A 115,343-nucleotide genomic window follows, 5' to 3' on the forward strand; every position below is an offset into this window, starting at 1 on the left:
GTGAAGAGCTCCATCACCTCGCGCGCAAAATTCTCGTTCGGCTTGCCCTTCTTCGAAGTCTGGGTGTCGAGGTAGAGCATCATCGCCGGGTCCGTCGCGATCGCATGGGTCAGCGCCCGGAAGTCGCCGAAGGCATGTTCGCGGAACAGCTGGTTCTGCTGCAGCATCAGCACCGGCTGCCGGACCTTCTGCGCCGAAGTGGCGAAATGGTCGTGAAGGAAGATGACCATCTTCTCCCGCAGCGGCGCGCGCGACCGCATCATCCTCTCGAACCACCAGCCACCGGCGCTCACCAGGTTCTGCTGCTGCTCGCGGCGGATCTCCCGCTGCATCTTCTGCCGCGCTTCCAGGCGCTCCTCGGGCGTCATGTCGCGCTGCTCCAGGCGGGACTCCCGCATTTTGGCGGCGATCTCGCGGCGCTCCTCGGCGACCCGCTCCGGCTCCGCCCACTCGGGCAGCTCGACGTCGGCGAGGGACTCGTCGGGCTCCAGGAGGCTGTCCACCGCCGCCTCCCGGCCCAACTCGTGGATTTCCCGGATTTCGGACGGGGAGGCCCCGAATCCCGCCCGCCTCACCAGGTGGGCGGCTTCCTCAAGGGTCCAGTCGTTCTTGGCACGTGGGAGCATGATTTCTCGGGAGACTACGAGGAGGAGGAACCCAGGGTCACCGGGAAAGTTGCGCAAGGCCGGAAGCTTCGCGTCGATTTCTTCCGTGATTTCCCCGGCGCGCGTGGTTTCCTCCCCCAGCCGATGACACCCGAACTCCTCAGCCCCGCCGGAAACTGGGACTGCGCCCGCGCCGCGGTCGCTGCCGGGGCGGATGCCATCTACTTCGGGCTTCCGGCCTTCAACGCCCGCCTGCGGGCCGACAATTTCACCAACGAGGATCTTCCGGAGCTGATGGCCTTCCTCCACCGCCACGGCGTGAAGGGCTTCGTGACGATGAACACCCTCATCTTCACCGGCGAACTCGAGGCCGCCGAAGCCCAGCTCCGCCGCGTCGCCGAGACAGGCGTCGACGCCCTGATCATCCAGGATATCGGTCTCGCCAGGATGGCCCGCGAAATCGCTCCCGGGGTCGAAGTCCACGCCTCGACCCAGATGACCATCACCTCGCCCGAGGGCCTGCGTTTCGTCGAGTCCCTCTTCCCCATGGAGCGCGCCGTTCTCGCCCGCGAACTCTCGGTGAAGGAGATCGAGCGCTTCGGGAAAAACGAACACACCCCGCTGGAAGTCTTCGTCCATGGCGCCCTCTGCGTCGCCTACTCCGGACAGTGCCTGACCAGCGAGTCGCTCGGGCAGCGCTCGGCCAACCGCGGCGAGTGCGCCCAAGCCTGCCGCATGCCCTACGAGTTGGTCGTCGATGGCGAAACCCAACCGATGGACGAGGTCCGCTACCTGCTCAGCCCCCAGGACCTTGCCGCCGCCGACCTCATCCCCGACCTCGTTCGCGCCGGGGTCAAATCCTTCAAGATCGAAGGCCGCCTCAAGTCCCCCGAATACGTCGCCGCCGTCACCCGCGTCTACCGCAAGGCCCTCGACGCCTGCATGGAGAGAGCGGGTTTGAAACCCGCTTCAACCACCCTGCGCGAAGCGCACCAATCTTGCACTTCTCACTTCTCACTCGGCACCCGGCACTCCGGCGAAGCCGGCTCCCCCATCACCGACGCCGATCGCTACGCGCTCGAGATGACCTTTTCCCGCGGTCTCTCCTCCGGCTGGCTGGCGGGAACGAATCATCCCTACCTGACCCACGGGCGCTTCGGCAAAAAGCGTGGACCTTTCCTCGGCACCATCACCGAGGCGCAGAACGGCTGGATCCGCCTCGACACCCCGCCCTCCGGCCAGAGCCCGCCCTTGAAGCCGGGCGACGGCGTGGTGTTCGACGCCGGCGAGAACCGCGACCTCGAGCAGGGCGCGCGCATCTGGAAGATCGAGAACGACCGCATCATCTTCCACCGCACCTACAGCGGCATCAACTTCGACCGCATCCGCCCCGGCGTCACCCTCTACAAGACCTCCGACCCCGCCCTCGAGTCCGAGATCCGCAAGTTCTGGCAGAACGCCAAACTCCCCGAGAAGAAGACGCCCCTCCATCTCACCGTCGAGGGCTCCCCCGGCGAGCCCCTCACGCTCACCTGCCTGTGGCATGACCGTCCCGGTCATGAACCCACCACCGTCGCGAGTCCCACACCACTCCAAGCAGCCCAGAAACACTCCCTCACCACCGAAGTTCTCCAAAAACAGCTCGGACGCCTCGGCGACACCCCCTACGACCTCGCCTCCCTCGACAACCAACTCGACGGAGACTGCCACCTGCCCTTGTCCGACCTCAACCGCCTCCGCCGCGCCCTCGTTGCCCAACTCAACGAACCCTCCCCGGACGGACCGCGAGCTTCAGCTCGCTCTTCAATCACCCACCACAACCTCCTCCCCTCTCCCACTCCGCCCTCCACGCTCCCCGCTCCGCGCTTGTCCGTCCTCTGCCGCACCCTCCCCCAGGTCGAGGCCGCCCTCGAAGCCGCTGTCCCCACCATTTACTGCGACTTCGAGGATCCGCGCCGCTACAAGCAGGCCGTTGGCCTGAAGTTCCAAGTTCCAAGTCCCAAGTCCCAAATCCATTTGGCGACCCCGAGGATCCTGAAACCCGGCGAGACCGGCTACCTCAAGCTTATCGAAAAGGCCGGTCCCGACGGCCTCCTGCTCCGCAACCTCGCCGCCCTCGACTACTACAAAGACCGTAGCGACCTGGTCAAGACCGCCGACTTCTCGCTCAACGTCGCCAATCCGATCACCGCGAAGCTGCTCAAGGAATCCGCCCGACTCGACCGCCTGACCATTTCCTACGACCTCAACATCGGCCAGGTGCTCGACTTGCTGGCCCAGGCCCCGCCCGACTGGTTCGAGCTGACCCTGCACCAGCACATGCCGATGTTTCACATGGAGCACTGCGTCTTCTGCACCTTCATGAGCGAGGGCACGACCTACAAGGACTGCGGGCGCCCGTGCGAGAAACATGTCGTCCACCTCCGCGACCGGGTCGGCCAGCTCCACCGCCTCCAGGCCGACGTCGGCTGCCGCAACACTCTTTTCAACGGCCGCGCCCAGACCGGGGCCCGCTTCTTCGAGGCCCTCCGGCGGACCGGCCTCGGCCACTACCGGATCGAGCTGCTCGACGAGGACCGCGAAGCCGCCACCCACACGATCGAGGCTTACCAGGCGATGCTCGACGGCCGCCTCGCCCCAGCCGACCTCCTCGACCGCGTCACGGCCCTGGAGAAGCTCGGGGTCACCGAGGGGACGCTGAAGCAAACAGGCGAACCGCTGCCGCAGCCCGGAGTTTGATTCCGGTCCGTGGCTACCGCTGCCGGACCGGTGCTCCCGGCAGGCAATCGACTTCGGACCACCCTCCATTCTCCGCGATCGACCTGGGGAGGATTCGCCGTCAGCCTGTCGACATGAAATCCGAGAAGCTTGGTCCGGACCGTCTCACCGCCTCGAGTGCCGTCGGCAGCGTCTGGTGGTACTTTCTCATCCGCGGGCTCCTCATCCTCGGAGCCGGAATCTTCGTCCTGCTCAATCCGGGACAGACCGCCGTGTTCTTCGCCCAGCTTGTCGGGCTCTTGATTCTCATCGACGGGGGCCTCGCCATCGTCGCCGCGGTCATGGGGCGTGCCGAGTCACGGCTGTGGTCCCTCACGCGGGGTGCGATCATGGTTTCACTCGGTCTCTTCTTCGTCCTGAAGCCCGACCTCGTCGCCTCGCTGGCCATGAAGACGGTCTTCTTCGTCGTCGGACCCATTGTCATCCTGAGCGGGATCTTCGAGATCGTCCGCAATGTCCGGGCTCGACGCGAATCCCGCGAAGGCACCGGCAGCCTGCTCACCGGCATCCTGGCCGTGGTCTTCGGCATACTCCTGATCGTGGCCCCGATCTTCTACGGTCTGTTTGTCATTCGTCTGCTTGCCATCGGGGCGATTCTCTTCTCGCTGATTCTGCTTTTTCTCTCCCTCAGATTCAGAAAACTGAGCAAGAAGCTCAAGGAGCCGTCCGGGGTGATCGACGTCTGACAATCGGGCTTGTTGAAGATCCGTTGCCCGGCACCGGCGACGGCACCCGCCTCACGCCAGATCCGGCACCGGCTCGCCAAGGAGAAACTCCAGCACCTCGCGCGCCGTGTAGCTTGTCCGCCCGGGAGCAAGAATCCGGCGCACTCCCGACAGATCCTTGCCGCAGGTCAGGAGCGGCGGCTCGACCTTGCCCTCCCGCCACTGTCCGAGCCCGAGGTTGGCCATCAGGCTGTTGCACAGGCACTTGCGGCCCTCGGTTTGCTCAAGCGTGCCTCCGGCCTCGACGAATGTCGCCGGATCCTCCGCCGGACAGCGCCAGCCGACCGTGCCGTCCTCACGCTCGTAGGCTTCACGCAGGTAACCCAGGTCACATTGACGTTCCCGGCACTGATAAACCTCCTCCTTCGACAGCGTCTCCGGCAGCGCCAGCACCTGGAAGGGAAAGCCGGTCGGCGAGGCCACCGGATCGCGGAACACCGTCACGTCTCCCGAAATCACGGCTTGGATCGCAGCCTGTTTGAGGTCCTCACGAAGTCCCGACTCCTCACAGAAGGCAAACACGGTGCCGACCTGGACGCCCGCCGCCCCGACGCCGGGAGCCTCGCGGAGTTTCTCCGGACTGCCGTTCGAACCCGCCAGCCAGAAGGGCAGCCCAAGAGCAGCGATGGCGGCCGGGTCGACCGCGTCGCGGGTCCCGTAAACCGGCTCGCCGTGGTCATCGAGTTTCAGCGCGCCGCGTGGCGGGGCGTTGTGACCACCGGCCGTGGGATCCTCGATCACCAGCCCGTCGACTCCTCCCCCGGCTTTCCGGACCAGTACCGTGGCCAGCGCGACCGACGACACGATCGGAAAGAATGCCGGCCGCTTGAGTTCCGGTGCCCCGTCCGGAAACATCCGCGCCGGATCGAAGCGCAGCTTGTGTTCCCGGGTGGCCCCCGTGACCTGGAGCGCCATCTCCACCGGCTCACCCGCCGCAAGTCCATCGAGAATCGATGGGATTTCCAAAGGGATGCCCGCACCGACCAGCACCACATTGACGCCCGCGAGCATCGCTCCGAAAAGCGACGGCAAGGTCGGCGTCTGGATCTTGTGCAGGTAGTTGATGCCGACCATCCCCGGATGTCCTTCCTTCGCCAGCCAGACCTCGACAAAGTTCGCCACCACCAGCAACTCCTCCAAACGGGCTCCGGGTGCCTCGCCGACCAACGGCTTGCCGGCATAGGGCACGGCCTCGTCCTTCCCGTCCTCGACAAACCACCGGTCGAGAATCCGGCCGACGATTCCCGGTTCGGGAAAGGCCGCCAGGGCACGGCGCACGTGACCCTGCGGATCACCTTCCTGCAACCGCCGCGTCAGGATCAGGTCCAGCGCGGTACCGGAGACCACCCCGAGTTGCCCGGCAGTCGCCACCGCTCTCGCCAACCTCCAGTCCGAAACGCCGGCACCCATGCCCCCCTGGATGATCTTGGGAAATTTCATGAACACTGGTTCGGAGTTCCTGCATCGGTGCTGTCTGCAGCACCCGCGCGGCCATTCCTTCAAGCCGACCCTTCCGCGGCCTTCCCGTCGGGGAAAGCACAAAACCTCCGGACAGCCTATGGCGCGTGATCTTCCACAGCCCATGCGGAGGGCAATCCGCCGGTAAGCACCGAAACGCAGCCTTTCAGCCGTCGTTCGAGGCCTTGCAGGATGCCATCCATTTCTCCAGCGCCGCCTTCATCCGGGCGAGATCCTCCGGGCGGTCCGCGGCGATGTCGGTCCCTTCACCCGGGTCCGCCTTCAGGTCGTGAAGTTCAAAACCCCTGCTGCCCTTGGCCCGCACAAGCTTCAGATCGCCCTCGATCCAAGCCAGCTGGTTCTGCGATTGAAAACCGATGGGCTCCCTGCGCTCCGTGAGCCCGCCCTCGAAGACCGGCAGCAGCGAGCGACCGTCCAGCAACTCCACCGTTTCGGCTCCCACCATTTCCGCGATGGTCGGCAGGTAGTCGCTGGTCACCACGGCGAAGTCGGTGCGCCCCGGTTTCACCCGCCCCGGCCACTCGACCACTCCGGGAACCCGGATGCCGCCCTCCCACAGGCTGACCTTGAAGCCCTTGAAGGGACCCGCCGAACCGACGTGCTCCTTGTCCCCCTGCCGTGCGGGACCGTTGTCCGAACAGAAGGCGAGCAGCGTGTTCTTTTCGACGCCGAGCTCGCGCAGCTTCGCCCGAAGCCGGCCGACTTGCTCGTCCATTTCGGTCACGCAGGCGTAGTAGTGCTGATGCGCCTCCGGGTGCTGCGCGTAGCGTTTGCGGTACTCCGGGCCACCCACCACCGGACTGTGCGGCGCATGGAACCAGATCGCGGCAAAGAAGGGTTTCTCCTCCCCGGCCGCCTTCTCGATGAAGGGAATGGCCCGGTCCATCACGATGCGTCCGCTTCCCCCTTCCAGAGGTCCGGTGACGTTCTCGCCGTTGTGCCAGAACAGCCGGCGCGGGTCGAACTTGCCACCGCCGTGCTGGTTCTTCGGGTCGTAGGGATCCCAGGTCGCCACCGAATACTCGGTCGAGAACCACTCGTCGAAGCCCGCCATCGCCGGAGTCATGTGGTTCTGCTCCGGCTTGCGGCCCTTGCCCTTGCCCGACCAGTCGGGCAGCAGCGTCCCGAGGTGCCATTTCCCGAAATGACCGGTGGCATAGCCCAGCTCGCCCAGCATCTCCGGCAAGGTGCGCTCGCTTGCCTTCAGGTGTCCGGTGTTGGCGAAGAACACGCCGTAGCGGAACGGGTGCCGTCCCGTCAGGCACGAACCCCGGGTCGGCGAACACACCGGTGCCGCCGAGTAGAAACGATCGAAGACGAGTCCGTTCTCCGCCATCCGGTCCAGTTCGGGTGTCTCGATGATCTTGCCTCCATTGAACCCGACATCTCCCCAACCGAGGTCATCGGCCATCATCAGGATGATGTTCGGGCGCGGAGCGGCGAAGGACTGGCCGATCAGAAAAGCCGCAAGCAGGGCGGAACGCATGGACTTGGATACGCGGGCAGGAGTGGCTCCTTGCAGGAGCCATGCCGGGGCCGGGCGGCTTTCCAGCCGCGGATGGGCGATCCGCCTGCCTGTGACCATGCTTGCCACACTCGATGGCTCTTCGGGTGGCCGCCGGGAGTGTTTGCCTCAGCCCCATGGCGAGTCATCCCCAACAACGCGGCTGGAAAGCCGCCACGCCCCGTCATGGCGCTCGAAGAGCGCCACTCCCCCCGGCCCCATCGGAACTTCCCCGAAATTGCCGTGCCTCTTCACCGCGCCTTCATCATGCCTTGACGAAGGACCGGGAAGCTCGGGTCGATGAAACGATACCTTCTCCTGATCATGCTCATCTCGGCAGGCGCCTTCGCTGCCGAGCCAGCCGACCTCGACCATGCCGAAGTCCGGCTGCCCTACGCCGAGCTCCTCAGGTTGCTCACCGAAGCGCGAAGCGAGCCCGTGCCCGAAGCGGAGCCACCCATTCCCGCAGCACTCCTCTCGGCCCGTTACCGCATGAGCTTCGAGGACGGCATTCCCGCACTCACGGCCGACTTCCGGGCCGACCACCTCGACGGCGGCTGGCACCTGCTTCCCCTTCTGGGCGGCTCGGTTTCCCTCGAATCCGTTGAGCCCGAGAAGACCCGGGTCATCGCCCACGAGGGACAGTTGTGCCTCCTCCTGCGCGAACCGGGCTCTCAATCCCTCAGCGCTCGATTCCAACCGATCGAAGAAGATCCGCAAACCTACGGTTTCCAGACGCCTCCTTGTTCCGCGCCCGTTCTGGAGATTCCGGCTCTTCCCGTGGAGCGGGGGCTGCGCATCGAAATCAACGGGCAGTCACAAACGCTGGGCGGCCCTACCCGACTACCCCTTCCCGTTGCTGGAGCACGTGTCGTCGTCCGCCTGATCGACACCGCCGAAGCCGAGGCCGCGCTGCTCCCCCCGGAACCCTCCAACTGGTCGTGGCAGCACCAGGCCGTGGTCATGCGCCACGACGGCCAGCTTCACTACCGGATCTTCGCCCACGCCTCGGCAAGCGATGGCTCCGGCATCAAGGCCAGGCTGCGGCTTCCCGATGAAGCCCGGGAGATCCAAGTCGAAGGCGACGATCTGGTCGGGCACGGCCATCGCCGGCATGCCGACGGCAGCCGCTGGCTCGAGATCGAGTGGAAGGGCCGCGACATCCTCGACCGGGAGCTCGTCATCGACTACCGCATGCCTCTTCGCCCGCTCGACCCCGACTGGACCCTCGCCGCTCCGGCCGCACCCGACGCGGAAAAGACACGCACCCGCTTCCTCATCGCCGGCGTGGATCAACTCGCCTACACGGCGGAGACCCTCACCGGCCCCTTCGATCCGGCCACCCTGCCCGCTCGACTCGCCAAGGTGCTGGGCGGGCACCCCTGGTTCCTGATCGAGGGCCAGCACAGCAGCTCCATCCAGGTGAAGCCGCTCCCGGTCGCCGCGACCGCCGACGCCGTGATGGTCGCGACCGAGTGGATCCAACAGATGGAGCCCGACGGGGCGTCGCTGACGCGGGGATCGCTGAAAGTCGACCACCGCACCGCGATGCGCGTTCCCCTGCGTCTGCCGGAAGCGACCAAACTTCTCACCTGCACGGTTGCCAACCAGCCGGTCAGCCCCGTGCAGAGGGATGACGGCACTCTGGAAATCCCTTTGCCGCCGCCCGGCGTCGAATCCCCCACGCTCCTCGAAATTTCCTACACCAGCCGGGTCGGGGCCCTCGATCCGCTGGAGGGTGTCATCGCCGCCGAATTGCCGACCAGCCGGTTGTTCGTCCACGAACTCACCTGGACGCTCAAACTGCCGCCCGGCTATCGCGCCGAGGTCAGCGGCAACCTCACCCGACTGCCAACTCAAGACACATCCCGGCCGTCCGACATCCTGCTCGGCAAGAAGCTCCTGCGTGCCGAGACACCCGCCGCCCGCATCTTCTACACCCACAACAACATCCTCCATTGATCCATGAAACCGCTCCACCTCCTCACCACCGCCGCCATCCTCGCGGGCACCGCCCTCGCCTGGTTCATCCTCGGAGCCGCCATCGGAAAGCGAAACCACGACTTCGGTCGATCGACTACGGATGACGTCTCCCACGTCTGGGGGCCCTCGCTGGTCCAGCGGCATCCGTCCGCCTTCTTCCTGACCCCCAACGCCGTCGGCGGGCGGGCGGCCGTGCAACCCTCCGAAAGCAGTGTTCATGTCGATCTCGGCTTTGAACCCAAGAAGCGGGGCCTCCTCCAGCATCGGACCTATCAGGTTCGCTACGCCGCCGACTACGTCTTCACCAACCCAACGCGCATTCCCCAGACCCTGTATCTCAACTTTCCCCTGCCGGCTGCGGCGCAAGGACTCCACGAGTTCAGTCTCAGCGTCGATGGAGAAAGCGCCGATACGGTCTCGGGCATCAGCAGCGGCGTGATCACCCGCAGCGTCGAGGTGCCGGCGGGAGAAACCGTGCCACTGCATGTCTCGTATCTCACCCGGGGCACCGACGACTGGCGCTATGAATTTCCGGATGCCTCGAGGATCTCCGGATTCGACCTGACGATGTCCACCGACTTCAGCGAGATCGACTTTCCGGTCGGCACGGGTTCTCCGACCGACCGTCAGCAGACCCCGGACGGCTGGAGGCTCGACTGGAGCTATCCCGACGTGATCGGCGCGCACCACATCGGCATGTCGATGCCCAAGCTCCTCAACGCCGGCCCGGTGGCGGCACGGATCGCCTTCTTCGCGCCGGTATCGCTGCTGTTCTTTGTCACCGTCGTCCTGCTCATCGGAGGGCTGCGCGGGGTGCCGCTCCACCCCATGCACATGTTTTTCGTTTCGGCCGGCTTCTTCGCCTTCCACCTCCTCTTCGCCTATCTGGTCGACCTGCTTCCGGCAGCCGCGAGTTTCCTGATCGCCGCATTGGTGTCGGTGGCCCTCGTGAGCGGCTATCTCCGGGCCGTCGGAGGACGGAAACTGTTCCGCGTCGCCCTGCCCGCCCAAACCGCCTATATGGTGCTCTTCAGCGCGTCGTTCTTCTTCGACGGACTCACCGGGATCACCATCGCCATCGGAGCCGTGGTCACCCTGGGCATCCTCATGATTCTCACCGCCCGGGTCGACTGGAAAACCATCTTCGCCTCCAAGGCAGCACCACCTCCCGCCATTCCAAGCCGCACATGATGCAGGGGAGTGGCTCCTTGCAGGAGCCATGCCGGGGCGTGGCGGCTTCCAAGCCGCGTGCTGGTGATCCGCCTGCCTGTGACCATGCTCGCCACACTCGATTGCTCTTCGGGTGGCCGCAGGGGAGTGTTTGCCTCAGCCCCATGGGGAGTCATCCCCAACACCGCGGCTGGAAAGCCGCCACGCCCCGTCATGGCGCTCCAAGAGCGCCACTCCTACGGCGCGGCGATCTGCAGTCGGTAGAAGCCAGTGCCGGAGCCGATCGGGACATCGTCGAAGTTCACCGTGCCGGGACCACCGGCACCCTCGGTCGAGACCGGAGCACCGTAGTCGTCCCACGCGTTGAGATCGCTCGAGAACTCAAGCTGATAGACCCGGTCGGGCAGACTCGGGAAGCTGATGTCGAGACCACCACCGTCACGCGTCATGCCGAGGCGCGGGAACTGGTCGGCATCCTTGATCTGCGGGTTCAGGCCCACCAGCCACTCGTCGTAGTTCCTCACCCCGTCGCCATCCGGATCGCCGTCGGGACCGTTGTCTCCGGTGGCATCCCCGTCATCGAGGCCGTTCGCCTGCTCCCAGTCGTATGGCAGCCCGTCGAGGTCGCCGTCGAGCACTCCGACATCGAGCGCGAGCGAAACGGTGAAGCTCGTCGCCAGGCTCTCCACTTCGACCTGCTGGACCTGCGACTGGTTGCGCATGGCCACGGTGTCGAACGCATCGTCGTCATCGACCGCCGCCGACTGCCAGGCGACGTTGGAATCGAGTCCCACGGTCGACCGGCTCAGCAGGTCGGGCGTGGTGTTCGTCACCTCGACGCCACCTCCCGCGTTCCCGATCGAGAGCCCTTCCTGTCCACGGACGAGCAGGTCGTCGAGGTCGGGACTCAGGCCGAAGCGGACGAAGAGCTTGTCGACCGGGCCGGTGAGCGCGTAGTCGGCGACCAGGGCATCGGCTCCATTTGCCAGGGTGATCGTTTTTGAAATCGCCCCGTCGCCCGACGTGAAGGCCCAGCCATTGGTGGCCGCGACCGGCGTGTAGAGTTGGTTCACGTAGGCACTCGATCCGCCGCCGCTGCCATTGGCGAACCAGTCCTTGAAGGCCGAGGTGCGGCGGGCCAGCACCGTGCCGTCCGGATTGCGGTTGCCGGCACCTTCCTCCTCGGTCTCGAAGGACGGATGCGAAAGCGGGTTTCCGACCATCTGGACGATGTCGCCGTTCGCCGCCAGACGCCAGGCACCGACGCAGCGCCCGCCCATCGCCTCGAAGATCGCGAACACCCGGTCATTGCGCAGGATGTACTCAGGCTCACCATCGAGATCGACGTCCTCCGATGCCACCTCGGTGGTTGCCGGAGGTGCCGCCGCCCATGCCGCCACCGCCGCATAGCGCGCCGCCATCCGGGTCTGGGCCTGCGCCCGCTTCGAGAAGCCGGCGAGGAAATCGAAGGTGGTGTCCGGATAGATGAAGTCGCCGGTCGAATAGGTGCGAAGGTCGTTGTTATCCTCGTCGTGCCAGCCGGCGAGAAAGGTCGAGGCGTGATAGGTGCCGCGCGCCAATCGCCCGAGCCGGTTATCCGGAAGCCCGGAAACCGCATTCCACGAGGCATCGGCCAGACCGGATCCGCTGCCGCCAAAATCCTGAACCCCATAGAAGGCGTCACCGGGCGGATTCACGTTCACACCGGGACGGACCTCGAAGACCTTGTCGCGCAGGCTTTCCTCCTGGCCCGAGCCGAAATACCAGAAGTCGTAGTTCCCCTGCGTCGCATGATCGAGCCACAGCGGCCCCAATTTTCGTCCGAAGGTGGTGGTGCCCCGGTCGATCACCGCGAAATTGTCGCCACCACCGTCCGGCGGCAGCGAGAGATCCACCTGCCCGGAAGCCACCTGCTCGGGACCGACCAGCTCGACCCATGGCCGGCTGGCGAGCCAGGCGAGATTCCGGTCGTAGGCCGTCGCCTGCCCGGCGCTGCCGAAATCGGAGAGATCGCTGTAGAAGACGATGAGCTGGTGCTGCTCGCCGCTGCGTGCCTTGCGCGAAATCAACTGCCGCAGGTTGATGTCGAGGCCATTGTCGGTGTTGCGGAAACGGAAGGTCGAGGCCTGGTCGTTGATCACGATGGCGTCGACACCGTTGATCCGGTTGATCCGGTAGCCGTCGTCGAGCAATGCCGCCTGACGCCCGAAGCGATCGAGGATGTGACGGAACTGGTCGACGAACACGTGGGTGTAGCCCAGCGACGAAACCTTCGACAGCACATCCTCATCGATCACCCGCTCGGGGATCCAGAAGACCCGCGACGACGGCGCCACCCCGTAGATCGACTGGAGCGTGCGGTTCGAGAGCGCGACGTTGTCGACCAACCAACTGGAGTCGTAGTAGGAAAGTGGTGCGTCGGCAAAGGTCGAGGCGATCAGTTCGATCGTGCCGTCCGCCGCCATCGCCCCGATGCGCTGATTGAAGGCCGGCCCGTCGCGCCACGGCTTGTTGGCGGCCGGGTCCACACTGGCCCACTGCGCGGCGGCGGCGAGGGTCGGGGTCAGGTGCAGGCCGAGTTTCGCGCCGAAGGCGTCGTGGGCATCGAGCAGGCGCGACCACCCCCCTACCTCGCCGGATGCGATCTGGGCCGTATCGACGGCCGGATTGATCCGGTCCTGGATTTCCGATCCGGGACTGAGAGCCTGGTTGCCGTGGGCCAGCATGATGACCTTGGTCCGGCGGCCCTTGTCCGGCCCGTTGTAGCCGAACCAAGAGCGCAGCTCGCTGTTCTGGCCGATGAAGCCCTGGTCCCGCCAGTAGTCCTCGGCCAGATAGTCGTCGTAGATCGTGTCGCGGATGTCGGTGCGGCCACCGATGTCGCCGGCTCCCGTGCCGTCGTTCTGGGTGCCGTCGCGGGTCGTGAAGACCTGGAAATTGAGCGTCGAGGGGTCTTCCAGCCAACCGGCGTCCTTGAGCGCCTGACGGCTGATCGAAAACTCGACGGCATCGAGCCGGCTGTCGAAGTAGGCTTTGCCGAAGCCGTTGGCGGTATTCTGGTCACGCCGCTGGACGCCCTTGCCGGTCAGGTCCTCGTTGATGCTCGTCGTGTTGTCCGCCGGGTTGGTGTCGACGAGGACGGCCCCGGCATTCGACTGATAGACGGCCACGACCGCCTCCCAGCGCATCGTCGTGCCGGTGTCCACCTCGTCCGGCAGGGCATACTCGCCGACCGCCGGGTTGCCGGTGTCGATCACCACATACAGGTCGAGATTTCCCTCCTCGGCGAAGGGGCGCAGGTCGTGGAAGTCGACCCGGAAGTAAAACTCCCCGGTGCCACCCACCGAGGTTGCCCCTCCGTCGCGGGCATAGAAGGCGACGATGTCGCGCGAACTGTCGAAGCCATCGAAGCCGAGGTAGGTGTCGCCGCCCTGGTTGCCGGAACCGTCGCCCTCGAAGGTGTCCAGCACCACGAGGTCGTCGATCTTCCAGTCGGTGAACTCCTGCCGGTTGCTCACCGCGCCGCGGATGATCGCGTCGTCCTCGGAGACCGGCCCGATCACGACCGCCTCGCCGGGCTCCAGCACGATGCTGTTGTCCACCGTGGGATCCGTTCCGGCCGCCAACTCCTGCAGGTTGGTCAACCCGTCACCGTCCGGATCTCCACCGCCACCGTTGTCCGGATCCGGGGTGGTGCCGTCGAAGGCGTCGATGCCGTTGTCGAGGGGATTGAGTCCGAAGCGGCGCTCCCAGCCGTCCGGCAGGCCGTCGCCATCGGTGTCGCTGTTGAGCGGATCCGTTTCCGTCCAAACCTCGCCGGTCTCCCAGACCCGGTTGGCATTGGTGTCGCCGGTGATGCCGCCGTTGAAGTCGGTGTCCTCGCCGAAGCCATCCGAAAGCTCGTCGTCATCGGTGTCCGAATCGTTCGGCGAGGTCTCCAGCCAGGTCTCGCCGGCATCGATGCGGCCGTTCGGCCAGCTGCGGGCGAGCGTCGGCGACTCGGTCGTGCCAAGCGGGGCACCATCGCCATCGACCCAGCCGTTGGCGTTGGCATCCTCGATGCCGTCACGCAGCCCATCGCCGTCCGTATCCGGATTGCCGGGATTGGTCATCGAGCCGAAGAGCTGCCTCGCCCGGTCGCCGCCTTCACTGGCGCTGTTCACACCCGGCACGGATCCGAGGTTGTCGAGCGTGTTGTAGAAGGGCGGATCGAGGTCGCCGATGAAGTTCGGTCGTCCATCGCCATTGGTGTCGGACGCCGTGTTGGTGTCCGGGCCCGGCGTCCGCCAACCCACCTCGAGTCCGTCGGGCAGTCCGTCGCCATCCGTGTCGGGCATGAAGGGATTGGACTGGCCGGAGGCGAAGTGGATGTGCACATCGCCATTCACCCAATCCTCGGGATTCGGCTTGTAGCCATCTTCTCCCAAGGAAAAGCCATTCGGCAGCGGCAGCAGCGTGCCCTCGTCGAAGTCCGCAAGGCCATCGTCGTCGTCATCGAGATCCCCGTCGTCAGCCTCCACCAACTGCCGCCGGATCACCGTGGCATTCCGGATATCCTCCGCAGTGCCACCGGGCGAGGTCGCAACCGCCTGGAGGCGGTACTGACCGGGCTCGGTGATGGTCCAGATGAAGTCCCAGAAGGCGCTCGATCCCTGGATCACGGGATCGATCTCCGGCGTGTTCTCATCCGCGTCGACGGGCGTGAGCGTTCCGGATCCGAGCAGGAAACTGAGGTTGACCGAGGTCGTGTCGGCATCGGTATCGACCCGGACCGTGTAGTCGAGGGAATCCGCCCCGGGACCATCCGGCAGCACGATCTCCACGCGGCGACCATTGCTGTCGAACTCCTGCGGCTGGATGATGCTGACCCTCGGGGCGGTGCTTTCCGCCGCCTGCACGCGACGGGTTGCCACCAGGTCCGCCAGCGGATCCGGTCGATCATGGGTCACCTCGATGCGGTGCAGGAACTCGGGGATGCCGTTGTAGAGGTTCGGCAGGGAGAAGGCGAGGGCGTGGTAGTCGGAGGTCTCGTCGTAGATGATCGAGAGCCCCGCCGGGTCGAGCACCTGGGCCGACGCCGGCCACGACTCATTGCCGCCATAGCGAACCAGAAACCGGCCCTTCAAGTCCTGCTCGCTCAAGCCATCGGCGAGCGACTTCGAGAAGTAGGCCTTCACCACGTAGCTCTCGTCGATCACGGTCCCATCCGATGGCGGGAAGGCAACGAACATCCGGAGGTCGGGACCTGCCGTGTTCACCGTGCGGGTCAGGGTCGTGAAGTGGCCGTCGACATCCGAGAGCAGGTCGTCTTCGGACGAGCTCAGCTCGCGCAGCCGCACCTCGATGGTCGCGGTGCCGGTCGAGGGAATGTTGACGTAGTTGAAGCGGAACTCGCGCCGATAGGATGGATCGCTTGGCGTGATCGCGGGCGAGGGAGTGACCTCGGTCGCCTGGACCCAGGCCCCGTTGCCGTTGTCGGCCGTCGTGACCGAATCGTCGTTCGAGGCATCGCCGTCGGTGATCCGATACCAGACGCTGCTGGTCGAGGCGTCGGCCCGGACCACCACCCCGTATTCGCTGCCGCCCACCGTGTCCCCGTTGTTGGCGGGAAAGACGATCTCCCCGCCCGGCCGTTCGGCGTCGTAGTAGAAGGTCTGCTGGAAGGTGTGGTAGAGCGAGGCCTTGCCGTCGCGGCGGAGGAAGGCGCGGGCCCGCAGCATGTGAAAGCCCTCGTCGAGGCCGGTGGCGGTCGAGTTGTAGTCGTTGTGCGGCGAGTAGGTGATCGTGGAGGGATTGAAACCCTCGACCTTGAACTCGGTGAGCATCTGCTTCTTGCGGTCGACCGAGGCCTGGCTGGAAGGGTAGATGCTGCCGGCGTTCTCCTTGAAGATCCCGATCTTGTAACGCAGCTCTTCCCCGTTGGCGGGCTGCGGCAGCGTGGCGGTCATCCACCAATCGGCCCCCGACTCGTCGTGCGAGTAATTCATCTCCACCACCCCGGTGGAACCGGTGCCCCGACCCCCGGCACCCTCGGGGTTCGATCCGTCGGTGGTGTAGTAGCAGAACATCCGGAAGCCACCACCGACCGCATTCGGCTTGGCCCACAGCGAGATGGTCGAGCCATTCTCGACATACTGCAGCGGAGCCGACCCACCCGGCCAGCCGCCGCCCGGCGTGCCGCCGACCACTGCCGACGGATCGTGATAGAGAAACTGGGCGCGGTTTCCCCCGTCATCCGAGAAGTCGTTCGCACCGACCGGCCCGTTCACCACCGACACCGAGCCGGAGCCGATGGTCTTGATGTAGGTTTCCGCGCCGGGGGCCCCGAGCTGACAGCGTGTCGTGTCGACCGCCGCGAACTTCTCGACGTGCATGCGCCGGACGAAGGTCGGTTGCTCGTAGCCGAGGAAGACGTCGGTGCTGACCGCCGGAGGATTGTCGCGCAGGAAAGGATCGGCATTCCCCGGCGGCACGGTGCCGTTGAGGTCGATGCCGCCGTCGAGCTTGAAGAGGATGTTCTCCGCCGAGCCGTCGGTGCGGGCGACGAAATCCAGGTCGCTCGCGGAAGTCACCCGGGGCAACGAGATCGTGTAGCTGAAATCATCGGTGACCGGGTCCGGCAGGCCATAGGGGTTGAAGCCCGGATCACCGTCCGGTCCGTCGCGCCGCTCGACCTCCACGGTGCCCGCCGGCTCGCCGTTCTGATAGATTGTCAGCGGCGCACCACCGGCGTTCCTCCACAGGTCGGACTCCTCGGGCGTGCGGGGGGCGAAGATGAAATAGCTTCCCGGATCGACCACGACCGAGCCGAGGTTCGAGGCGTAGGTGTAGAACCCGGTCTGGCTGCCGTAGCCGCGGGCATACTGGTAAAGATACTCGTCGCCGGTGTTCGGGTCGTTGTCGCTGCCGGCCAGCGGGGTGGCGCGGAAGGAGGTCGACAGCGGCCGCGACTGACCGGCAGCGTAGTTGTCGTTGAGCATGATCAGCATCGTCACGCCGTCCGAGTCGTTCATGCCGCCGTTCTCGCGCTTGTCGATCCGCTCGTAGGCGACGAAGTCGCCATCGCTCCAGCGCCCCACCTGGTAGCCGCGGGCGAACTCCTGATGCAGGGTGGCGAGGTTCGGCAGGCGCGTGTCACCCCACTGGCCGAGAAACGAGGTGTTGGCGTGCCGGGGAAACGCCCCGCCGCTCTCGCCGAGTGTTTCGGCATGATAGTTTCCGTCGGTGTAGACGAGGCCGAGCCCCTCGCGCGTGAAGTAGAAGGCGTGCTGCAGTTCGCGCCGCGCCGCGAAGTCGTTGTCGTGGCTCTGGGCGTGCATCACCGCCACCGACACCGGAAAACCGCCGGAACCGGGTTGGTCGAAGCCATTGAGCCCGGCGGAAGGATTGCCGAGCAGGTTGTTGAAGTTCGAGCGCAGGTCGTTGTCGATCAGGCGCATGCCGGCATCAATGTAGGAGCCGTAGGCCGGCGGCTGGCCGAGGTGCTCGCCGAAGAGCATGGCGTCGTCCCGGCCCTGCTCGGTATTGAAGACCGAGTCGCGGTGGTTGTCCCAGTCGGAGAAGCCACGGGTCAGGTTGAACTGCGCCTGGATCTGGCCCATGTAGCCGTAGTTCGACGAATCCTTGTCCGCTCCGAAGGTGGCCCCGTAGAAATCCGCCGGCGTGTGCTTCACCGCGTCCAGGCGCAGACCGTCGGCCTTGGTCCGGTCCATCTTCCAGCGTGCCGAGCGATGGAGCATGTCCTCGACCAGCTCGGAGTAGAAGGAGGGGTTGTCGGCGATCGTCTGCACCGTGATGCCGTTGCCGGGACCGAAGCCGACGTAGTTGCCCTCGCCGTTCGAGTGCTTCTGCCCCGGGGCCGTCGGGATGTAGCAGTAGTACTCCGGGTTGTCGGGGTGACGCACGAAGGCGAACTTCGGAATCGTGTCCCCTTCGTAGGCCCCATGATTGTAGTTCAGGGTGCCCGGCTCGGTGGCGATGTCGATCAGGTCCGAAAGCCCGAGATTCTGGACCTGCCACGCATCGTTCCAGTCGCGGGTGTTGTCCCATTTCCGGTAGAACCCCTCCTCTGTCCGGCGCAGGTGGAAGTCCTCGGGCAGAAAGCCGGGGTAGATGTCGATCGGCGTGAAGGCATTGAAGCCGGGCACGTCGAAGGCGTTGTGGTTCATCACGTTGTCGAAATAGACGCGGATCCCGAAACGGTGGGCGACCCGGACGAGCTCCAGCAGTTCCGCCTCGGTCCCGTAGCGGGTGCGGATGCTTCCCCGCTGGTCCTTGGAGCCGAGATCGAAGCGGTCCCAGCAGTCGTAGCCGACCGACAGCCCGCCGGAAGCCTTCGTCGGCGGGGGCAGCCACAGCGATGAGTAGCCCGCCTCCGCGATCTCCGGCATCTTCGCCGCGACTTCGGCCCAGCTCGTGTTGAAATACTGGAGCATCGCCTCGCCATGCAGAGGGCCGACGAGAGAAAGGAGCCAAGCGGCAAGGAGAACGCAGCAGTTCCTGGAACGGGAAATCATGGGTTTGAAGGGTCCGCTCTGGGTTCGCGGGCCATCGGGTTGCGATGGGCACATGGCCCGGGCACCCCGCGGGTTTAGAAACAAAGCACACCCCCAAGCCCCTGCCAACCGGGGGAATCGACGAGTCCGGGTTCCCAGACCGCGCCTTCGGGACCTTTTCTTCTCCAGAAATCGGGCTAGACTGCCCGCCATGCCCGAGTCCGTCCCCGAAATCGGGCCGCTGATCACCGTCACGGTCGTGTCCGCGTGGATCATCGGCGGCGGGCTTTACTGGTGGCTCAAGCGGCGCGGGATGGCCCGCTTCGAGCGACTGGAGGAGGCGGATCCGAAGGACACCCTGCGCGAACTCAAGGACGAGTGGAAGCCACGGCCCGAGATCACCATCCGGACCCAGACCGAGTACCTGCCATTCCTCATCGAGGCGATTCGCGAAGTCGTCGATCAGGGCCTCGGCGACGACCAGGTCATCTGCCTGCAGGAACGCTTCGAGCACAGTCGCGCCCACGAGACCCGCCGGGCAACCTTCACGGTGGAAACCGGAGGCTGCACCGACACCCTTTCGCTTGAGTGGCACCGCGACGATTCCGACCGTATCGAACTCCGCGTGCGTGCCGCCCCCCGGATCATCGGTGCCCTCCGGAAGCACCGACGGAAGATCCCGGGCGCGCAGCCCTCGAAGGCGCGCGGATAAGACTGCCCCCGCAGGCTTGCCGGTCCGCGGGCACGGCCGCATGCTTCCCCCATGCCCGAGGAGACGGTCATCACCCCGACCGAAGAACTGGTCCGCGCCCTCGAGGCGGGAGACCAGAGCGCGATCCTTTCGGCCGCGACCGAGACCCACTACGCCGACCTCGCCGACCTCTATGAGGAGACCGACCAGGAAAAGCACGAGCTCTTCCTGCGATCGATCGGTCCCGAGCTGGCAGCCGACCTGATCGTCGAACTGCCCGAGCCGATGATCGAGGAGGCGCTCGACTACTTCAGCCCGTCGGAGCTCAAGATCCTCTTCCGCGAGCTGTCCGACGACGACCGGGTGGACATCCTCCAGTCCGTCGGCGACGAGGCCCGCCTCCGCTACCTCGGCCTGCTCGGTCCGGAGGACGAGGAGCTCACCCGCAGCCTGCTGCGCTACGAGCCCGAGACGGCCGGCGGACGCATGACCACCCGCTTCGGGCGGCTGTTCGCATCGATGACCGTCAAGCAGGCGCTCGACCAGCTCCGCCGCGACCAGGAGAACACCGAGACGCTTTCCCGCATCTTCGTCATCAACGCCAAGGGCCACCTGATCGGCCGGGTGCGGTTGCGTGACCTCGCCTTCAACACCTGGGACACCCCCATCCGCGACATCATGGCCGTGGTCGAGCCGGAGCAGCGCGTGCTCGCCACCGCCGACCAGGAGGAGGCCGCCAACACCCTGCTGCGCTACGACCTGATCGTCCTGCCCGTGGTGGACGAGTTCGACCACCTGCTGGGAATCATCACGCACGACGACGCGATGGAGATCCTCCAGGAGGAAAGCACCGAGGACATCGAGAAACAGGCCGGTATCGTCAGCGAGCAGAACGAGGAAACCTACCTGCAGAGCTCGGTGATGACCCACTTCAAGCGGCGCTTTGTCTGGCTTGTGGGACTGGCCTTTCTTGCGATCGCCTCGGGCTACGTGATGATGCGCTTCGAGGACACCCTCACCGGCGTCTTCCTGCTCTCGCTCTACCTGCCGATGGTCGTCGCCGCCGGCGGCAACACCGGCGGCCAGGCCTCGACCATGGTCATCCGCGCGATGTCGCTGGGGGAACTGGAGGCGGGCCAGGCCGGTCGCGTGCTGTGGAAGGAACTGCGCCTCGGCGCCCTGCTCGGGCTGCTGCTTGGCGCGACGATCGCCGCGGTCACCGTCCTCATCCTGCCCGCATTCCGGCCCGAGATTCCGGAAGGCATCAGCTTCACACGGTTCGGACTTGCCGTCGCCCTCGCACTCACCGCCCAGGTCATCACTTCCACCTGCATCGGCGCGGTGCTGCCGCTCGGGGCCCGCGCCATCAAGCTGGACCCCGCCGCCGTCGCCGCCCCCGCGATCACCACCCTGGTGGACGTCACCGGGATGGTCATTTACTTTACCATCGCCCAGGCCATGCTGGGCCTCTGAAATCGTCATGCGTGAACTCAAGGACGGCATCCGCGCGGAGGTCCGGCTCGACTGGATGGGGCGCGTGCACAAGCGCTTCCGCGGCACCGATGCGGACAAGCGCTACGCGACCGAGGTCGAGGTCCTGAAGGTCCTCGAACAACGGGGCTGCCCCTACGTCCCCCGCCTCCTTGAGGAACACCCGGAGGAGCTCTACTTCGTCAGCACCTCGTGCGGCGAGGTCGCCTCACAAATCAGCAAGGAACGCGCCACCGCTCTCTTCGACGACCTGGAAAACCACTACGGCGTCCGCCACCTCGACGCCGAGCGCCGCAACATCACCTACGACCGTCAGCGCGGACACTTCTGCATCATCGACTTCGAACTCGCGGAAATCCTCCCCGACCCCACGGGTGGCGATGGAGCGCCGGATTCATCCGGCCAGAGTCCGGACGCCTGAGTCAGCACACTCCCGCAAACTCCGCTAGCCTCGCCACCGATCCCGCCTAGGCTCCGCGCGTGGCCCGTAAGTCGTCGAAATCCACCGCCAAGGTTTCCAGCTCCCCCGTCATCGCGATTCGAGGCGCCCGGCAGCACAATCTCAAGAATCTCGATCTCGACATCCCGCTCGGGAAACTCTCGGTCGTCACCGGCCCGTCCGGCTCGGGGAAATCCTCGCTTGCCTTCCACACGCTCTACGCCGAGGGCCAGCGGCGCTACGTCGAGACCTTCTCGCCCTACGTGCGGCAGTTTTTCGACCGCATGGACAAGCCGGATGTCGACCGCATCGACGGCATCCCGCCCGCCATCGCCATCGAGCAAAAGAACAACATCCGCACCACCCGCTCGACGGTCGGCACCCTCACCGAGATCAACGACTACGTGAAGCTCCTTTTCGCCCGCGCCGCGACCGGTCACGACCCGCAAACCGGCGAGGAGATCCGCCCCGACTCCCCCGAGTCCGCCGCCGCCTGGGCCGTCGGGCATCTCGATGGTCAACAGATCCTTGTCACCTTTCCGGTCCCCATCCCCGAGGACACGAAAAGCGAGGAGCTGTTCCCCTTCCTCAACCAGCAGGGCTACCTCCGCATCCTCGCCCCGGACGGCTCCCTGCTGCGGACCGATGAACCTGCCAGTGGCATGACCGTCCCGTTCATGAAGGGCAAAGCCGGAAGCGGCTTCGCAGCCACCGTCCAAGTCATCCAGGACCGCATCAAGCTCGGCAAGTCCACCCGGACGCGCCTTCTAGAAGCCCTTGAAGCCGCCTTCACCCTCGGCAAGGGCACATCCACCGTCCACCACCTTCCATCCTCCACCTCCCGCTCGTTCACCAACGCGTGGACCAACCCCGCCACCGGCTTCACCCTCCGTCCGCCCACGCCGGCCCTCTTCTCCTTCAACAACCCCCTCGGGGCCTGCCCGAAATGCCGCGGCTTCGGACGCGTCATCGGCCTCGACCTCGAGAAGGCCGTCCCCGATCCCTCCCTCTCCATCGGCCGCGGCGCCATCAAGCCCTTCCAGGGCGAGCGCGGCGACGAATGCCAGCGCGACCTGATCCGCAACTGCCGCGAGCGGGGCATCGACACCCGCACGCGCTGGGAGGACCTCGACGAGGATGTTCGCGAGTGGATCTACTACGGCGACCGTCCCGACGCCGACATGGAGGAAATGGAGGACGTCTGGCGCGAGGGCGGCTGGTATGGCGTGAAGGGCTTCTTCGACTGGCTCGAGACCAAGGCCTACAAGATGCATGTCCGCGTGTTCCTCTCGCGCTACCGCTCCTACACCGCCTGCCCCAAGTGCCGCGGTCGCCGCCTCCAGCCCGAGGCCCTCTGCTTCAAGATCGCCGACCACACCCTCCCCGAACTCTGGCAACTCCCCATCAACCAGCTCCTCCCGCTCCTCCGCTCATTCATATCTGAGATATCGAATATGAGGCCGGTCGAACTGGTGCTGGGCGAAATCACCAGCCGACTGGGCTATCTCGAGCAGGTCGGGCTGGGCTATCTCACCCTCGACCGCCCCGCCCGCACCCTGTCCGGCGGCGAGATCGAACGCGTGAACCTTACCAGCTGCCTCGGCGCCTCCCTGTCGAACACGCTCTTCGTCCTCGACGAGCCGACGGTCGGGCTTCACGCCCGGGACATCCAGCGACTGGTCGGCGTCATGCACGAGCTCCGCGACAAGGGCAACACGCTGGTTGTCGTCGAGCACGAGGAAGCGGTGATGCGCGCCGCCGACCACCTCATCGACCTCGGCCCCGCCTCCGGCGAAAGCGGCGGCGAACTCATCTACAGTGGCTGCGCCGGCCCGGCGTCCCGCGGACGCGGGATGGAAGAGGCGGCCCGCCTCAAATCCTCCCCCGGCGACGCCGCTGACTCTCCCCTCGGCACCCTCCCCTGGCTCTCCGGCGAGAAAACCATCCCCCTGCCCAAACAACGCCGCACACCAGGTCCGGAGGGAATCGAGATCACGGGCGCCACCCGCCACAACCTTCACAAGCTCGACGCCACCATCCCGCTCGGCCTCTTCGTCTGCCTCACGGGCGTTTCCGGCTCCGGCAAGTCGACCTTCGCCCACGACATCCTCTACGCCAACCTGGCGCGGAAGCTGCGCCAGCCGCTCGGCGACGAGGAACCCGGCAGGATCAGGGAACTACGGGGCACCCAGTACCTCGACGAGGTCCGCCTCGTCGATCAGTCGCCGCTGGCCCGCACCCCGCGCTCGACGCCGGCCCTGCTGATCGGCGCCTTCGACGACATCCGCCAGCTCTTCTGCCGCACGCCCGACGCCAGCGCCCGCAGCCTCACCCCCGGCTTCTTCTCCTTCAACTCCGGCGACGGCCGCTGCGACCGCTGCTCGGGCGCCGGCTCGGAGAAGATCGAGATGCAGTTCCTCTCCGACCTCGAGGTCACCTGCCCCGACTGCTCCGGCCGGCGCTACAAGCCGTCCACGCTGGAGTTTCTCTACCGCGGAAAGTCGATTGCCGACGTCCTCGACCTCACCATCGACCAGGCGCTGGCGTTCTTCGCCGACGACCCCTCCTCCACTTCGGCCAACCGCAAGCGCCACAGCTCGATCCGCCGGGCCCTGCTGCCACTTTCCGAGGTCGGCCTCGGCTACATCCGGCTCGGCCAGCCCCTCAACACCCTCTCCGGCGGCGAAAGCCAGCGGCTCAAGCTGTGCCAGATCCTCGCCGACACCGTCGGCAGCCGCTCGAAGAAGAAGCGCAGGCACCTGCTGATCCTCGACGAGCCGACCACCGGACTCCACTTCGGCGACATCGAGCGTCTGCTCGGCGTCTTCCAGAAGCTCGTCGATCACGGCCACTCGCTGCTCGTCATCGAGCACAACCTCGACGTCATCAAGAGCGCCGACTGGATCCTCGAGCTCGGCCCGGGTGCGGGTGCCGACGGCGGCCAGCTCGTCGCACAGGGTCCGCCCGAAAAGATCGCCAGATCCAAATCCGAAACCGCCCCCTTCCTCAAGGCCGCCCTCCGTGGCTGCCCCGGCCCGGGGCAGGCCGTGGCAGCGGCGGCCCGCCGCGAATCCCCCACCCCCCGCGGCAAAGCCGCGCAAGGATCCACCATCTCCCTGCGCGGCGCCCGCGAACACAACCTCAAGAACATCGACATCGACATCCCGCGCGATGAGTTCGTCGTCGTCTCCGGCCTTTCCGGCTCGGGCAAGTCCACGCTCGCCTTCGACATCCTCTTCGCCGAAGGCCAGCGGCGTTTCCTCGACTCGATGTCCGCCTACGCCCGGCAGTTCGCCGAGCAACTCGAGAAGCCCGACCTCGATCTGCTGACCGGCCTTCCACCCACCGTCGCCATCGAGCAGCGCGTCTCGCAGGGTGGCATGAAGTCGACCGTCGCCACCGTCACCGAGCTATGGAACTTCATCCGCCTGCTCTACGCCAAGCTCGGCACCCGCTACTGCCCGGACTGCGAGGTGCCGGTCGAGTCCCAGTCGCTCGCCGCCATCGAAAAGACCATCCGTGGCCACCTGAAGAAAGGCTCCGTCACCCTGCTCGCGCCCGTCATCCGCGGCCGCAAGGGCTATCACACCGAGGTCGCCGAGTGGGCCCTCAAGCAGGGTTTCACGCGCCTGCTCGTCGACAGGCAGTTCAAGGAAGCGGAAGGCTTCGAACGGCTGACCCGCTACCAGGAGCACGACATCGACGTGGTCGTCTGGGATGAGTCTCACCAGACCAAGGATCTCCAGCCCGCGATCGAAAAGGCGCTTTCCATCGGCAAGGGCACCATCCGCCTGCTCACCGCCGGCAAGAAGCTCTTGCTGCTCTCCACCGAAGCCAGTTGCCCGTCGTGCAACCGGTCCTTCGACGAGCTCGATCCGCGACTGTTCTCCTTCAATTCACCCCACGGCTGGTGCGTCGAGTGCCGCGGCCACGGTCAGGTTCCGAAGCGCCGCCGGGCCTTCGATCCCTCGCGCCACGACTCCGTGCTCGCCGCCGAGCTCGACGCCGACCGCAAGCTCTCCCGCATGGAAGACGAGGAACTCGTCGAGTGCGGCTCCTGCCACGGCACCCGCCTCAATCCCGAGTCCCGCGCGGTGCGCTTTGGAGGCGGGCCGCCCTCGGCCCGCAACCAGCTCAGCATCGCCGAACTCTCCCGCTTCCCCATCACCGAAGCGGCCAGCTACTTCGCCAGAACCAAACTCAAGGAAAAGCGCGACCAGCTCATCGCCCGCGACATCCTTCCGGAAATCACCCAGCGGCTTTCCTTCCTCGAGCACGTCGGCCTCGGCTACCTGCAGCTCGACCGTTCCGCCAACACGCTGTCCGGCGGTGAAAGCCAACGCATCCGCCTCGCGGCGCAGCTCGGCTCCAACCTGCGCGGCGTCCTCTACGTCCTCGACGAGCCGACCATCGGCCTCCACCCACGCGACAACGCCCACCTCCTCGACACCCTCATCGGCCTCCGCGACCGCGGCAACTCGCTGATCGTCGTCGAGCACGACGAGGACACCATCGCCCGCGCCGACCACCTCATCGACCTCGGTCCGGCGGCGGGCCGGCTCGGCGGCGAGATCGTCTATCAGGGGGCTCCGCCCCGAGCGCCGGGTGATCAGTCATCAGTGATCAGTGGGAAGACCAAGAAGGCCACCTCCAAACCGAAAAGCACCGCGAAACGACCACTGATCACGGATCACCGATCACTGCTCACTTCCCCCACCTACCAAGCCCTTCTCCACCCCATCGTCCACCCCCTCCGTGGCGAACGTCGTCCGGTGCCGAAGGCCCACCCCCACCTCAAGCTCACCAACTGCGTTGCCAACAACCTCAAGGCCGTCGATGCCGCCATCCCGCTTGGCCGCCTCACCGTCCTCACCGGCATTTCCGGCTCCGGAAAATCGACACTGATGCACGAGTGCGTCGCCGTCGCGGCGCGCGTGGCCGTGGCTTCCAGCCGCGGCTCAAAAAATGGCAAACCCTACGGCCGCGCCACCGGCTTCCAGCGCCTCAAGTCGGTCTACGAAGTCGACCAGTCGCCCATCGGCAAGACCTCGCGCTCGTGCCCGGCGACCTACGTCAAGGTCTTCGACGACATCCGAAAACTCTTCGCCCAGTTGCCCGACTCCCGCATGCGTGGCTACGATGCCTCGCGCTTTTCCTTCAACACCGGCGACGGCCGCTGCCCGGTCTGCGAGGGCAATGGCCGGGTGAAGCTCGAAATGGACTTCCTACCCACCACCTGGGTCCCCTGCGAAGCCTGCGACGAGCAGCGCTACAACCCCGCCACCCTCGAGGTCCGCTTCCGTGGCAAGCACATCGGCGAGATCCTCCACATGACCATCGAGGAGGCCACCGGCTTCTTCGACTCCCAGCCGCGGATCGCCACGCCGCTCAAGCTGCTGGCCGATACCGGGCTCGGCTACCTCCAACTCGGCCAGCCCTCACCCACCCTTTCCGGCGGCGAGGCCCAGCGCATCAAGCTCGTCTCCCAGCTCATCCGCGGCCGCTCGACCAAGGCCCGCCTGCAGAACCTCAAGGCCGACAAGAAGAACCTCTACCTGATCGAGGAGCCCACGGTCGGCCTGCACCTTGAGGACGTGAAACGGCTCATCGACGTCCTGCACCGGCTTGTCGACGAGGGACACACGGTCGTCGTCATCGAGCACCACATGGCCGTCGCCGCCGAGGCCGACTGGATCCTCGACCTCGGCCCCGAGGGCGGCGACGGCGGCGGCAGGATCGTCATGCAGGGCCCGCCGGAAAAGATCGCCAAATCGAAACGCTCCCGCACCGCCCCCTTCCTCGCCGCCGAGCTCGCCCCCACGCGTTCGTAGTCCCCCCTTCAGGGGGTCCAGTGCACAACCCGGGCTCCGCAGCCCCCTAAAGGGGGAACTACGAACCCTGATCGTGTGTTCCAAAGCAACGTCCGGGGCTCCGCAGCCCCCTAAAGGGGGAACTACGAACCACACAGGCGACCCTCCCATCTTCTTCAGGAGAATCGACATTCCTGTCGATCAACCACCGTAGATAAGCCCCATGCGTCTCCCCAAATGGCTCTGGCGGATGATCCGCTCCAAGCGGGTTCATCGCTTCCTCGCGATCGCGCCCTTCGTGGCGGTGGTCGGGGTGGTGGTGTTCTACTGGGGCGTCAATCGCTGGGGGCAAGCCAAGATCGATGCGACGTGTGAGCGGTTGCAGAAATCCGGAATTCCTTTAGCTCTGAAGCAACCTACTGCCCAACCCACCATTTCCGACACAGCACTCCGCTTCTACAAAGATGCCCGTGCCACTGTCTTTCCAAGAACCGTCTTCGAGACCGGAGGACTAACGCACCCTACAGCTTGGAACGATTTCATCACAGGCACTTCGAGCCATCCCCCTGGCGACCTCCGAATCATGATCGCAAGCCCTGGCTACGATCAAACCGAGGAAATGCTCGCCGAGCAAATCCTCGACTCGCTCCGAACAACCCGGGAAGCAGCAGACTCCATCATCGAGGCGATCCGATTGCCGGAAGCAACCGTTGGCCGAGGAGTGCGGGAACAGCGCCTGGTTTTAGAGACAGCGCACTACACCGGATGGTTCTCTCTCATCCACAGCATCCTGCTCATGAAAGCAGGAGATCTCGATGGAGCAGTCCGTGACTTCCAGCTAACGATCCAGATTGGCCTCACCTGGCAGAGCCCCTATCTTCCCAATAGGTCGGTGGGTGAATGGCTCGTGCATGAGGCGAATCGAGTGACGCCGTTCCTCATCGAGGCGGCGCGCGAACGACCCAAGCACCTCCAGAAACTCGATCAATCACTTGCCTCAGTCGATTCGATCCTGCCCACGCTACGGGCGGAACAGATGAGACTACACCACCTCTGCAAAACCTGCTCGGAGCTCGATGGCATCACCAACGATACTTTGCGGTATTCCTTCGAAGACCTCCCTTGGGCTGGCAACAGCTCGGATTGGCGCCAGCTCGTTCGCGAGTATTGGTGGCAGACCCAACCCATCGGGTATCGGAAGGCCAATCTGGCCAAGGACATTGATTCCTTGATTCCCATCATCCAAGGACTGCCTGAGGTCGCGACGCCAAACACCACCACTTTCGCTGATTTGGATTCCTACGAGTTTCATTCAGACCCACGCACCAACTCCTTCGCTGCTTCGGCGGGCGCCTGGCAATGGATCCCGGACAGCGTCGGCCACAAAATGGTGACACTCCTCAACCTCCGCTTCCACCGCCTCTCCATCGCCGCCGAACTCCATCGCCACCGGACAGGTTCCTATCCTGAAACCATCCATCAACTCATGCCGAAGCCCTTGATCTCGCCTTTCGACGGCGAGCCGATCCGACTCGCCCCACTGCCGGATGGACGGCTTCGGTTCGAAGCGGCAGGTGCCACGCTTCTCCCGGATGGCACCCTCCATTTCGACCCAACGACCCCCATCACCTTCGACTACCCGCCCAAACCCTGAACGTGGCGCAAAGCTGTGCTTTGCGCCACCCTCAGCCGGCGCCTGAATCCCGTTGCCGGATCACGAAACGAGCGGCAGCCTTTCCCCATGAAAGTCGAAAAGGTGAAGTATGCCCTGTGGGCGGCCGACTGGCAGCGCTGCCTCAAGTTCTACCACGAGCTCTTCGGAGGTGAGGTCACGATGCAGTCCGAAGTCTGGAGCGAGATCGTCATCGAGAATGCCATCATCGGCATCCACGGCGGCGGCGAAGGCAAGCGCACCTGGACCGGCCTATCCTTCCAGCTCGACGACCTCCGCGAGGGCATCCGCCGCCTGAATGAATGCGGCGGCGAACTCACGCGCGAACCGACCGATACCGCCGAGGACCCCCTGCACCTCGCCATGTGCATCGACCCCGACGGCAACGAGTTCATGATGACCCAGAAGCGGGGCTGAGCTTCTCCCGGATGGCACCCTCCTTTTCGCCCCAACGACCCCTACACCTTCGATTACCCAGCCAAGACCTGACCGTGGCGCAAAGCTTGGCTTTGCGAGAGATCGGCAGGGCTCCTGTCGTGCCGGCGGGACGCCGACAGAGCCACTCGCAAAGCAGAGCCTTGCGCCACCCTCACCATTGACATGGTTCGTTTCTCACCGTAATGGTGAACCGTGAAATCGATCACCATCCACAAGCTCGACGATGCGACCGAGGAGCGGCTCGTCGCCCGCGCCCGGAGCGAGGGGGTGAGCTTGAACCAGTTGGTGAAGCGTCTGCTGCGCGAGTCTCTGGGCGTCCACAACGCCGCGCCGGACCACCGCCGGGATTTTGCCGCATTCTGTGGTCGCTGGTCGGAGCAGGAGGCCGAGGAATTCGACCGGGCCGTCGCTGGCTTCGATGAGATCGACGAGGAAGTATGGCGATGAACGAGACGGTCGTCCTCGACACCAATGCCTACTCGCACCTGTTCCGGGGCGACGAGGCGGTGCTGGATGTGATCTCCCGGGCGAAGCGCGTGCTTCTTCCGGTCACCGTGCTGGGCGAACTGTTCGCAGGATTCAGGATCGGCAACCGGGAAGGCAGGAATCGGCGGGATCTGGAGGACTTCCTGTCGCGGCCCTCGGTCCGCGTGCTGACCACCACCCCCGAGGTTGCCGACCTCTACGGAGTCATCGTCAGTGACCTGCGGGCAGCGGGCGACAAGATCCCCACCAACGACCTCTGGATCGCTGCCCACACTCTTTCCGTCGGAGGAGTGCTGGTGACCTACGACCGGCACTTCGAAAAGGTCCCCGGGCTGAGACGGTGGCCGGGGCCGGGGGATACATGATCCCAGATGGAGCGCGGACTTCAGTCCGCACCTGGTGACGCTCTCCCCCATCATGCGGACTGAAGTCCGCGCCACCCTCAGTCCCCTGACTTCAGCATCCCGCCCCGGCGGGACCCCGCGAACGCGGGGCCAGGTCTTGAAATCAGTCCCCTGATTTCAAGACCTTGATGAACGCCTCCTGCGGGATGCTGACCTTGCCGAACTGCTTCATCTTCTCCTTCCCCTTCTTCTGCTTCTCCAGCAGCTTGCGCTTTCGGGTGATGTCGCCACCGTAGCACTTGGCGGTGACGTTCTTGCGCATCGCCGAGATGCGCTCGGAGGCGATGATCTTGCCGCCGATGCAGGCCTGGATCGCCACCACGAAGAGCTGCTGCGGAATCACATCCTTGAGCCGCACCGCGAGCGACCGCCCGTAGCTCTCGGCCTTTTCGCGGTGGACGATGGTCGAAAACGCCTCCACCGGCTCGCCGGCGATGAGCATGTCCATCTTGACCATCTTCGCCGCGCGGTATCCGGCGTGCTCGTAGTCCATCGAGCCATAGCCGCGGGTCATCGACTTCAGGCGGTCGTTGAAATCGACCAGGATCTCGGAAAGCGGCAGCTCGCAGGTGAGCATGACCCGCGTCTCGTCCATCGTCTCGGTGTGGGTCAACTCGCCGCGCTTTTCCATCACCAGCGCCATCACGTCGCCGATGTAGTCGCCCGGGACCATGATGAAGACCCTCACCATCGGCTCGCGGATTTCCTCGATCTCCTGCTGCTCGGGAAGGAACGACGGGTTGTCGACGATCATCTCCTGGCCATCCGTCTTGGTCACCTTGTAGATCACCGACGGGTAGGTCGAGATCACGTCCATGTTGAACTCCCGCCGCAGGCGCTCCTGGATGATCTCCATGTGCAGCAGGCCGAGGAAGCCGCAGCGGAAGCCGAAGCCGAGGGCGGTCGAGCTTTCCTGCATGAAGGTGAAGGCCGCGTCGTTGATCTGCAGCTTGCCCATCGCCATCTTCAATCCTTCGTAGTCGGAGCTGTCGACCGGGTAGATGCCCGAAAAGACCATCGGCTGGATCTCCTTGTAGCCCGGCAGCGGCTTCGGCGCCGAGTGGGTGGCGTCGGTCACGGTGTCGCCGATCTTCGCCTCGTCGGCCGACTTCATGTTGGCGATGAGGTAGCCGACGTCGCCGGCGATCAGCTTGTCGCGCTGCTCCATCTTCGGGGTGAAGACGCCGCACTCCTTGACCTCGTAGGTCTTGCCGGCGGCGAAGAGCTTGATCTTCTGCCGCTTGTGGATCTCGCCGCTGAACACCCGGACGTACGAGATGACGCCGCGGAAGGCATCGTAGATCGAGTCGAAGACCGAGGCGCGCAGCAGTTCGTCCTCCATCTTCTTCGGCGGCGGCACGCGCTCGACCACCGCCTCGAGGATGTCCTCGATGCCGATGCCGTTCTTGGCCGAGGCCGGAATGGCATCCTCCGCCGGAATGGCGAGGATGTCCTCGAGCTGGTGCTTGCACTTGTCGATGTCCGCCGCCGGCAGGTCGATCTTGTTGAGCACCGGGATGATGACCAGGTTCTGGTCCATCGCGAGATGGAGATTGGCGAGCGTCTGCGCCTCGACGCCCTGCGCGGCGTCGATCATCAGGATCGCGCCCTCGCAGGCGGCGAGCGAGCGGGCGACCTCGTAGGAGAAGTCGACGTGTCCCGGGGTGTCGAGCAGGTTCAGGCTGTAGGTTTTCCCGTCCTTCGCCTTGTACTTCATCGCCACCGGATGGCTCTTGATGGTGATCCCTTTTTCGCGCTCGAGATCCATCGCATCGAGAAGCTGATCCTGCTTCTGGCGATCGGTGATCGTCTGCGTGAACTCGAGCAGGCGGTCCGACAGGGTCGTCTTGCCGTGGTCAATGTGCGCGATGATCGAAAAATTGCGTGTGAGCTCGGTGGCCATGGGTGGTCGGAGCGCCCCGGGAGGGCGCGGCGGATGAGAACCACGGAATACACCGAACGCACGGAAAAAGAAAGGGACTCGCGGATTCCGGGCGGGCGGACCTGCGGATACAAAACGACCGCCGGGCGCATCGCGCCGGCGGTCGTGGGGAACAAAGGTCGTGGAAATCAGTCGCGCAGCTCCTCATTGAGCTCCCTCGCCAATTCGGCGGCTTCCTCAAAGAGCTTCTCGCGCTCGCGGGTGCTGAGCCCGCCGGCCTTGGCCTTTTCCTCAAGCGCATTGAGCTTGGCCAGATCGCGCTTCAGTCGGCTGGCCTCGCCGGACGAGAGCCGACCGGAGCGCTCGCCGAATTCGATCTTCTCCTCGAACCGGTGCTGGGCGTGGTTGAGGATCGGCGTCCGCTGGCTGGCCTTCTCCGACTCTTCGAGAGCGGCATTGATCTCGTCGTTCAGATCGTCGAGAGCGCCACGCAGTTCGGCCCTTTCCTCTTCGGTGAGCTCGCCGTCGGCACGCATCTGCTTGCCGTTCTGGGTGATGGTGGTGTGCTTCACCTTGAAGATCTGTCCATTCTCCTCGGTGATCGAACCGTGGTGGAGAAGCCGGACGATGCGCTTGTAGGTGTGGTTGTGGTACTCGACGAGATTGGACGGGCGCTTGTCGGTCGCCTCGGGATCCTTCTTCCACTTGTGGGTGTCCAGATGGTCGAGGAGTTGTTCCTCCCTCATCGCACCCCTTTCGCCGGCATCGCGTTGATTCCAGGCAGCGCGGTGGTTGGGCTTGCGGCCTTTCCCGGGCTTCTGGGCAAAGGCAGGCGGGATCAGGAGGGCGGAGAGCAGTAGAATGGGAATGATCTTCATGGCAGATTGGAACAGGTTCAGGCAGGAGAACCCCGGCTCACGCGGAAGGTTGCGCATCACCCGAAGAATTTGATACCCGTTTGGGCCGTGAGCGACCGCTATGAGATCCTCGACATCCTGACTCAGGATGCGGACGGCGTCGCCTTTCACGCAGAAGACCGAGAAACCGGCACCGAGGTGGTGCTGCGCCGGTTCTTTCCATTCGGGGCCAATGGCGGTGGGCTCGTTGATGAAGAACGGTCCGCCTACGAGATCGCCGTGCGCCGCCTGATGGGGGTTTCGCACCCGGCACTGCGCAACGTGCTCGACGGCGGCACCGACCCGGTGGATGGCATGCCCTTTCTGGTAACCGAATGGCTCGGTGGCCGCCCGCTGGCCCACCGGCTGCAGGACAAACCCCTGAGCCCTCACTCGGCCAAGGCACTGATCGATCTCGCTCTGGAAACCTGCCAGGTCCTTTCCGAGGCATTCCAGGAAGAGTGCGTCTGGATCGAAACGGCGACCAGCTCCATCCTGCTGAACGGCAACGATGAGAACCGTCAGGTCACTTTCCGGATCTCACCACTGCGCTGGCTCGGTGAGGATGAATCGCGCAAGGGTCTGCGCTCGCTGCTCCGGCTTTGCGAAGAAGTGACCGGCTGGAGCCGCCGAATGCTCTCCGATGGCTCGGGTGATGGCCTCGGGGGCTGGATCCGGGCACTGCGAAAGGATCCTGACCAATGGAGTCTCGAGCAGGCACGCTATGCCCTTCATTATGGCCCTGCGGCCCTTGAAAACGCATCCAGTGGAGTCGTTCAGAATTCCTCCCCGATCTCGCCACCCGACGCCACCATCCCTGCCCAGGCATCGGCACCGGCGCTGCGGTCCACGAGTTCCACCAACTGGTGGCCTTGGATCATCGCCGCGTCGCTGACCGTTCTCGCGATTGGATTCATCTTCTGGCAGGCCTATCGTCACCGCGACCCGGCCGCGCCACCGATGGCGGCGGCCACCGAGGAGGCGCAGATGACCGATGTCGAACGCGCCTCGGCCCGGGTCGCCGAGCTGATGGCGGAGAGAGAAGCCGCCAACGCCGCCGCCAATCCGAATCCCGCGCCCGCCGTCGATCCAACGGAAGACAAGCGTCTTGTCGCCCGGGGGAAGGCACTCCACAACAAGCTCGGCGAAGTGGATCATGTCGAAGGTCAACTCCGGCAGGTCCGGGCCAGCAGGAGTGGCGACACGATCTACCTCGAGCTGGGATCCTTGAGAGGACCCAACGCCATCTGTGGTCGATACAAGACCAAGCTCAAAGTCTTCACCGAGAAAGAGCTGAGAGATCTTGTAGGCAAACGCCTGCGCCTGCGTGGAAAGGTTGTGAAGGATCCGGGCAACCGGATTGCGATCGACCTGACAGCGAAAGATACCATCGAGGTGATCGCAGACTGAAGGAGCGCGCGACGCTGTCGCGCATCGCCCAAGCTGAAGACTCAGCGTTCCCTTTCCCGATCCGCAAGATGTGACAATCGCTGATTGGCAAATGCAGACACGATGAACACACCATGCGCGACAGCGTCGCGCGCTCCTTCTCACCTCCGCACTTGGTCTTCGCCCGGATACCCTCTTCACTGCTCAAGTGATTCCGGCCGATTCGGACCTCGCCCGCGTCGACTTCCTTGCCCCCAAGGAAGTGCTCGCGCTGGCCTCGGCGGGACTCAGGACCGCGAGGCAGCTCCTCGACCACCTGCCGCGCCGCTACGAGGACCGGCGGCGGTTCGACTCCTTCCCCGCCGAAGCCGGCGGCGCGCCGGTCTGCATCCGCGGCACGGTCATCGACACCCGCAACCGCTTCGGCCCGCGGGTGCGTTTCTACGAGGCCGTCGTCGCCGACGCCTCCGGCTCGGGGGTCGGACCCGCCACCCTGACCTGCCGCTGGTTCAACATGCCCTTCCTTTCGAAGGTGCTCGCCGCCGGCCAGGAGATCATCCTCCACGGCAAGCCGAAGGAATTCCAGGGGCGCATCGTCATCGACCACCCCGATTTCGAGGTCATCAAGGACGATGCCGGCCCGTCCATCCACCTCGAGCGCATCGTGCCGGTCTACCGCAACGTCTCCGGCATCGCCCAGCGGAGACTACGGGAGATCCAGTACTCGACACTCGACGCCGTCGATCCCGCCACGCTGGCCACCGCCTTCGACGTCGATCCGACCTACCCGCGACATGAGGCCTGCCGCGAGGCCCACTTCCCCGAGGCCATGGAACAGGCCGAGGCGGCCCGCCGTCGCTTCGCCCTCGAGGAGTTCTTCGCCGTGCAACTCAACGTCGTCTGGCGGCGTCGCCGCATCCACGACTGCAGCGGGAGGGTGCTCGGGAGGAAGACCGAGTTGCTCACCGCATTTTATGAAAGCCTGCCCTTCGACCTGACCGGCGCCCAGAAGCGCTCGATCAAGGAGGTCGTCGCCGACATGCGCCAGCCGCGCCCGATGAACCGGCTGCTGCAGGGCGACGTCGGCTCGGGAAAAACCTTCGTCGCCATGGCATCCATGCTTCTGGCGGTGGACTCCGGAGCCCAGGCCGCGCTGATGGCGCCGACCCAGATCCTCGCCGAGCAGCACTTCCTCACCTTCCGCCAATGGCTGGAGCCGCTGGGGGTTCGCGTCGCCCTGCGCACCGCCGACCGGCAGGAGAGCACGCACGTCGAGCTCGAGGGCGACGCCCAGATCATCATCGGCACCCATGCGCTGCTCTATGATGAGGCGCTGTTCTCCGACCTCGGGCTGATCGTCATCGACGAGCAGCACAAGTTCGGCGTGATGCAGCGCGGTCGACTCATCGACCGGGGTACCCGCCCCGACGTGCTGGTCATGACCGCCACGCCGATCCCGCGGACGCTGACCATGACCATTTACGGCGACCTCGATGTCTCCATTCTCGATGAACGGCCCGCCGGCCGCGGAAAAATGGTCACCGCCCTGCGGGTGAAGCCGAGGCAGAGCGACCTCAACAAGTTCGTCAAAACCCAGCTCGAAGAAGGCCGCCAGGCCTACCTCGTCTATCCACTGGTCGAGGAAAGCACCAAGCTGAAGGCCGAGTCCGCCACCGCCGCCCATGAGAAGTGGCTCAAGCGCCTAACAAAATTCGAAGTCGGCCTGCTCCACGGCAAGATCGACGCCGAGGAGAAGGAAAGCGTGATGCGCCGCTTCCGCGACCATGAGATCGATGCGCTGGTGGCGACCACCGTGATCGAGGTCGGCGTCGACGTGCCGAATGCCAACCTCATGATCATCCACCACGCCGAGCGCTTCGGCCTCGCGCAGCTCCACCAACTCCGGGGCCGGATCGGACGAGGTGAGCACAAGAGCTACTGCATTCTCCTCACCGACGGCAAATCACCCGACGCCATGGAGAAGCTGCAGGTCATGGAAAAGACCTCCGACGGCTTCGTCATCGCCGAGGAGGACCTGCGGCTGCGCGGGCCCGGCGACGTGCTGGGCACCCTGCAGAGCGGCCTCGGCGACTTCCGCTTCCCGGATTTCCTCGCCGACACCGCCCTGCTCCGCGAAGCCCGCGCCCTCGCCGACCAGGTCATCGGGGAAGACCCGAAACTCGACGGCCCGCACTCGGCGCTGCGGAGTTGGATCTCGGACGAGGAAAAGCCCGCACCGACGTCATAGTTGTCTTCACCGGGTAGAACGGATTCCCGACCCTCCAAGTCGGTGCGCCCTGTACGGACCACAAGAACGCCCGCCTCCTCGCGGAAGCGGGCGTCGGGAAAAGCAGGGGAAATCCCCTATTCGCCGGCGAACTCCTTCTGCACCTTCGCCGGGCGCTTGAGGAGGTCGCGGATCTCCTTCGGGTTCATCTTGGAGACCTCCTCTTCGGAGACGCCGAGGGCGATGAGACGCCGCCGGTGCTCGAGTTGGCGGCGGCGCTTGGGACCCGGTGCCTTGGTCGGGCGGGTCATGTTGGTTTTGGAGTACTTGCGGTTTCTGGCCATGGCGTCTGGGGAGCGGGAGATAGGCGCTCCGCATCCCGGGGTCAAGTCGAGAAGAAACCCGGCATGGAACCCTGACCGCCGGGGCCGGATCAGAGCTTGTAGAACTCCTCCCAGCCTTTCCGCGGGGCGGGGTCGAGGAGAGCCTGGGCCGCGTCGTTGCCGACGATGGTGTTCGTCTTCGGGTCGAAGGTCAGCTCACCACCCAGTCGCTGGGCGATGATTCCGAGGTTGAAGACCTGGCACAGCTCGCCGGAGACCTTGAAGGGTGAGCGGGCCTCTTCCTCCCCTTTGCAGGCGAGGATGAAGTTGGCGTAGTGGCTCGAGGCCTTGGCGTTCACCTTGGGCAGTTCGCCGCGCATCTCCATGAACTTCTCGCGTGGCAGGATCTGCAGGGTCGAGGCGTGGCTGCCTCCCTGGAAGGTGAGGTCCTTGCCGTAGATGATCTTGCCGGGCGCGCCGAGCTTCACCTCGCCGAGTTCCTCGGGCACCGGCGGTTGGTTGCCCTTGCCGTCGAACCAGGTCACGTCGCAGGCCGGCATGTCGCCGCGCTCGGGGAACGCGAAGTTGATGGTCGAGGCCTGGGGGAAGACCAGGTCGTTCGGCCCCTCGCGCTTGACCGCCGTGATCGAGGTCGGCAGGCCGAGCTTCAGGAAACGGTGGGCGGTGTCGAGAATGTGCGGACCCCAGTCGCCAAAGGCGCCGGACCCGTAATCGAACCAGCTGCGCCACTCCTGCGGGTGCAGCCGCTTGCTGAAGGGATGCACCGGCGCCGGACCGCACCACACCGGCCAGTCCATGCCCTCGGGCATCGGATCCTCCGGATACTCGCTCACCGTCGCCCCCCAGCCGTGCCAACGGCGCGGCTTGTTCATGTAGGCATGGATCTTGGTGACGTCCTTGATGATCCCGGCCTTCGTCCACGCGTCGAACTGGAAATAGTTGGCGCCCGAGTGGCCCTGATTCCCCATCTGGGTCACCACGCCGCTCTTTTCCGCCATCGCGATCAGGCGGGCGCACTGGCCGAAGGTGTGGGCCAGGGGCTTCTCGACGAAGACGTGCTTGCCCAGCGACATCGCCAGCATCGCCATGCAGAAGTGGGCATGGTCCGGCGTGGCGATCATCACCGCGTCGATATCGTCGGCCATCTCGTCGAACATCTTGCGGAAGTCGGTGTACTTCTTCGCCTGCGGATGCGCCTTCTGGGAACCCTGGGTGTGCCCGCCCTTGAGGTCCACGTCGCACAGCGCGACCACCTCGCAGTGGCCGGAGGCGACCATGTTCTTGAGGTCGCCCCCACCTTGGTTGCCGATCCCGATCGCCGCGAGCCGGACCTTTTCATTGGGCGAAACCGTCGCCGCGCGCGAGCGGGTGCCCATGACCACGGAGGCCGGAACAATGGTGAACGCGCCGAAGGCGGCGGAACGCTTGAGGAAATCGCGGCGGGAGGCGGTGGTCGGTTGCTTCATGGTGAAATGCTAGGTTCGGCCGATTTCTACGACCAGCCCCGATTCGATCATTCATCGTCCCGGCGAAGCGGCCGGCGGCACCCCGTCCCCGACCGGTCCCGGAGGCTCCCGGTTCCTCACCCCAGCCACCGCCAGACGGCGGCGACCGCGGCACACAGGACCACCCCGATGACCAGCGGCATGAAGGCGGCAACCACCGTCCACTTCCATGACTTCGTCTCCCGGTAGATCGTGTAGAGCGTCGTCGAGCAGGGGTTGTGGCAGAGTGAAAAAAGCATCAGGCAGACCGCGGTCAGCAGGGTCCAGCCACCCGCTTCGAGGATGCCGCGGGTGGCGTTCTCCCCGGCCTCGAACATCACGCCCGATCCCTCGCCCAGGCCGTGCTGACCGGTGACCAGCACGGTGAGCATGAGCACCGTCGGGATCACGATCTCGTTGGCTGGAATCGCGACGATGTAGGCCAGCACAATGACGCCGGTGAGCCCCATCCACCAGGCCAGAGGGTCGAGCGCCCCGATGGCCCATTCGGCCAAGCTCGCATCCCCGGCGGGAATGTTCGACACCAGCCAAATCACGGCACCGGCGGGCAGGGCGAACACCACGGCCCGCCACAAGACGATCAGGGTGCGATCGATGAGCGAGGTGTAGAGGGTGCGGAGGAAGGCCGGCGGACGGTAGGGCGGCAACTCGAGGGAAAACGAGGTCGCCTCGCCGCGCAGCATCGTGCGCGCCAGCAGCCACGAGGTTGCGAAGGTGAAGCCGAAGCCAAGCAGCGCGACCAGCAGCACCGAGCCGGCGGCCACGGTGCCCGACCAGGCGGCCGGCACCGCCGCGCCAAGGAAGATGGTCGCGAGCAGGATCTGTGTCGGCCAGCGGCCGTTGCACAGCGAGAAGTTGTTGGTGAGAATCGCGATCAGGCGCTCGCGCGGCGAGTCGATGACCCGCGTGGCCACCACGCCGGCGGCATTGCAACCGAGACCCATCGCCATCGTCAGGGCCTGCTTGCCGTGGGCGCCGACCTTCTGGAACAGGCGATCGAGGTTGAAGGCGACCCGCGGCAGGAATCCGAAGTCCTCCAGCAGGGTGAAGAGCGGGAAGAAAATCGCCATCGGCGGCAGCATCACGCTGATCACCCAGGCCGTGGCCAGATACATGCCGTCGGCCAGCAGTCCGGTGAGCCACCACGGCGAGCCGATCGACTCGAGCAGCCCGCGCAGGGCCGGGTGACCCGCTTCGACCAACAGACCGGAAAGCAGCTTGGATGGGTAATTCGCGCCGGTGATGGTGATCCACAGCACCGCTCCCAGGACCAGCACCATCGTGAGGAAACCGAACACCGGATGGGTGAGCAGCTGATCCACCCGCTGCTGCCAGACCAGGCGCCGGGACTCGCCCTCACGCGTCACGCTGCGGCCCGAAATCCGCGCCGCCTCCGCATAGACCGACTCCGTCAGTTGGTCGTGCAGGTTCTGGGGAAGTTGCCAGCGGAGTTCCGCGGCCTTCGCCAGCACGGGCTCCAGCACCTCCCCGGGCGGGGCCGCCCCGGGGTCCACCGGGGCGAGTTCGGCCAACTCCCCGCTGCGGACAGCCTCGATGATCTGGCGATCGCCTTCGAGCAGCCGCAGCGCGACCCAGCCGGTCTGGGGCAGGGCCGGAAAGGCCCGCGCGAGACCCTCCTCCACCTGATCGATCGCGCCGCGCAGCCGGGGCAGGTCGAGCGGCAGCCGCCGCGGCGGTGGCTCGTCGGGCATGGCCGCGACGGTCGCAAGCTCCCGGATGAGTTCCGGGATTCCCTCGCCCGAGCGCGCCGCGCACGGCACCACCGGGACCCCCAGGTCACGGGCCAGCGTGCGCGCATCGATCTCGATCCCGTGGGCGCGCGCCTCGTCCATCAGGTTCAGGCAGACCACCGTGCGGCGGGTGATTTGCAGGATCTGGAGGGTCAGGTTGAGGTTGCGCTCGAGGCAGGTCGCATCGACCACCACCAGCGTCACATCCGGCCGGCCGAAGAGCAGAAAACCGCGGGCCACCTCCTCGTCCGGCGAGGCCGACATCAGCGAGTAGGTGCCGGGAAGGTCGACCAGCTTGTAGCGCTTCTCCTGGTAGGAAAACGCCCCCTCGGCGCGGGCAATCGTCTTGCCGGGCCAGTTGCCGGTGTGCATCCGCAGTCCGGTCAGGGCATTGAACACGGTCGTCTTGCCGGTGTTCGGATTGCCGGCCAGGGCGACCACGAAATCCGAGTCGCCGACCTTCAGCCCCAGCTTCTGCATCGTGCCGAATCGCGACGGACAGCGGACGCAGGCCTCGCCCGGCTCGTGCGAAGTCGGCGGGCCGCTCACGACCCGCCTCCTTTCCCCGGCAGGACCAGCACCCGCTCGGCCTGCTCGCGTCGCAGCCCGACCATGGAGCCGCGGATGAGGTAGGAACGCGGCGAGCCGAAGGGACTGGCAAACTCGCAGCGAATCCCCGTGCCCGGCACGATGCCGAGGTCGAGCAGCCGGCGCCGCTCCGCGCCGACACAGGCCGGCGAAAGCCCGACCACCCGGCACGCCGCACCGACCGGCAGGTCGCTCAAGCGACGGATCGCCGCATCGGCGCGCTGCTCGTCGGCAAGCTCCGCCAGATGGATCAGCCCGGTCCAGCTGCCCGGCACCTCGAGCTTCCGTCCTTCGCCCACCATCTCCATCGACCCATCCGGCCGCCGGGTGATCCCGCTGAGGACCATCCCGGGGTGCAGGCCGATTCGGACCATTTCCCGGTAGAGCGACTGGGGTTCGTCCTCAAGGTGCTCGATCACGGCCTCGCCGCCCTCGGCCCACTCGGCCAGGGAAACCCGCTGCGCCCCGGGCAGCTCGCCCTCACGGGTCGGGATCGGGTCGCCGTGGGGATCAAAGCGCGGATTGCCCAGGCGGTCGGCCAGCTCGTCGGTCTCGGCCGTCCCGAGCCGGTGCTCGGCGACGTGAGCAGCCCGGTGCCAGTCCTTGGCCGGCACGCCGGTTTCACGCGCCAGCCACGTCTCCATCAGGCGGTGGCGACGCACCACCTCCACGGCCGCCTTGCGGCCTTCCGCCGAAAGCGTCCAGCCGTCACCGCGCGGCCCGGCCAGCCCGCTCGCGGCAAGCGACGCGAGCGTCTTCGCCGCCCGTGGGCGACGCAGGTCGAGGGCGCCGGCGACGCTGTCGACGCTCGCCACCACCCCACCCTCTTCACAATCGAGGAGGTGCTTGAGCACATCCTCTTCACGCTTGTCGACGTGTTCCGGCAATCGATCGGAACTCACGGTGAAACCATGACTCCTCTTCGTCAGAATTCAAAGCACGGACCTTGGCCAAAGCCCGGACCTTGGCCAGAGAGACGCCGTACGAAAGCCCGATCGCCCCGGCCATGTTCTCCGCGCCAATAAGCCGATAAACGACGAAGCCGGAGTCGGCGTGACCGTCAGGGTGGCGATTGCGCCGATCGGATCGCTCCCTGATCCTGAGAGCCCGGTGACCCGACCGTTTCAACCTCCAGGCCAACACTCTCCCCGGCGCGTTGGGGCTCAAGGCGGATGAAGCCGCGGGGCCTGCCCAGCACCGGAATCCTTGCCTCCATCGTGTCGATCCCCTCCTCGGACGAAAGCACGCGCTGCTCAAGCCCTGGATGATCCCAATCGGACAGGTCCTCGCTGGCGCGACAGACCAAATCCATCCCTGACTCGGGCTGGGACAAACGGGTGTATCTGAAGAAAAAGTAGCCTCCTCCCATCCCGCTTCCCAAGACTCCGGTCGAGTCCGGATCGTGGGGATCCGATCCACGCAAATACTCTTCCCAGTTCCTCACCCCGTCACGGTCGGGATCCTCGTTGTCACCCGACACCGACAGGGGTTCCCCGGGGAAATGCTCGGCCCGCCAAGCTTCAAGCGGGAGCATGAAGGTCGCTGTCACGACCTTCGGGCCATCCATCAGGATGGTCGTGGCAGGGGTGGTTTCCGTCGAAGCGCCCGACCATCCGGCGAAGGTCCAGCCCGGAACCGCGGTTGCGGAGAGTGACGCGGTCTCGCCCAGAGGATAGCTGCCGGAATCCGGCACGCCGGACACCGACCCGGCACCGCGGACCAGCACCTGCAGGCCGGCACGAGCCTCGAAATGGGCCTCCACCGATTTGTTCGAATCCATCAGCACCGTGATCTGACTTTCCTGTCCGAGCGCATCGCCACCCCACCCGGCGAAAGTGGCACCCTTGCCCGAGTTGGCAGCGAGTGAGACGGTGGCTCCGGCCGGATAGACACGCTCGGCAAAGTCCCGGTCGACGGATCCTTCGCCGAAAACCTCCAATCGAAGCTCGAAGCCCGCGACCGAAACATCGGGAACCTCGCCGACCCAGATGTTGTTCGAGCGGGTGGTCTCGCGGAGGGCGCGGTCGGGATCCAGTTGCACGACCAAGCGGCTCTCTCCCACGGGTATTCGCCGCGGCAGGCGAAACGCCGTCGTGATCGTGGCCGAGCCGCCGGGGGGCAGCTCCGGCAGGACGACTCGGGACCTCCCCACCGCCCTGTCGTTGCCGTCACCGAAAAAGCGGTCGGTGCTCAACCATCCGGCGACCTCGGTCTCGACCGCGGACTGGGTGACATCCCCCCGGTTCGAAACGTGCAGGACGACCGGAACCACCGTGCCCACGATTGCCGGGATTCCACCCAGCGGATCCACCTCGAGGGCGAGATCCACCTCGGGCCATTCCCTGATCCAGTTCCTTCCGATGAGGAAGAGGCGTCCGCCGACCCGTTCCGCATTGATGAAGTCGGGCTGCAGCGGCTCGATCCTATACCATTCCAGCCCGTCATGCGGTAGGAACCATGTCCCGTCGTTCTGGTTGAACGAGGGGCTGCTCGCAAACGCCATGTAGCCGCCCGCCACTCCGACCACATCGTTGTAGCGATCACTTGAGGTCGAGCCGATCCACCCTTCACCCAGGGATTGCCATTGAAGCCCGTCGCTGGAGTAGAGCGGGGCCTCCCAGGAATCCGTGCCAATGATCAATCTCCCGTGCGCCACCCGGTAGTAGGGATCCCTGGGCAATGAGGAGCCGGGAATCGGGTTCAACTCGCCGCCAACGCCCGCGCTCAGCCAATTCTCCACGTCGGCGGAACTGAACACCGTCCCGAGCGTGGGATCCGCGGCTTGGCCGAAGACGATCCAACGGTCCGCGAAGCGCGTGATGCCCCTCCCGGCGACCAGCGGCGACCCCGGAACCAGCGCCCACTCCACTCCCCCATCGATCGATTGATGGAGCAGGCCGGTTTCGCCGACTGCCAGCCACGTCGTTCCATCGGTCGCCAGATCCACGATCGCCTCGTCTGCAAGAGCCGCAACCTCTTCCCATGAGCGGCCATCCGCACTGCGGAACACCGCGTAGGTATTCAGGTAACCCGACTGCACATAATTCACGGCCGCGAAGAGGGAGGTGCCATCCGACTCGAGACGGTGCACCCAATCATCCGCGTCGAGCCCGGCGATGCCGAAGTCCACCTGCGTCCAATCAGGAAGACCCTCGGCCTCGCCGATCAGGATGCCGCCACGGCCGGCAGCAAAAAAGTTTCCGTCGTGTTCAATCATCGCCATCACGACATCCACTTCCGGCGGGTCGCTCGGCGCCGGCCTCCAGAGCACTCCGTCGGTGGAAGTGAAGTGCTCGGCCGTGGTCGGACTGATGTATCGCAAGGGACCTCCTTCGCCGCCAATCACCGCTGGCTGCCACACGACACCGTCGAGACTGTAGACCAGGCCCACGGAAGAATTGCCGTGGGCAACGTAGCCGTCGCCCGCCCTTGCCACGTTGGCCGCAGGAGCATTCCCCGAGATTTCCTCCCACGAATCGGAATCGAGCGAGGTGAAAAGCCGCCAATCGACGGACAATCCATCGCGCCAGATCCAGTAGCGACCTGCTTCGTAATCCAGATAGAGCGGCTGGTTCTGAAGATACCATGGAATGGGCACGGTCGCCGCAAGGCTCCACGTCGGCTCAATCTCCGAGCGACGAAACAGCTTGCCGTTTCCAAAGCACGCAAGCAGTCCTCGATCGGTTGCCAGCACATCGAACGCCCTGTAATACTCCGTCTCGCTTCCAATCGCCTCGATCGCGCCCCACGCACCGTCCACACCACGAATCGAACACACGGGATGACTGGACCCTCCAGTGGTGTCCTGCCCACACACCACCGGCCGTCCTTCCCACCAAAGGGCTTTCGACCCCGCAGAAAGTCCCTCGACCGTGGCGGTCGACCAACTGACGCCACGATTGGGCGAGCTCCAGATCGTCCCATCGCCTGCCACCGCCACCGCCTCCCAGGCATCGCAGGCCACATCGGCGATGCCGGCCGTGTTCAACTCCGGAATGAGCTGCCAGTTGATCCCGTCAGTCGAACGCGAGACCTCACTGGGCGCTCCATACGCGGATGAGCGGGAAAGCATGATCACAAAGCCGTTGCCTTGGGAAATGGTGTGATTCTTCCGTGCGTCGAAGGCGCGTCCGGAGAGATTCGCCGCGTGCCACGTCACTCCACCGTCCCGGCTGAAGGTCGGCACGTTGCCCTCGGCTCCCGCAAGCAGCAGATTGCGAAACTCGATGACCGGCGCTCCCAAAGTGCGCTGGACCGGATCCACCACCAGCGGTGCCGCCTCGATCGCGGTCGTCCAGACGATTCCCCTGGATGAGCGCCAAATCCCGCCCTGGGGGTCGGCGGCCAGCACGATGCTCCCGATCGAGGTAAGCGTCTCGGGCATGACATACGAGGCCCCGATGCTCTTCCACCAACGGATCCCATCCCGGCTCCACAATGGTTCGGCGTAGCCTGCCGCGAGGAACTGCCCCGCAAACTGAATGATGCGGCCCACCAGCACCGGCTCTCCGGCCAAGGGCGTCCACGAAACGCCGTCTTCCGAAGTGTAGAGCCACTCGCCCCTCGCACCGAGGTAGAACCTTCCGGATTCGTGGCGGAGTGCGAGTGGCGTGTAGGCGTTGACCCACTCGTCCGGTATTGGAGGAATGCTCCCTGCCTCGCTCCACGTGAGCCCGCCGTCCAAGGAACTGAACACGCGCCCGTCCTTCAGGGCAGCCAGGCATCGCTCCGGGGAAGCCTCGATGGCGATCTCATGAGCGACTCCGGTCTCGATTCCGTCGCCGGGGAACCAGTTGTTCCCACCATCCACCGAGTACTCGACCGTGCGGCCGTTCCGGAGCCCGACCCAATGGCCCTCCGCCGTGACTACCATTGAGCTGAGGCTGGATTTGCCATTGGCAACACCCACCTGCCACACGGACCCGTCGGACGAAGCGAAGGCCTGCGCACGGGCACTGGAGTCGCCGCCTGAATTGGAACTGATCAACCATCCATTCGAATCGTGGATCGGGGTCGAAATGGTGCCGAACTGCCAGTTCTGGAACTGCGTCCAGCCGGCTCCATCGCGCGTGACCGCCAGCGCCCCCCCTTCAAACTGCACCACAAGCGCCCGGTCGTTGGCCGCCATGCCGTGAATCCCACGACCGGTCGATGGGATCTCGATCTCGGTCCAGGTCCTGCCATCGACCGACCGGGTCACTTGATTTTCCGTCGCCGCGTAGGCAACCCCACCGAACTCGGTGAGTGCAACCACTGGGGACGGAGTGCCGCCAGTCATCTGATTCGGCAACTCGGGCTCGGTAGCGCTCACCGAAATCTCGTCCGAACCCCACAGCCCATGCTCATCCACGGCCCGCACCACCACGACATGGCCTTCGCTCAGGTGGACCGGGAACTTGAAAAGATAATCCCCTTCCGAAGCACTCCCGATGGAAACCCCGTCCACCAGACACTCCACCTGCAGGGCCGAGCCCTCCGGATCGACCGCCCGACCACTCACCTTCACCGTGCTCCCCTGGAGGTGAATGCTGCGGTCGGGAGGGTAGCTGATCCGCACATCGGGAGCCGAAGTGCCCGGATGCTGGGACCCGGCCTGCACGATCCCGCCGTCCGAGGTGAGGCCCACCAGTTGATCGGCCCCGGTCGCAATGTCGATGAGCATGCCCGGAGTGCGGGCCACGTACCAACCGGCCCCGTCTCCGGAAAAAAGGAGGTGCGTTTTGGTGCCCCAGTTGTTGCTGAGCAGGATGAAGATGGCATCCCCGAACACCTCGGCGTCCTTCACATACCAGGAACCGCTCAGGCCTTCCAGCGTCAGCGGCAGCAATACCGGCAGGGCGCTCCAGTTGGCCCCGTCGATGCTGCTTGAGACCTCAAGGCCTGTGCCGAGGGAGCCATACATGTCGATGGCGTAAAGCGTGCCGTCCTTCACGCAGAGCTTCTGGGCCTTTGCGCCGGAAACTTCCGTCCAATTCACGCCGTCCTCGGATCGGGCGAAGTCCACCTGATACCAACTCGACGATCCTCCCGCGACAAACCAGTGATTTCCAAAACGATGAAGCTTCGAATAGGCCCCGACGTTGGTCGGGAACGGGCCGGTCGTCAGTTCGGCCACCGACCACGGAGAATCCGTGACCTGATAAAAGCCGTAATCCGCCCCTGCTCCAGACTGGCCCAACACCAGCGTTCCTCCGGTCGAGGAGCCCGTCGATACGATGACCTCGGGCAGATCCCCGTCGGGGTGGTCTTCCCGGAAATGCACCGGCGACCAGCCGCGGATCGGCGAATCGGAGCCTTTGCCGAACGCAAAGTAACGGCCATCCAGAAAAGCAGTGGGGCGGAAGGGGTTGACTCCAAGCGAACTCCGTTCGCGCCATGTCACGCCGTCGCCCGAAATCAGCACCGGCACTTCATCGTCGTTCCTGACAAGGTCATCGACACCGGTCGCGATGAACTCGCCGTTCAGGAAGGCAAGACTGACCAGCGGCCTCGTACTGCCGGTGGAGGTCGCAAGCTCCCTGGGGTGGCCCACCCGATGGATCTCTCCATTTCGCGTTCCGTAAACCACCTGGTCTCCGAAGACGATCCCGGCGGTGAAATTCCGGTCACCTTCGGGCAGGAGCACACCCGTTTCGATATCATCCAGTGCAGGACCCCAGCCGTAGCCCTGGGAATCGATCTGCAGCTGAAGCACACCACCGGGAAGCCCGAAGGTCATCGTATTCAAGGGCCACCAACTCGCCGGGGGCCGCTCCTCGAAGGGAAACTCACTCCAGTTGATACCGTCGGGGCTCTGCCAGACAAACCGGGTGTCGCTCACGTAGTACTGGCCACCGAGAAAACAGCCGTTGGACAGGTCGGAGGAGCCCACATCCGGGATATCGGTCACCACCCAACTACCGGAAGAAGCAAGCAGGCAGGTCTGCTCCCACATGCAGACCAGCAAACGGTCGGGCCCGACCGTCATGCGCGTGGCGGTCCTCAGCTCGAAGCCGGTGGGCAGCATGATCCGCGACCAATGGATGCCATCCGTCGATTCAACCACCCAGCCGAGCCCGTATCCTGCTCCGTATTGGACACCGTCCCGCGCCCACCCATAGAGCTTGCCATCGAAGGCGACCATCTGTCGCAGGGCCGCCGGATCGGAGACGTAGTAGCGGGTCACTCCCGTCGTGTCCTGCGGTGCCGTCCAGACAACCCCGTCGCTCGAGGTCGTCATCTTCGCCTCGCCACCCACCGTGCCACTGCAGAACCAGACGCCGCCCAGCCTGGCGAGGCTCGTTCCGCGGAACCCGACCGGCAGCAACCACGGCTGCCAGTTGACCGCGTCGTCGGACACCAGGATCTTCTCGCCGGACACCGCGTAGAGCCTGCCGTCGAATTCGCGGATGTCGGTGATCGAGTCGTTCCGGAAGCCCTCGCGCCGCCACTCCCACCCATCGAGCGGCGACTCGACCACCGAGACCCTCATGTCGGTCGAGGCGCTGCCCGCCGCATTGACCGCCGTGCAGCGGTAGACTCCGGCATCTCCAAGTTCCGCCGAGGAGATGGAAAAACCCGGCGAACCTTCGCCGGCCAGCGGCGACCCATCCTTCTCCCATGAAAACGAAATCGGCAGGGATCCGGAAACCACCGTCGAGAGCCGCACGGGATCCCCGACCAGCACCGCTTGGTTTCCCGAGGTCCGCTCGAACACCGGCGGGGTCAGGATCTCCCGCAATTCCGCCGGTTCGCTTCGGATTTCAGCAACCTGGTTGCTGACCACGACCTCATAGGTGCCGAAGTCGTCGTTGCCCACCGGATCGATCACCAGTGTTCCGGAATTCCCGCCAGGCACCGGCTCGTCGTCCAGCAACCATTGGTAGCGGACATCGCCCCCTGCCAGAGCCACCACGTTGAAGACCACCCGTTCACCCAGCTCGGCTTCGGCATCCTGCGGCTGGCGGGTGATGGAAAGCGTCCCCAACCCGAAACCGTTGAGCACGATCGGGCCCGCAGCGTCACTGCGATAGCTGTCCACCGCGATGTAGTAGTCCGTCCCCCCGACCGCCTCGAACTCCACCTGGCTGGTCCAGTCGAAGGGACTCCGGTCGTCATTGGAGGCGATCTCGGTCAAACCCGAGGCGGGATCGCCCTCGTAGACGGCCAGAACGGAATCGAACGCGCTGCCCAGCGTGCTGATGACGAAGTCGCTGGTCGCGGGAGCGTTCCAGACCCACCAAACCGACATTCCCTGGCCCACGCCGGCGTGCGGAGAGGCCACCTCGAACGGTTCGGCGGTGGCTCCCCGGTTGGTGCCCTCCGTCGCGAACGCATCGCCACTCAGGCGGATCGCTCCAAGCACGTTGTCGTTGCCCGGCATCAACCGGAGCGACACCTTCAGGCGCTGCCCGGCAGGATCACTGCTGTCCACCAGGAAGCGATACTCGACTCCTTGCTCAGTATGGAAACGGATGCTTTGGCGGCTGGCATCGGACCCCGAGTCCCCGCGCACCTCAAGGCCCTCCTTTTCCGCCCCTTCGAATGCGACCAAGCGCAGCGAGCCACGGTCCGCCTCGGCCTCGAAACCGACAAACCCCTCGGCGGGCGCCGTCCAGGCGAACCACAGGCTGCGGTCCCCGGTGCCGGGCAGGGAAAAGTCATCCTCGCCGGGTTCCCGGGTCGCGCCTCCATTGCTGCCGCTCCAGTAGCCGAAGCCGCCGTCGAATCGATAGGCTCCGTCGAAGGCATCGAAGGTGGCACTGCTGCTCGATGCGCCGAGCAGACGATGAAGATTGAGGCGCCCGCCGGTGGCCACCTTTCCATCGAGAACCGGCACGGAATCGACCGACGAATAGAGCCGGTTGATGAGTTCCTCGACGCCCTCACCGGGAAAGTGGGCCTTCGCCAGGGCCAGGGCACCCGCCACGTGCGGTGTGGCCATGGATGTGCCGTTCAGGCTCCGGTAGCTACTGTCGGATCCGATGTAGGATGACCAGATCCCGCTTCCGGGAGCGGCAAGGTCGACCGAGTAGCGCCCGAAACAGGAGAAGTGGGACAACTCGTCGTAGGCGGTCGTAGAAGCGACCGCCACCACGTTCGTCAGGTCGTAGCTCGACGGATAGTGCGGCCGGGAATCGTTGTCTGAAGCGCTGTTGCCGGCGGCCGCGACGAAGGGGATGCCGGCTTCGCCGCAGGCCTCGATCGCGTTGGCGAGGGACTGGCTGTAGCCACCGCCCCCCCAGCTCGCACTGATGATGTCCGCGCCGTTGAGCCGGGCATAGTTGACCACGCGGATCGCATCCGACGTGGTGCCTCCACCTTGCCCGAGGAAGCGAAGCGCCATCAGTTGGATGTTCCATGCGACACCGGCGCTTCCGATGCCATTGTTGCCGCGGGCTCCAATCGTTCCGGCGCAGTGCGTCCCGTGCCCCCCGAAGTCCATCGGGTCGTCATCGTCATCATAGGCATCGAAGCCATACACGCCCCCCGGACCGGTCCACATGTTGGGAGCCAGATCCTCATGATGATACTGGATGCCGGTGTCCGTCACCGCGACCACCACTGAGGAGGCATCGTGGCGCAGGTCCCATGCCTCAGGTGCATCGATGTCGGCATCAATCACCGATCCAGCCTCTGAACCCGGATTGTTCAGGCCCCACAACTGGCCCGAAGCGAAGAGCGGATCGTTCGGCTGGAGACAGGGAAAGACAAGGTAGTCCGGTTCGGCGAAATCGATGAACTCTTCGAGGGCCTCCAGGGCCAGAAGCGCCTCGGGCAGACTCTCGATTCGGGTGAAATCAGAAACCTCAAGAATCACCGGACCATCCGTCAACTTATCACGAAGCCCGAACCCGGCACCCCGGAGGACTGCCTGAAACCGCTCCTGGTTCACTCCCGGATCCGGTTCAACGATCAAGTGATCGGCGACCGACGCCTTCACCAACCGGACACTTCGTTCCCCACTCTGAGGGTCGATCACTTCCTCCTCTTCGAGCCGGAGCATCGGATACTTGAAGTCGGCCTCAACGATCCGGGTCCGTCGCCTCGACGGCTTGCCTTCAACATCCCTCCAAGCCACCGCGATCTCCCCACGAATGACATCTGCCAGCGGGTGGCCCACGAGAGGGAGGACCATCCCGTCCGTCGGGCCGGAGTCCGGGAGGGGCTGCCTGCGCAACCCGGCGACATCCTCCGCTCGATCAGGATTCTCTGCTTTCATCCGCGTCTTCTCCACGGATACGGGAAGAGCTGCCGGTGACGTCGCCTCGAGGTTGGCGACCTCCACTCGATGTTGAATCAACAGGCCGACCAGCAGCCCCAATATGAGAACTACAGAGGCGGCAGTGAGGAGCTTCCTTTTCATGGATTCCGGCAATGGTGGAGATTAAGGAAGACCCTACGGTGACAACCACGGAACCCTACGCGTTTCCTGCCAATTCCTGTGCAACGGGGGCCCTACCTCGGACCGGATGTGAAAGCAAGCAGGAGGCTCCATCGTCTCAACAAAGGCCCGAAGCCTCTTGGCAATGCCCGGACATCACACCAAGATCCACCCCAAGCCCATGATCCGCACCTTGCTCTTTCTTCTCATCTTCGTCGCGCCACTCCGCGCCGAGAAGCCGATGAACGTCGTCCTGCTCTTTGCCGACGACTGGCGCCACGACACGCTCGGCGTCGCCGGCAACCCCGTCGTCCGGACGCCCCACCTCGACCGGCTCGCCGGCCAGGGGATCCGCTTCACCTCGAACTGCGTGACCACCTCGATCTGCGGGGTCAGCCGCGCCAGCCTCTACACCGGCCAGTGGATGGCGCGCCACGGATGCCGCGGTTTCACGATGTTCAAGACACCGTGGGAGGAGACCTACCCGGCCATCTTCCGGAAGAACGGCTACCACATCGGCCACGTCGGCAAGTGGCACAACAAGCCATTCCCCAAGAACGCCTACGACTTCGCCACCGTCTACCACGGCAGGCACTGGTACAAGCTCGAGGACGGACGCCGCGTCCACGTGACCCAGCGCAACGAGGAGGACGCGCTCGAGTTCCTGCGCACCCGCCCCAAGGACAAGCCCTTCCTGCTCAACGTCTGCTTCTTCGCCACCCATGCCGAGGACGGCCACAAGGATCAGTTCCTCCCCCAGCCGCAGAGCATGAAACTCTATCAGGACGTCACCGTTCCCGTGCCGCCGAACGCGACGCAGGAATCGTGGGAGCGCCTGCCGGATTTCTTCGACGAGGAAAACGAGGGCCGCAACCGCTGGCATTGGCGCTTCGACACGCCGGAGAAATACCAGCGGATGATGAAGAACTACTACCGCCTCGCGACCGAGGTCGACGCCACCTGCGGCAAGGTGATCGCCGAACTTGAGAAGCAGGGCGTGCTCGACAACACGCTGGTCGTCTTCACCACCGACAACGGCTACTACCACGCCGAGCACGGGCTGGCCGACAAGTGGTACCCGCACCAGGAAAGCATCCGCGTGCCGCTCATCATCCGCGACCCCCGCATGCCGAAAGCGAAGCACGGCACGACGAACGACGCGTTCACCCTCAACGTCGACCTCGCCCCGACCTTCCTCGCCGCCGTCGGCCTGCCGGTGCCGAAGGGCATGCAGGGGAAAAACCTCGCCCCGCTCTACCTCGCGGAGAAGGCCCCCGAATGGCGCGACGAGTTCTTCTACGAGCACCCGACCCTGCGCGACGCCGACTTCATCCCCGCCTCCGAGGCACTGGTCCGCAAGGACTGGAAATACTTCTACTGGCCCGAGGCCGACCTCGAACAGCTCTTCAACCTCACGGCCGATCCGCGCGAGGAAAACGACCTCGCCGACGATCCGCAGCACGCCGACCAGCTCACGGAGATGAGGGAGCGCTTCCGCGAGCTGAAGGCGGCGGCGAAGTGAGTGCGTGACCGGGCCTTCCAGGCCCGTTGTCCCAAATCGATGGGTGTGGCCCCGGGCCTGGAAGACCCGGCCACGGCTCCCGCAGGCCGTCGCGCAAAAGGAACCGATGGAGCCGGCAGGCGATCCACCCTGCCGACCCGTTCATCAACCCATCTCGATCGGATGCCGCAGGGGCACGCGGACCTCGAATTCCTTGAGATACTCGCCGCTGTCGTGCTGACGGCGCCTGGCCACGATCTCTCGGGACCCTTCCGTGAACTCCAGAACGTAAGACTGGCTCGCCTTGGTGTTGTAGGCGTGGCTCACCGAGGCGATGTTGATGTAGGTGGTGCCGTCCTTCCGCGCGATCCGGGTCTTGTTGTAGGGGCTGTGGTGCTCGTGGCCGCACATCCACAGATCGATCTTCGACTTGCCAATGATCTCCGCCAGACGCTCGCTCGGCCGGATGTGGCGTTGCGGATGGTCCGACTTGTGGATCGTATCCCGGACGAGTTGATGCGAACACACGATCACCGTTTTGTCCGCATGGGCGGCGAGTTCCGCCTCCAGCCAGTCGCAGGTTTCCTTCGATAGATCGCCGGGGACCCCGGGCTTCTCATCGGAGAGCATGAACCAGGCGACATTGCCGTCGATCACCCGGTAGGGGTCACGGCTGCGGATCAGCTCGTCGTAGGCCTCGGCCTTGCCGCGATGATACTCGTGATTGCCGGCCAGCTCGTGCCACGCCCCGACCCCGCTGTCCTTGCGGGCGGCAAGGAAGCTCTTCAGTTCCTCCTCGGTGCCGTTCTGGGTCAGGTCGCCGAGGAAGAACGCGTGGTCGACCGGAGTGCCCTGCATGTCCTGGCACGCCTTGGCCAGCCATTCGGCACCATCCAACCCGTCCTCGACCCGCCCGGCGTGGGCGTCGGAAAGCACCCACGCCAAGCGGACCTTGCCCCTTCCGTCGGCTGCCGCCTCCAGCCGGCGGGTGCCGATGCCGGCTCCTGCCAGACCTGCGACAGTCTGCTTGAGAAATGAACGACGGGTTCTCATCGTAAATCGGGAATCGGCAGGGCTGTTTCTGGAATCTGGCATGGTCTGTATTCGTTGAATGGCTGGGTTCAATCGGTGAGTTCCTGCAACTCGCGATGCTTGGTGCGCATCGCCTCACGGATGCGGATGGCTGGCGAAAGGGACGACCAGGCACGCTCCGCTTCTTCAATGGCGTGGCGGGCGCGGACTTCGTCGTGTCCTAGCCACAATCGCGCCTCGTCGACATATGTTGTGAAGGCCAGTCCCGGCACCTTGTCGCGCAGCTCGGCATAGAGCCTCGCCGCACCGGGACGGTCGCCGACTTTCGCCAACCAGACCGCCTGTCGCTGGAGCAATACCGGAAAGTCCCCGACCGCTCCTCTGGCAGCGGAGAAGGCGGCCGCGACATCCGCCGCTTCGCCATGGGTTTCGAGCAACTGGATGAGGCGAAGGTGATCCCGCAGCGAGGGTTCGGGAGCCTGCTTGAGCACCTCCCGGGCATCCCTGATGGCCTCGGCATTCCGGCCGAGAGCCTCAAGGATCTGTCCACGCAACGAGAGCCCGGCGAGCGACTGCGGCTCCTTGACGAGAAGCTGTTCGATCGCCTCGAGTGCGGACTCCGGCTTCTCCAGGGCGAGCTGGATACGGGCTTCGAGCAACCAACGATCACCACAACCGGGGTCGATTCTGCCGACGGCATGCAGGTCCTCCAGAGCCTTGTCATGATCACCGTGCTCGTGATGCAAGCGCGCGCGCTGGAGGAGAAGCGATACGTCCTGAGGCGACTTCGCGAGCCCCTCCTCCACCGCCGCAAGCCGCTCATGCACGCTGCCGTGTCCCGAAACAGATGTGGGCCACAAAGCCACAAGAAGCAGGACGAGGAAATGGCAGGGACGGAGCATGGTGGGTTCCAAACTGGCCCCCGGCTTCAATTCTGCGTGCCCCTCAGTCGACCAAACAACCTGCCATCGACGGCGTTGCCCGCCGGGATGGTCGCGGTGATATCGTCTGGCGCGCTGCCGTTCTCCTCGATGGTGTAGGTCACCCCTCCGACCGTGTCGCTGGCCGCCGGGACGGTGGACGTGTGATTGTCCGTATCAAACAGGTCGTTGCTGAAGTCCACTGCGAGGGCAGCCTCGCCTTCCGAGTCATCTTCGCGGGTGAAGGTGAAGGTCAGCCCGGTAGTGGAATCGCCGGTGAAACCGAGCAGGTCGGCAAGGGAGTCGAAGCCGAGAGGGTCGCCACCGAGAATCCACTCGAGGCCGTTTCCGAAAGGATCGCCGTCCGGATTCCCGTCAAAAGTCGCGTCGGCCCCGGCATCAATGTTGGTGATGTTGGTGGTGGCCCATTCATCAAACGGCGGAGACGTCACCGAGCTGAGCGGACTTCCGGGGTTGCTGTAGAGGTAGGCAACGTCATCCGTCGAAAGAGCCTCATCGTAGACCTGCACGTCGTCCAGGGCACCGGTTGCGGATCCGGGACCGCTCTTGGTCGGAGTCCAGACCTGGGCCACGACCGCGAGATTCGACAACCTGGCGATCGTCCCGCCCCCACCGGCACCCACGGGGCCAGGGGAGTGACGGACCATGAGCTCATGGAGTCAGGGTCGCCGTTTCCGCTCCACGGACACCGTAATAGAGCCAGAGACACCCCTGGAAGGCATGCATTTTGTTCCGCGGAACAAGCCGCCCACTCCCCGGTTTTTGGGTTTTCCGGGGGTGGGCGGCGCATCCACCCAAGCGAATGGAATGCCCCTCCGCGCCTCCACTCCCTCGCCACTGCCCCGCTCCATCATTTCGGCTAATCCACGTTTTTTTATTGGATTGGCATATTCAAGTCCTATGCTTGACGGCCCATGAAGATTGAGCGGGATCTGGCCCGAGAGTTGACGGAGGCTGCGGCGCGCCTGCCGATCGTCACGGTGGTGGGTCCGCGCCAGGCCGGGAAGACGACTCTGGTGAAGGCGGTTTTTCCGGACCGGACCTACCGCACGCTGGAGGATCCGGACGTGCGTGCGTTTGCGGTGGAGGATCCCCGGGGGTTTCTCAAGGAGGTCGAGGATGGAGCGGTGCTGGACGAGATCCAACGCGTGCCGGAGCTGATGTCCTATCTGCAGGGGATGGTCGATGCCGACCCGACGCCGGGCCGGTTCATCCTGACCGGCTCGCAGCATTTCCTGATGATGGAAAAGGTGAGCCAATCGCTCGCGGGCCGCACCGGGATCCTGACGCTGCTGCCGCTGAGCGTGCGCGAGCTGGCCCGGTCGGGCGTCCGGGACCCGGGCACCGATGAACTCATGCAGCGCGGCTTCTATCCCCGGCTCCACGAACGCCCGCTGGATCCCTATCCGGTGTTGCGCGACTACTTTGCGACCTACGTCGATCGCGACGTGCGACAGTTGCTGAAGGTCCACGACCTGATGGCCTTCGAGCGTTTCATGCGCCTGTGTGCCGGTCGCGTCGGCCAACTTCTCAACCTCAGCTCGCTGGCCGTCGATGCGGGGATTTCCGCCACCACCGCCCGCGAGTGGATCGGGCTGCTCGAGACCAGCTTCGTGCTCTTCCGCTTGCCGCCGTGGCACGCCAACATCGGCAAGCGGCTGATCAAGACACCCAAGCTCTACTTTCACGACGTGGGCCTGGCCACCTGGCTGTGCGGCATCGAGGAGGCGGGTCAGCTTGCAAGCCACCCGCTGCGCGGCGCGTTTTTCGAAAACATGGCGATCGGCGAGTTGCTCAAGTCGCGCACCAACCGCGGGCGCGACCACCGCCTGCTCTTCTTCCGTGATCGGGCCGGGCACGAGGTGGACGCATTGCTGCCGTCCGGCCCCCGGCTGCTGCCGGTCGAGATCAAGTCGGGCCGCACCCTTCGCGGCGAGTGGTTCGCGGGCTGCGCCGGCCTGGACGCGCTTGCGGGCGATTTCCTGCCCACCGGCGTGGTGATCTACGGGGGCGATGAGATCCAGCGCCGCAGCTCCGGAACGGCCTGCGGACTCTGGCAGCTCGACGAAGTCCTCCACGAAACTCTCGGTGCCTGAATGCGTAATCACACTCTGAAACCGTGGCGGCACAATCGCAAAGCCATGAAACCGATCCCATGAAAGCCATCATCATCCCATCCCTCATCGCCGCCCTCGCACTCCCGCCGCTCGCGGCCGAACCCATTCAGGTCTTCATCCTCGCCGGTGACGAATGCGTGTTGGAAGAGGGCGTGGTCGCGGCCGACGACAAGCCGGGGACGCTCGAAAAGGTCGTCGCTTCGAATCCGGATTACGCCTTCCTGAAGAAGGATGGCGAGTGGATCACGCGCGACGACGTGTTCGTTTACGACGCCCATCCGATCCACAACAACACCGAGGCCCCCGCCCGGCCGCTGCGGGTCGTGACCGATTTCCAAAAGGGCGGCGAGAAGGGCCCGCGGATGGGAGTCGACCTGATGCTGGGTCACACGCTCGGTGAGGCCATCGAGGAGCCGGTGATGATCTTGCGCTTCGCGACGCGGCACCCCACTTGGTTCAAGCGCGGCTCGCGCGACCTTTCCCACGACTTCCGTCCGCCCTCCAGCGGCGGTGGCAATGATCTCGACGGAAGCTGGGACGTGATCCACTTCAACTTCGGCGTCTGGGACGCGACCTACCGCGAGGCCTCGTCGAAGTATTTCTCCGGCGTCAACACGACCTCGCCCGAGGACTTCGAAAAGAACCTGCGCACGCTGGTGGCGAAGATGAAGAAGACCGGAGCGACGCTCATCTGGGGCAGTGTCACCCCGGTCTGGGAAGGTGAGGAGGGCAAGCCCAACGGCGACGAGGATGCCTACAACCGGGTGGCGGAGAAGGTGATGAAGGAGAACGGGGTCATCATCAACGACCTCAACGCCGAGACGCGGCGCCAGGGCAAGGGAACCGGAAAGAACGTCCACAACGTCGGCAATCTCGCGCCAAAGGTGACCGAGACCGTGCTCGCCGCGCTCGAGGCGCGCGAGAACCCGACCCAGCCGCTGCCGCGCGTCCTCTTCATCGGCGACTCGATCACCGGCACCTACTGGAAGGCGGTCGAGCAGAACCTCGACGGCAAGGCGGTCGTCTTCAAGAACCCCGGCAACGGGGAGGACACCTGGAACGGGCTCGACCGGATGGACGAATGGCTCGAACTCGATCGCTACCTGCTCAACGGCCAGGCCTACCTCGAACTGGTCGATGCGGTGAAGAAGGCCCTCGGCGAGGAGCTGGAGCGGGTCTTCCCGGGAGACGTCAGCCAGGGTGCCGAGCTGGCCGGGCTGGTGTGGTTCCAAGGCATGGAAGACGGCGGATGGGAATCCAAAGCCACCGAATACGAGACCCACCTTGCCAACCTCATCCGCGACCTGCGCAAGGATCTCGACGCCCCGGAACTCCCGGTCGTCGTCGGCGCCCTGGCCCGCAGCGACGGCAACATGACCCCCAACCAGCAGAAGGTCTTCGACGCCCAGATGGCGGTCGGCGACCCGGAAAAACATCCGGAGTTCAAGGGCACGGTGCAAAGCATCGACACCCGCCCGATGTGCCGTCCGGCCAAGGAGTCTCCCGGCGGCCGCGACCGCTACAAGGGCCACGCCGCATCCTACCTGGAGATCGGAAAAGCGATGGGCGAGGCGATGGTGGAGTTGCTCAAGCAAGAGCGTTGAGCCCCTGACGCAGAGTGATCAGGCTAGGGGAAGAGGTTGCTTGATGGGGAGGATTAAAAGGATCGAGAGGATGAAATTCGATGTCTGAACCTCCCATAGCCACGGGTTTCACTGACAACAGAGAGAAAAAGAGTCCAAAGCATCCCATTCATCCTGACCATCAAGTCCATCATGCACCCGAATTCCCAGCGCTCCGCTCGATTCACTCCCTGGGTTGATCGCCCTGGTCCTTGACGCCGGCATCCATGGCGCTATTGTTGGTCAACAGACCAACATTTATGGAAACCATCTCCCTGCACGAAGCCAAAGCGAGGCTGTCGAGCCTCGTTTCCGAAGTGGAAAAGAGCGGAGCTAAGATCGTCATTTCCCGCTATGGGAAACCGGTTGCCGAAATCTCCCCGATCCGGAAGCGGAAGCGGACCCAGATCGACTCGAAGCTTTCAAAGGTCACGGTAAGCGGCGACCTTACCGCGCCAACGAGCGACGAGTGGGACGATGTCTGACAACCTGCTGCTCGACACCTGCGCATTGATCTGGCTCGCCACCGGCAGCCGCAAACTGAGCGCGGACGCCAAGAAGCGCATCAATGCCGCTCCTCAGGTATTCGTGTCCGCAATCACCGCTTGGGAGATCAGCCTGAAAAGCGAGCGCGGCGACCTCACACTTCCCGAAGAGATGGAGCAATGGTTCCCGAAGGTTCTGCTTCAGCACGATCTGGTTCTCGCCGACCTCACTCCTGAAATCCTCATCGCCGCCAACCGTCTCCCCTGGCATCATCGCGACCCAGCCGACCGCTTCATCCTCGCCACCGCCCAGCTACGAAGGCTGACCATCGTGACCGGAGACAAACGCTTCAAAGCCTACGCCATCCCCGTGGTCGGGTGATGCTCCAACCATTCGTGCGAATTCGTGTCCATTCGTGGTTCATATCTTTCCAAACATGTGAGCATGATCCGCCACTCCATCATCGCCCTCACGCTGGCCGCGGCCGTTCATGCCACGCCGCCGAACATCATCCTCATCATGGCCGACGACCTCGGCTACGGAGACCTGGGCTGCTACGGCCAGAAGGCGATCGAGACGCCGCGCCTCGACCGGATGGCGGCGGAGGGGAGAAAGTTCACCCAGTTCTACGCCGGCTCGACCGTCTGCGCCCCCTCGCGCAGCGTGCTGATGACCGGACTTCACACCGGCCACACGACCGTGCGCGGCAACGCCTCGAAGCACGCCGGCGTGAAGGGCCTCGGTGGCGCCACGGGACGTGTGCCCTTGAACGACGAGGACGTCACCATCGCCGAGGTCCTCAAGCAGGCCGGCTACGTCACCGGCATGACCGGCAAGTGGGGCCTCGGTGAACCGGGGACCAGCGGCGAGCCGAATGCCCAGGGCTTCGACGAGTGGTTCGGCTTCCTCAACCAGCGCCGCGCCCACAACCACTACCCGGACTACCTGTGGAAAAACCGCGAACGCGTCCCGATGCCGGAAAACGAAAAAGCCGAGAAGAACTACAGCCACGACCGCTTCACCGACTTCGCCCTCGACTTCGTGCGCCGCCATCGGGACCAACCGTTTTTCCTCTACCTCCCCTACTGCGTGCCGCACGACCACTACCAGCTGCCTCCCGACGACCTCCGCTACATGGACCGGGATTGGACGAAGGACGAGAAATCCCATGCCGAGATGGTCACGCGCCTCGACCGCGATGTCGGGCGCCTTCTCGATCTGCTGGACGAGCTCAAGCTCAGCGAAAGGACGGTCGTCTTCTTCTGCTCGGACAACGGCGCGGCCCGCCGCTGGGAGGGCCGCTTCGACAGTTCGGGCGAATTGCGCGGCCGCAAGCGCGACCTCACCGAAGGCGGGTTGCGCAGCCCGATGATCGTGCGCTGGCCGGGCACCGTGCCCGCAGCGACGGTCAGCACCGCTCCTTGGTGGGCCGCCGACATCCTGCCGACCTGTGCCACCCTGGCCGACGTGGATTCCCCCGCCGGCCTGGATGGCGCAAGTGTGGTCCCCCTCCTCACCTGCGGTGGCAATGCATTGGGAGAGCGCTCATTCTACTGGGAATTCCACGAGCGCGGTTTCCAGCAGGCCGCCCGCATCGGTGACTGGAAGGCCATCGTTCACGGCCCCGGCAAGCCGCTCGAACTCTACCACCTCGCCGAAGACCCCGGCGAAACCAAAAACCTCGCCGCCACACACCCCGCCGAGGGCGGGCGCTTGCGGGACTTCATCGAGGGCGCCCGCACCGAATCCAAGGCATGGCCACAGAAGCCCGGCTCCCGATAGCGGGCCTCCGATGACGGAAGCCCTCCAGCATGGAGCGCCGGACAACGCCGGTCCCGTTCATGCGGGACCGACTTTCGAAACCGTGGGGCCACCCCCCGCCGTCCACCTGCCTTGACCCGAAGCCCCGGTCTGCGAGGATTGCAGGCGTGCTGAAAATTCTTCCCTGCCTCCTCGCCGCCCTTGTCGCTGTCGCCGTCCCGGCATTGGGAAAGCCGCCCCAGCCACAGGACCAACCCCAGGTCTACCTCCTCATCGGTCAGTCGAACATGGCCGGGCGGGCGAAAATGGAGCAGGCGGACACCGAGCCGATCGAGCGCTGCTTCCTGCTCAACGCTGACGACGCGTGGGAGCCGGCGGCCAACCCCCTGAACCGCCATTCGACCATCCGCAAGGGCCTCGGGATGCAGAAGATCGGCCCGGGCGCCAGTTTCGCCCAAGCCATGGCCGAGAAAAACCCCGAGATCACGATCGGCCTCGTGGTCAACGCCAAGGGCGGCACCAAGATCGGGCAGTGGAAGCGCGGGACGAAATTCTACACCGAGGCGGTCCGGCGCACCCAGGCCGCCCGAAAAAACGGGACACTCAAGGGCATCGTCTGGCATCAGGGTGAAAGTGACGGAGGCGCTCCGGAAGGCTACCTCGACGCGCTCGCCCAACTGATCGCCGACCTGCGCGAGGATCTCGGCGTCGCGGACCTGCCCTTCGTCGCCGGACAGGTGAAGGACCTACCGGCCATCAACGACCAGATCGCCAAGCTCCCCGACACGGTCGAGCACACCGCCTTCATTTCATCCGAAGGGCTGAAGACCACCGACCGCTGGCACTTCGATGCCCCGAGCGTCCGCCTGATGGGTGAGCGCTACGCCGAGGCGATGATCCGATTGCAGAAGGCCAAACGGTGAATCCGATGGAGACGGAAAAGCGTTTCGCTGGGGGGGGCGCGAAAGCTTGAAGGGGCGTCCGGCAGGATGCCGAACGCTGCCGGCGAGACGCCGGCGCTCCCCGCTTTCCGACAGCCCTGTCACCCCCCGTTCGCCGCCTTGTCGCGGGCCACGGCCTTCTCCCGGATCGCCTTCTTGATGTTCTCAAGGCGCTTCGGCCATTTGAAGGTGGGCGCCTTGGAAGGATCGTAGCCCTCGAGATGTCCGTGCAACCGGGTCACCGGCTTGGTGTAGCTGAACTCGGTGTCCCGGAAAACCTCGCGACAGATCGCCGCCAGAGCGGGGTCGTATTCGAGCAACTCCTTGCGGGTGTTCACATGGTTATGGTCGTGATCGTTCTCGCGATTGTCGTCGAACCACGACTGCACGCCCTCGGCAAAATACTCGAAGTGGTTCACCGCCGCATACTTCCCCTTCCACAGGCCCGCCTTCATCGCCTTGTCGTAGGTTTCCTTGAGCCGACGGTCGAAGGTCGGATCGACGTTGACCAGGCCACGCAGGTGGATGTTGTGGGCAAACTCGTGGATGAGAATGTTTTCCGCGGCGTAGGGATCGCCCTCGTAGCCGAGCAGGTTCTCCTCACCACAGGTGCAGTAGGGATCGGTCCGACTGCCGCCGGTGCCCCGGGCCCGGGCATCCCAGAAATCCTTTCCGGAAAAGTCCTCGAAGCCGTGCATCGGCTCCGCCCCCATCCGCACGAACTCGGGGAGGTCGGTGGTGTATTCATCATGGGCCATGATGCACAGCCGCGCACCACTCAGGATCATGGCCTCCAGCACGTCGGGGCGCTTGGCCAGCATCAGGTCGGCAAGGTAGGCCGCCTCTTTCAACGCGTAGGGGTTCACCTTTTCCGAGGCCACGATCGGGAAGCCGCGCATCCGGACCACCTGCGTGTAGAACTCCGGGATGCCCTCGGTGCCGGGCGGATCGAAGCGGAAACCCTGAACGGGGACCTTGGCCGCAACCCGCATCTCCTTGCCGCCGGCCCCGCGAACCACGAACTCGTGACCGAGGGTCGTCCCGATGATCCGGCTCTCCCCGGCCGGAACGAGACCGTTGGAGACCCGCTTCCCTTCCGACTCGAGCCAGAAGATCTCCATCTCCCGGTCGCTGCCGTTGAGGAACTGCAGCTGCGGACGTCCGGCTGCTGGACAGGCTGCCGAGAGAATCCAGATCGCAAGCAATACACGAAGCATGCTCCCGCTACTCGACTGACCACGCCAACCTTGCAGACGAGCGGCATTGTCAAGCCCCGGAACCTCCCGCCCCCCCGGTCCGCACCGGATTCGGACCGATGCAGATCGCCATCAACGGGGGTGACCGTGCCGGGCCTGGGAATCCTACGGGCTCGTCAGGTCCAGCGCCCAGCGGTCGCCTACCCTGATGAAAAACCAGCTCCGTCCGTCGTGCATGACGCGGATTACTGTAGGCGACTCAAGGATCGCCACCGCCGGAGTTGGCTCGGATCTGGTGGGAAAGCTGATGCTTTCCACCAAGCCGTCCAGACTCAATCGGGCGGGTCGGAACCCTCCGCGGTTCTCCTTCCAGTCGAAGATCACCTCCTCGGCCTCCGGGGGGATCTGGTGGTCCACCAGAAGCTCGGGCCGCAGGTAAAACTGGCGACTGCACCAAATGGTGTAGCCCAGCACTCCGGCCATCAGGATTCCGAAGACAATCGCATGCTTGCGCTTCATAGGGGCGGGCTCCTTTCGGGGTGCCCAAGATCAGCGGTGCCTCGAAATGAAGTCGATGGCGGCAAGCAGCTCGTCGGTCGACATCTCCCCGTGCTGGTAAAGGGCCCGGGCCATGGATATCAGCTCAATTTCCAAAGGTGCATTCCGTTTCCGCAGCTCGTCCTTGGAAATCGCCTTGACCCCGTATCTGGCAAAGTTGGCCGCGATCCGAACCTTGAGCAGATCCACCATGCTGGCGGCTCCCTCCTTCATGCGCTGCTCCGCCACTTCGACGACCGCGTCCAGTTCACCGGCGATCGTCTTGTCCGCCGATCGCGCCGGACCGGTGAGGACGAGGCTGAGGCAGGAAAAACCCAGAAGGGCGAAACGGTGGCTGGTGGGGATGGAGTTCATTGGATGGGCTTGGATTTCGCGGGCGACGGGTGCGGTTTGGAGGGCGGAATTTCTGCATCGGTCGCGCTGGCGTCGACCGACCCGACAGGGCGAAGGCCGGCGGCGACAGCAGGGTTAAGACTAGCCGGCCATCGACCGGGAGTGCCAGCCCGGTTTTCGTCCCCTGAGCCGGCTGTTTCTGGACAACCGGCGCTTCCGGGAGACCATGTGCCCTCCATGAAACCGATGCTCCTGCTCGCGTTCGGACTGATGGCCGCCACGGCTTCGGCCCGCTCGTGGAATGACGAGGTGATCTACTTCGTGATGACGGATCGCTTCCACGACGGGGATCCGGCCAACAACACCCCCGAAGGCTGCGATCCATCGCTGGACGACCCGGCGCAGGACGACATCGACCGTTACCATGGAGGAGACCTGCGCGGGCTGGAGCTGGCGCTGAAGTCCGGCTACTTCAACGAGCTGGGCGTGACGGCGATCTGGATCACCCCGCCGGTGCGCAACGTCTGGCGCTCGGGCTACGACCTCGGTGGCTGGAAAAGCGGCTACCACGGCTACTGGACGCAGGACTTCCTGGACATCGATCCGCACCTCACCAGCGCCACCGCCCTTTCCGGCGAAGCCTATCCGCCGGGGGCGGAGGGCCGCATGCGGCACTACCGCGACTTCGTGCAGCTGGCCCGCGCGAAGGGGATCCGCATCATCCACGACGCGGTGCTCAATCATGCCGGGCCGGTCTTCTACTACGACTCGGACAGCGACGGGGTCTTCGACGTCGAGGAGAAGAACGAATGGGTGCTGCCGTTCCGGCGGTCCGGTTTTTATGACAACGCCAAGTGGGGCGACATCGCGAAATGGAGCCTGCACCGGACCGGGCCGTCCGGGCCGGTGACCCTGCTGGGGCGGGAGATCAAAACCACGGGGGTTCTTGCGGACATCGAGTCTTACGGGCGAAAGGGCTTTTCCTGGGACAGCCTCGGAAAACGGGACGGGGAGGAGGTGATGGCCGACTTCTTCTCGCTGCGCGACCTGTGGACGGATCCCGGCAGCGACCACTTCGACCGTTTGGTCGACGAGTTCGTCGAGATCTACCATTTCTACATGACCGAGGTCGGGGTGGACGGGCTGCGCCTGGACACGGTGAAGCACGTGCACCACGAGTTCTGGGATGCCTTCACCCGGCGCCTGCGGGCGCGTCTCGGCGACCAGGCGAAGGACAAGATCCTCTTCGGCGAGGTCTTCGACGGTGATCCGGCGAAGCTGGGGCAGTACACCTGGCGGGCGGACGCGGCGACCGACCCGGCCCCGTCGCTCGACTCGGTGCTGGCCTTCCAGCTGTGCTTCATGCTGCGGGACTACCTGTGGCGACCGGGCGGGGAATTCGGCACCGCCCACCAGGCCGAGGAGGCGCTCAAGAACCTCTTCGAGGGCAGGTTCGACGACGGGCGCCACTACCTCAATCGTACTCCGGGGCCGGACGGGCTGAATGCGCTGCAGAAGTCGATCACCTTCATCGAGAACCACGACAGCATCAATCGCTTCCGCGTGCGTGGCATCACCGAGCGCCGCAACCAACTGGCGCAGGGTCTGGTGATGACCTTGCCGGGCATCCCGTGCCTTTACTACGGCACCGAGGTCGCGCTGCAGGACACCCGCAGCAACATCGGCGACGACAGCGAGAACGGCCGCATGACCTTGTGGGAGCGCGGGTCGGCACCGACACTCGCGAGCCTGCGCGAGAACGAGAATTTCCGCGCGATCCAGCGGCTGTCGAAGGCGCGGGGCCGGGTGCCCGCGCTCCGTGATGGTGGTTTCAAGGCGTTGTGGTGCGACAGTGGCGACAGCTCCGAAGACGACGGACTGTTCGTCTTTGCACGCCCGATGGAGGATCCGACGAAGACGGTGGTGGTGGTGTGCAACCTCTCGGCGAAGGAATCAACGACCGGCCCCGTGAACCTCGCGGGCCTGGTGCCGGAGGGAGCGTCCCTCACCGGGCACCCGGTGATCGGGGAACCGGGGGAGCGGGTGGCCGCAAACCGCTTCTCGGCGCCGGCCGAATCGCTGGTGATCTACCGGGTCGCGGCGGCGGAGTGAGGCGGCCGGGCCTTTTGACTTTCGACCACCCTGCTCTGCCGAAGCTGCTCGGCCTGAGAGTCCGCGCAATCCGGCGAAGTGGGGGTTGAAGCCGGGGGGCGTCGCGGTATGGTCTGCCCAGCCGAGCATGACCGACTCCGACACCTCATTTCCCAATCCTCCCGCGCCGTCCAGACCCTCGTCGTTGCCGCGGCGGGATTTCCTGCGGGGCCTCGGGGTGGCCTCGGCCGGGGTGGCCTTCGGGGGCGGCCGGCTTTTCGGCCAGGAGACCCTTTCCCCCGAAGCCCTGTATGCCAGGTATGTGCCGGCGGACAAGAGCCTCGATCCGAAGTGGGTGGCGTCGCTCTACAAGCGCGGCCATGAACTCGATGCCGCGATCGCGCATGCCCGCGACGAGGCCGACCTGGAGGTGATCGGGATGCCCGTGGGCGGCATCGGCTGCGGCACGGTCTATCTTTCGGGCGACGGGCGGCTGTGGATCTGGGATATTTTCAACCAGCACCACGAGGGGGTGGTGGCGAACAAGACGGCGAAGAACCCCGAAGGCACCGAGGGCATCCACAAGAACCCGCCGCGGGAGCGCGATGGAGCCAACTTCCTCGAGCCGCCGCGGGTGAAGGATCATCTCAACGGTGTCGACGCCCGCTTCAGCCTCGAGCATGCCGGAAAGGACCGCCCGCTCGACCTTTCGGGTTGGGACGAGGTGAGGTTCACCGGCCGGTGGCCGGTCGGTGTGGTCGACTACGCCGCCGACAAGTCGCCCCTGAAGGTCCGCCTCGAGGCATGGACGCCCTTTATTCCGCTGAACCTGAAGGACTCGTCATTGCCGGTCACGGTCCTCGAGTACACGGTCGAAAATCCGACGACAAAACCTGCCGAGGTCATCCTGCGGGGCCACCTCAACAATCCGGCAGGACGGTTTTCCGGCCTGGAGGCGATGCGCGTGACCGAAGTGATCGAAGGTGACGGCATCGGCGGGCTTCACCACCGGCTCCGCCCGGCCGACGGGGCGGCTCCATTGACCCAGCCCGATGCCGGGTCGATGGCGATCGCGGGGCTGGCGGAAAAAGTAAAGACGGTTCCGGAAGAAGGCGGGGTCACGCTGTCCGGCACGGTGCCGGCCGGGGGCAACCGCACCTTCCGCTTCGTGATCGGCTGGCACTTTCCGAACATCCACCCCAAGGTCGGCGAGAAGGACGAGAAGGGGCTCAAGCGCCACTACGTCAATGAGTTCGACGATGCGGCCGCGGTCGTCCGCCACCTGGCGAAGCGGCTCGACCACCTCTCGAAGCTCACCCGGCTGTGGGTCGAGACTTGGAACGACTCGACGCTGCCGCAGTGGTTGCTCGATCGCACGATCCTCACCGCCAACACGCTGCAGACGACCAACTGCTATCTTTTCGAGGACGGCCGCTTCTGGGCGTGGGAAGGGGTCGGTTGCTGCCCGGGAACCTGCGGCCACGTCTGGCAGTATGCGCAGGGGCACGCGCGGCTTTTCCCGGAAATCGAGCGCCGCCTGCGCGAGAAGACCGACTACGCGGTGGCGCAGAAGGACAACGGCGAGATCCGCTTCCGCGGCACGCGGAACGACATTTCCGCGATCGACGCACAGACCTCCTACATCCTCCGTACTTTGCGCGACCACCAGCTCTCGGACGACCCGGGGTACCTGCCCCGCGTGTGGGAGCCGACGAAGAAGGCGCTCCGCTACCTGATCGACTTCGACAAGGCCGACCCGCGCGGCGGCCTTGACGGCCTACTCGACGGGCGCCAGCACAACACGCTCGACGCCGAGTGGTATGGCAAGGTGCACGTGCTGTGCTCGATGTATCTCGCCTCGCTGCGGGCCGGCGAGATGCTGGCTCTGGCGATGAATGATACCGGCCTGGCGGAGGAACTTCGGGGGATCTACGAGAAGGGCCGTGGCAACATCGGGAAGCTTTACAACGGCGAGTTCTACGAGCAGATCGAGGATCCGGACCACCTCAAGGCGATCGGGGTCGGCAAGGGCTGCTACATCGACCAGGTCATGGGCCAGTACTGGGCGAACCAGGTGGGTCTCGGGCGGCTCTACGAGGCGGAGGAGCAGAAGTCGGCCCTGCGCGCGCTGTGGAAATACAACTTCGTGCCCGAGTATGGGGCCTTCCGCAAGGCCTTCCCGCGCGGGCGCCACTATGCCATCGCCGGTGATTCCGGCCTGCTGATGTGCACCTGGCCGAAGGGTGGGTTGCGCGACGACTTCACGAAGCACTGGCAGTATGCCTACTTCAACGAGTTCATGACCGGCTTCGAGTACCAGGCCGCCGCGCACATGGTCGCCGAGGGGGACAAGGACCTCGTCGAACACGGCCTCGCGATCACCCGGGCAATCCACGACCGCTACTCGGCGACGCGCGGGCGAAATCCCTACAACGAGATCGAGTGCTCCGACCACTACGCCCGCGCCGGTTCGTCGTATGCGGTCTTTCTCGCGCTGTGCGGGTTCGAGTTCGACCAGGCTCGCGGACGCCTCGCCTTCGCACCGGTGGTTCCGGAGGGTCAGAAGCACTTCCGCGCCCCCTTCACCACCAGCAAGGCCTGGGGCACGTACGAGCAGAACGGCGGCACGGCGTCGATCCGGGTCGTGCAGGGCGAGTTGGAGATCAGGGAGCTCGCGCTCGCCATCTTCGGCGACCGCAAGCCCAATGCCGAGCTCAACGGGGAGCCGGTCGAGGGCATCCTCAAGCTCAATGCCGGCGACCGCCTCGAGCTGTCGTGAAGCTCCGGGGCACCACGGCTTGAAGGGCGCGGGTCAGCGCGCGCCGGCTTTTTCGATCGCCTTGCGCTCGGCGTCGGCGTCGTATTTCGGGTTGGTTTCGCGGGGGATCGGCGCGTCGACCTCCTGCTGCCAATCGTGAAGCTTCTGAAGCAAGGCGTCCCGTTTGGCGGGCATCTTTTCGGCGAGATTGTGCTGTTCCCGGATGTCGTCCTTGAGGTTGTAGAGCTCCACGTGGCCGTCCTCGTAGTATTCCTTGAGCTTGAAGTCGCCGACCCGGATCGCGGCGACCGGTCGTGAGCGGAACAGCGGATCCCGCTGCTCGTCGTGGATGCTGTAGCTCTGCAGGTAGGCGGGAAAGTGCCAGTAGATGGGGCGCTCGCCGAAGGTCTTGGTCTTGCCGCGGAGCAAGGGCATCAGACTGCGGCCGTCGAGCGCCTGGTCGGGCGGTTCGACCCCGGCGATCTCACAGAAGGTCGGGTAGAGGTCGGTGCCGATGACCGGCTCGCCGGAGCGACTGCCCGGTTTCACCACCCCCGGCCAGTGGACGAACAGCGGCACCCGGATGCCGCCCTCGAAGTAGGTGCCCTTGTAGCCCCAGAGCGGATCCATGTCGGTGGCCGGACCGTAGCCGCCGTTGTCGGAAAAGAAGATGATCACCGTGTCGTCCTCCTCCCCGAGTTCCTCCAGTGCCTCGATCAGGCGTCCGGTGGCGTCGTCGATGGCCTGGATCATGGTCGCCATCACGACGTGGTCGTGGAGCTTGCCGGGCTTCTTGGCTTCGTATTTCGGCAGCAGGTCCTTCTTCGGATCGAGCGGGGTATGGACGCCGAAGTGGGCGAGGTAGGCGCACCACGGCTGGTCCTTGCTTTCCCGGATGAAGTCGATCGTCCGGTCGGTGAGCATGTCGGCGAGGTATTCGCCCTTGGGCCCGTAGTGGCCGTACTTCGGGGTGAGCTTCTGGTGCTCGACCGAGACGTCGAAGCCCTGGGTCTTCGGATCGGGGCCCAGGTGCCACTTGCCGAACATGCCGGTGCGGTAACCGGCCTGCTGGAGCGTCTCGGCCCAGGTCACGATCTTGTCGTCGAGCACGGTGGTGCCGGTGACGGGCACGAGGCGCCGGTGTTTGGCGTTTCCCCGGGGTCGGGTGCCGACATTGAAAATCCGGTGCCGGGGGGTGTATTGGCCGCTCAGCAGGCTGGCGCGGGCCGGAGCGCAGTTGGCGGCGTTCGAGTAGGCATCGGTGAAGACCAAGCCGTCCTTCGCCAGGGCATCGAGATGGGGCGTCTCGTAGAAGTCCGAGCCCATGTAGCCGGTGTCCTTCCAGCCGAAGTCGTCGAGGTAGATGAAGAGGATGTTGGGCGGCCCGGCGGCCCGGAGCACGGTCGGGACCAGAAGGGCGGACAGGGCCAGGGCGATGGCGGATCGATTCATGACGGAGTGCGTGTTGATTTGCAGACTCCAGCACCCGGTGCCGGCCGTCGATTCAGAAAAAGGCGTGGCGAACGGGCATGTCGCCGTTCCGCCGCCCCCCTGTGAATCACGCTCTTACCGATCTTCGAGCGATCTGCGGATCCTTTGCGGATCCCTCCGGCAGTCGAGAATGCGATAGACCACCACAACGTCGCCCTCGTGAAGGTAGTAGATCGCATACGGTAAATGCTTCGAAAGCAAGCGATGGAAACCGAAAACCTTTCGATGCATCCCACCGTAAAGAACGAGCGAATCGATGTCCGAGATCAGACAGTCCTGAAAGTAGTCACCGACCCCGGCTTCCTGCCGGTCGTAGAAGTCCTTCCCGGCTTTGAGGTCCACGATGGCGGATTCCAGGATCCGGATCCTCATGCTCTGACTCGAAGGCGGCGTTTGGCCTCGTCCCAATCCAGGCGCTGCTCTTCCCCGGCCGCGACACGGGCCTCGGTTTCGCGAAGTGCCGCCTCATGCCACGACGGGGAATCGAAGGCTTCCTCGGCAGCGGTCAGGTCCGCCCACAGGGCCTCCATCAACCTGAGTTTGTCGGGCCGAGACAACCGCATCGCCTGTTCCTGCACGTTCATGGCTTTTCCATACCCCGGATGCTTCCCGGCCTCAAGCTCCGCCTCCCCGATCACGCGTCCGCCAGGTGCCGGTCGTCGATTCAGAAAAAGGCATGCCAGGCGGCGAAGGCCATGCCGGTGATGATGCCCAGCAGCGAAACCACCGTTCCGGTGTGGTAGACGCGGTAGACCGGAACGAGTCCCCAGCACCATCGGAAGTGGCAGAACAGCCCGACGCAGGAATACACGACTCCGAGGGATTTCGCGGTCGCGCCCTTCACCTCGATGTCGCTGTTGCCCTGGCCGAACCAGATCGCCTGCTCGGTGAGCCACGCCGTCGCCCCCGCGTGGAGGATCCAAGCCGGCAGAAGGATGCCGAGCAACACCAACTTTACCCGGCCGCCGGAAGGAGGGTAGGAGAGATCCTCCATCTCCGAGGCGGTGTGGCGGTAGGGATGCTTGAGCCAGGGCATGGACGGGTCGGTTGGATTCAGTCTCCACTCTCCGGCAGCCAGCGGGTCATGCGCTCCCTCGCCAGCTCGACATGCTTTCTCTTCACATGCGCGGCCACGATGCCGAAGGCGACGGCCAGCGCGCCCAAGTCGTCCGAGAACCCGGCGAGCGGCACCAGGTCCGGGATCGCGTCGAGCGGGGCGATGAAATATCCGAGGGCCGAAAGGATCGTGCCCTTCGCCCACTTCGGGGTGTCCTCGTCCTTGAGGGTTTCGTAGAGGGTCAGCACCTTCTCGACGACCTCGATGCCGGCCTTGCGGGCAAAGCCGCCCAGCTTCTTCCGGAGTGAGTCGTCGGAGTAGTCTTTCGAATAGTCGTGGTCTTTCATGGTGGCGACGGTCGGGGGAAACTTCAGTGCCGGCGCTGCTCCGCTTCGATCTCCGCCAGGCGTCGCTGGAGCCGCTCTTTCTCCGATTCGAGGCTTTCGGCTGGACCGGGGGATTCGGCGCCGGGTTCCGCAACGACACGGTCGTTGGTCAGATAGACGCCGCTCATCATCGATGTCTTGACGTGGGCGCGATGGACGCAGCCCTGACGATCCCGATAGACGACCTGATAGATCCTCGAGTCCTTTTCGCCGAACCAGCCCGGACCGAAGGGATCCCAGCTCCGGTCGATCAGTTCGTAGCCCTGGTCTTTCAGATACCGCTCGACCCGCTCTCCATCGAACGAGCCGGCCATCAGACGGACAACGATGGCGAACGCGATGGCGAGAACGATGATGATGGCGGGTTCCATACGGGGGCGATGATGTTCCGGATCCGGGCCGGGGCGACATTACAAAACCGGCCGCGGGTTGTGCCGCCCGCCTTTCTGGCCCTCGACCCTTGCGCATTCGGTGGATGCCCCCTATGCGGCCGGGCCCTCCGCTCCCGACCGATGTTTTCCGAATTTTTCCGCAAAAAGAACGGCAACTGGAAAGACGACACGCTTTCCGGCCTGACCGTCGCCCTCGCCCTGGTGCCCGAAGCGATCGCCTTTTCCTTCCTCGCCGGGGTGAGTCCGGTGGTCGGGCTCTGGTCGGCGGTGTTCGTCGGTTTCATCACCGCCTCGCTCGGCGGACGCCCGGGGATGATCTCGGGTGCGACCGGGGCCATTGCGATCGTCGCGGCCAAGGCGGTGACGCTTGGCAACGAGGCCGGCGGCGAGGAGATGGGGATGAAATATCTGTTCGCCACCCTGATCCTTGCGGGCCTGATTCAGTTTGGTGCCGGGATCCTGAAGCTGGGTCGTTTCATCCGGCTCGTGCCGCACCCGGTGATGATCGGCTTCGTCAACGGCCTGGCGATCGTGATCGGCCTCGGCCAGCTCGGCTTCTTCAAGGAGTTCGCCGGCCTCGCGGAGGACGGGTCGCGCCTGATGGCGTGGCTGCCGATGCCGAAGATGGCGCTCATGATCGGCCTGGTCGTCGCCTCGATGGCGATCATCCACTTCCTGCCGAAGCTCACCAAGGCCGTCCCGTCCGCGCTTGCCGCGATCGTGCTGATCGGCGTGCTCGGCTACTTCGGCCTCTTCGATGCCCGCACCATCGCCGACGTGCTGAAGGACGGCGGCGGCGACGGCACCCTGAGCAACGATTTTCCGCTCCTCGCCGATCTCGGCGGGCTGCCCTGGGGCTGGGAGTTTCTCAAGACCATCCTGCCCATTGCGCTGACCATCGCGCTGGTGGGCCTGATCGAATCGTTGATGACGATGCAGCTCATCGACGAGATGACCGAGACCCGCGGTCACGGCAACCGCGAGTGTCTGGCACAGGGGGGCGCGAATGTTCTTTCCGGCCTGTTCGGCGGCATGGGCGGCTGCGCAATGATCGGCCAGTCGCTGATCAACATCCGCTCGGGTGGCCGTGGCCGGACCTCGGGCATCGTGGCCGCGCTCGCGCTGGCGGCTTTCGTGCTCTTTGCCGGCCCGGTGATCGTCCAGATCCCCATCGCCGCGCTGGTCGGAGTGATGTTCATGGTGGTGATCGGCACCTTCGAGTGGTCGTCGCTGCGCACCTTCGGAAAAGTCCCGGTTTCCGAGATTCTGGTCATTGCGGCCGTGACCCTGGTCACCGTCTTCCTGCACAACCTCGCACTGGCCGTCTTTGTGGGAGTCATTCTTTCGGCGCTGGTCTTCGCCTGGGAAAGCTCGCGCCACGTGCACGTTGAACTGGTTCACGACACGGAGGAGGAGCGCATCTACTCGCTGGAGGGGCTGCTCTACTTCGGGTCGGTGCGGGATTTTGCGGATCACTTCCAGGCCCGCTCGGATGTGCCGAGCATCGTGATCGACTTCGCCCGGGCCCGGGTCTGCGATCTTTCCGGCATCGAGGCGATCAACGCCCTCACCGAGCGCTACCGCAAGGCGGGCAAGCGGCTGCGGCTGCGCCATCTCTCGAAGGACTGCGCCCGCATGCTCAATCGCGCGGATGCGTTGATCAACATCGAGATGGCCGAGGACGATCCGGACTATCTGGTCGCGCGCATCCGTCCGCAGCAGGACTGATCGGAGCGCGGGGAGTGCAAAGGATGAGTATGCCGCCTTGTTCGGGGCCGGTCCAGAGGACCCCCGGCACTCGCAATCCGCAGGATTGCGCCACGACGGGCCGCGCGGACACGGATCGTTCTTGTTGGACACGGTCCTGCCCTGCATTCTCACCGCGGCGCCGGGTTCGTCCCGTCGCCAGCCTCCGGGAAGCCCGTGGCACGGGCAGGAAATAGATGGGGAATCCGGTGCAAATCCGGAACGGTCCCGCCACTGTGACCCGGCTTCGAAGGAAGCGGGGAAGTCAGATCGCCAGCCCGGGGTGCTTGTCACAGACGACCTGCGGATTTCAGGTCAAGGACTCGAAAAACTAGAATGCACCCGAAGAAATCGTCCGGCCCGCGCCGGACGGCCAAGTCGTGCCGCCCCTTGCTGGCGGCGCTCTCCCTCGCCTGCCCTGCGCAGGCCGAGATCGAATCGGAACTCGACCCCCTGGTCGTCTCCGCGCTGCGAACACCGGTCGAGCCCGGCCTGATCACTTCGGCGGTCACCTCGCTGGACCCGCGGGATCTCGAAAAGCGCGGGGTCCTCGACCTCCGCGATGCCCTGAACGAATCGCCCGGGGTGATCTCGACCTCCACGGCGGGCCAGACCGGGGCGGCGGGATCGCTGTTCATCCGCGGCACCACCACGGCCGATTCGCAACTGATCGTCGACGGCATCCGGCTCAGTGATGCGACCACCCCGCTGGGCAACTTCCTCGCCGGGACCCGGCTCGACGACCTCGGCCGCATCGAGGTCCTGCGAGGCCCGCAGTCGGCGATCCACGGCGGGGAATCGGTCGGCGGCGTGCTGTGGCTGGAGACGGCGAACGGCCGGGACCGGCCCGGCGGACGCCTGCGGCTCGAAGGGGGCTCTTTCGACAGCCACGACGCGCACCTGTCGTACGGCGGCAGCAACGAGGCGTTTTCGTGGTTCGCCGGCATCGGCAAGGGAGGCACCCGGAACGACGCGATCGACCAGGACTTCCGGCGCTCGCGGGCGGCGCTGCGATTCGAGTGGATGCCGGCGGAGGAGGTCACGCTCGGCGTCACCTTCCGCGCGACCGACTCCCGTTTCGACTTTCCCGGATTCTTCGGCCCGAACGTGGATGAACTCGATGCCGCCCTCGGGACGATCTATCTGGAGGCACGCCCGACGGATGCGTGGCTGGCGCGGATGACGATGGGGTATTACCGGGAAAGCTACGACAACCAGGGATTCTTCGGAAACTTCGGCACCGACCTCGACCGAACCGCGATCCACACCGACCACGTGATCGACTTTGGTCCGCACCATCGCCTGCTGGCCGGTGCGTCCTTCGAGCAGACCGACTTCTCCAACACCATCGGCACCGATGTGTCCGCCGACCGTTTCGGTGCCTACCTCGGCTGGCAGTGGCGACCGGTCGACCGCTTCGTCACCGATGCGGTGCTGCGCTGGCAGGACGACCAGAGCTACGGCGACGAGTTCACCTGGAGGGTTGGCGCGGCGTGGGAGTTCATCGAAGGCACCCGCGTGCGTGGCGGGATCGGCCGTGCGTTTCGCGCGCCGACCTTTCTCGACCTGTATGGGACCGCGTTCGGTGCCGGTGATCCGAATCTGAAGGCCCAGACCAGTCTCGGCTGGGACCTCGGGATCGAGCATCAACTCGCGGAGGATCATCAGCTCACGCTGACGTGGTTCGAGAACTCGATCGAGAACCGCATCCGCTCGCTGCCGACCCCGCCCGTGAACCTGCCGGGAGACACGCCGGCCCGGGGGCTGGAAACGGCAATCGATGGATCATGGTGCGACGGCCGCTACGGCTATCGCCTGGCCTGGACCTTTCTCGACGAGTCCCTGCAGGACCAGCCGGAGCACACGGCCACGGCCTCATTCGATTGGCGCCCGCTCGATCGGCTCTTGCTCGGCGTCGGCGCGACCTACGTCGATGAGCGGAGCTACGGCGGCGCGCCGCTGGACGACTACCTGCTGCTGCGCATCTACGGCAGTTACCGTATCAGGGACCACCTCACGGTCCATGGCCGGGTCGAGAATCTCGCCGACAGCGGCTACCAACTGTCGAACATCGGCGGCACCGTGGTCGAGGGTTCGGGGCTTGGGGCCTTCGCGGGGGTGACGGCGGAGTTCTGAGGAGGAATGGGAGGTCAGACACTCTTGTCTGACAAGCCGGGGCAGGCGGACAGCCGCCTGCGCTGAAGCTCCGGCGCGCCGGGGAAGTGTCAGCCCTCCCTCACCCCTTCGCCTCGTCGAGCTTCTCGCGGACCTTGGTCGCCAGCTCCTCGTAAAGCTCCTCGTTGTCCTTGAGCGCCTGCTTGGCGGCATCGCGGCCCTGGGCGAGCTGCTCGCCGTTGTAGGCGAACCACGAGCCGCGCTTCTGGATGAGGTCGAACTCCAGCGCCAGGTCGAGCAGCGAGCCGGTCGAGGAAATGCCCTCGTTGTACATGATGTCGAACTCGCAGGTGGTGAAGGGCGGGGCGACCTTGTTCTTCACGATCTTGATCTTGGTGCGGTTGCCCTGGACGGTCCCGTCGGTCGCCTTGATCTGACCGATGCGGCGGATGTCGACGCGGACCGAGGAGAAGAACTTGAGGGCCCGACCACCGGGGGTGGTCTCCGGGTTGCCGAACATCACGCCGATCTTCTCGCGGATCTGGTTGGTGAAGATGCAGACGGTGCGGGCCTTGGAAATCAGCGCGGTGAGCTTGCGCATCGCCGCGCTCATCAGGCGAGCCTGGGTGCCGACGGTGGAATCGCCGATCTCGCCGTCGAGCTCCTGCTTGGTCACCAGCGCGGCGACCGAGTCGAGCACGATCACGTCGATCGCATTCGAGCGGACCAGCGCCTCGCAGATCTGCAGCGCCTCCTCACCGGAACTGGGCTGCGAAATGAGCAGGTCGTCGAGATTCACGCCGAGCTTGCGGGCGTACTGCGGGTCGAGCGCGTGCTCGACGTCAATGAAGGCGGCGAGCCCTCCCCGCTTCTGGGCCTGGGCGATCGCGGTGAGGGTAAGAGTCGTCTTACCCGAGGATTCCGGACCGAAAACCTCGACGATCCGGCCGCAGGGGAAGCCGCCGACGCCGAGGGCGCGGTCGATGACCAGGTTGCCGGTCGGGATGACGTCGATGTCGATGGCGTTCTCATCGCCCATCCGCATGATGGCGGTTTCGCCGAATTCCTTCTGAATCTGGGAGATGGCGAGGTCCAGATTGCGTTTGCGGGCATCAGCGAGTTTGTCGGAGGGATCAGCGGTCTTGGCCATGCACCGGGATGTCGCAGCCCGGAGTGCTCCGGTCAACAAAAAAAGATGTTCTCTTGAACAAAAAGATGCCTCAGATCCGTTTCTCCCGCAGCGCCTTGGCCACGGCACCGGTGTTGGTGGTCACGCGCAGCTTGTCGTAGACCCGCTGCATGTGTTTCGAGACGGTGGCCAGGCTGATATGGTCAACGCATCCGCGATCTCCTTCTTCACCATGCCTGCCACGCCAAGCGACCGAACCCGGCTTCGAGTTTGCCGGGCCCCGGCCGCCGGGAAATTTTGTAACGTTCACCTACTGTGTTCTGTTACCCACTGGAAGCTGACGCTCCGGCGACCGCAACGGACATGCCATTCAGGAAGCAGAACGAGGGGAACGAATTGCAGACCTACGTCACCCTGATGACCGGCCATCAGGCCAACCTGCGTGCCTTCATCGTGTCGCTGATGCCGGGAAGCCAGGACGTCGACGATGTCCTCCAGAACACCAACGCCGTCCTCTGGCAGAAACGCGCCCGCTTCCAGCACGGCACCAACTTCACCGCCTGGGCCTTCAAGATCGCGCGCTACGAGGTGCTCGCCTACCGCAACCGGATCAAGCGCGATGGGCTGATCGTCTTCACCGACCGCCTGGTCGAGGCTCTCGCCGAGATGGGGCCCTTCGAGCAGACCAACGAAGAAGTGCTCGCCGCCCTCGATGGGTGCCTCGAAAGGCTGAGCGACAACCAGCGGAATCTCGTCAAGGCACGCTACACCCCCGGCAGATCCCTTGAACAACACGCGGCCACGGTCGATAAATCGCCTGGGAGCCTGCGGATCGCCCTGCTCCGGATCCGGGCCATCCTCAGGGATTGCGTCGAAACCAAACTCGGCACCAAGTTCGCATGAGTCCCTCCGAGTTGGAATCCACCATCCTCCGAATGCTCGATGGCGAGCTCTCGGCCGAGGAGGTCGACGCCCTCGAGGCCGAACTCTTGGAAAATGTCGCCGCCCGTGAGACCTATCGGGAACTTGCCCGGATCCATTCGATCCTCGAAACGCGCCACAAGGGGCAGGCATTCGTCCAGCAAGCGGGAATCGTGCCGATCGAACGGGTCATGGCCCGCCAGCGGAGCCGGATCGTCAGAATCGCCCTGACGGCGGCGGCCGCGATCATCCTGATCTCGGCCCTGGTCCTGTCGTTGCTGCAGGTGCCACCTTCGCCGATCGCCAGCTTCCGGGTCACCCCGGACTCCGAGTTCACCCTGGCCCACGCCCAGTCGGAGGACGGAGACCCACTCGATGGCCAGGTGCTGGCGGCGGGCTCCTCGCTGCGCATGACCCGCGGCACCCTGGAAAGCACCTTCGAATCCGGAGTGCGGGTGGTGGTGGAGGCACCCTGCAGCCTGAGGGTCATCCGCCATGACCGGGTCGCCCTCGACGAGGGGGTCGCCTGGTTCGAAGTTCCGCCCGGTGCCGAGGGATTCACGGTCGACACCCCGGGACTGAGCGTCGTCGACCTCGGGACCGCCTTCGGCATCGATGCCTCCACTGTCGGTCGGGAAGAGGTCCACGTGACGCGGGGCGCCGTCGAGGTGACTTCCCGGATCGAGGGTGGCGACGTGCAAACCCTGCAAGCAGGCGAAGCCCGGCGGGTGGACGACCAGGGGAAACTGCACCGGATCGACGCCGACGGCGACCGCTTTGCGACGGTCCTCCCCAACATTGAGGGCTTGGTAGGGCACTGGAAGTTCGAGTCCCAGTCGGACGGCCTCACGCCGGATGCCTCGGGAAACGGTCACTCGGGACGTATCGAGGGGAACGCCACCATCGTCACCGATCCGGACCGCGGCAGGGTGCTCTCCCTCTCCGGCCTCCGATCCAGCGGCGATGGGGTCGACATCGACTCCGTCCGGGAGATGCCGACGCTGCTCGCCCACCGGGGAGGCACCCTGGCCGCCTGGATCAAGCGGAACCCGGACGCCTCCGCCGGCTACGAGCACGGCTACATCGTCGCTCTCGGCGCCAGCGAGGATGCACCGGTGATGACGCTCGGGATCACCCAGTCGTCCAAGCGGGTGGTCGGCTATGTCGAGGGGGATGGAGGCTCGGACCAGGTCCAAGTGACGGGAGACACCGTAGTGGTTGACGGCGCGTGGACGCATGTGGCCATCACCTACGACCGGGTGAACGACGAAGCGATCACCTACGTCAACGGCGTCGCGCAGGGCTCGCCCACCGACATTTCCACCGTGGGCGACGGGGCCTTGGATTGGCGCCACGGAGCCATCGGCCGGAACCTGGATCACTTCGACCGCGACGACCGGTTCTTCGGCGGCCTGATCGACGACGTCCGGATTTACGACCGCCCCCTGCCCGCCGAGGACATCCGGCAGCTTCTCCGGGAATGAAATGGGCGCCCGGTCAGAACCGGACCGACGAGAAATTCCCTTTTTTGTGTAACGTTCCGCCCCTCCGTTTTGTCTCCCAATGAGTCCATCGATGACTCTCCAAGCCCCCGTGCAACCGTCTTGATCCCCAATCATTCATGAAGCCAAACATCTCAGCTCTCCTCGCCGGATTCTGTCTCTCAGTGCTGTCCGCAAGTGCCGCCACCATTACTTCTGTCACGTGGAACGACCCCGTTAATGGGAACGTTACCAGCACAGACAACACCGGCATCGAAATCCAATACGCGTCGACGCTGGTATCCTTCAATGTCGGCACGACCACCTACAGCACTTTCTCGACCGCGACTTCGACCACGGCCTCGGGGGGCACCGGCATCACTCCATATTGGGGCATCAATGCCACGAATCTGACGGCGGCGGATGACCAACTCTCCGTGACCGACAATCGAATCGACACCGGGATGGTCAACATTGGCAACGACAGCGAGTTCTTCTTTGCCGCGCCCACCAGTCTCGACCAGATCTTCTTCGTCTTTGATGCTGGTGGCGGCGATGGAAACAGAACGGTTGAATTCATCGACGGCGCTCTCGGCAACGTGGTGGGCAACTCGATCACGGTGGATTTTTCCACCACCACGATCGCACAGATGGATTTCGAGCGCGTGAATGGTGCTGGCACGGCCGTAACCAATAACACGGGTTTCCGGGGCGTCGCCCTTTCCTTCTCGGATTTCGGGATCACCAATGCAGCGACGCTCAGCTCCATCGCCGGCGTCCGCATTGATGGCGGCGACAGTCTGGACCCAACCATGCTCGGTTTCGCAGCGGTTCCGGAGCCCGGAAGCGTGGCACTGATTGCGTTGACCAGCGGTCTGTTCGTCCTTCGCCGCCGTCGGTAAGCGTTCCACCCACTTTCGGTATCCCGTTCCCCCCCGGGGTGATTCACCTTGATGAGCCGGGCGGCGTCGCTGCCCGGCCATTCTTTTGCCCATGAAACAGCATAAGCATCCCCTATCCCTTGTTCTCAAGGCGGCCAGCCTTCTGACACTCTTCTCCGGTGCCACCTTTGCCGGCACCACCGCCTACCGCGACATCATTCTCGCCGACAACCCGATCGTCTACTATCAGTTCGACGAGACCAGCGGCACGACCGCGGCGAATTCCGCCACCACCGGTTCCACCTACACTGGGACGATCAGCACCGCTGGCGGATCGGTCACGGTCGGGCAACCGAGCTTCGGGCAGGGCGGCACCGCCTACGACTTTGGTGGCGGCTTCGTCGGGTCGGCCTCGGCTCTGACGAGTTCGCTCAGCGAATGGACGGTCGAAGCATGGGTGAACTACGACCCCAACAAAACCAGTGCCTCCAATTTTCTCTCCAACGACCAAGGCGGCTGGAACGACGACGTCCTGTTCGGCATCGGAGCGGAGACCGGGGCTGTGGGCGTGGGTGCGGGTCAGGTCGGTCTGGTGCACCAGGGCAACCCCGGATCAATCCGGGAAGTGGTGGGATCCACCATCGATGCCGGTAGCTGGTATCATGTCGTCATCACCGGCAGTGAAACGGCAGGTGCGCTACAGCTCTATGTCAATGGCGTGCTGGCCGACTCGAACACGGACCTGGCCAACGGTGCCACCTTCAATGGAGCGGACGGTTTTCTTGGGGCTACGGCCCACCTGACGATTGGCGCGGCACGACCGGATTCAACCGATGGCGGCTACCGCCCCTACGACGGACTCTTGGACGAGGTCGCCATCTACGGTTCCGTGCTCGATGCCGCCACCATCCTGGCCCACTACAATGCCGGCAATTCCACCGCCGGAACACCGCCGGTCATCAGCGCCCTGAGCCCGGCCGATGGCGCCTCGGACGCCCTCCTGTCTTCCGACCTCGTGGCCACCTTGACCGAACCGCTGGTCTTAACCGGAGCAGGCAGCGTGACGATCCGCAACCTGACCCTCGGCGCAGGCTCGGACACCGTCATCAACCTCCCGGATGCCCGCGTCTCGGTGGCCGGTGCCCAGTTGACCATCAATCCGTCCACGGACCTCGACCTGAACACCCAATACGCGGTGCGGATCAGCGCCGATGCCGTGCAGGACCAAGCCGGAGACGCCTTTGCCGGCATCCTCGACGACAGCACCTGGAACTTCACGACGATTGCCGAGATCGACACCACGGCGCCGGCGCTCGCCTCGACGGTTCCCGCCGACAATTCCATCCTGCTGGACCGCACCGCCAACCTCGTGGCAACCTTCGACGAACCGGTCGCCCTGACCGGCAACGGCACCGTCACGCTTCGCAATCTGACTCTCGGATCCGGAGCGGATCTGGTGATTACCCTGCCGAATGCGCAGGTCACCGTCTCGGGTTCCGACCTCACCATCAACCCGACGGCGGATCTCAACGATGACACCGCCTACGCGGTCCGCATCAGCGCGGACGCGGTGGAGGACCTCTCGGGCAATCCCTTTGCCGGGATTCTGAACGACACCGACTGGAACTTCAGCATCCCCGCGGAGGCACCGGAAGGTGGTGTCGCTCCGGGAGCCTGGACTCTGGTGGTGCTGCCGGACACCCAGAAGTATGCGGAATTCTACCCCGGCGTCTTCAGTGCACAGACCGCCTGGATCCGGGACAACGTGCGCCTGCGCAACATCCGCTACGTCCTGCATCTGGGCGACATCGTGGACAACAACAACGATACCGAATGGACCCGGGCACGCACCTCGATCCGCGTGCTGGACGGAGCGGTGCCCTACACGCTCGTTGGGGGCAACCACGACTACGGGCCGGGCGGAGGCGCAAGCACCCGCGACACCCTGATGAACGATTACTTCTCCTACGCCAAGACGGCGGCCTGGCCGACCTTCGGCGGTGCCATGGAAGTCGGCAAGCTCGACAACACCTACCACCTTTTCGAGGCCGGAGGGACGGAGTGGATCATCTTCAACCTCGAATGGGGCCCGCGTGATTCCACCATCGCGTGGGCGCGGGGCATCTACGACCAGTATCCGACCCGCAAGGGCATCCTCATCACCCACGCCTACATGTATTCCGACAACACCCGCTACGACTGGGCCACCAAGGGCAGCAGCCAGAGCTGGAATCCGCATGACCCGGTCTACAGCACCCCGGGCGGCGTGAACGACGGGCAGGAACTCTGGGACAAGTTCGTCAAGGACTACAACTTCGCCATGACCCTCAACGGGCACGTGCTGAACGACGGCACCGGCTATCTGCTGGAAAACAACCTCGCCGGCGACCCGGTCCACCAGATGTTGATCAACTACCAGATGCGCACCCTCGGGGGCGAGGCCTACATGCGCATCCTCGAGTTCCACCCGGACGGGCAGACCGTGAAGGTCTCCTCCTATTCGCCGCTCGAAGAGAACTTCCTGACGGCCGCGGACCATCAGTTCGATTTCACCCTGCCGCTCGGGGCGGCCGACGCCGACAGCGACGGCGTGCTCGACTACTATGATCCCGACTACGACACTGACGCCGACGGGGTGAACAACTATGATGAATTCGTCATCCACGGCACGCACTCCGACAAGGCCGACAGCGACGGCGACGGCATCGGCGACGCCGAGGAGATCGCGGGCGGGACCGACCCGCTGCGCAACGATGCCGCCACGGTCTCGCTGATCCAGGGGGACCCGGTCGGATTCGACCTCTTCACCGAGCAGATGATCCTGGATCTCAGCCCGGACACCACCTTCCGCGTCGAGGGCAGCGAGGTCAGCATCGATCTCCAGATGCGCAGCAGCCCTGACCTGACGAACTGGTTCGACGAGGGCGATCCGGTCAACTGGACCACGCCGAAACCCGCCGACAAGCAGTTCTACCGGTTGCAACTCGGCCCCAATGCGCCAGCGCCTTGACCAAGCCCTTGAAACAAAAACCCGTTCGACTCCTGACCATGAACGCACAACAAAATTCAAAGCTTCTCCCTGACATCGCGGTGCTCACAGCCCTGATATTGGCGACAGGTCCATGGGCATCCGCCGGCACCACCGCATATCGCGACGTCATCCTCGCTGACAATCCGATCGTCTACTACGAGTTCGACGAGACCAGCGGCACGACCGCAGCGAACTCCGCCACCACCGGCACCACCTACACGGGAACGATCAGCACGACCGGAGGTGCCGTCACCATCAATCAGTTCAGCTTCGCCCAAGGCGGAACCGCGTATGATTTCGGCGGCGGCGCGGTCTTGTCGGCAAACGCCTTGCAGAACTCGCTGACCGCATGGACCGTCGAGGCGTGGGTGAACTACGATTCGGCCAAGACCACCGCGTCGAATTTTTTGGGCAACGACCAAGGCGGTTGGAACGATGATGTCCTGATCGGCATCGGCCCCGAGGATGGCGCCCGCGGTATCGGCCCAGGAAACGTCGGCATCATTCACCAGGACAATGCAAATACGACCCGGGATTTCGTCGGCGCCGCATTGTCCGCCGGCGAGTGGCACCATGTGGTGATCACCGGAGAGAACGGAACGGGTGCGGGGACAAGCACCCTCACCCTCTACATCAATGGCGTGCAGGTTGCCCAGAACTCGACCATTGCAGGCAACGTGACCTTCAATGGTGATGGCGGCATCGGAACGCCGAATCTGACCGTTGGTGCCGCAGGCCCTGATGCTTATGGAGGGCGGCGCCCCTACGACGGACTCCTCGACGAAGTGGCCATCTACGATTCCGTGCTGGATGCCACCACCATCCTCAACCACTACACCGTGGGCTCATCCACTGCGAGTGTCCCGCCGGTCATTGCCACACTCAGCCCCGCTGACGACTCAAGCGGAGTGCTCATTTCCTCGGATCTGGTCGCGACCTTCAGCGAGCCGGTGGTCTTGACCGGAAACGGCACGGTCACAATCCGAAACCTCACCCTCGGGTCGGGCTCGGACATCGTCATTCCCCTACCGGACCCGCAGGTCACGGTCAGCGGCAGCACCTTGACGATCAACCCCGCCACCGACCTCGCCGTCGCCACCAGTTATGCGATCCGGATCACGGGCGACGCCATCGAGGACGTGGACGGCGAGGCCTTTGACGGCTTACTCGACGACAACGCCTGGCATTTCGCGACTGCGGCCCCTCCCGGCCTGGTCGGCAAGTGGGAATTTGAATCCGAAGCGGGCGGGGTCACGCCCGACTCATCCGGCAACGGCCATGATGGCACCTTGGAAGGAAATGCAAACCTGACCATGGACGCGGAGCGCGGCAGCGTGCTGGAACTGTCGGGCCTCGGAGTCGATGCCGACGCGGTCGATATCGACGCCATTCTTGAAATCCCCACCCTTCCCTCGGGTCGCGGCGTGACGCTGGCGGCATGGATCAAGCGCAATGCGGACGCCTCGGCCGGAGACATCTACTCCTACGTGATCGGTCTTGGCGACAGCGGGGACATCCCGATCGTGACCCTCGGCATCGACGATGCCACGGGTCTGGTGAAAGGCTTCATCGAGGGTGAACTCGCGGGCAATGATCAGGTCGACGTGGATGGGGACACCGTGGTGACCGATGGCGTCTGGACACACATCGCCGTCACCTACAACCGGATCAACAACGAGGGAATCACCTACGTCAACGGGGTCGCCCAGGGAAGCCCCACCGATATCTCAGCGGCGGGTGATGGCGCCCTGGATTGGAATTTCGCGACGATCGGACGGCGGACCAATGTCAGTGGATTGGATTCCGCCCATTTCGGCGGTCTCATCGATGACGTCTGCTACTATGATGAGGTGCTCACCCCGGCCGAGATCGCAGCGCTTGCCGAAACTGGAGGGGACAGCTTCAGCGACTGGGTCGACGGCTTCTTCCCGGGTGAGACCGATCCGGCCATCATCGGCCTGGATGCGGATCCCGATGGCGACGGCATCGACAACGGCATCGAGAACTTCTTCGGCACCCGGCCGGACCAGTTCAACCAGGGCTTGCAGGCGGCTGACGTCACCGGCAATCAGTTCACCTTCACCCATCCGGTCAGCGACAACCCTGCCACGGACCTGACCGCAGGCTACCGTTGGTCGAAGGACCTGGTGACCTTCACCCCGAGCGGCGACAGCCATGACGGCACCACCGTGACGATCACCCCGGGTGCGCCGACGGGAGGATTCGTCACCGTGACGGCGGACGTCAGCGGCACCTCGACCAGCAGGCTTTTTGTCAGAGTTGAAGTCACCCAACCGTGATGCAAGCTTGGCCGAAGATCATCTGCGCCACTGCGATCGTAGGGTGCATGGCTGTATTGCAGGCGGGCACACCCTCCTATCGGGAGGTGGTCCTGGCGGACAATCCGATCGTCTACTACGAGTTCGACGAAACCAGCGGCACCACTGCCGCCAACTCCGCCGCCACGGGATCAACCTACACCGGAACCTTCAACACGGATGGTGGCCCGGTCACCGTCGGGCAACCGAGCTTCCCGCAGGGCGGCACTGCCTACGACTTCGGCGGCGGCTTTGTCGGCGCGGCCTCGGGCCTCACGAATTCCCTCAGCGAATGGACGGTCGAAGCCTGGGTGAATTACGATCCCGCCAAGACCGGTGCCTCCAATTTCCTCGGTAATGACCAGGGCGGCTGGAACGACGATGTGCTGATCGGCATCGGCGCGGAGAACAACAACATTCCTGCGGGCACGGTCGGTTTGGTGCACCAGGGAAATCCGGGGAGTGTGCGCGAGACGGTGTCGTCTCCAATCCCCGCCAGCCAGTGGCATCATGTCGTGATCACCGGCAGTGAAACCGAAGGGGCGCTGCAACTTTACATCAACGGCGTGCTTGTGAACTCGAACACCGTCCTCGCCAACGGGGCCACCTTCAACGGAGCGGACGGTTTTCTTGGGGCGACAGCCCACCTGACGATCGGCGCGGCGCGACCGGATTCGACCGACGCCGGCTACCGCCCCTACGATGGGCTCCTGGACGAGGTCGCCATCTACGATGCGGTGCTGGATGCGACCACCATCCTGACCCACTACAATGCCGGCAATTCCACCGCCGGCACGCCGCCGGTCATCGCGGCGCTGGACCCTTCGGACGATGCCACCGAGGTGCCGCTCTCGGGAGATCTGGTCGCCACCTTCAGCGAACCGGTCGTTTTGACCGGCACCGGCACGGTCACCCTCCACAACCTAACTTTGGTGCCGGCTTCGGATGTTCTCATCAACCTTCCCGACCCCCGCGTCTCGGTGTCCGGTTCCACCCTGACCATCAGCCCCGCCACCGATCTCGAACTCGACACCCGCTACGCGGTCCGGATCAGCGCCGATGCCCTCGAGGATGTGTCCGGAGATGCCTTCGCCGGGATTCTCAACGACGAGGATTGGAGTTTCACGACCGTGGCCGAGTTGGATACCACCCCTCCCCGGATCGTCTCGACGGTGCCTGCGGATGACAGCACCGAGGCCGATCCCTCCACGGATTTGGAGGCGAACTTCGACGAGCCCGTGACTCTTACCGGTGGGGGAAACGTGACTCTCAGAAACCTGACTGCCGGGACCGACACCCTCATCGCCCTGCCCGACGGGCGGGTGACGGTCGCCGGCTCCACGCTGACCATCAACCCCACTGAAAATCTTGCGGAGGGAAGCAGCTACGGCATCCGGGTAAGCTCTGATGCGATCACCGACCTTTCGGGCAACGGCTTCGCAGGCATCCTCAACGACACCGACTGGAACTTCTCCATCCCCGCAGCGAACACGCAAGGCGGCCTTGAGGTCAGCACCTACGCGCCGGATGCGACCGGGCTGCAGCTGAAATGGCCGACCCACATCGCCTTTGGTCCCGGCAGCGAAGAGATCATTACCGACCTGAGGAACAATCGCTTTCTCTATCGCGACGGGCCCGACGCCGCCTGGCTCGCGTCGCCGGTATCGGTCAGCGGGCCCCACTCGCTGGCCTACAACCCGGTCGACGGGCTTTACTACGCCAACGACACCGCGAATCACCGGATGATCGCCTTCAGCGATCTCTCAAGCGGCACCATCGCCGCCCAGACCAACTCGATCGCCGGCGTTGGCCTGAATCGTCCGCACGACACATTGTATGATCCGGATACGGGCTGGATCTATGCCCTCAATCCCAATTCGGGGCACGTGTTCCGCTTCACCGCGATCGGCCAGAATGAGACCGCGGTCCAGGCGCCCACCGGCGGTTATGCGCGGGCCATCAGCCTCGTCAACGGCAAGATCTACGTGGTCGGATCTTCCGCCGGCCGGATCGTCGAGATCACCGACTGGGACACGCCGACCTTCACGATCTACAACAGCTACGACCCGAGTGGGGGCAGCGGATCCGCGGGTTCCTGGGAACGGACCGGATTGGTCATCAACGATGCCGAGTATTTTGACGGCTACTGGTATGTCACCAGCTACTTCACCGAATCCTTTGCCGCCGGCACCGACTTCAATAAAAACAAGTTCATCCGCTTCGAGACTTTTGACCAATTCGAAACCGGCAACTGGGAAGACCTCAGCGACCTGGTTCCCAGTGGAATGAACCCCTACTTCCTCACCGTCCACGACGGCAGCCTCTATCTGGCCATCTTCAACCACGAATCGGCCGGGAACGGAGACGCCATTCTCCGCTTCACGCCCGTCGCCGACGACTTCAACTCATGGATCTCGGACCCATCCTTCGGACTCGATCCCGCCGAGCAGGGCTTTGCTCTCGATCCGGACGGCGACCGGCTCAGCAATGGCCTTGAAGCGTGGTTCGGCACCCACCCCGGCCAGTTCAATGCGGGCCTCACCGGTCTTGCCACCGACGGTGTCACCACCACTTTCGTCCATCCGCGGAGCAAGGTCCCGCCCAGCGATCTCAGCGGCTTCTACGAATGGTCCCTGGATCTTGAGCATTGGTATGTTGGTGATGGCAGCGCCGGTCCACCCGGCGGCCCCACCGTTCACCTTGCAGCCAGTCTTGCCGACTCCAGTGCCATGGTTACCGCCACCGCCAGCGAGGCGCTGGACAAGCTCTTCCTGCGGGCCGGAGTGGCGCAGGAATGAGTTGAACCCCCCCAGCCAAGCGGGGGTCGGAGAACTGCCGGATTTCTTGCGCGGGATGAAGCGCTCCGGCTCGCCACAGGACAGTCTCTTCCGTGCGTTTTCTTCGGCTCAAATGAGCTTCTCACGCAGCGCCTTGGCCACGGCGCCCGTGTTGGTGGTCACGTGCAACTTCTCATAGACCCGCTACATGTGCGTCGAAACCGTGGCCACGCTGATGTTCAAGACTTCGGCAATCTCCTTCTTCACCAGGCCATCGGCCATCAGGCGGAGAATGTCGCGCTGGCGTGGCGTCACCCCGTAGTCGTCGCCGCCCGGTGAGTCGTCCTTGTGAGCCAGGGTGTCCAGCACCTTGCGCGCCACCTCGGGCGCCATCGAGGCCCCGCCGTCGATCACCTGACGGATCGCCTCGCCGATTTCCGCGCGAGTCGACGATTTCAGCACGTAGCCCGACGCTCCGGCGCAGACCGCGCGGAAGATTTTGTCGGCATCGTCGAACACCGTCAGGATCACGACCTGCGCCCCGGGCGCCTTGGCCTTGAGATGAGACAGGGCCGTGATGCCGTCCATGCCGGGCAACTGCACGTCCAGCAGGATGACCTCCGGCGTGCCGCCGGCATCGAGCGCGGCGAAGGCCTGTTCCACCGACCCGTATCGGCCGCCGCATCGCATGCCTTCCAGGCGGTCGATCGTGCGCTGCACCCCGGTGGCGAAGATCTCATTGTCTTCCACCAGCCAGATCTCGGTTTCGGTTTTCATCGGTTGGTTCGGTGATGGGCTGTACCAGATGCTTCAATCTTGCGGGTCAGATGGAATTCACCGCAAAGACGCGAAGAACGCCAAGTCCCGACCGGTGAGACTTATACCTCTGTGCATTAGGTCTTCGGAATCCGGGCGCGCAAGGTTTCAGGCTTGTGGGGTACCGTCCCGAAAGCAAACGAGCCGGATGGCCCGCGCGGACTTCAGACCTTCAGGCCGGGGCTTTCCCGACTATCCAGCGAGCGCCACCGGTCCCGAGCTTTCGCGGATCGATGCGTGGATCGCCTTGAGATCCTCCCCTTCGGCCAGCGGCAGGCGCGGCTCCCAGCGTCCTCCGGAGCGATAGGTCACCCAGTCGAGGAAGGTGCGGATCACCTCCGAGACCAGCTGGCCTTCACCGCAACGGCCCGGATCGACGATCCCGCTGAGCTCGCTTTCCCGGCAGGAGTCGCAACGCGAAAGCATCACCCGGCAGACGTTGGGGAGGTCGTGGGTGGCATCCATCGCCGCCTGGCCGCCGAGGACCACCCCGCCGAGCGAGGCCAACCCGCGGAGCACCACCTCGATGTCGTTCCAGGTGTGGAAGCGGGGGTTGTCGAGATCGGCCCGGGTGACGATGAAGCGCCGCAGTCCGGGCTGGCCGGACAGATGGCGGATGTCTTCGAAGCCGAACCAGCCGAAGCGCGAACCCTGGAGTTCGCGCACGCGGTTCAGAGCATCGCAGGTTTCCCGCTCGAGGCGGGCGAGATCGCAGCCGCAGGTGGCACCCACGGCGAGCGAATAGGGGGGAGAGGACGCCTCAAGCCAGTTGGACAGGCGCCCGACCGTCGAGGGATAACGGTCGCTTTTTCTTTTCATGGGATCCCCTATATCGCTCCGCTCCGCAAATTTTTCCATCGAAATCTTGGGCCCGGTCGCAAATTTCTGCCCGACCCGAATCGGAGTCATGGATCAGGATTCGCCGCTCACCGCGAGGCCGGCCATCGTCCGGGTCATGAAGCGTCGGGCCGGACCGATCCGCTGCATCGCCCGGAAGAAAACCCGCCGAGCCGGGGTCAGCCATTCGCGCTCCGACTGAAACCATGGCCGCACGCGCCAACCCTGCCGGGCCAGCAGCACGGCCAGGGCGGGCCCGGCCGATCCACAGCCCGCAATCGCGACCGAGCGCTCAGCCTTCATCGCGGGAAAGTTCGGCGATCAGGTTTCTTCCTGCGAGCTGCCCCAGCATCTCCAGCTCGCCGCGCAGCGTTTTCCAGGCCGCTTCGCCCTCGTCGCACGGCATCCCGCAGGGTGTGAAGGAACCGAAGCCCGGATAGCCGGGCGCCGCCGCCGGATCGCCCTGCGGCGTCGCCAGGGTGAGAAACGGCCGCCCGTCGCGCTGCCGCAGCAGCAGCGGGTGCATCCAGCACGACACCGGCTTCCACCACCACGGGTGCCGCCCTTCATCGACGGCCAGACGTTGGAGCAGGCAGCGGTGCTGCGAGTCGAGGAAGACGCAGCGGGTTATTGGAAAGTGCGCCGGAAAATCCTCCGCCAGCTCCACCTCCGAGGCCCCGACCGTTGCGGTCTTGATTCGTCCGCCCCGGCGCTCCCGCCAGTCACTACGGTGGAAACCGTACTTGGCCAGCCGCCCCGCCACCCCGGCGATCCCGCTCTCCTGCTCGGCATCGAGGAACACCCCGTCGTGGCAGCAGGTCGCCCGGCACTTCGAGAGATCGCAGACCTTCAGCGGCATGGCGAAGGCCTCGTGATCGAGCGCCGCCTCGTGGATCTGGCGGCCGAGTTCGCGCTCCGCCCCGGGATAAGCAATGCGCTTCATCATGGTCCGTCTGTCGGCGCTCCTTCACGCCTCTTCCACCTCCTCCAGGCAGTCGACCAGTTCCGCAAACACCTCCGGTTCCCGGGCCCGGTCGGGCGAGCCCTTGAGGCAGGAGGTGAACCACTTCTGCAGGCGCGAGCGGCGCTCGGAGGAAAAGCCCCGCGCAAACCCGTCGCCGCCTTCGTCGAGCGAGGCCGGATCGCGACGCCCGTGGGCCCTCGCCAGGATGCTGCGGTAGCGCACCAGCATCGAATCCAGCAGGACCCAGGGAAAGTTCGGGTTCTTCGGCGGACCGACGACGAGCGTCTCGCCGTCGCCGGCATTCCACTTCAGGCCGCCCCCCAGCTTGATCTTCAGCTCCGGCAGCTTCCCACCCTTCAGGAAGGCCGCCGTGCCGCCCCCGATCGCCCCGATCACCGTGCCGAGCATGAAGCTGTGACCGCCGACCCCGAAGTCGATCACCCCGCCCGCCGCGCCGCCGGCGGTGGCCCCGGCCGCCACCAACTGCCAGCGATTCAGGCCCCACCGGCGCCAGGTCTCCTCGGTCGCAAGGTCGAGCCCTCGATGCGCCGCGGGGTCGACGTCGGCCTCGATGAGATGGTGGCGGTAGATCCCGAGCCAGCGGTCGAGGCAGGCCGCCTCGAGCTTGGCCAGCTTGCCGTAGTACTCGACGATCAGCGCCTCCTCCTTGCGTTCGCGGCGGGCCGGCACCCCCTTGTCGCGCTCGTCCAGGCCCTCGCGGGTGCGCAGGGTCAGCGTCTTTTCGAGAAAGTCCACCAGCGCCTCGGCCGCGTCCTCGCGACGCTGGTCCCACTCGCGCTCCATCGCCTCGATCACGTGCTCGATCCGCCCGGCGTGCCGTTCCTCGATCTGGAGCAGGGAAAGCAGCAACTTACGACGCTCGTCGTACTTCGCCCGGTGGGCGTCGAAGGTCCGCACCAGGTTGAAGGAGGTCCCGAGCCGCTCGCGCCAGGCCTCCTCATGTTCGTTCGGCTCGCCCTGGGGATTGAGCAGGGCAAGCCGCGGCCGGCCGCTCCAGCGCAGGATCTCGATCTCGGCGATGAAGGAATCGCGCAGCGGCTTGCAGGGATCGACCACGTAGAGGATCCCCGCGCCCTCGACCACCGGGCCGAGCAGCCGCACCTCGTCGGGAAAATTGTCACCGCATTCCTCGACGAAGCGCCGCACCTCGCCCGGCCCCGGCGTGCCGCCACCGGCCATCCGCTCGATCTCGCGCATCGCCTCGACCGGCTGCTGGAAGCCCGGCGAGTCGAAGAAGCGGATCCATTCCTCGTCGTCGTAGATCACCGGCAGCGGCTGCACGGCGGTCGTCTCGCCGGGCGTCGGCGAGACCCGCAGGATCGCGTCGTCGTCGACCTCCAGCAAGGTCGCCAGGGTCGCCGTCTTGCCGGCATTCACCCGACCGACCACGACGAAGGCCGGCACGTCCGCGTTCCACCATTCCTCGCTCATGGGGCTTCGTAGAAAATCAGTTCCAGTTGCCGTGGCCGGGGCTTCCAGCCCCGTCGCCGATCACTTTTCTTCATGATGGCTCGAAAAACACGAGTTCCAGTTCCTCCGCACCCCGTTCATCGACGAAACGCTCCCACTGCGCGCGCTCGTCGTCGGTCACCGCCTCGATCCCGCCCTCGACCGGATCGCCGACCAGCAGCACCCGCCGTCGTTCCCCGGCGCGGGCCGCCACCTCGGCCAGCGCCCGCTCCATCTGCCGCGGTGCGAGCGACCAGCCTTCGGCGAAAAGCACGATGCCGGCGGGCGCCTTGGCCAGCGCCTCCCGGGCCGCGTCCTCGCGGGCCTCGTCGAGCACGCCGAGGCTTTCCCAGGCGGTCGGATTCATCCGCAACCGGCGCAGCAGGAAGGGCCTCAGCGCCTCGTGATCCGGCTCGGCCCCGCCGACGGTGATTACCAGTGCGCCATCGACCGGACCCTTCGGCTCCTCGCCACGGCGGACGGCATTCAGCTCGCGCCACAGCTTGCGGTGATGCGGGGCCTGGAAGGTCAGCCGGGCGAGCGAGCGACGCTTCTGCCAGCCCGCCCAGGCGGCCAGCAGCACACGCGGCAGCACGCCCCAGACGACGAAGGCCATCAGCGAAAAGCTCCACCACCCGCCGCCCTGCTCCATCCACGCCGAGCCGATCTGCGATCCGGCCACATCCGGCACCGCCCGCCCGAGAAATCCGGCCCAGGGCGCGGACAGCACCGCCACCGCCTGCTCGAGAAACTCCCGCATCGCCGTCTCGGTGGTCGTTTCCCAGAAAAACCCGACCTGCTTGAAAAGCACCATCGCCCCGAGCCCGGCGAAGGCACCCGCGTGAAAGGCCGCGGCGACAAGCTGGGTCCGCGCGGCCAAGTGCCAGGCCAGCACCCTGGCCAGCTCGCCACTGCGGCGGATGCGGTCGAGGCCGGCGCGAAGCTCCTCACCGGCGAAGCGCAGCGACACCTTTTCCAGCAGTCCCCCCACCAGCCCGATCCCGGGCACGCAGCCGCGGAAAAGCCACGCAAGCGCTCCGAACACCAGCAGCAACCACGGCAGGACCAGCGTGGCGGAAAGCATCCAGATCACGTTCACGCCCGAGCTTTCGCGGTCGAGCGAGCCCCACACCGCCCCCGCCCCGGCGATCGCGGCGACCCCGGCCAGCAGCATCGCCGCCGCCCCGAGCCCACCGGTCCAACGTCCTCCGGGTCCCTCGGTTTCACGGGATCGAAGCCAGCGGCGCATGACCACCGCCCGGCTGCCGCCATCACGGTCGGGCTTCGCCTTCCCGTCCCACGACGCCAGCGCGCTTTCGAAGTCGATCAACTCCGCAAGCGTCCAACGCGATCCATCCTTCGCAGGCACATCCCGACTCTCCGCATCCACAAGTTGCTGGCAAGCCCTCGTCACCGCGGAATTCGGAGTGGCCGGACCGGGAGGGACGGCTATCTTGCCGGGAAAATCCAGCACCCGATGTCCAGCACCCATCCCCGGCACGCAGGCCTTCTCGCCCTGGCCGTGACCACGATTCTGATCCCGTTCGCCCGCGGGCAATCCGTCAACTTCCCGCCCGGAACCGCGCCCGCGGTCGCCGAGTTGCCGTCGGGCCGTTTCCAGCAGGAACTGCGCGCACTGCCCCCGGTGGCCCAGGCCCGTGCCCGCGCCTGGCTGAACGACATCCATTTCACCGAGAACGACGTCCACTCGATGCACGCCGACGCCTCCGGCGGCATCTGCTTCGCCTGCCGGTTCCATGCGCCGCCCGCCGAGGAACTGCCCGCCGACGAGAGTGAACCCACTCCCACCGGCGATCCGGTGCCCGAGGCGGCGGCGATCCCCATCGACCCCTTTCCCGAAAGCCTGAAATTCAGCAGCCGGCCGGGTGCGACCAACGTCATCTACATCAATTTCTCCGGCCAGACGATCGAGGGCACCGAATGGAACACGGTGGTCGGCCGCACCAGCTTCACCGCGCTGCCCTTCAGCACGGACTCCGACTACACGACCTTCAGCGATGCCGAGCAGACCGCGATCAAGAGGGTCTGGCAGCGCATGGCCGAGGACTACGCCCCCTTCGATGTCAACGTCACCACCGAGCCGCCGCAGACCCTCACCAACCGCACCGCGGTCGCCCTGGTCACGCGCAACACCGACTCCGACGGCAACCCGAATCCCTTCAGCACCGCCGGCGGGGTGGCCTACGTCAATGTCTTCGGCCGCAGCGACTTTGCGTCGCGCTACAGCCCGGCGTGGGTCTATCAGAACAACCTGAGCAACAACGAATCGTTCATCGCCGAGGCGGCCTCCCACGAGATCGGCCACAATCTCGGCCTCAGCCACGACGGCCTGACCACCGGGGCCGAGTACTACGGCGGCCACGGCAGCGGCGAGACCTCCTGGGGCACGATCATGGGCACCGGCTACAACCGCAACGTCAGCCAGTGGTCCAAGGGCGAGTATTTCAACGCCAACAACACCCAGGACGACCTCGCGGTGATCGCCGGCAAGCTCGCCTACCGCCCCGACGACCACGGCAACACCCCGGGCACCGCCACCGCCCTGGTGATCAGCGGCGGAAACCAGGTTGCTTCCACGGATTTCGAAACCGACCCGGACAACACCAGCCCGGACAACAAGGGCATCCTCGAGCGCAACACCGACCTCGACGTCTTCTCCTTCGTCCACGGCAACGGGCCGCTCAACCTCGCGGTGGCCCCGTTCTTGATGCCCGCCGGAACCCGTGGCGGCAACCTCGACGTCCGGCTCGAGTTGTACAACGAGACGGGCCAACTCGTCACCACCAGCGCCCCGTCGACCCAGACCGGGGCCACCCTTTCAACGACGCTCACGGAAGGGCAGTACTTCCTCCACGTGCGAAACGACGCCGCCGGCAGCCCGCTTTCCTCACCGCCGACGGGCTACACCTCCTACGGCAGCATCGGCACCTACCACCTGAGCGGCACCATCACCCCGGCGATCGCCTTCAATCCGCCGCCACTCGCCCAACTCCAGGCCTCCGACCTCACCGCTATCGGGCAGTCGAGCCAGACCCTCACGGTCACCTACTCCGACGATTTTGCCATCAACACCGCGACCATCGACTCGGCGGACATCCGCGTGACCGGTCCCGGTGGCTACGATCAGCTCGCCCAGTTCGTCTCCATCAACGACCCGGCGAACGGCTCGCCGCGGGTCGTCACCTATTCCCTGCCACCGCCGAGCGGCTCGGAATGGACGGCGGCGCACAACGGCACCTACATCGTGGCGGCCGAGGCGGAACAGGTCGCCGACACCCAGGGAGCCTTCGTCGCGGCCGGCCCGCTCGGCGGCTTCGAGGTCGCGCTGCCGGTGCCGGTCTTCTCCGCCAACATGGATTTCAATCCGGGATGGACCCTCCAATCCGGCTCCGGCCAGGACCCCGGCTGGGAATTCGGCCCGCCCGCCTACGGCACCACGGCCGACGCCCCAGCCTCGGCCTTCACCGGCGGCAACATCATTGCCTACAATCTTGGCGGCAACTATCCGAAGGGACTGGGCACACCGCTCTATGCCACCACGGCTCCCATCGACGTCAGTGCCGCCTCAAACCTCACCCTCCAGTTCCGGCGATGGCTGCGGCTCACCAATCAGGGCACCGGCACCGTCGAGGTCTCCACCAACGGCTCCAGTTGGACGACGATCTGGACCGGCTCCTCGATCTCGGACACCAGCTGGCAGCTCGTCCAGTATGCGCTGCCGTCGTCGGTGGAAGGCAGCTCTTCGCTGCAGATCCGGTGGGGCCTCAGCTCGGGGAATCGCCCCCAAACCGACATCGGCTGGAACATCGACGACGTCCTGATCCTCGGCGACGGCGCCCTCGACACCGATCCGCCGGCTGCCTCGCTCAACGTCGGCGGCATCACGCTCAGCGGCACGCCAAGCCACTCGTGCAGCGTGACCTTCACCGATGATACCGCCGTGCGCCTCGCCAGCCTCGACGAACTGGATCTCGTGGTCACCGGACCGAACGGTTACACCACCTTCTCCCTCGTCAACGAGGTCGAAACCAGCACCCTCGGCTTCATCGGCGCCGACCTTGGCACCGACGGCTCGCCGCTCACCGCCAGCTACGACATCCCCGCGCCCGACGGCTCCCAGTGGGCATCGGCGGACAATGGCACCTACACCATCACCCTGCGCGCCGACAGCGTCGAGGACACGCTCAACAACACGGTGGCGGAAGCCGTGCTCGGCACCTTCGAGGTGGCCATCAGCGAGGTCCAGCCCGCCGAGCTCACCATCACCCCGGAAGCCGGACTCACCACCGCGGGAGAAGTGGGCGGACCCTTTTCTCCGCCCTCGATCACCTTCACCCTCGGCAACACGGGCGGCGAGGCCCTCGCCTGGACCGCCAGCAAGACCGCGCCGTGGTTCGACCTGAGTGCCGCTTCAGGAACCATCCAACCGGCCGCCACGGTCGAGGTCACCGTCTCCCTGAACGCCCAGGCCGCCGCCCTCGAGCCTGGCGATTTCAGCGACATCATCAGCTTCGTCAACACCACCAGCGGCATCGGAAACACCAGCCGCGACGTCAGCCTGACCGTTTCCCCCGCCAGCGTGCCCACCCGCTTCTCCAGCTACGGCCTCAATGCCAACGGCGTCTTCGAGTTCGTCATCAGCGGCACCCCGGGCACCACCGTGGCCGTCGAGTGGTCCAACGATCTAAACGGCTGGAATCCGCTGGTCAGCGGCGAAATCGGTCCCGAGGGCACCGTCACGCTCGAAGACCCCACCGACCCGCTCCCCGACCGGCGCTTCTACCGCGTGACCGGTCCGTGATTCGGGCGGGCACGGAGGATCTGCCCCGACCCACCCCGGGGGCGGGATTCCGGCCCATTCTCAGCCGAACAACTCGTCCGTCCCGAAGGCGAGGTCGCAGGGTGCCGCCGGACCTTCGTGCCAGCCGCAGGGCTCGTCCTGACTCGCGCAGGCGACTTCGGGCACCGCGCCCCTCACCGCAGCCAGGGCGACCTCGGCGGTGTTGCAATCGCGGCTCAGGTGGCCGAGCACCACCCGCCTCAATCCGTCGGGAGCCAGTTCGGCGACCAGTGCGGCGGCCTGGGCATTGGAAAGATGGCCGTGGCGCGAGGCGATGCGCTGCTTGGTCGACCACGGACGCCGGGTGTCGGCCTCGAGCAGGCCGTCGTCGTAGTTCGCCTCGACGAACAGGGCCTCGACCCCGCGCAGCGCGTCGGTCACCCGCGAGGTCACGTGACCGCTGTCGCTGACCAGGCCGAAGGACCGCTCCTCCGAGCGGAACACGAAACCCACCGGCTCGACCGCATCGTGGGGCACGGCAAAGGACTCGATCGTGAGGCCGTCGAGCGAGAAACCCGCGCCGCTTTCAAAAATCTTCCAGCTCGCCGCCCCGACCTGCTCGCGGACGACCTCGCGGGTCATGGGCGTGGCGTAAATCGGCACGGCGAGGGATTTCATCAGCACCCGCAGGCCACGGACATGGTCGCCGTGCTCGTGGGTCAGGAGGATTCCGTCGAGTGATGCCGGGGAAATGCCCATCATTTCCAGCCGCCGGAGGATCTGGCGGGCGGACAGCCCGGCGTCCACCAACACCCGCGTTTTTCCGGTGTCGACCACGGCGGCGTTGCCGCCACTTCCGCTCCCGAGCACCGCAAACCGCATGGCCCGGATCATGCATCGGGGCAGCGCGGTGTTGAAAGCCGAAAGCGATCAGGCATCATCAGGAAGCAAGTGAAACGCATCCGCATCATCCATCGACTGCGCACGGCGCTGGCGCTGCTGGCCTTCTGCGGCCTGCTGGCGGCGGGCGGCACGGTGTGGTGGGCCAACCACACCGGCCTGCCGGAGTCGTGGCGAAGCGGCATCGAGCAGGCCCTCGCCGCGAGCGGACTGCATGCGGAAATCGAGAGCCTGCGCTACCTGCCGCTGCGCGGCATCGAGGCCGGCGAGGTGGTGATCTACACCGACGCCTCGCGCAAGCGGGTGCTCGGCCGGCTCGATCACCTGCTGCTCGACATCGACCGCACCAAGCTCTCGCGCGGCGACTTCCGGGTGGAGCGGCTCGAGCTGACGGGTGCGCGGGTGACCCTGGCGGTCGACCCCGACGACCCCGAGAGCAAGGCGCTGGAGATTTCGGACGCCCGCGCCCGGATCGAATTTTCCGGCGTGCGGCAGATCGAGACTTCCGGGGTCTCCGGCATGGTCGGCGGCCTGCGCCTCGAGGGGCAGGCGCTCTACAAGCTCTACCGGCCCGACACCACCGGCACGCTGGAGGACATGGAGCGCGCCCGCGCCGAACGCCGGCGCATCCTGATCGCCGTGATCGACGCGATCGACCAGTTCGACCTCGAGGCGACGGCACCCCCGCGGCTCCGGATCGATGCCCGCGGCGACCTGGAAATGTACGGGAGCCTGCGGGCCAAGCTCGACTTTCGCGCCGCCGACCTCACCAGCCGTGGCGTCGACATCCGCCGGCTCGACATCGATGGCGAAGTCCGCGGGTCGACGCTGGTGCTGCACCGGATCGATCTCGAGACGCCCTCGGGCGGCATGAACGGCAAGCTGGAGTACGAGCTGGCCGACTCGGAGGGCCGCTTCGAGCTGTCCTCGACCGCCGACCTTCCGGCCCTGATCCGGCAGGTCGCCCCGACCCTGCCGGAGAACCTGCCGACCCTGGAGGCCCCACCCACCCTGAACGCCCACGGTTCCTTCCACCGCGACGAGGGGACCCTGCGATTGAAGATCATCGGCGACATCGATCTCCCCGGCCCCGGTTTCGAGCACCTGTCCGCCGACCGGCTGGCGACCCGCTTCGCGGTCGAAGCCACCCTCCCCCGCCCCGGTGCCGACGGCGCTGCGGCGAGCCCGCCGCTGCGGGATGCCCGTCTGCTTCTGGAGGACCTCGTCATCGAGGACGGGGCCCACCAGCTCGACGGTCGTGCCTTCGTCACTTCCGGCGAGCTGCGCTACGAGTTCTCGACCGACCTCCCGGTGGACTTCTGGCAGCGCGCCATCCAGTTCCAGCCGCTGTCCCAGGTGCTCGACGATTTCTCCGCCACCGAGGCCACCGCGAGCCGGGTGGAAGCCACCGGCATGGCGGATTTCCACGACCCGCGGAACTGGCATTTCAAGGGGCGTGCGGAAAGCAGCGGCATCGCCTACCGGGGCGTGCCCAGCCACTACGCGGAGGTGGAGATGGACCTCTGCCACGCCAGCCTCGACTTCACGAAGGGCAAGGTCGACTTCGACTACGACGACTACCCGCTGCGAAAGGCCCACGGAGGCCCCGGCACCGGATCCCTGACGGTCGACCGCATCCTTTACGACAACATCGCCAAGACGGTTGAAATCAACAAGCTCCGGGGCAGCGTCTGGCCGGCCCCGGTGGTCCGCACCTTCGCCGCGGAGGTCGCCGACGAACTCGAGGCCTACCGTTTCCACCGCCCGCCCACGCTCGCGGCGGATGGCACGATCGGCATCGAGACGGGGCTGCCCCGGCAGGACCTCCGCGTGGTGTTCTCCAGCGACGCCCCGGCGTCCTACGAGTTCCTCGAAAAGGACCTCCGGCTGTCCCGGCCGAAGGGCACCGTCAGGGTCCTGCCGGACGAGGTGCGGGTCTCCGGGCTGGACGCCGGCTTGTTCGACGGGCGCCTGCGCGCCGACTTCACCAGCCGTCTCGGCCGCCGGCAGCAGCAGATCGAGGGGGAAATCGACTGGACCGCCCTGAGCGTCCCCGGGCTCGCCACCACCTACGACTTCGATAGTACTCCGAAGGGCTCGATCACCGGGCGGATGGACTTTTCCCTGACCGGCAGCGACGTCTCCGGGCTCGACGGCAGCGGCAACATCCTGCTGGAGGATGGCGAGTTGTTCGAGGTGCCGATCTTCGGCCCGCTGTCGCCGGTGATCTCGGCGGTGCTCGGGCGCCGCAAGGCCGGCTTCGAGGAAGCCAACGAGGCGTTCTGCACCTTCCGCGTCGAGAAGGGGGTCGTCTCGACCACGGACTTCTTCACCAGCACGCCGTCGATCCACTTCACCGGGGATGGCAAGGCCGACCTGCCGAAGGACCGGCTCGACATGACGATCCGGATGAACGCGCGCGGCCTGTTCGGCTTCATCACGCTGCCCCTGCGGCCGATCTACGAGGGGTTGTTCCAGTTCCGGGGCAGTGGCCCGATCGAGAAGCCCGAGTGGCGCACGGTCAGCTTCACCTCCCCGCCCGAGGACCAGAAGAGCCGGTTGCTCGAGCCGCCGAAGGCCCGGCCCGTGGACGCGCCGCCGCGGGCGAGGATCGTTTCGCCCCCCTGACGCGGCAGACATGCCTTGCACCCCCGGGCCAATGGTGGCAGCGTAAAGGAGCGAGACGAACGCAACCCCAAACACACCGGAATCATGTCAGACAACTTTGCAAAATCACCGGAACTCGAGCCGGAAAGCGGATTCTCCAATCCCTCGGTGTCGAAGGCCGCCGACGACCTGCGCCACGCCGCCAGTGACCTCGGCCACGCCGCCAGCGACAAGGCGAAGCAGTTCGCCCACGAGAAGGCCGAGGAGGCCAAGGCGGTCGGCGAACGCGCCAAGGCCAGTGCCGAGCAGTTCCGCGACCGCGCGGTGGAAAAGGCCCAGAACCTCAAGCAGGTCGCCGAGGCCAAGGCCACCCAACTGCGGACCGCGGCCGACGAGCAGTGGGTGCACACCCGCGACCGCGCCCGCGAAATCCACGTCTCGGCCGAGGACTACATCCGCCAGAACCCCACCAAGTCGGTGCTTGCCGCGCTCGGCGTGGGCTTTCTGATCGGACTGATCAGCCGCCGCTGAACCGCTCGAGAGGCCGACGGTGCCCCCGTTGCCCGAAGCGCTTCGCTCCGGGCCGCGAGCTTCCCGACCCACCATGAACGACGCCCCGGATCCCGACGCCGACGCGACGCCCGAGAACTGGAAGTCTCTCGCCGCCGAGTTCGTGCAGGCGCGGATCGACCTGATCCGGCTTGAGGCCCGGGAAGCCGGCAGGCAGGCGGCCCGCCGCGCCGCGACCGCCGTCTTCATCGTCGGCTGCGCGGTGCTTTTCTGGATGCTCACCGTCGCCGGACTGATCGGCCTCATCGCCGCGACCCGGCCCGACTGGACGTGGTGGCACATCACGCTCGCCGCCGGCGGCGTCCACCTGCTCGTCGGGCTGATCGCCCTGCTTTCCCTGCGGCGCCCGGGAGGCCCCGCATTTCCCCTCACCCGCTCCGAACTCGCGAAGGACCAGGCATGGCTCGAGACTCTGAAACGCAAACCCTGATCGACCGGATCGAGGCCTCGCGCCGGCACTTGGGGAACGAGGTGCTCGTCCTCAGGGAAAAGTTCGATGTGCCCAAGCAGCTGAAGCGCCGGATCGCCCGGAAACCCTGGCTGTGGTTCGGCGGGTCGGCGGCCGCCGGGCTGCTGGTCACGATGGTCCTGCGCCGCCCGCGGCGCTCGAAAAAGCGCAAGTCGGCGCTGCTGCGACTGCTGCTGCCCGCCGTGCTGGCCGTCCTCAAACCGTGGCTCAAGTCGCTCGCCACCCGGGAAATCCAGCGCCGGTTCCTGCCCGGGCCGGCCTCACCCGAAAAGAGGACACAATTTCCCGTGTCCACTTTCTGAATCCCGGCTGTAATTCCTCCCGGACATGGCAGAACACCAAGTGCTTGATCACGTCGACCAGTACCTCCGGCTGGGTCGCGAATACGACTGCTCCGATGTGCACCTCCCCACCGGTTTCCCGCCGGCGTGGCGCCGCTTCGGCCAGCTGCTGCCGATCTGGGATGATCACGAACCGCTGACCGCCGAGGAAACCGAGAAGCTCGTGCGCTCGTTCCTCGAGGAGCGCGAGTGGACCCGCCTCCAGGAAAAGGGCGACGTCGACTTCGCCTACGCCAATGACGAGGGCCGCTTCCGCGCTTCCGTCGTCAAGCAACGCCTCGGCTACGACATGGTCTTCCGGATCATCAACACCCAGATCCGCTCGATGGAGGAGATCAACCTCCCCATCGACAGCATCGTGCCGCTCACCCGCTACCAGAACGGCCTGATCCTCGTCACCGGGTCGGTCGGCTCGGGCAAGTCCACCACCCTCGCCGCGCTCGTCGACTTCATCAACAAGGACCGCGAAGACCACATCCTCACCCTCGAGGATCCGATCGAGTACGTCTTCGAGTCGAAGAACAGCCACGTCAACCAGCGTGAGGTGCACCTCCACACCGACTCCTTCGCCAAGGCCCTGCGGGGGGCGCTGCGGGAGGATCCCGATGTCATCATGGTCGGCGAGATGCGCGACCTGGAAACCATCCAGCTCGCCCTGACCGCCGCCGAGACCGGGCACCTCGTGCTCGGCACGCTGCACACCGGCAACGCCCCGCGGACGCTCGACCGGGTGCTCGATGTCTTCCCGGTCGATCAGCGGGGGCAGATCCGCATCATGGTCTCCGAATCGCTGCGCGGGATCCTCTCCCAGCAGCTCCTGCCCAAGGCCAGCGGCGACGGACGGGTGATGGCGCTCGAGTTGCTCGTCAACACGCCGGCGGTCGCCAACTGCATCCGCGAAGGAAAGACCTACATGCTCCCGGGGGTGATGCAGACCGGCAAGAACGTCGGCATGCTCACGATGGATGAGTCGTTGCGGAATCTCTACGTCAAAGGCCAGATCACCCAGGAGGAGGCGCTCTTCCGCGCCGAGGACAAGACCCAGATGCTCTCCTTCTTCGAATCCTGACCCTTTCCCGCGCCCATGGCTGAAATCGACCGACTCTTCCAGCATCTCGTCGAAAGCGGCGGCTCCGACCTCCACATCTCGGAGGGCCAGCCGCCGAAGATCCGCGTCCACGGCGCGGTCAATCCGATCGAAGGCGAAGCCGTGCTCGATCACGACACCATGCACCGCATGCTCTCCGAGATCTGCGAGGAGAACGCCTTCAAGATCTACATGGACACCGGAGACCTCGACTTCGCCTACGAGATGGACGAGGAGTCACGCTTCCGTTGCAACTACCTCAAGCAGAAGAACGGTCTCGCCGCCGTCTTCCGCCTGATCCCGACCGAAATCATGCAGCTCGAGGAACTCGGCGTGCCCGAGGTGGTGAAACGCTTCGGCCAAATCCGCTCCGGACTGGTGCTGGTCACCGGCCCCACTGGTTCGGGCAAGTCGACCACGCTCGCCGCCCTCCTCGACTACATCAACTCGAACTACAACCGGCACATCATCACCATCGAGGAGCCGATCGAGTTCGTGCACTCGAGCAAGAAGTCGATCATCACCCAGCGCGAGGTGCCGATCCAGACGCCCTCCTTCGCCGACGGCCTGAGGGCCGCACTGCGCGAGGACGCCGACATCGTGCTGGTCGGCGAGATGCGCGACCTCGAGACCATCTCGCTGGCGCTCACGGCCGCCGAGACCGGCCTGCTCGTCTTCGGCACCCTGCACACCAACAACGCCCGCAAGACCGTCGACCGGATCGTCGATGTCTTCCCGTCCGACCAGCAGTCGCAGGTGCGGACGATGCTTGCCGCGTCGCTACGGGGCGTGCTGGCCCAGCTCCTGTGCAAGCGCACCGACAAGCCGGGCCGGGTCGCCGTGCACGAGATCATGTTCGCCACCCCGGCGGTCTCGGCGATCATCCGCGAGGGAGCGACGCAGAAGCTTTACGACGTCATCACCGGCGGCAAGGGCGAGGGCATGCAGTTCATGGACGAGTCGATCTGGCAGAAACTCCAGTCCGGCATGATCTCTCCACAGGAGGCCTACATGAAGGCGATCGACAAGACCCGCTTCAAGAAGTTCCTTCCCAAGGAGCTCGAGCACCTCGGCGACGCCTCCGGCGAAAGCCCGCATGATCACTGAGGAGAAGGGACTTCCAGCCCCTTTGCATCGGACGCGTCGCTGGGGAAAGAGACTGGAAGTCCCTTCTCCTGATTGATCCGGCGAACCCTCGGCAGGCTCAGGCCGAAAGGCGTCGAGGTCATCCGAACCGGGTCAGGAAGGCCTTGATGATGACCGCGTTGGCGATGTCGACGAAGAATCCGCAGACCAGCGGCACGATGATGAAGGCCTTGTGGGCCGCTCCGTAGCGCTTGCTGACCGCGGTCATGTTGGCCATCGCCGTCGGCGTCGAGCCGAGTGAAATGCCGCCGAAGCCGGAGCACACGACCGCCGCTTCGTAGTCGCGGCCCATCAGGCGGAAGACGACGAAGAGCGCGAAGGCGAAGGCGATCAGGAACTGGGCACCGAGGATCGCCAGGATCGGCCCGGCGAGTTCGGCCAGCGTCCACAATTGCAGGCTCATCAGCGACATCGCGAGGAACATCCCGAGCGAAATGTCGGAGATCAGCGCGAGCGAACGGCTGCCCGCCGGCCAGGCCAGCTTCGGGAAGATCCTCGGCACGATGTTGGTCAGCAGGATGGCCCCGAACAGGCAGCAGACGAAAAGCGGAAGCTGCAGTCCCGCCTTCTCCAGCGCCTCCTGGATCGCGAGGCCCGAGGTGAGGCTGATGTTGAGCACCAGCCACGCGCTGAGGACCGAGTAGGCGTCGATCGGCGAGTGCTCCCGGTCGTGGGTCATGCCGACGTCGGGTTGGTCGACCGCCTTCGGCTCCAGCTTGTGGCGACCGATCAGGATGTTGGCGATCGGGCCGCCCATCAGCGAGGCGAGGACCAGGCCGAAGGTCGCGCAGGCGATGCCGATCTCGCTGGCATTTCCGATGCCATATTCGTCGCGGAAGGTCGGTGTCCATGCAATCGCGGTGCCGTGGCCGCCGATCAACGAGGTGGTGCCGCCGAGAATGCCGACCGCCTTTTCCAGCCCGAACAGGCTCGCCACACCCACGCCGGTGAAGTTCTGGATGAACATGTAGACCACGGTGGCGGCGAGCAGGATCACAAGCGGCAGCCCTCCGGCGAGTAGCGAGCGCAAGTCCGAGTTCAATCCGATGCCGGCGAAGAAGAACACCAGCAGGATGTCCCGGCTCCTCAGGTCGAAGGAAATTTCGGCGCCCCAAATGCCATAAATCGCCCAGGTCGCGAGGCACACCAGGAGGCCGCTGCTGACAGGTTCCGGGATGTTGTAGCGGCGGAGCAGCGGGATGCGCTGGTTGAGCCACTTGCCGAAGAACAGAACCAGGATGGCCAGGTTGAAGGTGGTGATGGCGCGGAGCTCGAATTCCATAAGGCGGGGGGGAGAAATGGAGGGGGTAGCCTGAGAGGGAGCTGCCGACGGGGCAAGCCATCCCGCCTGCGGTGGCGGGTGGGGTGCACAGGCGGGAACCCGCCGCCGGGTGGTCGGGCTTGGCGTGGAGGCCGCCCGGGCGTCAGAACTGATAGACCGCCTTGAGCCAGAAGTAGTCGCCCTGCATCCGGTTGGTGGTGTCGAGTTCGGCCAACCAGCGCGCCTCGGCGACGAAGACGTCGTCACCGACCGGCAGGATGTAGCTCAGCACCGGCCCGAGACCGTAGCTGCGGCTTTTGAAGCCGCCGGGGGGCGCTCCGCGGCCGCTGTCGTCGCGGACCTGTTCGAGGTAGAAGGCCTCGACGCCGATGCCGAGGAAGCCGGGGCCGGCGGGCAGCAGTTGCTGGGCACTGAGGTCGAGGTGGAACAGCGTGCCGTTGCGGTAGTTGGTGTCGGGGTTCTCGGTGGCGAAGGTCAATCCGGTGTGGGCCGCGAAATTGAATCCGGTTTCTTCGTTGGAGTAGGCGACGCCGACGGTCGGGTCGAAGCTCCAGTGGTTCAGGCCCGGGTTGGCGAGACGACCGACCCGGTAGTCGCCGGTCGGAGCGTAGATCGGCAGTGCGGCGTTGAACTGCCACTCGCCCGACTTCCACGCCATCATCACCGGCATCAGCGAAATGTCCCCAAGGCCGCTCTCGCTCGAACCTTGGTAGGCGGGCGGGAGGTTGCCGATCCGCACCAGGGCCTCGACGTCCATCCAGACATACGGAACGAAGGCTCCGACCGAATAATGGGCCCCCAACACTTGCTCTTCGAAGGTGCAGAAGCCACCGAGCATGAATGCATCACTGGTCGCGTCCAGCCCGAGGCTGATACGGTTGGCGATGGGGATCCGGGCCGTGGCCGAGGCATCGCCGGAATAGCGCATGTACATCGACTCGAACACCCAGCCGGGTTCGGTCGGCAAAAGGTCGATCAGCGTGCCCATGCCGCCGGGCACGTGGTGACCGGCACCGCCTTCCTCGGCGAGCGAGCAGGGGGTGGCGAGCAGGAGAACGGATAGGGCAGGCAGGATGGAAGGGTGTCGTTTCATGAAAGGAGGGCGGTGCTATGATTTTGGCAGAACGAAGTTCATTTGCAGACGGAAGCGGAGATCGTCGGCACCGTTGGTCGGCGATTCCGCCCAGTAGCCGACCCCGGCCTGGAGGCTGACGGGCAGCTTGCCAAATCGGACCAGCTTCGAGACCGCGGCGTTGACCGGAATGGACCACTGCTCGGCGCTCCAGTTGTAGTTCATCTCGCTCTGCAGCGAGAAGGTCCATGCGCTTTCCGTCGTGTAAGCGACGAAAGGCTGAACAAAGGTGTTGTTGAGGTGTCGGCTGCCGCTTCCGGCGAAGGACCAGAGGTGGTTGGCAAGGATGCCGTAGGTCCACGGGCCCTGCATCCGCAGCATGACAAGCGACGGTCCTGCCGCCCACTTGTCGGCACCCAGCAGCGAATCGGTGGCCGTCGGAAACAGGAACACCGGGCCGGCGCCCCAGACGAAGTCGTCCGACGCCGAACGGGGCGAGAAGAACAGGCTCATGTTGATGTCTCCGAGCCCAAACTGGGAGCCGGAACCCGGGAACAGGTCCTCCTGGTGGATCACCGGGATGATGGTGCGGGTGATCAGGTTCCAGTGCTCGTTGAGCTCGAACGGGATCACCGGCTGGATGTTGGTCTGGAGGCGCCAGCCGTCGCCGAGCGGACCGAAGCCGTCGTCGTAGTTCGCCTGGATCGGCAGGGTGATCAGGTCGGCCAGCGGGTTGGTGAGGTCCTGGGCAAGGTCGGCGGCGTCATCGCCCCGTGACGCGAGCGGGCAGGCAAGGGTGGTCAAAAGCAGCAGCGCCGGGAGGAATCGCATCGGTGGTCCGGCATGGGGTTTCATGGTCGTTTGGATGTGAGGATTCGTTGTGGGATCGCTTGCCGTTCCACTATTCCACGGGCTCGATGGCCGGGAAGGTCCAGGTGCCATCCAGAACCTCCTTGCGCGGCTGGTAGAGCCGGATCGTGTAGTTCCAGCCTTCGGTGATGGGCAGGTAGTTCTTGGCCTTGGGGTCGCCGCCAAAATGGATCGTGTAGGAACCATCGTCGTTCGGCGTGGCCGAGGTGTTGTTGTAGCTGTTGCGATTGAGATCGTTGGCGGCGAGAAAGCCGTCGGCGTCGTAAACGGTGATCGACCAGAAGGCGTCCACCGGCACGTCCTTGACGGTGACCACATGGGGCGTCTTGCCGTCGTTCATTTCGACGGCATCGACGATGCCTTCGGCCATCGTGGCCGGTTGTCCGGCCCAGCCGGCGATCCCAATCAGGTGGCCCAGCGGGTCGATCTCGCCGCGTCGACCGAAGGAAGTGCTGGATTCGAGACCGACCACCGCCGCAAGGTCGTTGACCGCCTTCCGCGCCTTGGCAAGGGCTTCGAGGTCCCAATTCGGCGCCTCGAACGGTCCCTTTCCGCCGCCCTCGATGACGATGCCATCCTGCACCGCATGGGCCCGCGCGGCATCGTCGGGATCGCCTGCATCGACGAAGGTGCGGAACAGCAGCATCGCGAAGCGTGTCCCGACCTCCTCCTCGGTCAGTTGATATGCTCCGGGTTTGGCATAGCCGAAGTTGTAGTGGTCCTGGCTGATGACCAGCACCGACTGGAACCGCCCGTCCCCTTTCGGCAGCTTGACCGTCACAGGCTTCGACAGATCGATGATCGCGGCGGAGTAGAATGTGTCCTGGTTGGGCCGGATCACCGTCTGGGGTTCGTTGGCGGAGGCGGCCTTGCGATCGTGGAAGAGCTCGCCGATGCCGATGTTTCTTTCCTTCATGGTCATCCGGAACATCGTGTCGGATTCGGCGCGCACGAGGTTCTGGATCGTGATGTCCTCGGCAAAGGCGAGCGTCGGGAGCAACAGTGCGCTCAGTAGTAGCTTCTTCATGATTTCTCCTTGTTGCAGGTTTTGGATGGGTCTCCGTTACTGCGCCCGTTTCAGCGGCGGTATCGTCCACGAGCCGTCAAGGGCTTCCTTCTTGGGCCAGTAAAGACGCATCACCGCGCTGAAGGGGCCCTTGGGCGCCGGCAGCCAGTTGGCTTCCTTGTCGGTGCCCGGTGAGTCATGCTGCAGGTAGAGGGTGATTCCGCCGTCATCGTCCCGCACGAAATCGTCGAGCATGGTCGAGTTGAGCAGGTAGCGATTGATGGGGTTTTCCACCATCAGGCTTTCCGGCAGTTCGTACATCGTCAGCGACCAGAAGGAGTTGACGGGCGGCAACCGTCCCGGCGCAAACCGCAAGGTGTAACGGTGGGAGCCGTCGAGCTTCTCCCCATCGGCATCCACGTAGTAGGACGGGTAGATCGCCTCTTCCTCGCTGTGTCCCCAGATGCCGAGAACGGCGGCGGCCATGCGATAGAGGTAGTTGTTCTTCAGATGTTCCCTGGTGCCGAAGATCTCGCCGGAACCGACCTCGCCCGCGTCGGCCCGCTCCTTCAGCGCCGCAAAGTCTGCCCAGGCATCGGCAATGCCCTGACCGATGGCTCTCTGGACTTCAGGAGAGAACGCATCCCAATCGAAGGTCCTTCCAGCCCCGATACCGAGTCGGGCGAGCCGGGCCATGAGCTCCTTTTCGGAGGGATGGGTGGGGCAGAACTGCAGCACGAAATTCAGCTGCTGGAATACCTCGGGTGATTTCTTGATTTCATCGCGCGTCAACGGCTCGATAAAGTTGATCGCGGGTGCGGCTTCGGGCGCCGGCTGGCCGAGAAACGCGGAGAGGGGCTGCACCTTGTAGCCGGCCTGGACGGCCTTCACGTTGTCCAGGTCGGCCGGGTTGAAGAGCTGGGTTCGGTAGACGGCGACCGCCAGTTCGGTTTCGCAATGAATCACTTTGGCAATGCCCTCGGGCACTTCGCCCTTCCACCCCGGCCCGGCGACCAGGAAATCACCGCCATCGTTGCCTGTCGTTCGGCTTCCGATGTAGTCGAAATTATGGGTGTAAAGGTCGATCAGTTGGATGTTGAAATAGCGCTCCTTTTCAACCGGCGGCACCGTCAACACAAAGGGCTCGGTGCGCAGGTCCAGGGCCAACCAACTGTAGGGCGTATCGGAATTGGCGGTCTGCACGGCCCGGTCCTCGTGCGTGTAAACCCGCGCCAGGTTCACGAGCTGGTTGATCGGCGTCTTGTAATCAGGACTCGTCTCGTCAACGAAGGCCCCATGGAAGATGCGGTAGTTGTCCACCATCGGGTTGGCGTAGATGTATGCTTCCTTGGCGATGGCACGGGCCTCTTCGGGCGAAAGGTCGGTTGCAGCGGGTCCGGAGGCCGGTTCGGAGGAGCGGTCACAGCCGCAGACGGCGAGCCCGGCGGCGATCAGGATGGGGGTGGCGAGAATGCGTGTCATGGGGTTGGTGTTGTGCTTTGAGAGTGGGAAAGCGGAAGGCGAAACAGACGGACTCATTCGATCGTCGACTCGTCGAGGTCGTCGGCGGGGACCTCGGACCAGTTGTCGTCGGGCTGATAGGCGGTGATGGCTTCGGCAGCCTTGGCGGTTCCGGGGCCGAGGTCGCGGTCGAAGACCTTGCCCTGGTGGTTGACGATGAAGCTCATGATGCCCGACTTGCCGTAGTCGGCGGGCCAGGCGAGCATCGCGTAGCCGGCGATCATGTTGCCGTTGATGACGTAGTCGTAGGCCCCACCCGGGGCGGCGTCGCCCTGGCCGCGGAGGATCTTGTAGTAGTAGCCGTAGTAGGGGTCGCCGGGTTTTCGATCCTTGAGGTATTCCGCCTTCTCGGCGACCAGCGGACCGAAGGGGCTGGGCGGTTCGCCGGGCTCGGTTTCGAAGTAGAGTCCGTCGCGCTGGCCCTTGGTGCTGACGATGAGCTGGGCGAACTCGTTGACCTCGTCGCCGTCGTGGTCGTCGGCGGCGTAGTCGCGCTGGGCCTCGACGTAGGCGCGCAGGGTTTCGATGGCGGTGATTTCGTTGCGGCCGATGCGACGCTTGTGGATCTCGTCGAGTGCGGCGGGAAGGTCGAAGGTCCACTTCGAATCCGCGGCGACCACCGGGACCGGCAGGATGTAGCCGACGTCGCCGACCTGGATGAGCCGCTGGTCGTCGCGGGTCAGGACCTCGTGGTCGAGCTCGTAGGCCTCGGCGAAGGCTTTGAGGGTCGAGGTGGTTTCGTCGGCGAGCAGACTTTCGGCGTCGGGGCCGATGATGGTGGTGAGTGCTGCTTTGTCGCCTTCGGCGCAGGCCTTGGCGACGGCGGCGAAGGCGGCCTCCGCGGAATCGAAAGACTGCTGGGCGTTGGCCAGCGGGAGGGCGAGGGCCGCGATGGCGGTGAGCGTGGAGTGTTTCATGACTGGGATGGTGTGAGGATTTCAACGGCTGCGGCGGTTGCCGCTGGCGGCCCCGCGAGAGGAGGCGCGGTTGCTGCCGCCCTGTGGCTGGAAGGAGGAGCGGTTGGTCGGTCGAGCGGACGGAGCGGGCCTGGCCTGGCCGCCGCTGCGGTTGAGGCTCGAACTCCCTCGCTGGAGGTCCTTGCGGTTGGCCGGGGCGCTCGGGCGCGTGGCGGGCCGGAAGTTCGATCCCGGTGATGCAGCCGGGGTGCCCGGTCGAGTGGTCGGCTTGGTTGGGACAGCCGGTCGGGTCGTGGGTTTGGTGGGAACCGCCGGCCGGGTCGTCGGCTTGGTCGGCACTGCCGGCCGAGTGGTCGGGGTCCCCGGGCGGTTGCCGGGAACGGCGGGGCGGGTCGCCGGCAGCGGGGTGGGCCGGGGCGGCGGGGTGGCGAGCGGAGGACGTCCGCCACCGGGGCGCTGGGGTGGCTTGACGGCGGGCGGACGCGGGGGGCGCCAGGATCCTCCGTCGGCGGGCGGCCGCGCACCGGGGCGATCGGGGCGCAGGACCGGGAAATGGCCGGGCGGCGGGATCGGCCGTGGAGGCCGGTAGCCGGGTGGTCGCTGGCCGGGCGGCCTCCAGCCGGGAGGGTGGGGCGGACGAACCGGGGGCCGGTAGGACGGCGGCCGCGGCGGCGGCTTGTGACCGTAGTACGGACGGCCGTAGTGGTGGTGATAGTGATGGTGGTGCCATGGCTGATACCAGTGGTGGTGGTGGACGCACTTGCGCTTGCCCCAGTCGAAGGCCCAGCTCAGTCCCCAGACCACGGCGACGCCGGTGGCGAAGGTGAGGAAGGGGGCGGCGCTGGCGGTGGGCTGCTTCTCGACGTAGATCACCTGCGGCTCGTATTTGGGCACGTAGATGACCTGCGGATCGGCTGGCTCGATGCGGATGATCTCGGTCTCCTTCACATAGACCTGCTGCTGGTTGTCGGTGAGCAGGCCCTTGGCGTCGGCCCGGGTGCGGACCAGCTGGATCGCGTCGTAAACGTCGGACTCCTGATAGTAGAAGGCCTGCCCGAGGGTCATCGTCCAGTTGATGTCCCCGGCCATCAGGTCGAGCACGTCCTTGAACTGGAGCAGCGAAACCACCGCCGGGTCCCAGGATTCGACCGCTTCAGCCGGTGGCTCCTCGAATTCCGGCTCGCGTTCGACGAACTGCTGCGCCGCGACGACATCGAGCGGCACGGTCGAGGCCGGCAGCATCTGCGCCAGCAGCTCGTCGGGGTAGAGGGCGACCGGCGCGACGATCGGCTCGAGCTGCTCCATGCCGAGCTTCTCGTAGCCGGCCTCTTCGGCGCTGACCCTCGGCGCGGGCTCGCCGGTATCCGCAGGGTCCGACGCTTCAGAGGCGGGAGTCACGGGAGGGGCTTGGGCGGCGGCTTCGGTCGAAGCGGCCACGGCCTGGGCGAAGCCGGGGGTGGAGACCAGCAATCCGGCGGCCATGACCGTGGCGACCATTTGCTGGAGCGGTTGGGGAAAAGGCGTGGTCTTCATCGGTGGGTAGAAGGGCTATCTGGGGGGAGTGGCGGGCGGATTTTCAGGAACGTCCGCCCCGGTCGGGGGAGCACGGTGGACGAGGGCAGGTTCCCGGCCCGCCGGCGGACGCGGGAGGCGGCAGACGAGCTCGTGTTCGAGATTCACGCGGAGTTCGCAGTATTGCTCGATCCGGTCATCGGCCCCTCCCTGTCCCCTGCGCAATTGGTCGAGCATGGCGACGCATTCGGCGTAGTCGTTGCAGAGTTCGCGGAATTCCTCATCTTCATGAAAGAGCTGACGGATCGCCGCTTCCGACCGGGGTTGAAGCATGAGCACCGGATCAGGTGGCTGGGCGGGCTCCCCGGTTCTCATGGAAGCGAACTTTTCACTTCGCCGACACCACGGCCAAGTAACGCGGGGTAACTTACGGTCATTGACCATCGCTCGGTTGCTTGCCTAGGGTCCGTGCGATGAGTGCTGGTTAAGGTCTCACCATTTTTCTCATGCCCTCAAGCAGCCGCCAGCGTCAGAATGGAAAGCCGCCCGACAGGCAGGCCGTCGAGGAGCAGTTGGATCGGGTCACGGAGAGTCCGGAGTTCGACACGAGCCAGCGCTCGGTGGATTTCCTGCGATTCGTGGTGGGCGAGGTGCTGGACGGGCGCTCGCAGATGATTTCGCAGCAAGCCATCGCCGGCAGCGTGTTCGACCGCGGGGATGAATTCGACCCGACGACCGACCCGATCGTCCGCATGCAGGCGGGGCGGGTGCGCCGCTCGATCGAGCACTACTACCTTACGGCGGGCGTTGCCGACCCGGTGTCGATCCAGCTGCCGAAGGGCTCCTATGTGCCCACCTTCGAGTGGCGGGAGTCCTCCTCCGGAGCGCTTCAGCCGATCGATCCGGGAGACGTGCCGGCCACCGACCCCTGGCCGACGCTTCTCGTTTCACCGCTCCGCAACCTGACAGGGCGGCCTGAAGTTGATTTCGTCGCCGAGGGTCTCGCTTCCGACCTCTCCGCAGAGTTCAGCCGCGACCAGGCGCTTCACGTCTTCCGTGGTCCGGTGGCCGGAGAACGGCCGGGTCGGGCCGACGAAGCGCGCTTCCGCCTCGGAGGCACGATCGTGGCACGGAATGACGGGCTGAAACTCACCCTGGATCTGATCGACGGCGAAAGCGGCCGACAGGTCTGGGCCGAGACGTTCCTGTGCCCGGAGGGGCCGGAGCAGGCTTGTCGATTGGAGAAGGTGGTTCACACCACGGTGGCGATGGTGGCGGAGGAGCAGGGGTTCCTGTCGCGACACCTCGGCGGAGAGTCGCGCCGGGATCCCGCTGCCGGCGGCAGCGCCTACCAGGCCATCCTTCGCTACCTGCACTTCGATGTGACGAACGATCCGGCGGCGTTTGTCGAAGCGTTCGCCGCCCTCCGCCAGGCGGTGGATGCGGATCCCGAGTGTGCGGTGTGCTGGTCCTATCTCGCCCGGCTCGGCGGGGCGCATTGGAGTCTCGGGCTGCCCGGAGAGGTCCTGCCGATCGAGGAATCGCTGGCGGCGGCCCGGCGCGGCGGCGGCCTCGCCCCCCGGGACGTGCGCTGCCGTTCCATTCTCTCCTATCTGTTGCTGCTCGTTGACGAGTTGGACGAGGCGCTTGGTGAGGCGGAGGCCGCGCTCGAAGTCAATGGAACGTCCATGTTCTGGCTGGATGTGATCGGATATCTGCTCACGCTGTCCGGCGACTGGGAAAAGGGGCCGGCACTGCTGAGACAGGCGCTGGAGATCAACCCGTTCCCGCGGCGGGCCTGCTACGGTGCCCTGTGGCTGGACGGCTTGATGCGGGACGATCCGGCGGCGGCCCTCACCGCCGCCCGTGAGTATGCCCCGGAGTCCTACTTCTGGAGCCCGCTGATGGAGTCGGTGGCGCTGGCCGCCGATGGGCAAACGGAGGAGGCAGCCGCCGCGGCGAAGCGCCTGCTGGAGATGAAGCCGGACTTCCCCGAGCGCGGACGCTGGTTGATCACCCGCTACGTGAAACCTCCGGAGATGGTGGAAATGATCGAGCGGTCACTGGCGGAGGCTGGCGTCAGTTTTCGCGCAGGTTGAGCAGCAGGATCCGCTTGACCTCTTGGATCGCTTCCGGGCATTTCGGCACGTTGTGGTCGGAGGGCACGATCAACTCGCTGTCCACTCCGTCGAGATGGGAGGACCAGTACGGTACGACGCCGTCGGAGCTGTCCGGGGTGTCGCTTCGGCCGCGGTCGCCGATGACCGAGTGGAGGTGGACCCCCTTTCGAAATGGCAGGTTTGGCACGATCTGGAACAGGGGTCGTCCGGGCTGCAGCGCCTCGATCCCGGTCGGCAGGCGGATGTTGCGGCCACGGAACCTCAGGCTCTCCTCCGCCGAGACCAGGTCGGGATCGGTGAGGGCGGCGGCATTGCGGACGAGCAGGTCGGGGATCTCGACGGTAAGCAGCTTGGGGAGCCGGATGAGCCTCGACGCCAGCATCGCGAGTGAGTGCTCGGCCAAGGGACTGCCGCGGTGGGGGGCGGCCAGGAAAACCGCGCGGCGGACGCAGGGCAGCGGTTCCCACAGGAACACCTCGCGGAGCAGCTCCCGTTCCTTCGGGGTCACATCGAGTTGATCCATCGGCTTCTTGATGAATGTGGAATACACGGCATCCCCCGGGTCACGCAGACTCGCCTGGGTGATCAGCGCTCCCTTGGAGTGGGCGACCACCACCGTCTTGTCCAGATGCCGGCAACCCTCCTCACGGGCGTAGGCGAGCGCGGCGCGGAAGCTCTCGCGAAAGCGTGCGGCCGCCAGGCCCCAGGGAACCCCGGTCGGATAGCTGTAGACCCACAGCTGGTAGCGGCTGCGGATGTCCCCGTCGGCGATCAACTCGTTGATCATCCGGTCAAAGACGTCGGGGCTCGACTTGAGTCCGTGGACCAGTACCAAGGGGATCCGGTCGGGGTCCGGCG

At 65.3% G+C, this 115,343-nt stretch carries 80 protein-coding genes and 1 riboswitch (2 of these 81 cut by a window edge); of the genes, 39 read left to right on the plus strand and 41 right to left on the minus strand.

All coding sequences use genetic code 11. The features are described from left to right. Positions 1 to 626, minus strand: partial view of a DUF1800 family protein gene (locus tag ACG2LG_RS01275; RefSeq protein ID WP_396255642.1) — the beginning only. It extends 928 nt beyond the left edge of the window; 626 of the gene's 1,554 nt are visible here — the first part of the coding sequence; it begins with the start codon at positions 624 to 626; its stop codon lies off the left edge, out of view. Between the two features lie 123 nt (positions 627 to 749). Here ACG2LG_RS01275 and ACG2LG_RS01280 point away from each other — a divergent pair, with 123 nt between their 5' ends. Then, positions 750 to 3,344 (plus strand): DUF3656 domain-containing protein, encoded by a 2,595-nt coding sequence (locus ACG2LG_RS01280; RefSeq protein ID WP_396255644.1) that lies wholly within the window; start codon positions 750 to 752, stop codon positions 3,342 to 3,344. Between the two features lie 113 nt (positions 3,345 to 3,457). Next, positions 3,458 to 4,069, plus strand: a complete 612-nt coding sequence (locus tag ACG2LG_RS01285; protein WP_396255645.1) for an HdeD family acid-resistance protein — start codon at positions 3,458 to 3,460, stop codon at positions 4,067 to 4,069. A gap of 51 nt (positions 4,070 to 4,120) precedes the next feature. Here the strand turns inward: ACG2LG_RS01285 and ACG2LG_RS01290 are convergent, their stop codons facing one another. Next, complete coding sequence (locus ACG2LG_RS01290; RefSeq protein ID WP_396255646.1) at positions 4,121 to 5,548, minus strand: nitronate monooxygenase; 1,428 nt, start codon at positions 5,546 to 5,548, stop codon at positions 4,121 to 4,123. 184 nt (positions 5,549 to 5,732) lie between these two features. Next, positions 5,733 to 7,073 (minus strand): sulfatase, encoded by a 1,341-nt coding sequence (locus ACG2LG_RS01295; RefSeq protein WP_396255647.1) that lies wholly within the window; start codon positions 7,071 to 7,073, stop codon positions 5,733 to 5,735. A gap of 318 nt (positions 7,074 to 7,391) precedes the next feature. Here ACG2LG_RS01295 and ACG2LG_RS01300 point away from each other — a divergent pair, with 318 nt between their 5' ends. Next, positions 7,392 to 9,053, plus strand: a complete 1,662-nt coding sequence (locus ACG2LG_RS01300; RefSeq protein ID WP_396255649.1) for a hypothetical protein — start codon at positions 7,392 to 7,394, stop codon at positions 9,051 to 9,053. A 3-nt stretch (positions 9,054 to 9,056) separates the two neighbouring features. Then, complete coding sequence (locus ACG2LG_RS01305) at positions 9,057 to 10,265, plus strand: inner membrane CreD family protein (RefSeq protein WP_396255650.1); 1,209 nt, start codon at positions 9,057 to 9,059, stop codon at positions 10,263 to 10,265. A 215-nt stretch (positions 10,266 to 10,480) separates the two neighbouring features. Here the strand turns inward: ACG2LG_RS01305 and ACG2LG_RS01310 are convergent, their stop codons facing one another. Further along, a complete protein-coding gene (locus tag ACG2LG_RS01310; RefSeq protein WP_396255652.1) occupies positions 10,481 to 18,760 on the minus strand; it encodes an alpha-amylase family glycosyl hydrolase in 8,280 nt (2,759 codons plus the stop codon). Positions 18,761 to 18,950: 190 nt separating this feature from the next. On the opposite strand from ACG2LG_RS01310, the gene ACG2LG_RS01315 reads away from it, so the two are divergent. The 8 genes from ACG2LG_RS01315 (at position 18,951) to ACG2LG_RS01350 (ending at position 30,131) form a co-directional block, all read left to right on the plus strand. Continuing rightward, entirely contained in the window at positions 18,951 to 19,451 is a 501-nt protein-coding gene (locus ACG2LG_RS01315) for a hypothetical protein (RefSeq protein ID WP_396255653.1), read from the plus strand. 51 nt (positions 19,452 to 19,502) lie between these two features. Then, the gene (gene mgtE, locus ACG2LG_RS01320; protein ID WP_396255655.1) at positions 19,503 to 20,903 is read left to right on the plus strand and encodes a magnesium transporter; all 1,401 of its coding nucleotides are present in this window, start codon (positions 19,503 to 19,505) and stop codon (positions 20,901 to 20,903) included. Between the two features lie 7 nt (positions 20,904 to 20,910). Then, positions 20,911 to 21,342: a serine/threonine protein phosphatase gene (locus ACG2LG_RS01325; RefSeq protein ID WP_396255657.1), complete on the plus strand. Its 432-nt coding sequence runs from the start codon at positions 20,911 to 20,913 to the stop codon at positions 21,340 to 21,342. Positions 21,343 to 21,401: 59 nt separating this feature from the next. Further along, complete coding sequence (uvrA, locus tag ACG2LG_RS01330) at positions 21,402 to 27,191, plus strand: excinuclease ABC subunit UvrA (RefSeq protein WP_396255659.1); 5,790 nt, start codon at positions 21,402 to 21,404, stop codon at positions 27,189 to 27,191. A 229-nt stretch (positions 27,192 to 27,420) separates the two neighbouring features. Then, complete coding sequence (locus ACG2LG_RS01335) at positions 27,421 to 28,824, plus strand: hypothetical protein (RefSeq protein WP_396255660.1); 1,404 nt, start codon at positions 27,421 to 27,423, stop codon at positions 28,822 to 28,824. A gap of 87 nt (positions 28,825 to 28,911) precedes the next feature. Beyond that, positions 28,912 to 29,259 (plus strand): VOC family protein, encoded by a 348-nt coding sequence (locus ACG2LG_RS01340; protein ID WP_396255662.1) that lies wholly within the window; start codon positions 28,912 to 28,914, stop codon positions 29,257 to 29,259. Between the two features lie 213 nt (positions 29,260 to 29,472). Continuing rightward, positions 29,473 to 29,727 (plus strand): FitA-like ribbon-helix-helix domain-containing protein, encoded by a 255-nt coding sequence (locus ACG2LG_RS01345; RefSeq protein WP_396255664.1) that lies wholly within the window; start codon positions 29,473 to 29,475, stop codon positions 29,725 to 29,727. Next, positions 29,724 to 30,131 carry a type II toxin-antitoxin system VapC family toxin gene (locus ACG2LG_RS01350; RefSeq protein WP_396255665.1) on the plus strand — a complete coding sequence of 136 codons (408 nt, stop codon included), beginning with the start codon at positions 29,724 to 29,726 and terminating at the stop codon, positions 30,129 to 30,131. The genes ACG2LG_RS01345 and ACG2LG_RS01350 overlap by 4 nt, the downstream gene beginning before the upstream one ends. Positions 30,132 to 30,273: 142 nt before the next feature. On the opposite strand, the gene lepA is transcribed toward ACG2LG_RS01350, so the two are convergent. Beyond that, complete coding sequence (gene lepA / locus ACG2LG_RS01355) at positions 30,274 to 32,073, minus strand: translation elongation factor 4 (RefSeq protein WP_396255667.1); 1,800 nt, start codon at positions 32,071 to 32,073, stop codon at positions 30,274 to 30,276. A 167-nt stretch (positions 32,074 to 32,240) separates the two neighbouring features. Next, positions 32,241 to 32,987 (minus strand): hypothetical protein, encoded by a 747-nt coding sequence (locus tag ACG2LG_RS01360; protein WP_396255668.1) that lies wholly within the window; start codon positions 32,985 to 32,987, stop codon positions 32,241 to 32,243. Positions 32,988 to 33,017: 30 nt separating this feature from the next. On the opposite strand from ACG2LG_RS01360, the gene ACG2LG_RS01365 reads away from it, so the two are divergent. Both ACG2LG_RS01365 and recG read left to right on the plus strand, forming a co-directional pair. Beyond that, entirely contained in the window at positions 33,018 to 34,358 is a 1,341-nt protein-coding gene (locus tag ACG2LG_RS01365) for a hypothetical protein (RefSeq protein WP_396255670.1), read from the plus strand. A 187-nt stretch (positions 34,359 to 34,545) separates the two neighbouring features. Beyond that, positions 34,546 to 36,585 carry an ATP-dependent DNA helicase RecG gene (recG, locus tag ACG2LG_RS01370; protein WP_396255671.1) on the plus strand — a complete coding sequence of 680 codons (2,040 nt, stop codon included), beginning with the start codon at positions 34,546 to 34,548 and terminating at the stop codon, positions 36,583 to 36,585. 116 nt (positions 36,586 to 36,701) lie between these two features. On the opposite strand, the gene ACG2LG_RS01375 is transcribed toward recG, so the two are convergent. The 5 genes from ACG2LG_RS01375 to ACG2LG_RS01395 all read right to left on the minus strand — a co-directional run bounded on the left by ACG2LG_RS01375 (position 36,702) and on the right by ACG2LG_RS01395 (position 51,097). Beyond that, complete coding sequence (locus ACG2LG_RS01375; protein ID WP_396255672.1) at positions 36,702 to 36,875, minus strand: hypothetical protein; 174 nt, start codon at positions 36,873 to 36,875, stop codon at positions 36,702 to 36,704. A gap of 122 nt (positions 36,876 to 36,997) precedes the next feature. After that, positions 36,998 to 38,374 carry a Gfo/Idh/MocA family oxidoreductase gene (locus ACG2LG_RS01380; protein ID WP_396255674.1) on the minus strand — a complete coding sequence of 459 codons (1,377 nt, stop codon included), beginning with the start codon at positions 38,372 to 38,374 and terminating at the stop codon, positions 36,998 to 37,000. Positions 38,375 to 38,490: 116 nt separating this feature from the next. Continuing rightward, entirely contained in the window at positions 38,491 to 40,644 is a 2,154-nt protein-coding gene (feoB, locus tag ACG2LG_RS01385; RefSeq protein WP_396255883.1) for a ferrous iron transport protein B, read from the minus strand. Between the two features lie 65 nt (positions 40,645 to 40,709). Then, positions 40,710 to 41,654 (minus strand): iron dependent repressor, metal binding and dimerization domain protein, encoded by a 945-nt coding sequence (locus ACG2LG_RS01390; RefSeq protein WP_396255676.1) that lies wholly within the window; start codon positions 41,652 to 41,654, stop codon positions 40,710 to 40,712. Positions 41,655 to 41,812: 158 nt separating this feature from the next. Beyond that, a complete protein-coding gene (locus ACG2LG_RS01395; RefSeq protein ID WP_396255677.1) occupies positions 41,813 to 51,097 on the minus strand; it encodes a S8 family serine peptidase in 9,285 nt (3,094 codons plus the stop codon). Positions 51,098 to 51,296: 199 nt separating this feature from the next. Here ACG2LG_RS01395 and ACG2LG_RS01400 point away from each other — a divergent pair, with 199 nt between their 5' ends. After that, entirely contained in the window at positions 51,297 to 52,637 is a 1,341-nt protein-coding gene (locus ACG2LG_RS01400; protein WP_396255678.1) for a sulfatase, read from the plus strand. Positions 52,638 to 52,781: 144 nt separating this feature from the next. Here the strand turns inward: ACG2LG_RS01400 and ACG2LG_RS01405 are convergent, their stop codons facing one another. The 3 genes from ACG2LG_RS01405 to ACG2LG_RS01415 all read right to left on the minus strand — a co-directional run bounded on the left by ACG2LG_RS01405 (position 52,782) and on the right by ACG2LG_RS01415 (position 55,236). Further along, a complete protein-coding gene (locus tag ACG2LG_RS01405) occupies positions 52,782 to 53,669 on the minus strand; it encodes a metallophosphoesterase family protein (protein WP_396255680.1) in 888 nt (295 codons plus the stop codon). Between the two features lie 68 nt (positions 53,670 to 53,737). After that, on the minus strand, positions 53,738 to 54,550 hold the full coding sequence (locus ACG2LG_RS01410; protein WP_396255681.1) for a tetratricopeptide repeat protein: 813 nt from the start codon (positions 54,548 to 54,550) through the stop codon (positions 53,738 to 53,740). A 26-nt stretch (positions 54,551 to 54,576) separates the two neighbouring features. Further along, positions 54,577 to 55,236, minus strand: a complete 660-nt coding sequence (locus ACG2LG_RS01415) for a hypothetical protein (protein WP_396255682.1) — start codon at positions 55,234 to 55,236, stop codon at positions 54,577 to 54,579. Between the two features lie 267 nt (positions 55,237 to 55,503). Between ACG2LG_RS01415 and ACG2LG_RS01420 the strand changes: the two genes are divergently transcribed. The 6 genes from ACG2LG_RS01420 (at position 55,504) to ACG2LG_RS01445 (ending at position 61,498) form a co-directional block, all read left to right on the plus strand. After that, positions 55,504 to 56,685 carry an ATP-binding protein gene (locus tag ACG2LG_RS01420; protein ID WP_396255683.1) on the plus strand — a complete coding sequence of 394 codons (1,182 nt, stop codon included), beginning with the start codon at positions 55,504 to 55,506 and terminating at the stop codon, positions 56,683 to 56,685. 59 nt (positions 56,686 to 56,744) lie between these two features. After that, positions 56,745 to 58,310 (plus strand): sialate O-acetylesterase, encoded by a 1,566-nt coding sequence (locus ACG2LG_RS01425; RefSeq protein ID WP_396255684.1) that lies wholly within the window; start codon positions 56,745 to 56,747, stop codon positions 58,308 to 58,310. A 245-nt stretch (positions 58,311 to 58,555) separates the two neighbouring features. Continuing rightward, a complete protein-coding gene (locus ACG2LG_RS01430) occupies positions 58,556 to 58,813 on the plus strand; it encodes a type II toxin-antitoxin system Phd/YefM family antitoxin (protein WP_396255685.1) in 258 nt (85 codons plus the stop codon). Continuing rightward, a complete protein-coding gene (locus ACG2LG_RS01435) occupies positions 58,806 to 59,195 on the plus strand; it encodes a type II toxin-antitoxin system VapC family toxin (RefSeq protein ID WP_396255686.1) in 390 nt (129 codons plus the stop codon). The genes ACG2LG_RS01430 and ACG2LG_RS01435 overlap by 8 nt, the downstream gene beginning before the upstream one ends. Positions 59,196 to 59,258: 63 nt before the next feature. After that, on the plus strand, positions 59,259 to 60,596 hold the full coding sequence (locus ACG2LG_RS01440) for an arylsulfatase (protein WP_396255687.1): 1,338 nt from the start codon (positions 59,259 to 59,261) through the stop codon (positions 60,594 to 60,596). 146 nt (positions 60,597 to 60,742) lie between these two features. Then, the gene (locus ACG2LG_RS01445; RefSeq protein WP_396255688.1) at positions 60,743 to 61,498 is read left to right on the plus strand and encodes a sialate O-acetylesterase; all 756 of its coding nucleotides are present in this window, start codon (positions 60,743 to 60,745) and stop codon (positions 61,496 to 61,498) included. Between the two features lie 119 nt (positions 61,499 to 61,617). Here the strand turns inward: ACG2LG_RS01445 and ACG2LG_RS01450 are convergent, their stop codons facing one another. The 3 genes from ACG2LG_RS01450 to ACG2LG_RS01460 form a co-directional block, all read right to left on the minus strand. Next, positions 61,618 to 62,733 carry a hypothetical protein gene (locus tag ACG2LG_RS01450; RefSeq protein ID WP_396255689.1) on the minus strand — a complete coding sequence of 372 codons (1,116 nt, stop codon included), beginning with the start codon at positions 62,731 to 62,733 and terminating at the stop codon, positions 61,618 to 61,620. A gap of 144 nt (positions 62,734 to 62,877) precedes the next feature. Then, positions 62,878 to 63,231, minus strand: coding sequence for a hypothetical protein (locus ACG2LG_RS01455; protein ID WP_396255690.1), 354 nt, complete (start codon positions 63,229 to 63,231; stop codon positions 62,878 to 62,880). 30 nt (positions 63,232 to 63,261) lie between these two features. Further along, positions 63,262 to 63,624, minus strand: coding sequence for a hypothetical protein (locus ACG2LG_RS01460; protein ID WP_396255691.1), 363 nt, complete (start codon positions 63,622 to 63,624; stop codon positions 63,262 to 63,264). Between the two features lie 216 nt (positions 63,625 to 63,840). Between ACG2LG_RS01460 and ACG2LG_RS01465 the strand changes: the two genes are divergently transcribed. Together ACG2LG_RS01465 and ACG2LG_RS01470 are read left to right on the plus strand one after the other, a co-directional pair. After that, complete coding sequence (locus ACG2LG_RS01465; protein WP_396255692.1) at positions 63,841 to 65,715, plus strand: alpha-amylase family glycosyl hydrolase; 1,875 nt, start codon at positions 63,841 to 63,843, stop codon at positions 65,713 to 65,715. Positions 65,716 to 65,842: 127 nt separating this feature from the next. After that, entirely contained in the window at positions 65,843 to 68,473 is a 2,631-nt protein-coding gene (locus tag ACG2LG_RS01470; RefSeq protein ID WP_396255693.1) for a GH116 family glycosyl-hydrolase, read from the plus strand. 33 nt (positions 68,474 to 68,506) lie between these two features. Here ACG2LG_RS01470 and ACG2LG_RS01475 read toward each other — a convergent pair whose 3' ends face one another. From ACG2LG_RS01475 to ACG2LG_RS01500, 6 genes are all read right to left on the minus strand, one after another. Next, positions 68,507 to 69,904: a sulfatase gene (locus ACG2LG_RS01475; protein ID WP_396255695.1), complete on the minus strand. Its 1,398-nt coding sequence runs from the start codon at positions 69,902 to 69,904 to the stop codon at positions 68,507 to 68,509. Positions 69,905 to 70,018: 114 nt separating this feature from the next. Next, on the minus strand, positions 70,019 to 70,315 hold the full coding sequence (locus tag ACG2LG_RS01480; protein WP_396255696.1) for a type II toxin-antitoxin system RelE/ParE family toxin: 297 nt from the start codon (positions 70,313 to 70,315) through the stop codon (positions 70,019 to 70,021). Further along, positions 70,312 to 70,527: an addiction module protein gene (locus ACG2LG_RS01485; protein WP_396255697.1), complete on the minus strand. Its 216-nt coding sequence runs from the start codon at positions 70,525 to 70,527 to the stop codon at positions 70,312 to 70,314. The genes ACG2LG_RS01480 and ACG2LG_RS01485 overlap by 4 nt, the downstream gene beginning before the upstream one ends. 80 nt (positions 70,528 to 70,607) lie before the next feature. Beyond that, positions 70,608 to 70,979 (minus strand): hypothetical protein, encoded by a 372-nt coding sequence (locus ACG2LG_RS01490; protein ID WP_396255699.1) that lies wholly within the window; start codon positions 70,977 to 70,979, stop codon positions 70,608 to 70,610. A gap of 17 nt (positions 70,980 to 70,996) precedes the next feature. Continuing rightward, positions 70,997 to 71,347 (minus strand): YkvA family protein, encoded by a 351-nt coding sequence (locus ACG2LG_RS01495; RefSeq protein WP_396255700.1) that lies wholly within the window; start codon positions 71,345 to 71,347, stop codon positions 70,997 to 70,999. 23 nt (positions 71,348 to 71,370) lie between these two features. Beyond that, the gene (locus ACG2LG_RS01500) at positions 71,371 to 71,757 is read right to left on the minus strand and encodes a hypothetical protein (RefSeq protein ID WP_396255701.1); all 387 of its coding nucleotides are present in this window, start codon (positions 71,755 to 71,757) and stop codon (positions 71,371 to 71,373) included. A 141-nt stretch (positions 71,758 to 71,898) separates the two neighbouring features. Between ACG2LG_RS01500 and ACG2LG_RS01505 the strand changes: the two genes are divergently transcribed. Continuing rightward, on the plus strand, positions 71,899 to 73,506 hold the full coding sequence (locus ACG2LG_RS01505) for a SulP family inorganic anion transporter (protein ID WP_396255702.1): 1,608 nt from the start codon (positions 71,899 to 71,901) through the stop codon (positions 73,504 to 73,506). A 169-nt stretch (positions 73,507 to 73,675) separates the two neighbouring features. After that, positions 73,676 to 73,821: riboswitch (cobalamin riboswitch) on the plus strand. 39 nt (positions 73,822 to 73,860) lie between these two features. Further along, positions 73,861 to 75,660, plus strand: a complete 1,800-nt coding sequence (locus ACG2LG_RS01510) for a TonB-dependent receptor plug domain-containing protein (RefSeq protein WP_396255704.1) — start codon at positions 73,861 to 73,863, stop codon at positions 75,658 to 75,660. A 100-nt stretch (positions 75,661 to 75,760) separates the two neighbouring features. On the opposite strand, the gene recA is transcribed toward ACG2LG_RS01510, so the two are convergent. Next, positions 75,761 to 76,789 (minus strand): recombinase RecA, encoded by a 1,029-nt coding sequence (recA, locus tag ACG2LG_RS01515; protein WP_396255706.1) that lies wholly within the window; start codon positions 76,787 to 76,789, stop codon positions 75,761 to 75,763. 70 nt (positions 76,790 to 76,859) lie between these two features. Beyond that, positions 76,860 to 77,078, minus strand: coding sequence for a hypothetical protein (locus ACG2LG_RS01520; RefSeq protein WP_396255707.1), 219 nt, complete (start codon positions 77,076 to 77,078; stop codon positions 76,860 to 76,862). Between the two features lie 53 nt (positions 77,079 to 77,131). Here ACG2LG_RS01520 and ACG2LG_RS01525 point away from each other — a divergent pair, with 53 nt between their 5' ends. The 6 genes from ACG2LG_RS01525 (at position 77,132) to ACG2LG_RS01550 (ending at position 88,198) form a co-directional block, all read left to right on the plus strand. Further along, complete coding sequence (locus ACG2LG_RS01525) at positions 77,132 to 77,671, plus strand: sigma-70 family RNA polymerase sigma factor (RefSeq protein WP_396255709.1); 540 nt, start codon at positions 77,132 to 77,134, stop codon at positions 77,669 to 77,671. Further along, positions 77,668 to 79,173 (plus strand): LamG-like jellyroll fold domain-containing protein, encoded by a 1,506-nt coding sequence (locus tag ACG2LG_RS01530; protein WP_396255711.1) that lies wholly within the window; start codon positions 77,668 to 77,670, stop codon positions 79,171 to 79,173. Before ACG2LG_RS01525 ends, ACG2LG_RS01530 begins: the two co-directional genes overlap by 4 nt. A 137-nt stretch (positions 79,174 to 79,310) precedes the next feature. Continuing rightward, positions 79,311 to 80,072: a PEP-CTERM sorting domain-containing protein gene (locus ACG2LG_RS01535; RefSeq protein WP_396255712.1), complete on the plus strand. Its 762-nt coding sequence runs from the start codon at positions 79,311 to 79,313 to the stop codon at positions 80,070 to 80,072. Between the two features lie 91 nt (positions 80,073 to 80,163). Further along, positions 80,164 to 83,061, plus strand: coding sequence for an Ig-like domain-containing protein (locus ACG2LG_RS01540; RefSeq protein WP_396255713.1), 2,898 nt, complete (start codon positions 80,164 to 80,166; stop codon positions 83,059 to 83,061). Between the two features lie 38 nt (positions 83,062 to 83,099). After that, entirely contained in the window at positions 83,100 to 85,382 is a 2,283-nt protein-coding gene (locus tag ACG2LG_RS01545; RefSeq protein ID WP_396255715.1) for a LamG-like jellyroll fold domain-containing protein, read from the plus strand. A gap of 47 nt (positions 85,383 to 85,429) precedes the next feature. After that, entirely contained in the window at positions 85,430 to 88,198 is a 2,769-nt protein-coding gene (locus tag ACG2LG_RS01550; protein WP_396255717.1) for an Ig-like domain-containing protein, read from the plus strand. 183 nt (positions 88,199 to 88,381) lie between these two features. On the opposite strand, the gene ACG2LG_RS01555 is transcribed toward ACG2LG_RS01550, so the two are convergent. The 6 genes from ACG2LG_RS01555 to ACG2LG_RS01580 form a co-directional block, all read right to left on the minus strand. Further along, positions 88,382 to 88,954, minus strand: coding sequence for a response regulator (locus ACG2LG_RS01555; RefSeq protein WP_396255718.1), 573 nt, complete (start codon positions 88,952 to 88,954; stop codon positions 88,382 to 88,384). A gap of 231 nt (positions 88,955 to 89,185) precedes the next feature. Then, positions 89,186 to 89,812, minus strand: coding sequence for a hypothetical protein (locus ACG2LG_RS01560; protein WP_396255720.1), 627 nt, complete (start codon positions 89,810 to 89,812; stop codon positions 89,186 to 89,188). A 93-nt stretch (positions 89,813 to 89,905) separates the two neighbouring features. Then, the gene (locus ACG2LG_RS01565) at positions 89,906 to 90,133 is read right to left on the minus strand and encodes a hypothetical protein (protein WP_396255721.1); all 228 of its coding nucleotides are present in this window, start codon (positions 90,131 to 90,133) and stop codon (positions 89,906 to 89,908) included. Next, positions 90,123 to 90,776, minus strand: coding sequence for a hypothetical protein (locus ACG2LG_RS01570; RefSeq protein ID WP_396255722.1), 654 nt, complete (start codon positions 90,774 to 90,776; stop codon positions 90,123 to 90,125). The genes ACG2LG_RS01565 and ACG2LG_RS01570 overlap by 11 nt, the downstream gene beginning before the upstream one ends. A gap of 21 nt (positions 90,777 to 90,797) precedes the next feature. Next, positions 90,798 to 92,246, minus strand: coding sequence for a GTPase/DUF3482 domain-containing protein (locus tag ACG2LG_RS01575; RefSeq protein WP_396255724.1), 1,449 nt, complete (start codon positions 92,244 to 92,246; stop codon positions 90,798 to 90,800). Between the two features lie 70 nt (positions 92,247 to 92,316). Continuing rightward, a complete protein-coding gene (locus ACG2LG_RS01580) occupies positions 92,317 to 93,633 on the minus strand; it encodes a DUF2868 domain-containing protein (RefSeq protein ID WP_396255725.1) in 1,317 nt (438 codons plus the stop codon). A gap of 108 nt (positions 93,634 to 93,741) precedes the next feature. On the opposite strand from ACG2LG_RS01580, the gene ACG2LG_RS01585 reads away from it, so the two are divergent. Beyond that, on the plus strand, positions 93,742 to 97,086 hold the full coding sequence (locus ACG2LG_RS01585) for a zinc-dependent metalloprotease family protein (protein WP_396255727.1): 3,345 nt from the start codon (positions 93,742 to 93,744) through the stop codon (positions 97,084 to 97,086). A 60-nt stretch (positions 97,087 to 97,146) separates the two neighbouring features. On the opposite strand, the gene ACG2LG_RS01590 is transcribed toward ACG2LG_RS01585, so the two are convergent. Then, positions 97,147 to 97,947 (minus strand): MBL fold metallo-hydrolase, encoded by an 801-nt coding sequence (locus ACG2LG_RS01590; RefSeq protein WP_396255729.1) that lies wholly within the window; start codon positions 97,945 to 97,947, stop codon positions 97,147 to 97,149. 69 nt (positions 97,948 to 98,016) lie between these two features. Between ACG2LG_RS01590 and ACG2LG_RS01595 the strand changes: the two genes are divergently transcribed. The 6 genes from ACG2LG_RS01595 to ACG2LG_RS01620 all read left to right on the plus strand — a co-directional run bounded on the left by ACG2LG_RS01595 (position 98,017) and on the right by ACG2LG_RS01620 (position 104,146). Then, positions 98,017 to 100,593, plus strand: a complete 2,577-nt coding sequence (locus ACG2LG_RS01595; RefSeq protein ID WP_396255731.1) for an AsmA-like C-terminal region-containing protein — start codon at positions 98,017 to 98,019, stop codon at positions 100,591 to 100,593. A gap of 84 nt (positions 100,594 to 100,677) precedes the next feature. Next, positions 100,678 to 101,103 carry a YqjD family protein gene (locus ACG2LG_RS01600; RefSeq protein ID WP_396255732.1) on the plus strand — a complete coding sequence of 142 codons (426 nt, stop codon included), beginning with the start codon at positions 100,678 to 100,680 and terminating at the stop codon, positions 101,101 to 101,103. A 73-nt stretch (positions 101,104 to 101,176) separates the two neighbouring features. After that, positions 101,177 to 101,572, plus strand: coding sequence for a phage holin family protein (locus ACG2LG_RS01605; protein ID WP_396255733.1), 396 nt, complete (start codon positions 101,177 to 101,179; stop codon positions 101,570 to 101,572). Beyond that, positions 101,542 to 101,913: a hypothetical protein gene (locus ACG2LG_RS01610; protein WP_396255735.1), complete on the plus strand. Its 372-nt coding sequence runs from the start codon at positions 101,542 to 101,544 to the stop codon at positions 101,911 to 101,913. Before ACG2LG_RS01605 ends, ACG2LG_RS01610 begins: the two co-directional genes overlap by 31 nt. 25 nt (positions 101,914 to 101,938) lie before the next feature. Continuing rightward, positions 101,939 to 103,021 carry a type IV pilus twitching motility protein PilT gene (locus ACG2LG_RS01615; RefSeq protein ID WP_396255736.1) on the plus strand — a complete coding sequence of 361 codons (1,083 nt, stop codon included), beginning with the start codon at positions 101,939 to 101,941 and terminating at the stop codon, positions 103,019 to 103,021. Positions 103,022 to 103,036: 15 nt separating this feature from the next. Further along, positions 103,037 to 104,146, plus strand: a complete 1,110-nt coding sequence (locus ACG2LG_RS01620) for a type IV pilus twitching motility protein PilT (protein ID WP_396255738.1) — start codon at positions 103,037 to 103,039, stop codon at positions 104,144 to 104,146. Between the two features lie 118 nt (positions 104,147 to 104,264). On the opposite strand, the gene gltS is transcribed toward ACG2LG_RS01620, so the two are convergent. The 8 genes from gltS to ACG2LG_RS01660 form a co-directional block, all read right to left on the minus strand. Then, complete coding sequence (gene gltS / locus ACG2LG_RS01625; protein WP_396255740.1) at positions 104,265 to 105,467, minus strand: sodium/glutamate symporter; 1,203 nt, start codon at positions 105,465 to 105,467, stop codon at positions 104,265 to 104,267. 142 nt (positions 105,468 to 105,609) lie between these two features. After that, positions 105,610 to 106,560 carry a transporter gene (locus ACG2LG_RS01630; protein ID WP_396255742.1) on the minus strand — a complete coding sequence of 317 codons (951 nt, stop codon included), beginning with the start codon at positions 106,558 to 106,560 and terminating at the stop codon, positions 105,610 to 105,612. A gap of 15 nt (positions 106,561 to 106,575) precedes the next feature. Next, the gene (locus ACG2LG_RS01635) at positions 106,576 to 107,394 is read right to left on the minus strand and encodes a transporter (RefSeq protein WP_396255743.1); all 819 of its coding nucleotides are present in this window, start codon (positions 107,392 to 107,394) and stop codon (positions 106,576 to 106,578) included. 46 nt (positions 107,395 to 107,440) lie between these two features. Further along, positions 107,441 to 108,436 carry a DUF1214 domain-containing protein gene (locus ACG2LG_RS01640; protein ID WP_396255744.1) on the minus strand — a complete coding sequence of 332 codons (996 nt, stop codon included), beginning with the start codon at positions 108,434 to 108,436 and terminating at the stop codon, positions 107,441 to 107,443. 36 nt (positions 108,437 to 108,472) lie between these two features. Continuing rightward, on the minus strand, positions 108,473 to 109,897 hold the full coding sequence (locus ACG2LG_RS01645; protein WP_396255746.1) for a DUF1254 domain-containing protein: 1,425 nt from the start codon (positions 109,895 to 109,897) through the stop codon (positions 108,473 to 108,475). Between the two features lie 53 nt (positions 109,898 to 109,950). Beyond that, a complete protein-coding gene (locus tag ACG2LG_RS01650; RefSeq protein ID WP_396255747.1) occupies positions 109,951 to 110,853 on the minus strand; it encodes a DUF2950 family protein in 903 nt (300 codons plus the stop codon). 21 nt (positions 110,854 to 110,874) lie between these two features. Next, positions 110,875 to 112,386, minus strand: coding sequence for a DUF3300 domain-containing protein (locus tag ACG2LG_RS01655; RefSeq protein WP_396255749.1), 1,512 nt, complete (start codon positions 112,384 to 112,386; stop codon positions 110,875 to 110,877). Positions 112,387 to 112,401: 15 nt separating this feature from the next. Then, a complete protein-coding gene (locus tag ACG2LG_RS01660) occupies positions 112,402 to 112,740 on the minus strand; it encodes a hypothetical protein (protein ID WP_396255750.1) in 339 nt (112 codons plus the stop codon). A gap of 131 nt (positions 112,741 to 112,871) precedes the next feature. On the opposite strand from ACG2LG_RS01660, the gene ACG2LG_RS01665 reads away from it, so the two are divergent. Continuing rightward, on the plus strand, positions 112,872 to 114,464 hold the full coding sequence (locus tag ACG2LG_RS01665) for a hypothetical protein (RefSeq protein WP_396255752.1): 1,593 nt from the start codon (positions 112,872 to 112,874) through the stop codon (positions 114,462 to 114,464). On the opposite strand, the gene ACG2LG_RS01670 is transcribed toward ACG2LG_RS01665, so the two are convergent. Further along, on the minus strand, positions 114,445 to 115,343 hold the 3' portion of the coding sequence (locus ACG2LG_RS01670) for an esterase/lipase family protein (RefSeq protein ID WP_396255754.1). Its footprint extends 745 nt past the window's final position; the window shows 899 of its 1,644 coding nt (coding positions 746–1,644); its start codon lies off the right edge, out of view; the stop codon is at positions 114,445 to 114,447. The two genes, ACG2LG_RS01665 and ACG2LG_RS01670, sit on opposite strands and share 20 nt — an antisense overlap.

This window comes from Haloferula sp. A504 (assembly GCF_044385805.1).
Classification (GTDB): Bacteria; Verrucomicrobiota; Verrucomicrobiia; order Verrucomicrobiales; family Akkermansiaceae; genus Haloferula.

Bases quoted from the DNA above. Each gene is read 5' to 3' on its own strand.
- ACG2LG_RS01280 (WP_396255644.1), top strand. From the start codon at position 750: ATGACACCCGAACTCCTCAGCCCCGCCGGAAACTGGGACTGCGCCCGC.
- ACG2LG_RS01285 (WP_396255645.1), top strand. From the start codon at position 3,458: ATGAAATCCGAGAAGCTTGGTCCGGACCGTCTCACCGCCTCGAGTGCC.
- ACG2LG_RS01290 (WP_396255646.1), bottom strand. From the start codon at position 5,548: ATGAAATTTCCCAAGATCATCCAGGGGGGCATGGGTGCCGGCGTTTCG.
- ACG2LG_RS01295 (WP_396255647.1), bottom strand. From the start codon at position 7,073: ATGCGTTCCGCCCTGCTTGCGGCTTTTCTGATCGGCCAGTCCTTCGCC.
- ACG2LG_RS01300 (WP_396255649.1), top strand. From the start codon at position 7,392: ATGAAACGATACCTTCTCCTGATCATGCTCATCTCGGCAGGCGCCTTC.
- ACG2LG_RS01305 (WP_396255650.1), top strand. From the start codon at position 9,057: ATGAAACCGCTCCACCTCCTCACCACCGCCGCCATCCTCGCGGGCACC.
- ACG2LG_RS01310 (WP_396255652.1), bottom strand. From the start codon at position 18,760: ATGATTTCCCGTTCCAGGAACTGCTGCGTTCTCCTTGCCGCTTGGCTC.
- ACG2LG_RS01315 (WP_396255653.1), top strand. From the start codon at position 18,951: ATGCCCGAGTCCGTCCCCGAAATCGGGCCGCTGATCACCGTCACGGTC.
- mgtE (WP_396255655.1), top strand. From the start codon at position 19,503: ATGCCCGAGGAGACGGTCATCACCCCGACCGAAGAACTGGTCCGCGCC.
- ACG2LG_RS01325 (WP_396255657.1), top strand. From the start codon at position 20,911: ATGCGTGAACTCAAGGACGGCATCCGCGCGGAGGTCCGGCTCGACTGG.
- ACG2LG_RS01335 (WP_396255660.1), top strand. From the start codon at position 27,421: ATGATCCGCTCCAAGCGGGTTCATCGCTTCCTCGCGATCGCGCCCTTC.
- ACG2LG_RS01340 (WP_396255662.1), top strand. From the start codon at position 28,912: ATGAAAGTCGAAAAGGTGAAGTATGCCCTGTGGGCGGCCGACTGGCAG.
- ACG2LG_RS01350 (WP_396255665.1), top strand. From the start codon at position 29,724: ATGAACGAGACGGTCGTCCTCGACACCAATGCCTACTCGCACCTGTTC.
- lepA (WP_396255667.1), bottom strand. From the start codon at position 32,073: ATGGCCACCGAGCTCACACGCAATTTTTCGATCATCGCGCACATTGAC.
- ACG2LG_RS01360 (WP_396255668.1), bottom strand. From the start codon at position 32,987: ATGCGCAACCTTCCGCGTGAGCCGGGGTTCTCCTGCCTGAACCTGTTC.
- ACG2LG_RS01375 (WP_396255672.1), bottom strand. From the start codon at position 36,875: ATGACCCGCCCGACCAAGGCACCGGGTCCCAAGCGCCGCCGCCAACTC.
- ACG2LG_RS01380 (WP_396255674.1), bottom strand. From the start codon at position 38,374: ATGAAGCAACCGACCACCGCCTCCCGCCGCGATTTCCTCAAGCGTTCC.
- feoB (WP_396255883.1), bottom strand. From the start codon at position 40,644: ATGCAGAAGCTGGGGCTGAAGGTCGGCGACTCGGATTTCGTGGTCGCC.
- ACG2LG_RS01395 (WP_396255677.1), bottom strand. From the start codon at position 51,097: ATGAAAAGGAAGCTCCTCACTGCCGCCTCTGTAGTTCTCATATTGGGG.
- ACG2LG_RS01400 (WP_396255678.1), top strand. From the start codon at position 51,297: ATGATCCGCACCTTGCTCTTTCTTCTCATCTTCGTCGCGCCACTCCGC.
- ACG2LG_RS01405 (WP_396255680.1), bottom strand. From the start codon at position 53,669: ATGAGAACCCGTCGTTCATTTCTCAAGCAGACTGTCGCAGGTCTGGCA.
- ACG2LG_RS01410 (WP_396255681.1), bottom strand. From the start codon at position 54,550: ATGCTCCGTCCCTGCCATTTCCTCGTCCTGCTTCTTGTGGCTTTGTGG.
- ACG2LG_RS01415 (WP_396255682.1), bottom strand. From the start codon at position 55,236: ATGGTCCGTCACTCCCCTGGCCCCGTGGGTGCCGGTGGGGGCGGGACG.
- ACG2LG_RS01420 (WP_396255683.1), top strand. From the start codon at position 55,504: ATGAAGATTGAGCGGGATCTGGCCCGAGAGTTGACGGAGGCTGCGGCG.
- ACG2LG_RS01425 (WP_396255684.1), top strand. From the start codon at position 56,745: ATGAAAGCCATCATCATCCCATCCCTCATCGCCGCCCTCGCACTCCCG.
- ACG2LG_RS01430 (WP_396255685.1), top strand. From the start codon at position 58,556: ATGGCGCTATTGTTGGTCAACAGACCAACATTTATGGAAACCATCTCC.
- ACG2LG_RS01435 (WP_396255686.1), top strand. From the start codon at position 58,806: ATGTCTGACAACCTGCTGCTCGACACCTGCGCATTGATCTGGCTCGCC.
- ACG2LG_RS01440 (WP_396255687.1), top strand. From the start codon at position 59,259: ATGATCCGCCACTCCATCATCGCCCTCACGCTGGCCGCGGCCGTTCAT.
- ACG2LG_RS01450 (WP_396255689.1), bottom strand. From the start codon at position 62,733: ATGCTTCGTGTATTGCTTGCGATCTGGATTCTCTCGGCAGCCTGTCCA.
- ACG2LG_RS01455 (WP_396255690.1), bottom strand. From the start codon at position 63,231: ATGAAGCGCAAGCATGCGATTGTCTTCGGAATCCTGATGGCCGGAGTG.
- ACG2LG_RS01460 (WP_396255691.1), bottom strand. From the start codon at position 63,624: ATGAACTCCATCCCCACCAGCCACCGTTTCGCCCTTCTGGGTTTTTCC.
- ACG2LG_RS01465 (WP_396255692.1), top strand. From the start codon at position 63,841: ATGAAACCGATGCTCCTGCTCGCGTTCGGACTGATGGCCGCCACGGCT.
- ACG2LG_RS01470 (WP_396255693.1), top strand. From the start codon at position 65,843: ATGACCGACTCCGACACCTCATTTCCCAATCCTCCCGCGCCGTCCAGA.
- ACG2LG_RS01475 (WP_396255695.1), bottom strand. From the start codon at position 69,904: ATGAATCGATCCGCCATCGCCCTGGCCCTGTCCGCCCTTCTGGTCCCG.
- ACG2LG_RS01480 (WP_396255696.1), bottom strand. From the start codon at position 70,315: ATGAGGATCCGGATCCTGGAATCCGCCATCGTGGACCTCAAAGCCGGG.
- ACG2LG_RS01485 (WP_396255697.1), bottom strand. From the start codon at position 70,527: ATGAACGTGCAGGAACAGGCGATGCGGTTGTCTCGGCCCGACAAACTC.
- ACG2LG_RS01490 (WP_396255699.1), bottom strand. From the start codon at position 70,979: ATGCCCTGGCTCAAGCATCCCTACCGCCACACCGCCTCGGAGATGGAG.
- ACG2LG_RS01495 (WP_396255700.1), bottom strand. From the start codon at position 71,347: ATGAAAGACCACGACTATTCGAAAGACTACTCCGACGACTCACTCCGG.
- ACG2LG_RS01500 (WP_396255701.1), bottom strand. From the start codon at position 71,757: ATGGAACCCGCCATCATCATCGTTCTCGCCATCGCGTTCGCCATCGTT.
- ACG2LG_RS01505 (WP_396255702.1), top strand. From the start codon at position 71,899: ATGTTTTCCGAATTTTTCCGCAAAAAGAACGGCAACTGGAAAGACGAC.
- ACG2LG_RS01510 (WP_396255704.1), top strand. From the start codon at position 73,861: ATGCACCCGAAGAAATCGTCCGGCCCGCGCCGGACGGCCAAGTCGTGC.
- recA (WP_396255706.1), bottom strand. From the start codon at position 76,789: ATGGCCAAGACCGCTGATCCCTCCGACAAACTCGCTGATGCCCGCAAA.
- ACG2LG_RS01525 (WP_396255709.1), top strand. From the start codon at position 77,132: ATGCCATTCAGGAAGCAGAACGAGGGGAACGAATTGCAGACCTACGTC.
- ACG2LG_RS01530 (WP_396255711.1), top strand. From the start codon at position 77,668: ATGAGTCCCTCCGAGTTGGAATCCACCATCCTCCGAATGCTCGATGGC.
- ACG2LG_RS01535 (WP_396255712.1), top strand. From the start codon at position 79,311: ATGAAGCCAAACATCTCAGCTCTCCTCGCCGGATTCTGTCTCTCAGTG.
- ACG2LG_RS01540 (WP_396255713.1), top strand. From the start codon at position 80,164: ATGAAACAGCATAAGCATCCCCTATCCCTTGTTCTCAAGGCGGCCAGC.
- ACG2LG_RS01545 (WP_396255715.1), top strand. From the start codon at position 83,100: ATGAACGCACAACAAAATTCAAAGCTTCTCCCTGACATCGCGGTGCTC.
- ACG2LG_RS01550 (WP_396255717.1), top strand. From the start codon at position 85,430: ATGGCTGTATTGCAGGCGGGCACACCCTCCTATCGGGAGGTGGTCCTG.
- ACG2LG_RS01555 (WP_396255718.1), bottom strand. From the start codon at position 88,954: ATGAAAACCGAAACCGAGATCTGGCTGGTGGAAGACAATGAGATCTTC.
- ACG2LG_RS01560 (WP_396255720.1), bottom strand. From the start codon at position 89,812: ATGAAAAGAAAAAGCGACCGTTATCCCTCGACGGTCGGGCGCCTGTCC.
- ACG2LG_RS01565 (WP_396255721.1), bottom strand. From the start codon at position 90,133: ATGAAGGCTGAGCGCTCGGTCGCGATTGCGGGCTGTGGATCGGCCGGG.
- ACG2LG_RS01570 (WP_396255722.1), bottom strand. From the start codon at position 90,776: ATGATGAAGCGCATTGCTTATCCCGGGGCGGAGCGCGAACTCGGCCGC.
- ACG2LG_RS01575 (WP_396255724.1), bottom strand. From the start codon at position 92,246: ATGAGCGAGGAATGGTGGAACGCGGACGTGCCGGCCTTCGTCGTGGTC.
- ACG2LG_RS01585 (WP_396255727.1), top strand. From the start codon at position 93,742: ATGTCCAGCACCCATCCCCGGCACGCAGGCCTTCTCGCCCTGGCCGTG.
- ACG2LG_RS01590 (WP_396255729.1), bottom strand. From the start codon at position 97,947: ATGCGGTTTGCGGTGCTCGGGAGCGGAAGTGGCGGCAACGCCGCCGTG.
- ACG2LG_RS01600 (WP_396255732.1), top strand. From the start codon at position 100,678: ATGTCAGACAACTTTGCAAAATCACCGGAACTCGAGCCGGAAAGCGGA.
- ACG2LG_RS01605 (WP_396255733.1), top strand. From the start codon at position 101,177: ATGAACGACGCCCCGGATCCCGACGCCGACGCGACGCCCGAGAACTGG.
- ACG2LG_RS01610 (WP_396255735.1), top strand. From the start codon at position 101,542: ATGGCTCGAGACTCTGAAACGCAAACCCTGATCGACCGGATCGAGGCC.
- ACG2LG_RS01615 (WP_396255736.1), top strand. From the start codon at position 101,939: ATGGCAGAACACCAAGTGCTTGATCACGTCGACCAGTACCTCCGGCTG.
- ACG2LG_RS01620 (WP_396255738.1), top strand. From the start codon at position 103,037: ATGGCTGAAATCGACCGACTCTTCCAGCATCTCGTCGAAAGCGGCGGC.
- gltS (WP_396255740.1), bottom strand. From the start codon at position 105,467: ATGGAATTCGAGCTCCGCGCCATCACCACCTTCAACCTGGCCATCCTG.
- ACG2LG_RS01630 (WP_396255742.1), bottom strand. From the start codon at position 106,560: ATGAAACGACACCCTTCCATCCTGCCTGCCCTATCCGTTCTCCTGCTC.
- ACG2LG_RS01635 (WP_396255743.1), bottom strand. From the start codon at position 107,394: ATGAAACCCCATGCCGGACCACCGATGCGATTCCTCCCGGCGCTGCTG.
- ACG2LG_RS01640 (WP_396255744.1), bottom strand. From the start codon at position 108,436: ATGAAGAAGCTACTACTGAGCGCACTGTTGCTCCCGACGCTCGCCTTT.
- ACG2LG_RS01645 (WP_396255746.1), bottom strand. From the start codon at position 109,897: ATGACACGCATTCTCGCCACCCCCATCCTGATCGCCGCCGGGCTCGCC.
- ACG2LG_RS01650 (WP_396255747.1), bottom strand. From the start codon at position 110,853: ATGAAACACTCCACGCTCACCGCCATCGCGGCCCTCGCCCTCCCGCTG.
- ACG2LG_RS01655 (WP_396255749.1), bottom strand. From the start codon at position 112,386: ATGAAGACCACGCCTTTTCCCCAACCGCTCCAGCAAATGGTCGCCACG.
- ACG2LG_RS01660 (WP_396255750.1), bottom strand. From the start codon at position 112,740: ATGAGAACCGGGGAGCCCGCCCAGCCACCTGATCCGGTGCTCATGCTT.
- ACG2LG_RS01665 (WP_396255752.1), top strand. From the start codon at position 112,872: ATGCCCTCAAGCAGCCGCCAGCGTCAGAATGGAAAGCCGCCCGACAGG.